Source organism: Xylanibacter muris, from assembly GCF_013166605.1.
Lineage (GTDB): Bacteria > Bacteroidota > Bacteroidia > Bacteroidales > Bacteroidaceae > Prevotella > Prevotella muris.
The window spans coordinates 1-98,988 of record NZ_JABKKF010000011.1; the positions used below are offsets into that span (position 1 = coordinate 1).

General features: G+C 42.3%; 88 protein-coding genes and 4 pseudogenes. 54 read left to right on the plus strand and 38 right to left on the minus strand.

The window, feature by feature from the left end:
* The 6 genes from HPS56_RS10560 to HPS56_RS10585 form a co-directional block, all read right to left on the minus strand.
* A partial coding sequence (locus tag HPS56_RS10560) for a transglutaminase domain-containing protein (protein ID WP_369800305.1) occupies window positions 1-947 on the minus strand: 947 nt, incomplete at its 3' end.
* A 333-nt stretch (window positions 948-1,280) separates the two neighbouring features.
* Window positions 1,281-3,161: a heavy metal translocating P-type ATPase gene (locus HPS56_RS10565; RefSeq protein WP_172276285.1), complete on the minus strand. Its 1,881-nt coding sequence runs from the start codon at window positions 3,159-3,161 to the stop codon at window positions 1,281-1,283.
* 30 nt (window positions 3,162-3,191) lie between these two features.
* Window positions 3,192-5,369, minus strand: coding sequence for a helix-turn-helix domain-containing protein (locus HPS56_RS10570; RefSeq protein ID WP_172276287.1), 2,178 nt, complete (start codon window positions 5,367-5,369; stop codon window positions 3,192-3,194).
* A 111-nt stretch (window positions 5,370-5,480) separates the two neighbouring features.
* On the minus strand, window positions 5,481-6,362 hold the full coding sequence (locus HPS56_RS10575) for a DNA/RNA non-specific endonuclease (RefSeq protein ID WP_172276289.1): 882 nt from the start codon (window positions 6,360-6,362) through the stop codon (window positions 5,481-5,483).
* Between the two features lie 82 nt (window positions 6,363-6,444).
* Window positions 6,445-8,901, minus strand: coding sequence for a glycoside hydrolase family 95 protein (locus HPS56_RS10580; protein WP_253952444.1), 2,457 nt, complete (start codon window positions 8,899-8,901; stop codon window positions 6,445-6,447).
* Between the two features lie 71 nt (window positions 8,902-8,972).
* Window positions 8,973-11,405, minus strand: a complete 2,433-nt coding sequence (locus HPS56_RS10585) for a glycoside hydrolase family 2 TIM barrel-domain containing protein (protein ID WP_172276291.1) — start codon at window positions 11,403-11,405, stop codon at window positions 8,973-8,975.
* A 735-nt stretch (window positions 11,406-12,140) separates the two neighbouring features.
* Between HPS56_RS10585 and asnA the strand changes: the two genes are divergently transcribed.
* Window positions 12,141-13,178, plus strand: a complete 1,038-nt coding sequence (gene asnA, locus HPS56_RS10590; RefSeq protein WP_172276293.1) for an aspartate--ammonia ligase — start codon at window positions 12,141-12,143, stop codon at window positions 13,176-13,178.
* A 67-nt stretch (window positions 13,179-13,245) separates the two neighbouring features.
* Here asnA and HPS56_RS10595 read toward each other — a convergent pair whose 3' ends face one another.
* Window positions 13,246-15,099, minus strand: a complete 1,854-nt coding sequence (locus HPS56_RS10595) for a DNA polymerase III subunit gamma/tau (protein ID WP_172276295.1) — start codon at window positions 15,097-15,099, stop codon at window positions 13,246-13,248.
* A 152-nt stretch (window positions 15,100-15,251) separates the two neighbouring features.
* On the opposite strand from HPS56_RS10595, the pseudogene HPS56_RS10600 reads away from it, so the two are divergent.
* The 30 genes and pseudogenes from HPS56_RS10600 to HPS56_RS10745 form a co-directional block, all read left to right on the plus strand.
* Window positions 15,252-15,452, plus strand: a pseudogene (locus tag HPS56_RS10600) (hypothetical protein); the annotation flags it as partial.
* 637 nt (window positions 15,453-16,089) lie between these two features.
* Entirely contained in the window at window positions 16,090-17,736 is a 1,647-nt protein-coding gene (locus HPS56_RS10605; protein WP_172276297.1) for a transcription termination/antitermination NusG family protein, read from the plus strand.
* Between the two features lie 123 nt (window positions 17,737-17,859).
* Window positions 17,860-18,138: a DUF3791 domain-containing protein gene (locus HPS56_RS10610; protein ID WP_253952445.1), complete on the plus strand. Its 279-nt coding sequence runs from the start codon at window positions 17,860-17,862 to the stop codon at window positions 18,136-18,138.
* 1 nt (window position 18,139) lies between these two features.
* The gene (locus tag HPS56_RS10615; RefSeq protein WP_172276299.1) at window positions 18,140-18,625 is read left to right on the plus strand and encodes a DUF3990 domain-containing protein; all 486 of its coding nucleotides are present in this window, start codon (window positions 18,140-18,142) and stop codon (window positions 18,623-18,625) included.
* Window positions 18,626-18,629: 4 nt separating this feature from the next.
* Window positions 18,630-18,836 (plus strand): DUF3791 domain-containing protein, encoded by a 207-nt coding sequence (locus HPS56_RS10620; protein WP_172276301.1) that lies wholly within the window; start codon window positions 18,630-18,632, stop codon window positions 18,834-18,836.
* 496 nt (window positions 18,837-19,332) lie between these two features.
* The gene (locus tag HPS56_RS10625; RefSeq protein WP_253952446.1) at window positions 19,333-20,673 is read left to right on the plus strand and encodes a UDP binding domain-containing protein; all 1,341 of its coding nucleotides are present in this window, start codon (window positions 19,333-19,335) and stop codon (window positions 20,671-20,673) included.
* A gap of 116 nt (window positions 20,674-20,789) precedes the next feature.
* Window positions 20,790-20,930, plus strand: coding sequence for a hypothetical protein (locus HPS56_RS10630; protein ID WP_172276303.1), 141 nt, complete (start codon window positions 20,790-20,792; stop codon window positions 20,928-20,930).
* Window positions 20,931-22,207: 1,277 nt separating this feature from the next.
* Window positions 22,208-23,737 (plus strand): lipopolysaccharide biosynthesis protein, encoded by a 1,530-nt coding sequence (locus HPS56_RS10635; protein ID WP_172276305.1) that lies wholly within the window; start codon window positions 22,208-22,210, stop codon window positions 23,735-23,737.
* 42 nt (window positions 23,738-23,779) lie between these two features.
* A complete protein-coding gene (locus HPS56_RS10640; RefSeq protein ID WP_172276307.1) occupies window positions 23,780-24,967 on the plus strand; it encodes a glycosyltransferase in 1,188 nt (395 codons plus the stop codon).
* Between the two features lie 43 nt (window positions 24,968-25,010).
* Window positions 25,011-25,487, plus strand: coding sequence for an acyltransferase (locus tag HPS56_RS13555; RefSeq protein ID WP_285822043.1), 477 nt, complete (start codon window positions 25,011-25,013; stop codon window positions 25,485-25,487).
* Window positions 25,488-25,489: 2 nt separating this feature from the next.
* Window positions 25,490-26,674, plus strand: coding sequence for a hypothetical protein (locus tag HPS56_RS10650; RefSeq protein WP_172276311.1), 1,185 nt, complete (start codon window positions 25,490-25,492; stop codon window positions 26,672-26,674).
* 8 nt (window positions 26,675-26,682) lie between these two features.
* Window positions 26,683-27,555 (plus strand): glycosyltransferase family 2 protein, encoded by an 873-nt coding sequence (locus HPS56_RS10655; protein ID WP_256372618.1) that lies wholly within the window; start codon window positions 26,683-26,685, stop codon window positions 27,553-27,555.
* Between the two features lies 1 nt (window position 27,556).
* Complete coding sequence (locus HPS56_RS10660) at window positions 27,557-28,177, plus strand: acyltransferase (RefSeq protein ID WP_216655792.1); 621 nt, start codon at window positions 27,557-27,559, stop codon at window positions 28,175-28,177.
* 1 nt (window position 28,178) lies between these two features.
* Window positions 28,179-29,237, plus strand: a complete 1,059-nt coding sequence (locus tag HPS56_RS10665) for a glycosyltransferase family protein (protein ID WP_172276315.1) — start codon at window positions 28,179-28,181, stop codon at window positions 29,235-29,237.
* A gap of 35 nt (window positions 29,238-29,272) precedes the next feature.
* On the plus strand, window positions 29,273-30,592 hold the full coding sequence (locus tag HPS56_RS10670; protein WP_172276317.1) for a hypothetical protein: 1,320 nt from the start codon (window positions 29,273-29,275) through the stop codon (window positions 30,590-30,592).
* Window positions 30,592-31,806: a glycosyltransferase family 4 protein gene (locus HPS56_RS10675; RefSeq protein WP_172276319.1), complete on the plus strand. Its 1,215-nt coding sequence runs from the start codon at window positions 30,592-30,594 to the stop codon at window positions 31,804-31,806. The genes HPS56_RS10670 and HPS56_RS10675 overlap by 1 nt, the downstream gene beginning before the upstream one ends.
* A gap of 194 nt (window positions 31,807-32,000) precedes the next feature.
* A complete protein-coding gene (locus HPS56_RS10680; protein WP_172276321.1) occupies window positions 32,001-32,714 on the plus strand; it encodes a phosphotransferase in 714 nt (237 codons plus the stop codon).
* Between the two features lie 352 nt (window positions 32,715-33,066).
* Window positions 33,067-34,176: a glycosyltransferase family 4 protein gene (locus HPS56_RS10685; RefSeq protein ID WP_172276323.1), complete on the plus strand. Its 1,110-nt coding sequence runs from the start codon at window positions 33,067-33,069 to the stop codon at window positions 34,174-34,176.
* A gap of 328 nt (window positions 34,177-34,504) precedes the next feature.
* On the plus strand, window positions 34,505-35,257 hold the full coding sequence (locus HPS56_RS10690; RefSeq protein ID WP_172276325.1) for a WecB/TagA/CpsF family glycosyltransferase: 753 nt from the start codon (window positions 34,505-34,507) through the stop codon (window positions 35,255-35,257).
* Between the two features lie 421 nt (window positions 35,258-35,678).
* Window positions 35,679-36,020 carry an FtsB family cell division protein gene (locus HPS56_RS10695; RefSeq protein WP_172276327.1) on the plus strand — a complete coding sequence of 114 codons (342 nt, stop codon included), beginning with the start codon at window positions 35,679-35,681 and terminating at the stop codon, window positions 36,018-36,020.
* The gene (locus HPS56_RS10700; RefSeq protein ID WP_253952447.1) at window positions 36,001-36,405 is read left to right on the plus strand and encodes a hypothetical protein; all 405 of its coding nucleotides are present in this window, start codon (window positions 36,001-36,003) and stop codon (window positions 36,403-36,405) included. Before HPS56_RS10695 ends, HPS56_RS10700 begins: the two co-directional genes overlap by 20 nt.
* A 138-nt stretch (window positions 36,406-36,543) precedes the next feature.
* Window positions 36,544-37,377 carry a DUF4369 domain-containing protein gene (locus tag HPS56_RS10705; RefSeq protein ID WP_172276329.1) on the plus strand — a complete coding sequence of 278 codons (834 nt, stop codon included), beginning with the start codon at window positions 36,544-36,546 and terminating at the stop codon, window positions 37,375-37,377.
* A 46-nt stretch (window positions 37,378-37,423) separates the two neighbouring features.
* Entirely contained in the window at window positions 37,424-38,746 is a 1,323-nt protein-coding gene (locus HPS56_RS10710; RefSeq protein WP_172276331.1) for a dihydroorotase, read from the plus strand.
* A gap of 23 nt (window positions 38,747-38,769) precedes the next feature.
* Window positions 38,770-39,579 (plus strand): vitamin B12 dependent-methionine synthase activation domain-containing protein, encoded by an 810-nt coding sequence (locus HPS56_RS10715; protein ID WP_172276333.1) that lies wholly within the window; start codon window positions 38,770-38,772, stop codon window positions 39,577-39,579.
* Window positions 39,580-39,594: 15 nt separating this feature from the next.
* The gene (locus HPS56_RS10720) at window positions 39,595-40,773 is read left to right on the plus strand and encodes a metallophosphoesterase (RefSeq protein ID WP_172276335.1); all 1,179 of its coding nucleotides are present in this window, start codon (window positions 39,595-39,597) and stop codon (window positions 40,771-40,773) included.
* Between the two features lie 26 nt (window positions 40,774-40,799).
* Window positions 40,800-41,561: a lysophospholipid acyltransferase family protein gene (locus tag HPS56_RS10725; protein ID WP_172276337.1), complete on the plus strand. Its 762-nt coding sequence runs from the start codon at window positions 40,800-40,802 to the stop codon at window positions 41,559-41,561.
* A 44-nt stretch (window positions 41,562-41,605) separates the two neighbouring features.
* Window positions 41,606-43,060, plus strand: a complete 1,455-nt coding sequence (locus HPS56_RS10730; protein ID WP_172276339.1) for a sodium:solute symporter — start codon at window positions 41,606-41,608, stop codon at window positions 43,058-43,060.
* A 28-nt stretch (window positions 43,061-43,088) separates the two neighbouring features.
* Window positions 43,089-43,724: an HAD family hydrolase gene (locus tag HPS56_RS10735; protein ID WP_172276341.1), complete on the plus strand. Its 636-nt coding sequence runs from the start codon at window positions 43,089-43,091 to the stop codon at window positions 43,722-43,724.
* A 52-nt stretch (window positions 43,725-43,776) separates the two neighbouring features.
* Window positions 43,777-44,382, plus strand: a complete 606-nt coding sequence (gene pnuC / locus HPS56_RS10740) for a nicotinamide riboside transporter PnuC (protein ID WP_172276343.1) — start codon at window positions 43,777-43,779, stop codon at window positions 44,380-44,382.
* The gene (locus HPS56_RS10745; RefSeq protein ID WP_172276345.1) at window positions 44,366-45,019 is read left to right on the plus strand and encodes a thiamine diphosphokinase; all 654 of its coding nucleotides are present in this window, start codon (window positions 44,366-44,368) and stop codon (window positions 45,017-45,019) included. Before pnuC ends, HPS56_RS10745 begins: the two co-directional genes overlap by 17 nt.
* Window positions 45,020-45,031: 12 nt before the next feature.
* Here HPS56_RS10745 and HPS56_RS10750 read toward each other — a convergent pair whose 3' ends face one another.
* A complete protein-coding gene (locus HPS56_RS10750) occupies window positions 45,032-46,291 on the minus strand; it encodes a BaiN/RdsA family NAD(P)/FAD-dependent oxidoreductase (protein WP_172276347.1) in 1,260 nt (419 codons plus the stop codon).
* Window positions 46,292-46,318: 27 nt separating this feature from the next.
* On the minus strand, window positions 46,319-47,497 hold the full coding sequence (locus HPS56_RS10755; RefSeq protein WP_369800306.1) for a dienelactone hydrolase family protein: 1,179 nt from the start codon (window positions 47,495-47,497) through the stop codon (window positions 46,319-46,321).
* Window positions 47,498-47,823: 326 nt separating this feature from the next.
* On the opposite strand from HPS56_RS10755, the gene HPS56_RS10760 reads away from it, so the two are divergent.
* Window positions 47,824-48,399, plus strand: coding sequence for a manganese efflux pump MntP (locus HPS56_RS10760; RefSeq protein ID WP_172276349.1), 576 nt, complete (start codon window positions 47,824-47,826; stop codon window positions 48,397-48,399).
* Between the two features lie 540 nt (window positions 48,400-48,939).
* On the opposite strand, the gene ispE is transcribed toward HPS56_RS10760, so the two are convergent.
* The gene (gene ispE, locus HPS56_RS10765) at window positions 48,940-49,767 is read right to left on the minus strand and encodes a 4-(cytidine 5'-diphospho)-2-C-methyl-D-erythritol kinase (protein ID WP_172276351.1); all 828 of its coding nucleotides are present in this window, start codon (window positions 49,765-49,767) and stop codon (window positions 48,940-48,942) included.
* Between the two features lie 229 nt (window positions 49,768-49,996).
* Between ispE and HPS56_RS10770 the strand changes: the two genes are divergently transcribed.
* The 4 genes from HPS56_RS10770 (at window position 49,997) to dnaB (ending at window position 52,598) form a co-directional block, all read left to right on the plus strand.
* Window positions 49,997-50,374 carry a YccF domain-containing protein gene (locus HPS56_RS10770; protein ID WP_172276353.1) on the plus strand — a complete coding sequence of 126 codons (378 nt, stop codon included), beginning with the start codon at window positions 49,997-49,999 and terminating at the stop codon, window positions 50,372-50,374.
* 1 nt (window position 50,375) lies between these two features.
* Window positions 50,376-50,636 carry a DUF1294 domain-containing protein gene (locus tag HPS56_RS10775; RefSeq protein ID WP_172276355.1) on the plus strand — a complete coding sequence of 87 codons (261 nt, stop codon included), beginning with the start codon at window positions 50,376-50,378 and terminating at the stop codon, window positions 50,634-50,636.
* Window positions 50,637-50,648: 12 nt separating this feature from the next.
* The gene (gene trxA / locus HPS56_RS10780; RefSeq protein ID WP_172276357.1) at window positions 50,649-50,948 is read left to right on the plus strand and encodes a thioredoxin; all 300 of its coding nucleotides are present in this window, start codon (window positions 50,649-50,651) and stop codon (window positions 50,946-50,948) included.
* Window positions 50,949-51,059: 111 nt separating this feature from the next.
* Window positions 51,060-52,598, plus strand: coding sequence for a replicative DNA helicase (gene dnaB / locus HPS56_RS10785; RefSeq protein WP_172276359.1), 1,539 nt, complete (start codon window positions 51,060-51,062; stop codon window positions 52,596-52,598).
* Window positions 52,599-52,655: 57 nt separating this feature from the next.
* On the opposite strand, the gene HPS56_RS10790 is transcribed toward dnaB, so the two are convergent.
* Genes HPS56_RS10790 through dnaN form a run of 6 tightly spaced genes read right to left on the minus strand, consistent with a single transcriptional unit; the run spans window position 52,656 to window position 60,180 of the window.
* A complete protein-coding gene (locus tag HPS56_RS10790) occupies window positions 52,656-54,326 on the minus strand; it encodes a tetratricopeptide repeat protein (RefSeq protein ID WP_172276361.1) in 1,671 nt (556 codons plus the stop codon).
* A gap of 16 nt (window positions 54,327-54,342) precedes the next feature.
* A complete protein-coding gene (gene recN, locus HPS56_RS10795) occupies window positions 54,343-56,001 on the minus strand; it encodes a DNA repair protein RecN (protein WP_172276363.1) in 1,659 nt (552 codons plus the stop codon).
* Between the two features lie 3 nt (window positions 56,002-56,004).
* Complete coding sequence (gene porD, locus HPS56_RS10800; protein WP_253952451.1) at window positions 56,005-56,892, minus strand: type IX secretion system protein PorD; 888 nt, start codon at window positions 56,890-56,892, stop codon at window positions 56,005-56,007.
* Between the two features lie 53 nt (window positions 56,893-56,945).
* A complete protein-coding gene (gene coaBC, locus HPS56_RS10805; RefSeq protein WP_172276367.1) occupies window positions 56,946-58,157 on the minus strand; it encodes a bifunctional phosphopantothenoylcysteine decarboxylase/phosphopantothenate--cysteine ligase CoaBC in 1,212 nt (403 codons plus the stop codon).
* A 10-nt stretch (window positions 58,158-58,167) separates the two neighbouring features.
* Window positions 58,168-59,022: a 3'-5' exonuclease gene (locus HPS56_RS10810; protein ID WP_172276369.1), complete on the minus strand. Its 855-nt coding sequence runs from the start codon at window positions 59,020-59,022 to the stop codon at window positions 58,168-58,170.
* 33 nt (window positions 59,023-59,055) lie between these two features.
* Complete coding sequence (gene dnaN / locus HPS56_RS10815) at window positions 59,056-60,180, minus strand: DNA polymerase III subunit beta (RefSeq protein ID WP_172276371.1); 1,125 nt, start codon at window positions 60,178-60,180, stop codon at window positions 59,056-59,058.
* Window positions 60,181-60,338: 158 nt separating this feature from the next.
* On the opposite strand from dnaN, the gene HPS56_RS10820 reads away from it, so the two are divergent.
* Window positions 60,339-60,749 carry a DUF3127 domain-containing protein gene (locus tag HPS56_RS10820; protein ID WP_172276373.1) on the plus strand — a complete coding sequence of 137 codons (411 nt, stop codon included), beginning with the start codon at window positions 60,339-60,341 and terminating at the stop codon, window positions 60,747-60,749.
* Between the two features lie 876 nt (window positions 60,750-61,625).
* Here the strand turns inward: HPS56_RS10820 and HPS56_RS10825 are convergent.
* The 13 genes and pseudogenes from HPS56_RS10825 to htpG all read right to left on the minus strand — a co-directional run bounded on the left by HPS56_RS10825 (window position 61,626) and on the right by htpG (window position 74,007).
* Entirely contained in the window at window positions 61,626-62,729 is a 1,104-nt protein-coding gene (locus HPS56_RS10825) for a caspase family protein (RefSeq protein WP_172276375.1), read from the minus strand.
* An 86-nt stretch (window positions 62,730-62,815) separates the two neighbouring features.
* On the minus strand, window positions 62,816-63,346 hold the full coding sequence (locus HPS56_RS10830) for a hypothetical protein (RefSeq protein ID WP_172276377.1): 531 nt from the start codon (window positions 63,344-63,346) through the stop codon (window positions 62,816-62,818).
* Window positions 63,347-63,348: 2 nt separating this feature from the next.
* Complete coding sequence (locus HPS56_RS10835) at window positions 63,349-64,386, minus strand: Ig-like domain-containing protein (RefSeq protein WP_172276379.1); 1,038 nt, start codon at window positions 64,384-64,386, stop codon at window positions 63,349-63,351.
* A 13-nt stretch (window positions 64,387-64,399) separates the two neighbouring features.
* Window positions 64,400-65,488, minus strand: a complete 1,089-nt coding sequence (locus HPS56_RS10840; RefSeq protein ID WP_172276381.1) for a hypothetical protein — start codon at window positions 65,486-65,488, stop codon at window positions 64,400-64,402.
* A 5-nt stretch (window positions 65,489-65,493) separates the two neighbouring features.
* Window positions 65,494-66,303: a hypothetical protein gene (locus HPS56_RS10845; RefSeq protein WP_172276383.1), complete on the minus strand. Its 810-nt coding sequence runs from the start codon at window positions 66,301-66,303 to the stop codon at window positions 65,494-65,496.
* A gap of 2 nt (window positions 66,304-66,305) precedes the next feature.
* Window positions 66,306-66,905, minus strand: coding sequence for a hypothetical protein (locus HPS56_RS10850; protein ID WP_172276385.1), 600 nt, complete (start codon window positions 66,903-66,905; stop codon window positions 66,306-66,308).
* Window positions 66,906-66,910: 5 nt separating this feature from the next.
* Entirely contained in the window at window positions 66,911-68,113 is a 1,203-nt protein-coding gene (locus HPS56_RS10855; protein WP_172276387.1) for a caspase family protein, read from the minus strand.
* A complete protein-coding gene (locus HPS56_RS10860; RefSeq protein ID WP_172276389.1) occupies window positions 68,110-68,667 on the minus strand; it encodes a hypothetical protein in 558 nt (185 codons plus the stop codon). Before HPS56_RS10860 ends, HPS56_RS10855 begins: the two co-directional genes overlap by 4 nt.
* A 596-nt stretch (window positions 68,668-69,263) precedes the next feature.
* A pseudogene (locus HPS56_RS10865) lies at window positions 69,264-69,779 on the minus strand (transposase); the annotation flags it as partial.
* A 72-nt stretch (window positions 69,780-69,851) separates the two neighbouring features.
* On the minus strand, window positions 69,852-70,799 hold the full coding sequence (locus tag HPS56_RS10870; RefSeq protein ID WP_172276391.1) for an IS982 family transposase: 948 nt from the start codon (window positions 70,797-70,799) through the stop codon (window positions 69,852-69,854).
* A gap of 169 nt (window positions 70,800-70,968) precedes the next feature.
* Window positions 70,969-71,127 (minus strand): annotated as a pseudogene (locus HPS56_RS10875) (MGMT family protein); the annotation flags it as partial.
* A gap of 7 nt (window positions 71,128-71,134) precedes the next feature.
* Window positions 71,135-71,650 (minus strand): methylated-DNA--[protein]-cysteine S-methyltransferase, encoded by a 516-nt coding sequence (locus tag HPS56_RS10880; RefSeq protein WP_172276462.1) that lies wholly within the window; start codon window positions 71,648-71,650, stop codon window positions 71,135-71,137.
* 302 nt (window positions 71,651-71,952) lie between these two features.
* The gene (gene htpG, locus HPS56_RS10885; RefSeq protein ID WP_172276393.1) at window positions 71,953-74,007 is read right to left on the minus strand and encodes a molecular chaperone HtpG; all 2,055 of its coding nucleotides are present in this window, start codon (window positions 74,005-74,007) and stop codon (window positions 71,953-71,955) included.
* A 180-nt stretch (window positions 74,008-74,187) separates the two neighbouring features.
* On the opposite strand from htpG, the gene map reads away from it, so the two are divergent.
* From map to HPS56_RS10950, 13 genes are all read left to right on the plus strand, one after another.
* Window positions 74,188-75,051, plus strand: a complete 864-nt coding sequence (gene map / locus HPS56_RS10890) for a type I methionyl aminopeptidase (RefSeq protein ID WP_253952448.1) — start codon at window positions 74,188-74,190, stop codon at window positions 75,049-75,051.
* A gap of 24 nt (window positions 75,052-75,075) precedes the next feature.
* Window positions 75,076-76,110: a tRNA (adenosine(37)-N6)-threonylcarbamoyltransferase complex transferase subunit TsaD gene (gene tsaD, locus HPS56_RS10895; RefSeq protein WP_172276395.1), complete on the plus strand. Its 1,035-nt coding sequence runs from the start codon at window positions 75,076-75,078 to the stop codon at window positions 76,108-76,110.
* A gap of 75 nt (window positions 76,111-76,185) precedes the next feature.
* Entirely contained in the window at window positions 76,186-76,713 is a 528-nt protein-coding gene (locus HPS56_RS10900; protein ID WP_172276397.1) for a CinA family protein, read from the plus strand.
* Window positions 76,714-76,862: 149 nt separating this feature from the next.
* Window positions 76,863-77,126 (plus strand): 50S ribosomal protein L28, encoded by a 264-nt coding sequence (gene rpmB, locus HPS56_RS10905; protein ID WP_172276399.1) that lies wholly within the window; start codon window positions 76,863-76,865, stop codon window positions 77,124-77,126.
* A 5-nt stretch (window positions 77,127-77,131) separates the two neighbouring features.
* Window positions 77,132-77,320, plus strand: a complete 189-nt coding sequence (gene rpmG / locus HPS56_RS10910; RefSeq protein WP_172276401.1) for a 50S ribosomal protein L33 — start codon at window positions 77,132-77,134, stop codon at window positions 77,318-77,320.
* Between the two features lie 20 nt (window positions 77,321-77,340).
* Entirely contained in the window at window positions 77,341-77,499 is a 159-nt protein-coding gene (locus tag HPS56_RS10915) for a DUF4295 domain-containing protein (protein WP_006950479.1), read from the plus strand.
* 209 nt (window positions 77,500-77,708) lie between these two features.
* On the plus strand, window positions 77,709-78,617 hold the full coding sequence (locus HPS56_RS10920) for a glycosyltransferase (protein WP_256372619.1): 909 nt from the start codon (window positions 77,709-77,711) through the stop codon (window positions 78,615-78,617).
* Between the two features lie 102 nt (window positions 78,618-78,719).
* Window positions 78,720-79,673 (plus strand): signal recognition particle-docking protein FtsY, encoded by a 954-nt coding sequence (ftsY, locus tag HPS56_RS10925; RefSeq protein ID WP_172276405.1) that lies wholly within the window; start codon window positions 78,720-78,722, stop codon window positions 79,671-79,673.
* 154 nt (window positions 79,674-79,827) lie between these two features.
* Complete coding sequence (rimO, locus tag HPS56_RS10930) at window positions 79,828-81,150, plus strand: 30S ribosomal protein S12 methylthiotransferase RimO (protein ID WP_172276407.1); 1,323 nt, start codon at window positions 79,828-79,830, stop codon at window positions 81,148-81,150.
* An 8-nt stretch (window positions 81,151-81,158) separates the two neighbouring features.
* Window positions 81,159-81,446, plus strand: a complete 288-nt coding sequence (locus HPS56_RS10935) for an HU family DNA-binding protein (RefSeq protein ID WP_172276409.1) — start codon at window positions 81,159-81,161, stop codon at window positions 81,444-81,446.
* Window positions 81,447-81,449: 3 nt separating this feature from the next.
* Window positions 81,450-83,057 carry an HU family DNA-binding protein gene (locus HPS56_RS10940; protein ID WP_172276411.1) on the plus strand — a complete coding sequence of 536 codons (1,608 nt, stop codon included), beginning with the start codon at window positions 81,450-81,452 and terminating at the stop codon, window positions 83,055-83,057.
* A gap of 40 nt (window positions 83,058-83,097) precedes the next feature.
* On the plus strand, window positions 83,098-83,994 hold the full coding sequence (locus HPS56_RS10945; protein ID WP_172276413.1) for an RluA family pseudouridine synthase: 897 nt from the start codon (window positions 83,098-83,100) through the stop codon (window positions 83,992-83,994).
* Window positions 83,995-83,999: 5 nt separating this feature from the next.
* Window positions 84,000-84,155, plus strand: a complete 156-nt coding sequence (locus HPS56_RS10950; protein WP_172276415.1) for a sulfate transporter — start codon at window positions 84,000-84,002, stop codon at window positions 84,153-84,155.
* Between the two features lie 143 nt (window positions 84,156-84,298).
* On the opposite strand, the gene menA is transcribed toward HPS56_RS10950, so the two are convergent.
* Complete coding sequence (menA, locus tag HPS56_RS10955) at window positions 84,299-85,204, minus strand: 1,4-dihydroxy-2-naphthoate octaprenyltransferase (protein WP_172276417.1); 906 nt, start codon at window positions 85,202-85,204, stop codon at window positions 84,299-84,301.
* A gap of 87 nt (window positions 85,205-85,291) precedes the next feature.
* Here menA and HPS56_RS10960 point away from each other — a divergent pair, with 87 nt between their 5' ends.
* Window positions 85,292-85,936: an HD domain-containing protein gene (locus tag HPS56_RS10960; protein ID WP_172276419.1), complete on the plus strand. Its 645-nt coding sequence runs from the start codon at window positions 85,292-85,294 to the stop codon at window positions 85,934-85,936.
* A 43-nt stretch (window positions 85,937-85,979) separates the two neighbouring features.
* On the opposite strand, the gene HPS56_RS10965 is transcribed toward HPS56_RS10960, so the two are convergent.
* From HPS56_RS10965 to ettA, 3 genes are all read right to left on the minus strand, one after another.
* On the minus strand, window positions 85,980-88,121 hold the full coding sequence (locus HPS56_RS10965; RefSeq protein WP_172276421.1) for a Tex family protein: 2,142 nt from the start codon (window positions 88,119-88,121) through the stop codon (window positions 85,980-85,982).
* Window positions 88,122-88,635: 514 nt separating this feature from the next.
* Window positions 88,636-89,295, minus strand: a complete 660-nt coding sequence (locus HPS56_RS10970) for an HU family DNA-binding protein (protein WP_172276423.1) — start codon at window positions 89,293-89,295, stop codon at window positions 88,636-88,638.
* Window positions 89,296-89,617: 322 nt separating this feature from the next.
* Complete coding sequence (gene ettA, locus HPS56_RS10975; RefSeq protein WP_172276425.1) at window positions 89,618-91,315, minus strand: energy-dependent translational throttle protein EttA; 1,698 nt, start codon at window positions 91,313-91,315, stop codon at window positions 89,618-89,620.
* Window positions 91,316-92,014: 699 nt separating this feature from the next.
* Between ettA and HPS56_RS10980 the strand changes: the two are divergent.
* Window positions 92,015-92,911: pseudogene (locus HPS56_RS10980) on the plus strand (type ISP restriction/modification enzyme); the annotation flags it as partial.
* Between the two features lie 66 nt (window positions 92,912-92,977).
* Window positions 92,978-93,178: a hypothetical protein gene (locus tag HPS56_RS10985; protein WP_172276427.1), complete on the plus strand. Its 201-nt coding sequence runs from the start codon at window positions 92,978-92,980 to the stop codon at window positions 93,176-93,178.
* Between the two features lie 103 nt (window positions 93,179-93,281).
* Here the strand turns inward: HPS56_RS10985 and HPS56_RS10990 are convergent, their stop codons facing one another.
* The 5 genes from HPS56_RS10990 to HPS56_RS11010 form a co-directional block, all read right to left on the minus strand.
* Window positions 93,282-94,547 carry a DUF6602 domain-containing protein gene (locus HPS56_RS10990; RefSeq protein ID WP_172276429.1) on the minus strand — a complete coding sequence of 422 codons (1,266 nt, stop codon included), beginning with the start codon at window positions 94,545-94,547 and terminating at the stop codon, window positions 93,282-93,284.
* Window positions 94,548-94,869: 322 nt separating this feature from the next.
* Window positions 94,870-95,472 carry an RloB family protein gene (locus HPS56_RS10995; RefSeq protein WP_172276431.1) on the minus strand — a complete coding sequence of 201 codons (603 nt, stop codon included), beginning with the start codon at window positions 95,470-95,472 and terminating at the stop codon, window positions 94,870-94,872.
* 4 nt (window positions 95,473-95,476) lie between these two features.
* On the minus strand, window positions 95,477-96,775 hold the full coding sequence (locus tag HPS56_RS11000; protein WP_172276433.1) for an AAA family ATPase: 1,299 nt from the start codon (window positions 96,773-96,775) through the stop codon (window positions 95,477-95,479).
* 343 nt (window positions 96,776-97,118) lie between these two features.
* A complete protein-coding gene (locus HPS56_RS11005; RefSeq protein WP_172276435.1) occupies window positions 97,119-97,451 on the minus strand; it encodes a hypothetical protein in 333 nt (110 codons plus the stop codon).
* A 70-nt stretch (window positions 97,452-97,521) separates the two neighbouring features.
* Complete coding sequence (locus tag HPS56_RS11010; protein WP_256372621.1) at window positions 97,522-98,355, minus strand: helix-turn-helix domain-containing protein; 834 nt, start codon at window positions 98,353-98,355, stop codon at window positions 97,522-97,524.
* 268 nt (window positions 98,356-98,623) lie between these two features.
* Here HPS56_RS11010 and HPS56_RS11015 point away from each other — a divergent pair.
* A partial coding sequence (locus HPS56_RS11015; RefSeq protein WP_172276439.1) for an IS110 family transposase occupies window positions 98,624-98,988 on the plus strand: 365 nt, incomplete at its 3' end.

The following is a 98,988-nucleotide window of genomic DNA, read 5'->3' on the forward strand; positions in this document are numbered from 1 at the left end:
ATAAATGGAGTATTAAGTATTGGCGGAATGTTCTCTCCCAAGTCCTTATTCAATGCGTACAGGCTTTGTGGTTGGTAACTGAATGTTCTTCTATATACTTTTGCCATTTCCCTTCCCTGTTTGTTAGGATATCCCGGATTGCTTTCACATCCCATGAATGGAATGTTCAAACCCGTATTGTCCAAGAGGCTGTTCCAATAGTGGTTGTTTGATCGGTTCGGCCATTGTGGTGTGTAGTCTAAGCACACAGGTATCCCGCATGCCCTCATGACGTATGTAGTGTATGTTGCATAGTCGATACATTCTCCCATCTGCATGTTTTTCAATGCAGAGACAGGTAAATTTATGTTTAATTCAGGTAAAACTTTCTTGTTATTGTATTTCAATGCTTTTAATGCGTCATTGACTTTACTTGCAGCCCAAAACGCTGAATTTTTCATGTCATCACTGGTTATGACAGACGTTGCATATTTATAGTATAGCTTTCTTAAATCTTCCCTCCAATTTGAAGTCGGCTTCTCATTGTTAACTCTATATGGCAGCATATATTCACAAAAATCTTCAAATGAAAGATGCTTGGCCCACAGACCGTTTCTCCAGTCTTCAAACGCCATGTCTATATTGTTGATAATGTCTTTTTCATTTATGAAGTCATTATCTTTGGTAAGAGTCAGGTTTACGTATGGGTCACCGCATTCTGTATAAAGTCTATAATACTGTTCAATACATTCCGGATACTTATACTGTTTGTTTATTTGTTCAATACCTGCATAGTATTTATCAAGTATAGGACTGTCCTTAAAAGAATGATACTTCATATTCTCCGCAATGAACCTTGCAGCTTTGATCTTTTCTTGGTCTCCGGTTTTAGTGTAGTGGGCTATAACCTTTTCTCCCACAGTGCTTTTGGACGTTTCTTGTGAATAGGCAGTTATTGCTGTAGTCATGCAAATGAGATGTGTGATAATCGTTTTTGTATACATGATACTTTTTATATGATAGTTTTAGTAAAGATTCTTTTATAAAAGCCCCATTGTGACCTTTTATTTCAATGTGGTATGAGTCGTAACCTTTTAGGTAAGTATTATTTTTTACAAAGGTATGTTTTTTTCTTTATTACGTCAGATTATTATAAGGAAAAAGATGAGGTCATTAGGTATTTTTAACTTTGTGTTGTTTTTAGTTTAACACAATGTGTTTAAGATATAATCTTGTGGTTTTTATAATTATTGTTCTTACTTAGTAATATGTTGAAGACATGGATAGTGTTTCGTATGCAACTATGTCAGCTTAAGTCTCAGACTGTTTAGTACCACGCTCACACTGCTCATTGCCATGAGTGCGCTTGCCCACATGGGACTTATCTGGAAACCGGCGACTCCGTAAAGTGCTCCGGCTGCGATAGGGATGCATGTCACATTATATATAAATGCCCAGAAAAGATTTTGTCGTATCATGCCAACTGTTTTTCCTGACAGGACTATGGCTTCGCTGATGCGTCTGAGGTCGTTGCTCATGAGTGTGACTTGTGCAACGTCCATTGCGATGTCTGTGCCTTTTCCCATTGCTATGCTTACGTTGGCAGCAGCGAGAGCCTGACTGTCGTTTATTCCGTCTCCAATCATTGCAACGCATTTTCCTTCCGCCTGCAGTTTTCTTACGAGGTTTTCCTTGTCTTGTGGCATCACCTTGCTTTGGTAGTGTTTTATTCCGGCCTTTTCTGCCCACCTACGAACGTTATCCTCCTTGTCTCCACTCATCATATATATGTCTATCCCTGCATTTTGAAGCTGTTCCATTGCTTCGCGTGCATGAGGTTTCAGTTGTTCCTCAATGGCTGTCGTGCCTGTCTTCCTTACGAGTTGCGTCACAGTGCCGGTCTTGTCTGTCACCACGGCATTCACGTTCTTTAGATTTTCAAGAGCAGTCGCGTCTTTTATAAGGATGTTTTTCTGTGCAGCCTTGCCGATGCCGACCATCAGTGCTGTGGGTGTGGCCAGTCCCATTGCACACGGACAGGCAATCACCAATACCGATACGGCAGACAGAATGGCGTGCGGGAGCATGTCCGTACCACCGATGACAATCCATAAAACCAGTGTGGCGAGAGATATCAATACTATTGCCGGTACGAATATCATGGCAATCTTGTCTGTAATTCTCTGTACGGGAGCTTTTGAGCCCTGTGCCTGACGTACCATTCTGATTATGTTGGCGAGTACTGTTTCCGAGCCCACCTTTTCGGCTTTAAACCGTGCCGTTCCCTCTTTCACGATTGTTCCGGCAAGGAGTTTGCTTCCCTTTTCCTTGACGACAGGTTCCGGTTCTCCGCTTATCATGCTTTCATCCACGTATGCTGTGCCTTCGGTGATGGTTCCGTCTACGGGAATCTTGTCTCCGGGTCTTATCTCGATGATGTCATCCGGTTGTAGTGCCGTTATCGGTGTTTCCGTTATGCTGTTGTCTGTATGATTTATGAGCCGTGCCGTTTTGGGCGCCAGTCCCATAAGTCCCTTTATGGCTGATGCGGTGCTGTTCTTTGCACGTTCCTCGAGCACCCGTCCTGTGAGTATGAATGTTATAATCATTACAGATGCGTCATAGTAGGTATGATATTCGATATTGCGTATACCCCATGTCGTGTCTCCCCAGAATGTGTTGAACACGCTGAAAAGGAAGGATATTGCCGTGCTCATTGCCACGAGAGTGTCCATATTGGCAGAGGCGTTTGTCAGCTGTTTCCATGCAGAGGCGTAGAACATCCGTCCGCAGTATATTATGTTGACGAGTGCTATTGCAAGCATTGCTATATTGGCTGCCGTGATGTTTTCTATATTTATCCATTTCATTGATATGGCCATTGTTATGAGGGCAAAACCCCACGACAGTCCGGTTTTTCTTTTCAGACTTAGGTATTGCTTCCGTTCTATTTCTTCGATGTCTCTGTCTTCCTCTGTCACCATGTCATATCCTGCAGCGGCAAGCACGTCTTTCATCTGCGCGAGTGTTATTTCCTGCGGGTTGTATTCTATGAGTGCTGTTCTTGCCGGCAGGTTCACGGTAGCCGAGTTTATGCCGGTGAGCGAGTTGAGTTTTTTTTCTACGTTTGCTGCGCATCCTGCGCACATCATTCCCAATACCGCAACTGTTTTCTTTTCCATTTTCTGTCTGTTGGTTTTTATGACACTTTATTATATATGTCCCGATAGTATCGCATCCGACACTATCTGTATTTCGTTGTATTGGATGTCTTCTCCTATGCCGTCTCTTATCTCGCGGTATGAGAGGTCTTCGGGATTCTTTCCCCTCAGGAAATGAACTATTCTTTCTATGTGTTCCTTTGGTACGAGTTCATCGGCTCTCACTTCGCCTGTCTCGATATATTTCCCTAAGTGGCCGAGAATTGTTCCTGCGGTAAGTGAGCGTTCTTTTGCAATCTCGTATATGCTTTTCCCCTCTTTATAGAGTTTCAGGGATATTTCCCTTGTCGGTATCTTTTTAATTTTGGGCTTCTTTTCTTTTTTCTCTTTTTTGTTTCCGTTGTCCTCTTGTCCAAGGGTGATGACGGCTTTTTGTTTAAGATATGCCGTTATGGAGAATCCGTATTCTGTGACATATTCCAGAAGTCTTGTTTTTATTCTCAGGCATCCTCTCAGGTTGTTCATGGCTTCCGTATATCGTTTCCGGAGTTCCTTATTGCCTGTTTCTACGTTTGTCTGACGTATGAAATCTTCGAGCGGACGTATGTTTTTCAGGAAGTAGAGCGCCCCTTTGTTTATTCTTTCGGCTATTGTCTGATTCTCGGAATAGTTTTCACATGCTGTTGCCATCTGTTCATATTGCAGGTGGAATTTCCGTGCCACGTCTGTTATTACGTTATGGAAGACGACAGTCTGTTCGCGGTATTTGTTTGCCAGTAGCGGATAGTTTTTCACGAAATGTCCGTTTAGCAGCCTTGTTATAGTGTCGAGTGCTGAATAGATGTCGTGGAATCCGAATAGGTCGTCGAGCAGCCTTACATAGTATTGTCTTTGCATGATAAGGAAATCATCTTCTCCCGGTGTCCTTTTCTCCATCTCATCGGTGAATGTCTTTATGGAACTGTCGTTTATGATGGCATGCACGGATATAGGGCTGCTAAGCACGAGCCCCTCGAGCGATTTGCAGCGGCTGAGTGCGACGTATGTCTGTCCATGTGCAAATGAGTTTTGTATGTCAATGATGGCATGACTGAAGGTCAGTCCCTGGCTTTTGTGTATTGTTATAGCCCATGCCAGTTTCACGGGATATTGCCTGAAAACGCCTTCCACTATTTCAGTTATCTCTTTGGTGTCTTTGTCGAGGGCATATTTGCAGTTTGCCCATTCTTCCAGGCCTACTTCGATGATGTCACCGGTGTCTTTTGATTTCACGCTGAATCCCTTGTCGTTTATTTCGCATACCTCACCGAGCATTCCGTTATAGTATCTCTTTTCTCCTGATGTGTCGTTTTTTACAAACATCACCTGTGCTCCCTTCTTGAGTGTGATGATCATGTCGGTGGGGTAGGAATATTCGGGAAAGTCGTCTTCTATTGTGGCTTTGAATGTGAATGCCTTTCCCGGCAGTTCGTCAAGTTTGCGGTTGTTTGTTTCCTGTGCCTGCCTGTTGTGTGTTGTAAGCCTTATGTATTTCCTGTCGTCGTAGAGGCTTATGTCCGGTACGTACCGTTTGTTGAGTTCTTCGAGTGTCTGTCTGTCAACCTTGTTTTCCCTCACCTTGTTGAGTATCGAGAGGAATCGTGAGTCGCTTTGTCTGTATACTGTTTTGAGTTCTATTGTCACATAGTCTGTTTTCCTCAGGGCATGGCTTCCGAAGAAGTAAGTTGTTTCGTAATATTGCGAGAGCAGTTCTTGTTCGCTGTCTTTCACCACGGGTGCGAGCTGTTGCAGGTCTCCGATGAGCAGCAGCTGCACCCCTCCGAACGGGTTGCTGTTCTTTCTGTATTGTCTCAGTACAGAGTCTATCGCATCCAGAAGGTCGGCCCTAACCATACTTATCTCGTCTATCACCAGAAGGTCGATGCTTCTGATGATGTCAATTTTCTGTTTGCTGAAGCGGTAATGGTTCTGCTTTGTGTTGAAAGTGGTTTCCGGTATGAACGGTGCCAGCGGCAGCTGGAAGAATGAATGTATCGTCATACCGTTTGCGTTGATGGCCGCTATGCCTGTAGGAGCCACGACAATCATTCTTTTGGGCGACAGTTCTTTCAGTTTTCTTAGAAATGTTGTTTTTCCTGTTCCGGCCTTTCCTGTCAGGAAGAGATTTGTGCCTGTGCTTTCTATTATCTGCCATGCCCGTTGCAATTCGGGATTGTCGTGTGTGGTCATAATGCTTTTGTTTCTGTTTTTCTTTTATGCAAAATTACAAAATATATTCCATAATAGCTTTATTGTGGAACGGTTATGGCAGTATTTATTCTGTTTTTATTGTTGTATGTATCATCTCCATGCCTTCAGCGAATATACTGCTTCTATGCGTCTTTCCGTTTTGTTGTCTACATTGACGAAGAAGTTGATGCCGGTCATCTTTTCGATATCATCCACAGACATGGCCTTTTCCGCCATCCTCTGTGAGCCGTTTTTGTTTGTATAGTAGAAACCGATGGCTTTTTCGTTGCCTTTTCTCAGTGACATTATTACTTTGAAGAACCCGTCGGGAACGGTTATTATGTGTTCCTTGCCTATCGTCTTTTGCTTTTTGCCTTTTCGGTATACAGGGCCGCACACAATGTATATTCTTCCTTCCTGCCTGGCCCATCTCCTGCATGCCTCCTCGAGTGTTTTCCATCCTCCGGCATTGAGGCTGTGGTTTTGCGGGCAGATGTTACTCATGTAGAAGCATTCTTTCATCGCTTGCCGGCTCCATTTCATGTCGGCTGCCGGCGCCATGTGTCCACGGTCGTATCCGCATCCCTTGTAGTCGTCGGTGTTTACCTGGTGTGGTGCGGGTATGTCAGGGTCGGGAGTGAAATCGTCATATCGTTTCACTGTTCCTTCGGTTTCACTTGCGGTCAGTTCCCATGCCACATAGTTAGGGTTGTTGTGTTCGCGGTTGAATGAAACGGTGTATCCCTTGTGTTCGATGACTCTCTCCAGAACGCCTTTTATTGCGGCCGGCATTTCCGGTTTGCGGTGTCGTGTCGTTTTTTTCTGACGGATGCTTTTTTCTGTAGAGCCTGTGTCTATGCCGGTGTATTCGTTTTTTACGGACCGGTTTATGTTTTCAGTGTTTGTTGTCTGTGGGTTCTTCAGTGTACTGCCGGTTATCAGACATACTGCTGCGGCCAGAATACCTGCAATACCTTTCAATTTGTTTGTCATATTAAGGTGTCTTTTCTGGATTTTCGGGTTGGAGTAGTGAGAGGCCGTCAATGACAGTATACAGCGGCCTCTCACTACTTTTTTACATTACATTTACAGTCTGGTTTTTCTTAAGCCTTACGGTCTTTCTCTTTCCGTTAAAGTGCAGTGTGGTTGTTCCTCCCTGCCGTGATGTGACGGTGAGGCTTTTCACTGCTTTGTCTTTCCATGTCATCGACACCGTGAACCCTCCTCTTGCGCATATACCGCTTACCTTGCCTTCCGCCCATTCGTCTGGCAGCGCCGGCAGGAGGGTTATACTGTTTGTATCACTCTGCATGAGCATTTCAATCACTCCGGCGCATCCTCCGAAGTTTCCGTCTATCTGGAATGGAGAGTGTGCGTCGAGAAGATTCGGATATGTGCCGCCTCCACGCCGTGCGTCCTTACCCTTGTAGTTGTCGGGACTGATATAGTTGAGCAGTTTGCGGTAGATGTGGTATGCGTTCTTGCTGTCTTTCAGGCGTGCATAGAGATTCACCCTCCATCCGGTGCTCCATCCGGTGGTCTTGTCGCCCTTTATCTCAAGTGTGCGTGCGCAGGCTCGTGCAAGGTCAGGCGTGGCGTATGTGCTGATATGGTGCCCGGGGTATAGGCCGAAGAGATGCGACTGATGCCTGTGTTGCGGATCCTGATCATCCCAATCGTGATACCATTCTTGAAGATTGCCTTTCTTTCCTATCCTATATGGAAGCATCCGTGCGAGAGTGCGGTCGATATTTCGTATGAAGTCCTTGTCGGTGGCGAGTGTGCGTGCCGCCTCGCGTGCGTTGAGAAGACATTCGCGGGTCATGGCCAGGTCGGATGTGTTGCCGTATGATGTCGCCCCGATAAATCCGTCGGGAGCAATGTATTTGTTTTCAGGTGAAGTGCCGGGTGATGTTATAAACTGTCCGTCTTTCTCGATAAGCCAGTTCATACAGAACTCCGCCGCGCCGCGCAACAGTGGATAGTTCTGTTTAAGGAATCCGAGGTCGCGTGTGAACAGGTAATGTTCCCAGATGTGTGTGCTCACCCATGCGCCTCCCATGTTCCAGCTGGCCCACGACGTGTCGCCTGTACGCAGCCCCACCGGACAGGTCATTGCCCAGATGTCGGTGTTGTGTCCTAAGCACCATCCTTTGTCCGTTCCATAATATTCCCGTGCCGTCACTGCTCCTGTCTTGCTCAGGTTGGAAATGAAGCCGAGCAGCGGTCTGTGCATTTCGCTTAGGTTGGCTGTCTCTGCGGCCCAGTAGTTTTCCTCAAGGTTGATGTTGCTTGTATAGTTGCAGCTCCATGGAGGGGTTATCCGTTCGTTCCACAGTCCCTGCAGGTTTGCCGGCACGCCTTCCGTGCGTGAGCATGATATCAGCAGATAGCGTCCGTATTGGAAGTACAGCGCTTCAAGTTCCGGGTTCCTCTGGTTTTGCTCAGTATACAGGCGCAGCTGCCTGTCGGTCGGCAGCGATGCTATTGAGTCTGCCGTCCGTCCGAGGTCGAGGCTCACCCTTCCGAAAAACCTCTGATAGTCGTATATGTGGGTGTGCAGCAGTTCCTCGTAGGTCTTTCGTGCGGCGCGTTCCATTCGCTTTTTCACAAGTTTCCTGTAGTCGCGTCCCTCTGTGGCCGGGTTTTTGTCGAATCCGTTGAAGCTTGTCACATTTGCCACTATCACCGTCACCTCACGGCATCCGTCTATCTGCACTTCTCCCGAAGGATAGCTTTTCACCTCTCCGTCGCCTTTGGCTGCCACAGCCTTTATGATCGTACGGAAGCGTATGCCGCGCTCCGGATCATATAGATGCTTCTCATTTGCCGGCACACCTTTATAATAACTCGGATAAGAGTGGTATGCGGCATGTCCCTCAGCTGTTATCTCGTTGCCTGTCGCGCTGGCTGAATATGGCAGCTGTGATGTAAAGCGTAGTGTGGCCTTTATGCCATTGACAGGCTCTGTCAGACGGATTATTATCACAGAGTCCGGTGCTGATGCGAAATACTCACTTGTGTGTATGCCATCGCGGTTTTTATACTGTGTCGTGGCCACTGCCCGGCTGATGTCCAGCCTGCGGCTGTAGTCCGATATGTCTTTTGAACGGTTGTCACCATATTCAATGGTAAGCTGTCCGAGCGGCTGATATGTCTGGCTGAAGTGTCCCTGTATTTTACGGTTTGCCTTTTCCGCATTCCTATAGTCTTCCTTTTCGAGCAGCGCGCGTATTTCCGGCAGAGCCTTGTATGCTCCCGGTGTTGTCACCTCCTTGTCTGGCTCTCCTGTCCACAGGGTGATGTCGTTGAGGGATATCTTTTCGATGCGTGTTCCTCCGTATACGGTGGCTCCCATTGTTCCGTTGCCGATTACGAGAGCTTCCTCGAAGTGTTCGGCAGGCGAGTCGTAGCGGAGAACAAGATTTCCTGTATTCTCCTGTGCGTTTGTGCAGAGCATCGACATGGCTGTAAACGCAGTGGCCGCGAGGCGTCTTAGCAGATTGTTTTTCAAGTTTTCCGTTTGTTTCATTTCAATTGTTTGTTATTTAGTATTATACGTTTTCCCGGGTATATGGCATGCCGGTGTGTACTGCATGGTGATTATTTCATGTTTATTGTCACGCTTTTCGGTTCAAGTCCCTTTGCCTTCACTGTGACGGTGCATGTTCCGGCTTTGTTTTCCGGCTGTACTATAGCCAGTGCTCTTCCACGGAAAGTCTTCGGTGTAAGTGAACGGAAGCTTTCCATGTCGTTGTAGCTGCCGTTGCCCGCAATTACCTTTGCCGGTCCGTTGCAGCTTATCTCTAACGGGATGGCGGCGTCAGGCAGGACATTTCCGTCCGTGTCCACAATCTCTATGCTTACGAAAGACAGGTCATGATTGGATTTCCCGATGTCGGTGCGGTCGGCTTTGAGCCGTATTCCATCGGCCTTCCCCGCGGTCTTCAGTGTGAATGAACCATTGTCCTTCCCTATGTTGCGTGCTACGAGTTCACCGGCCGAGTATGGCACCTTAAACGTTGCCGTATAGTCGTCCTTTCCCGTTTCCTTTATTCCTATAAGTCTTCCGTTAAGCGTGAGGCTTACCTTCGGGCTGCGGCTGTATACGTTCACGGTCATTGTCTGTCCTTCCAGTCCGTTCCATGTCCAGCTCTGCCTTTCGTCCGTCCATCCCCAGCCGTTCACTACTTCGCGCTTGCCGTCGGCCACTGGCTTTCTTACAGCCATGGCAATGGGAGATACTCCCCACAACACGTTGCGGAAGTAAGCCTGCGGCTTTTTGTTGCCTATCAGGTCGATGTCTCCGCACCAGGCATTATACCATGGCCAGTCCATAAACTGCGTGTCGCGCTCTCCATTGCCCATCTCGAGTGTGTGGGCAAGGCCGGCCTCGCCCACATAGTCGATGGCCGTCCATACGAAGTCGCCGATGAGGTATGGATGTTTTTCCACCATGTTCCAGTTGCGTGCCGCCTCCTTGGGATACGACTCGCTTCCGTACATGACTCTTTGCGGATATTGCAGGTGGTCGTTCTCATATTTGTTCCAAAGATAGTTATATCCGCAGATGTCGAGTGCGGCGAACGATTTTGCCGACTGCTCCTCCCATGAATACCCTTTAAAATCCCAACCGCATATTGCAGCCGTCACGGGGCGCATGGAGTCGAGGGCAAGCACGGTCCTGCGCAGCATCATTGCCGCCTCCATTCCTTCGGGAGTGTTGCGGCCGGGAATCTCGTTGCCAATGCTCCACATAATTACTGACGGGTGGTTGCGGTCGCGGCGTATGCCTGCCGAGAGGTCATCCGCCGCATGTTTTTCGAAATAAAGATGATAGTCTTCAGGGCGTTTCGGCTTCAGCCATTGGTCGAATGTCTCGTGGATGACCATCATTCCGAGTCTGTCGCATGCATTATAGAAACTTTCCGATGCAAGGTTGTGCGAGCATCTCACCGCGTTGAAGCCGTTGGCTTTGAGAAGTTCCACGCGGTGCTCGTCGGCACGTGCCACCGCGGCAGCTCCGAGCAGACCGTTGTCGTGGTGTATGCAGCATCCTTTCAGCAATATGGCCTTTCCGTTGAGTTTGAGGCCTTTCTCGGCTGTCGCCTCGATGGTGCGTATTCCGAATTTTGTATCAATCCTGTCTATAAGTCTGCCTGAGTCGTAGAGGCTTACCGTGGCATCGTATAGTTGCGGACTGTCAGGCGACCATAACTTCGGCCGTGCTATCTCTATGGCAGAGCGCAGCGAATCTATGTCTGCGGCAGGAAATCTCCTGACGAGCACTTCCTTTCCTTCCGGTGAGATTATTTTCAAGCCTATTTCAAGGCCGTTTCCCTTTCCGTGTATCACGGTAGAGAAGTTCACGGTCGCTTTCTTTCCCGATATTGATTTCGTGGAGAGGAATGTGTCCCATTTGTCAAGATGTGTCCTGTCGGTTTTTATCAGCCATACATTCCTGTAAAGCCCGGAGCCTGCATACCAGCGGCTGTTGTGTCCCTCATTCACGGCTTTTACGGTGATTACGTTTTTCCCGTTGCCTGTGTTCAGATAAGGTGTCATGTCTATGCGGTGGGGGGTATAGCCGTAGTGGTTGACGTATGCCTTGTGGCCGTTTATCCATACTTCCGATTGAAAGGAGGCGGCTTCTATATATAGGGTGAAGAGCTTGTCGCTGTCTTCCTTGTCTATAGTGAACTCTTTGCGGTACCATCCTATTCCTCCGATGGTATGCCCCACATCCCATCCTCCGCCTCCCATCTGTTTGTCTGCCGGGTAGCGGTGTTCGCTCATGCGGGAGAAAGGTCCGGTAGTGATGCCTTCCACCTGTACAGTGGCACGCTCTATACTCCAGTCATGCGGGAGATTTACAATTCTCCATCCGGAGTCGTCGTAATCGGGGCTTTCCGCACCGACAAGACTTCCGTGATGAAACTTCCAGTTTTCGTCAAACAATGTCTCGCGGTTGTCGGCAAAGAATGTTGCAGGTGTCAGTTGCAGCAATGTGCAAAGAACAAGTTTATCGAATCTCATATATTATATATTATAATGTGCAGCTTATCTTATGCAAAGATACGAAAAAATATGCGTATAAGGATATGTCATTGCTGTAGAGTGAAAAAACACATATTGTCATTCCTGACAAGAATTATTGGTGTTCGTTATAGTTGCTTATGTCGTGCGGACATTCCGTCATGCCCGACCATGTCCGGAACAAATGTCATGTTTTACTTGAAATCCGTTGCCGGGTTGGGTTAAAAGCCGATGAATCATATTAGTGTCTTTCTGTGTAAATATACTACACGTGTGAAATGAACGGGAAATGTTAAAAGTGTATGTAGGCTACATACAGAGTGTATTTAGCCTACATACAGAGTGTATTTAGCCTATATACAGAGTGTATTCAGCCTACATACACTTTGTGGTTGGGCTATTCACTTTTTAGCCTTTGGCTGAATAGTTTACACTTTTAACTCAGTCTTGTTGACGGAACATGAAGACGGCAATTAACTGATACGTATTTTGCATGTGTGTATGGCGATTTCTTTATGTCGTCGGTGTTAAAAAGAAAGAAGATGAGCTTTGTATGGTGTCATAAAGAAAGACTTATGGCGGTAAATGTGTTCAAAGTGAAAAAATAACGAGGCGTTTTTCTTTCGTTTGTTTTAATTTGCTTACCTTTGCACTTCAGTTATGCGTATCTATGTACTAAGGTAAAGGGTATTATGATGCATTACGTTTAGACACGACAAGAAAAACAAAGCAGATATGGGTAGACTTATAATACCGGAAAACTATGATGCGCCGCTTGATATGCGGCGTACGGAGCAGGGTATAAAACAGATAAAAGAGTTTTTTCAGGCAAATCTTTCCACTGAGCTTCGCCTCCGCAGGGTCACTGCCCCCCTGTTTGTATTGCAGGGCTTGGGAATAAATGATGATCTGAACGGGGTGGAGCGTGCCGTCACCTTTCCCGTTAAAGATCTTGGCGACGTTAAGGCGGAGGTGGTTCATTCTTTGGCCAAGTGGAAGAGGCTTACGCTGGCCGAGTATGACATAGAGCCGGGATACGGAGTATACACGGACATGAACGCCATTCGTGCCGATGAGGAACTCGACAATCTTCATTCGTTATATGTCGATCAGTGGGACTGGGAGGCTGTAATCACTCCGCAACAGCGCACTGTGGCTTACCTGAAGGATATTGTTGGCAGAATATATTCAGCCGTCAGACGTACCGAGTATCTTACGTGTGAGACCTATCCCGAGTTGAAACCGTTTCTTCCCGACAGTATTCATTTCATACATAGTGATGAATTACGCGAGATGTATCCTGCACTCACTCCCCATGAGCGTGAGGACGAGATATGCCGTAAATACGGTGCGGTTTTTATAATAGGTATAGGAGGCCGCATGTCTGACGGAAAGAAGCATGACGGCCGTGCCCCAGATTATGACGACTGGTCGACGGTGGGCGAGAATGGAAAGCCTGGGCTCAACGGTGATATTCTTATATGGTATCCGGTGCTCGGACGCTCCATCGAACTGTCGTCCATGGGCATCCGTGTAGACAGAGAGGCTCTTCTCCGCCAGTTGGCAGTTGAGGGCAAGGAAGACCGTGCCGGACTTTACTTCCACAAGAAACTTCTTGCGGGCGAGCTTCCGTTGAGTATTGGAGGCGGCATAGGGCAGAGCCGCCTTTGCATGGTGTTGCTCCACAAGGCTCATATAGGAGAGATACAGGCCAGCATCTGGCCTGAGGATATGCGTCGCGAATGCCGGAGGATGGGCATGAATCTGATCTGACAATGCTTTTAACAACACCGGTAAGGGGCATGGATTACAGTCCATGCCCCTTACCGGTGTTTCTGATTCACGCCATTTCCAAATCAAGCAGTTGCCGTAGCTGTTCAAGCGCCGGACTGTCTTCAAGCATTTTTTCAAACTGTTCGCGCCTTGTGAGAATCTTTTCTACGGTCTTCTTCTCCGACAGTCGTAGTGAGAATCTTATCAGGTTGTTTTTGAGGTAAATGCGCAGGGTATTCTGTATGCTGCCCTTTATCTCCTCCATCTGCGACATGAAAATCCTGTTGTCCACCGTCACTTCAATATCCGGAAACTCGGTTATGACCGGAGACATGTTTTTCATTCGTGCGGCAATGCCGCTGTATTTCTGCGGCATGCGTACACACATTGCCATCCACTGATATTCCACATCGTGCTGCGTGAAATCCTGTTGCTCGTCTTTTATTTTAGCATTAGGGTCGCTCGCGTCAAGAGTACCGGGTATGATCTGCATCTTTTTCTTCCTGACGGTCTCCCTGACGTTCTGCCATGAGAATCCTATTGTTCCGTTCTGCGATTTCAGTACGGGCCGTCTGGCTTTGTCATATTGTGCAACCGTTGTGTTCTGTGCCGTCTGCGTGCCGTTTTGCGGAACGTCGTTCTCCAGGCATTGGATGCTTTTCTGATTGTCGGGGTTTCTATGCACGGTTTCCTCACCGGCAATGTTCATCTGTCGGTCAGCCGTGGCTACCTGCCTGGCCACTTTTTCCGGCTGTACTTTCAGGATGATATTCTTAAACAGGGTTTTCAGTCTCTTAGGGCCATGCCCCGATACGGGAGAGTCGTCGGGCTGCGTTATCTGTGCGATCTCTATCAGGGTGAGTTCCACCAACAGCCGTTTGTTGCCGCTTTGCCTGTAGTTTATGTCGCAACTGTTCATAAGTTTCAGCGATTTATACAGGAAAGGCAACGGGCATCTTGATGCCTGTTCCTTGAATTTTTCTTTCTGCTGTTCGCTGACCTCAAGCAGTGGCAGTGTGCTTTCATCGCGTGCCATCATAATGTTGCGCACGTGTTTTGCCAGTCCGCCTATGAGAAGTCCTCCGTCGAATCCTTTGTTTATTATGCTGTCCAGCAGAAGCATAATATCGCATACGTTGTTTGTAAGGCTGAGGTCTACAATCTTGAAATAATTGTCAGAATCAAGCACGTTCAGGTCTTCAATCACCTTTTTGTATGTGATGTCACCCTGGCAGAAACTTGCGGCCTGATCGAATATCGACAGTGCGTCCCGCATGCCCCCGTCGGCTTTTTCCGCTATGACGGCCAACGCTTCATCCTCGTATGTTATGCCTTCCTTTTGAGCTACGTTTTTCAGATGTGCGATGGTGTTGGCCACTGTCATACGTTCGAAATCGTATATCTGGCATCTTGACAGAATAGTTGGAAGGATCTTGTGTTTTTCCGTTGTGGCAAGAATGAATATCACGTGTGCCGGCGGTTCCTCGAGAGTTTTCAGAAAAGCATTGAAGGCCGCGGACGACAGCATGTGGACCTCGTCGATGATAAACACCTTGTAGCGTCCCACCTGCGGCGGTATGCGTGTCTGTTCCATAAGGGTCTTTATGTGCTCCACGGAATTGTTGCTTGCTGCGTCAAGCTCAAAGATATTGAATGAGCGCTGTTCGTTGAAAGCCTTGCAGCTTTCACATTCGTTGCATGCCTCTCCTTCAGAGGTCGGGGTCTGGCAGTTTATCGCCTTTGCGAAGATTCTCGCACATGTGGTTTTGCCTACACCGCGCGGTCCGCAAAACAAGTAGGCATGAGCAAGCTTTCCGCTTTTCACAGCGTTCTTCAACGTTGTGGTGAGTGCACTTTGTCCTACCACGGTGTCAAATGATGCCGGGCGGTATTTTCGTGCCGATACAATATATTCTTCCATTACTGTTCCTTATGATTGAAGGTTTTTAAAATGCAAACTTACATATTTTTTTTCATATATCGCATTTTATTGCTATCTTTGTCATGGATAATACTGACTTATACGGTTTTTTGTATCCTTACTTTTATTGTTTCACCAAAAAGAAAAAAATCATGCCGGGCTATATACGATTTGACTGGGCGATGAAACGCCTTTTGCGCAACAAGGCAAACTCAAAGCTCGTCACCGAATATATAAACTGCGGTGAGGGCTGTCACAATGTCCGTAATGTCTACAGCATAAACATCGTGTATTTCTCTCTCGGCTCCGGCCGTGACACAGTATACCACGGCAAGACTGAGTTCCACGGCATGAAGGCAGATGGCCTCCCTGTTGATGTAATAGCCAAGTATACGGGATTGTCTGTGCCAGACATAGAGAAATTGTGACGAGTCATTTCAAAGGGGAGGAAAAGTGATGAGAAGTGGAAGCATCAGATGTGTGCAGAACCCTGTCCCTATTCGGGAAGGACCCTTATAGAAACAACCACATATATATTTATGGTATATTATTGGTAACTCATTAGAGGATGTTTTTTACGTGTCATGTGAAAATATTCACCGATGATATATAATATATGTCCCAGCGTTCGGCATTGTTAAAAAAATAAATAAAAAGCATAAAGGTGTGCATAAGTCGGATATTTTCCCTAATTTTGCATTCGGAATTTAATCCTTATTTGGAAAACAGGCGTATGCTGTTGTTTTTATATATAATGAGGATGTCAATGGTATAAAGTTTTTAACTTGTTGTCTTAACACTACAGCGTATGACAGGCTTTACAGAAGAAAAGACCCGGGTCTGTAAGATTGACGACATAAAAGTATCGGGAGTTTGTTGAAGTTGCTCAAGAGACAAACGGTGCTGGAAATCATAGAGTTTCCTTTCTTATAACCCCACAGGCTATTGCTTATGGGGAATAATTGTATATATACAAGGAGTATATAGGCCATGGGATGGTATATAGTCAGAACCGAACCGCATTATGAAAATGATGCAAAGGATTTTCTGCTGAAACTCTCTGTTGCCGATGGAACAGGGGAAAGCCCCGTTTCCGATGATGTTTATCTGCCCACCCGTCGCGTGACATACGAGCGCAATGGCAGGCGTACTGTAGTCATGCGTCCTACGATAGGCGGTATGCTCTTTGTGAAGGCCGGTCCCGATATTCTTGAGAAATGTGTCACCGACAGCGGTGCCTTCATGTCCGTTTCAGGCACATCCGCGTCATTTCCCCGCGTTTATCTTTATTCAAACCCTACTGCATATATGTCGGGAAAACGCGAACGTATTGCCGGTGCCGCCGTGCCGGACAAGGAGTTTGAGATGTTTCATTTTTATAACGAGCGTCTAAAAGATCACCTTGAAGAACTGCGTGTGATGGAAGGAAACTATGAGGCGGCTTTCGAACTTGACAAGACAAAGACAATACAGGTGGTAAACGGACCTTATCTTGGCTTGATAGGCAATCTTAAGCAGATGACTGTGAACAGCAGACGTGACCACCGGCTGGTGATAAGGCTTGGAAACATGAGAATCGTAATACCGTCCGTCCGCAGCTACCGACATATAATAGTGCGTGACGAGCAAGCCGGCAACAAGGCTGATGAGGTGCGTCTCTGGAAAAGAATAGATACTCTTGTCGGTGTTCTTCAGGGTTATGGATTGTCTGATACGGCTCCTTCTTTGCTTAGAAGGATTATAAGGGTGTTGCGTGAGGTTCCGCAACATTCCATACAGGAGTTGACGGATGTGGTAAACATGATGCGTTCAGGTTTGCATTCATGCGGCAGTGCTACAGATAAGGTGTCATGCAATCGGTATGGCAGATGTTTTCGGTTTATGGATGGTTTCGATGCATCCGTACTGTCTTCGCTTCATGCGTTCATATCCGGATTGAAGGCCTCTGAAACAGGTAGTCTTCTGTCTGTATCGGAGTATTTTGCCTTCAGTTCCGATATATTGTTGGATACCCAGCTTTCAGATATCATAAGAGACAACAAGCTCCGGCCGTTCCTTACCCCAACGTCAGGAACTGGTATTCCGCGTGGAAGGGATTATACGGTTTTGCGCCATAGTGATTTCACGGAAGTGATATTGAAAGTAAGTCTCGCCTCATGTTTCAGGGAATATCTGCGTCTTTTGTCGGCCGACGACCGTAAAATGGCCTCTGTTGCAAAGGCGGATGGGGAATGTTATGTTTATTATGCCCATGTGGCGCTTTGCCGCAGGTCCGACGGCAATATGCTTGCCATAACCAACTGGGGAGATTTCTTCAATGAATATACCGCCTGCAAGTCGGCAGGTGACAATCTGGATGTGCTGTTTGAGAAAGAATACACACGATTCTGCGCGTTGTTATCGAAAGATAACGGAATGGATTTCATTCCGCTTCCATTCGACACCTATGGCGGAGGCTTTGCCACAGTCATATCCGGTCATTATTCCTCATTGGCGGATACCGTTCTGCCCGGGGATATCATCACAGCCTTGAAAGCTTTCGTGAAAGATACATCCCGCGCTGCAGTCCAGATATGGCAGTGCCCACGCCTGTTGCCGTGGCGTCGCCTGTTGCAGAAAAGTGTTTTTCTGCGATGAGGGTAGTTTCAGTTTGATATTTTAGGTAGAATTGAAATTCAATAATAAAGCTAAATTCTTTAATACAAAAAGTTTGTATTTCGGATTTTTTCTCTAAATTTGCATAAGTAAGTTAGGGTTATAATGAGTGATATAAAATTATCAGGTTTAATGTCTGACAATGGATATTCATATCCTTCAGATATAGAATTGAGGAATATCTTTGCATCATCATGTGTTGAAGCTGCAGCCGCAAGAATAGGGTGTAGCGTAATGGAAATGTATGCGAGAATGAAAAATGTAGATTTGCTCAATAAGTTTATATATCCTTTTTATGATTCACTTCATACTCAAAGCAGAGAAGTTGTAACATCAGATGTGCTCGAAGCCTTGAACACGAGAGAGCAAAGTTTGAAAAGATAGAATGAAAGTATACCACGGTAGCACAATAGTAATAAAGAGTCCGATAGTCTGTGCAGGAAGAGAACGATTGGATTTTGGAAAAGGCTTTTATGTTACTGATATAAAAGCTCAGGCTGAAATGTGGGCGAAAAGAGTTGGATATATACGTAATAGTCCAGCGATTGTTAATGTATACCGTCTTGATATAGATAAAGTAAAGATAAAATTTCGTTATCACTATTTTGATGAATATAATCAGGCTTGGCTTAAGTTTATAATTGAGAATCGTAATGGTATAATTACTGATGACATATATGATGTAGTAGAAGGTGGTGTGGCAAATGACCGTGTTGTAGATACAGTAGAGGCTTATATGGCCAATCTTATGCCTTTGGATGTCGCTCTTCAACGGTTGTCATTGCACAGACCGAACAGTCAGTTGTGTATCAAGACACAGGCTGTAATAGATACTTGCTTCCATTTTGTAGAATCTTATCAGATACCTTAAAGCTATGTTGAGCGATTTGTTGATGTGGAATAAAATAGGCAGAATCATTACAATACTGTCTGAGCGTCTGGACATCCCTTCAGAGCGTGCATTCGACCTGTTTTATTCTTCAAAGACTAATGAACGTCTGCATGATCCCAAAACAATGCTTTATTTGTTCAGTGACTGGTATATTTCAGACGAAGTAATCAACGAAATGAGGTCTGAATAGACGGGTTTACTCCAAACTTTTTACGTTTTTGAATCTTATTCAATAGGGATACCGCTTTGCGATATGTACAATGTATATTAAAACCGAGCTTATTCATTGGAGGTATATTCTCGTTTGATACATGCCAAAGGCATGTCCCTACTTGTGGATGGGTTATGCATCCCCACCTGATGCTTCCACTTCTCATCCCTTTTCCTCCCCTTTGGGGAGGTTAGGAAGGGCTTCTTCTATCTTTTTGTGATGTGGGCTTCCAACATGTAGGGACGTGCCTTTGGCACGTGTCAGGCGTAAAAACATCCTCTAATGAGTTACCCCTAATATACCGTATATATGTGGTTGTTTTCTGCATAGTCCTTCCAAGAGTAGGGACATCGCTTTGCAATGTGAAAAAAGTCCATCCGATTCCTCTCCAAAAGAGGAGGGATGAATTGTAAATGATGTGGATAACGTTTATTATATGGAAATATCTTTAGAACCAAAATAATATTTTATGGAAATGAAAAACGACATTAAAATAGCTGTAGCCGGAACCGGCTATGTAGGATTAAGTATTGCAACATTGCTAAGCCAGCATCATAAGGTAACGGCAGTGGATGTTGTTCCGGAAAAAGTGGAACTGATAAACAACCGAAAGTCTCCGATACAGGACGAATATATAGAGAAATATCTGGCAGAGAAGCCTTTGGATCTTACTGCCACTTTGGACGGTGCATCGGCTTATCGCGATGCGGATTTCGTGGTGATAGCAGCCCCGACAAACTATGACTCAGTGAAGAACTATTTTGATACCTCACATGTTGAGGAAGTGATAGACCTTGTATTGGATGTCAATCCTGATGCCGTGATGGTCATCAAGAGCACTATCCCTGTTGGTTACTGCCGTTCGCTCTATGTGAAGTATGCCAAGAAATTTGCAGAGATTCCAGAATTGAAAGGCAAGACATTCAATCTGCTGTTCTCTCCCGAGTTTTTGCGTGAAAGCAAAGCCCTGTATGATAATCTTTATCCAAGCCGCATTATAGTGGGATATCCCAAAATAATAGACAGGCCTGAATTTGAGGAAGAAAATGCGGCCATAACCACCGTGACAGATGTGGAGAAGCTGAAGGAAGCCGCCAAAACCTTTGCCGCTCTCTTGCAGGAAGGAGCAATAAAGGAGAACATAGACACACTGTTTATGGGCATGAAAGAGGCCGAGGCCGTGAAACTCTTCGCCAATACTTACCTTGCTCTCCGTGTAAGTTATTTCAATGAGCTTGACACGTATGCGGAATTGAAAGGACTTGACACTCAGTCTATCATTGACGGTGTAGGACTCGACCCGCGCATCGGCACACACTATAACAACCCGTCTTTCGGCTATGGCGGATATTGCCTGCCCAAGGACACCAAGCAGTTGCTTGCAAACTATGCGGATGTTCCTGAGAACCTTATAGAGGCTATCGTTGAGAGCAACCGCACGCGCAAGGACTATATTGCCGATGCCGTTCTAAAGAAAGCAGGCTATTACAGTTATGCCGGTGACAACAGTTATGATACCCGGAAAGAGCGTAATTGCGTGATAGGAGTCTATCGCCTGACGATGAAATCAAACAGCGACAACTTCCGCCAGAGTGCTATCCAAGGCATAATGAAACGTATCAAGGCCAAGGGCGCGGAAGTGGTCATCTATGAGCCTACATTAGAGAATGGTTCCACATTCTTCGGAAGTCGCATCGTCAACAATCTCGAGGACTTCAAGAAGCTTAGCAATGCCATAATAGCCAACCGCTATGACTCTTGTCTTGATGATGTGGCGGAGAAGGTGTATACGCGGGATATCTTCAGGAGAGATTAAATTTTGATTAACTGTATTCTTGAATATTGCCCCAAACCTGTCATGCAGTGCAGTTCCATTGACATTTAATGACAACAATGAGTTTCCTTTACTTTATAACTAAACTGAATGATATAATGGATAATAACAAATTTCAGATGATTTTACTTGAGTGGACTATGGCTATGCTGGACGGTATAAACAAAGTAGATTGGGATGAAGTTGCCATTCATGGATCTTTTAATAGCTTTATAGCCATTGATGCAAGCCAAGTTTGAGATTCGACTTCTTACCATCCATACTATTTTATGGACAATAATATAAGAAACTTAAATATTTTCTTATAATTATTGTAAACAGTATAAACGTATAAGTAAATACCTTTATACTTGACGAATCGGGTCTGACTATTTGGGAATTGCTGACCAAGTGTCGTTTTGTATATATTTTAGTGACACAAAATATGATATAAAAATGTCTATAGATTGAGTGCTAACAAATTAATATAGTTTTAATATAATGAATGGAATAATTCGAAAAAGTAATTTTGAATTATTACGAATATTTGCAATGTCATGTATTTTATATTATCATCTTATAATATACTATATATTGCCATTAAATGCTTATTCGTATATAATATATTCATTACAGTTACCTTTACATGTAGGTGTTTTGCTTTTTATATTTATTTCTGGATATTTTGGAATAAAACCAACTTTAAGAGGATGGAGCAAATTACTTTTGATGGCAATGATATATTATATACCGCTTCAGCTTGTTTATGATATAACACATCATGCTGGATTTGGTACAATCATTAGGGATTTATTAGTAATATCTCGCGGTCCTTATTGGTTCATAAAAATATATTTATTATTCTATTTGTTTGTTCCTATAGTTAATAAGTTCCTAATCAATTTAGATATCAAACATCGTTTTTACATGTTATTGTTCTTAGCTATAATAAATATTTGGTTTGGGTGTTTGACACGTTGTGATATAAGTTTGATAGATGGTAAAAGCATTGTGAATTTTACCCTTTTATATGTAATAGGCGATACTATACGTATTTTTGAATACAACCTGCAAAAATGGAATACAATTACACTACTCGCTATTTTTATATGTTTTAATATGTTTATAATGCTATCTAGTTATATTTTTTTGGAAGTGTTATAAATAAGGTTGTAATGTTACTTTGCTTCGGTTATAATAGTCCAGGATTAATTTTTAATGCGATATTATTGTTTTTGTGTTTTGCTAAAATGCAATTTTCATCACGTATGATAAACTATTTATCTTCTTCTGTTTTTGCTGTTTACCTTATAACAGATCAGACTGTGATACGAAATATTGTCCTGAAAAATACTGTTGATTTATTTATCCCATATATGCAAACTTTGCCTTGCTTATTAATTATGTTACTTTTTATTACGTTGATAATGATGGTATGTTGTGTTATTGTAGATAAAATTTTTGCTCCGATATGGAGTATAGTTCGTTTTATTCCAAAGAAGGGTTAAATATTTGGTATATTATAAATATAATAGCTATGTCACAATTATCAACAAATAATAAACGTTTAGCAATAAACACATTGTTACTTTATCTAAGGCAATTATTTGTTATTGTTATAAGTCTATATACAAGTCGCGTAGTCCTTAACACGTTAGGTGTAAATGATTATGGCATACATAATATTGTAGGAGGGGTTGTTGGAATGCTCTCTTTCTTAACAGTAGCTTTAACGTCCGCATCCCAACGTTTTATTTCCTATGAACTTGGAACAGGAGATGTAAAAAAACTTAAGCAGGTTTTCACAACGTCTATCATAATACATCTATTATTAGGTGTTTTTGTGTTATTTGTGGCAGAGACTGTTGGATTATGGTTCCTAAATACACATTTGAATATTGTATCAGAAAGAATGAATGCTGCAAATTGGGTATATCAATGCGCTATATTAACAACTATATTGTCTATAATTACAGTGCCGTATAATTCTGTAATAGTTGCTCATGAGAGAATGGATGTTTTTGCATATGTTGGTATTGGAAATACAATAATGAAACTAATTATTGTATATTTATTATTATTATCTCCGTGGGACAAGCTTATAACATATGCTATACTCGGATTGCTTGTACAAAGTTCTTTTTGGTTTATATATAGGGGCTATTGTACAAAGCATTTTATAGAATGTAAGCAAATGGAACGGCCAACTAAACCAATGATAATAAATTTCTTTTCATTTGCTGGTTGGAGTTTTGTTGGTAATTTAGGTTTTTCGTTTAAAGATCAAGCTTCAAACATTATTTTGAATCTATTCTTTGGTACTGTGGTAAATGCAGCACGCGGAATTGCTAATCAGGTTAATGGTATTATGTATAATTTTACGGCAAGTTTTTTAATGGCATTAAATCCACAAATAACTAAGGAATATTCTGGAGGAAATATAAAAAGAACAATAAATATGGTATATGCAGGATGTAGGTTGTCTCCTTATTTAATGGGGATTATGTGTATACCTTTGATTATTAATACACGTTATTTGTTATCTTTATGGTTGGGAGATTATCCCACATATACGATAGAGTTTATACAGTTGACTTTAATAGTAGCAATAATAGGTTGTATGGCTACTCCAATTGTTACAGCCTTGCAGGCCACAGGACGTATAAAAGTTTTCCAAATAGTTATTTCTATAGTAATGTTGAGTGAACTCCCTATTTCTTATCTCGTTCTAAGAATAGGAGGGTTGCCATATATGGCAATGTATCCGACAGTTGTTATTACTTTTATTGGCTTATATGCACGTTTTATAATATTGAAAAATATGACACCTGAATATAGTTATAAAATATTTACAAAAGATATTGTCCTTAAAAATGTTTTCGTATTAGGTCTAGCGTATATTCTTTCAAAATATGTATATATAGATGGTAATGGCTTGGGGCTATTTTTGTTAAATGGAATTTCTTCTTTCATAATAACATTATTTATTGTTATATCTTTTGGTTTAAAGACAGAAGAACGGATAATTCTATTTAATTACATAAAAAATAGATTTAAGAGAAAGTAAGTTTGATAATATTTGTTTTATAAAATAAAACATAAACCTGAGATGAAATCAATATTGATAGTATATAATACTCTTTCAATAGGTGGAAGCACAACATCTTTGTTGTCATTGTTAAATGAATTAGATACTAAGAAATATAAGGTTGATTTGCTGTTGCGTGATAAAGGAACGTATGATTTTATGATTCCACAGAGTGTGAATGTTTTACCTTATTTAATTTCTTCTGATAAAAAAAAGGCTTTGACTTTGCGCAAACTTTTTAGCCTAACGAGTATTTTTAGCATGGTGAAAGGAATATTTTGGAATAAAATCATGAAATATCCAAATTATCGTACGCAAATAATGTCAATAGATACATTACGTTACTGTCAGCCTATAACAACAAAATATGATGTTGCTATATCATTTATAGAGTGTTTGCCGCTTTATTACACGATGTCTTCTGTTTTGGCGGATAAATATATATCTTGGATTCATGTTGATTATAAAGGAGCCAAAATGAATGCGAGAATAGATGATAAGTTCTTGAATAAATCCGATAAAATTGTACTTGTTTCAGAATATTGCAAACAAACTTTTGATGAATTATTCCCTAAATATTCAAATAAAAGTATTGTTGTAGAAAACCTTTTATCTGATAAATTTGTTAAGAAACGTTCTGTTGAATATGTTGAAATGCATTTGCCATTGTTTAATAAGAACAATATTAATTTTGTTTCAGTATGTCGAATTGTTTTTAGTCATAAAGGATTAGATAGAGGTGTTAATGCTTTGGCTTTGTTAAAGAAAGAAGGATTGTTGAAGGAAAGTTTTAGATGGTATATTATTGGTGATGGATTAGATTCTGATAAGCTGGCAAATATGATTGAAAATGGTGGGCTTAGTAATCATGTTTTTATGTGTGGAGCGTTTGGTAATCCACTTCCACTTGTTCGTGAATGTGATGTTTTTTTTCTTCCGTCAAGATACGAAGGTAAGCCAATGGCTGTAACTGAAGCCCAAATGTTAGGTCTTGTGCCTGTTGTTACAGAATATGCATCGGCTAAAGAGCAAATAAATAATGGAAAAGACGGAATAATACTTCCGAATATAGATGTGGAAGTTTATAATTTCTTTAGGTTGTTAATGTTAGATGGTGTTGATTTTGTGTTTATGAAAGATAGAGTTGTTAACAGGACATATTCAAACTTAGATGAATATAAAAAGATAGAAAGGCTTATAGATGAGTAGATTTTGTTATTACTTTAAAATTATAACGAATTTTTGTTATGTTGTGATTGCAAGAATATTACATTTAGGTCTAAGAATTTCATTTATCCAATTATGGGGTCAATATCTTGATATAAAAATAAAAAATAAAGGTAAAGTTGTGATTGGTAGGAGGTTGCAAACTAGAACAAACATACACTTAATGGTTGATAACGGATTTCTAAAAATTCAAGATAATGTTTTTATGAATCATAATGTTTCAATTACTTCGGTTGATAAGATAGAAATAGAATCTAATGTAACAATTGCCAATAATGTTGTTATAATAGATCATGATCATGACTTACATAATAAAAATGGATTCATTTCTGCCCCAATTCTTATTAAAGAAGGAACATGGATAGGCGCGAATGCTGTTATTTTGAAAGGTGTTACTTTAGGAACAAATTCTGTTGTCGCTGCAGGCTCTGTTGTAATAAAATCAGTTCCAGATAATACCATTGTTGGTGGAATTCCTGCGCGTTTTATTAAGAATATATAGTTATGATATTATTTTTCATTACCCTTTGTTTTCTTGTATTTATACTTTACAATGCTCAATCCAGAGATAGAGAAAATAGAGTGTTTTTTGTTGCTTTGTTTTTTGCAGGGTTGGCATTCTTTCAAAGTGTAGATATTAATTCTGATTTGCAAGTAGCATTTTCGCATCTTAATCAAATAAGGAAATTTGGATGGAAGTATTTTGATAATGATATTGAATCAAGTTTTTATTTTACTGGACGCGATGCACTAAAGCTATATTTTTATCTTTTGAGTTTCTTTTCATATAATAATTTTTATTCCGCAATATCTATATTCTTTATTTATTATTTGCCAATGAAGAATGTGCTATTATTAAGTAAAAGATACTCTTTACAAAATTTACAAATAAATTATTTACTGATACTTATAATTATTACGATAGACTTTTATGATTGTGCAAATGGTGTACGTAACGCTTTGGCGTTTGCTGTATTTGCTCATGCTATAGTATTAGATTTATATTATAAAAAACATATATATATAATATTGTGGTGTATATTTCTTTATCTTATATCTGCTTTTTTGCATTCATCAGCTTGGATTCTTATCGTTTTACGAATTTTGTTATTGCTATGTATTCGTAAAAAAACATTGTTGGTTATGGGTTGTTTTGTAATATTTTGGTCATTTTATGTTTTAACTTTTTCTCCTTTCCTAACAGACTCTGATAATAGTGTATTTCAATCTCTTAACCATCATGTAGAAGCATATACAGATAGTACATCAGAATCTTTAAATTTTGATAGTGAGTCATTTAATAATAGAAAATCCTATATTCTCATGCGAAGTTTTCGCATTTTACATGTAATTGTTGTTCTTTATTTTTTTACTAAGATGCTAAAAAGTTATAAAACAACAATGTTACAAAACTATGTTTTTTTATTGGGATGTTTTTGTATAGGTGCTACATCTGTTAATTTGGCAACAAATATTTTATCTAGATTCTCTTTTGAGATGATATTTTTGGTTCCTTTATTTTGCTTGGAGAGTTTGGTGTCCCCAATAGGTAATAAATATAGGATACTTTTTAATATAAAGATGAATTCTTTACTTCTAAGTTTAACAATAGTGGCATTATTATTTAATTACTATATGTTTAGATATCATTATTATTATATGTTATTTAATTTTTGTTTATATAAGTAATTTGCAATATGATTTCTGTCATAATAACAACGTATAAACGCGAAATGCTTATTTTAAAACGGGCAATAGACACTGTGTGGAATCAAACATATTCAGATGTTGAGTTGATAATTGTAAATGATTATCCTCCATACATTGAGAAAATAAATCAATTGATTGAGAAGAATTACATGGGAAAAAGATTATTCATTATTCATAATGAGGCAAATATGGGTGCATGTTATTCTCGGAATGAAGGCATAAAGAATGCTAATGGAGAATATATCGCATTTCTTGACGATGATGATGAATGGTTTCCGGAAAAACTATCTAAACAATATGCCGCAATATCTAAAAACTCTAATATAGCAATGGTTTATTGCTCTGGGATAAATGTTTATTCTAATGGCAATAAAAATGAAATGTCTTTCATTAAAGATACGTGTGACACTCCGTTAAAAAATTTATTAGCCACTAATTATATAGGTGGAAGTTCATTTCCTTTGATAAGAAAAGAAGTTTTATGTGAATTAAATGGATTTGATACCGTTTTACTTTCCTCACAAGATTATGATTTATGGATTCGTATTGTGTCAGAATATAATATTGTTTTTATATCCGAACCTCTTGTCTTATATTATATAATGGAGGATTCCATAACAAGTAATCCGTCAAAGAGGATTCAAGGTTATAATACTTTATTGAGAAAACATAAAGTATTATATCAAAGATTTCCACAGAGTGCAATCGGAATATTCAAATCTATAATATCTGTATATGTAGAACATCGTTATTATAATAAGGTAGCTTATTATTTATTGAAATCATTTCAATATTTCCCTTATAATTTATCTTTATTACGTTTTTGGAGTATTTGTCTTTTAAAGAAACTTTTATTGTAGTATGAAATATACTTTTTTCTTCATTTCTAAACTATTAAGACTGTGTTATTGTTGTATGTGTATGCATTTGTCTACACTCTTCACGAAAATAAAATTTTGGACAAATAACGTCTCGTTTGGTCGAAATCTGGAAAGTTCCGGTATACCTTTTGTTCATTTGTCTTTGCATGCCTCATGTGATATAGGATGTAATTTCACAATAGGTAATTGGGCTGTTTTAAATGCCTCTGGCATTAAGGGAAAAAGTAAGATAGAAGTTCGCAATAATGCCCATTTAAAAATAGGAGATAATGTTGGTATGACAGCAACAACCATAATGTGCTTTAATAAAATCTTAATAGGTGATAATGTAAAATTGGGGGTTGGTGTACATATATATGATACAGATTTCCATAATATAGATCCCATGAAACGTTTGGCTGGTGATAATATTCAAACGGTGAAAACAAAACCGGTTGTGATAGGAAACAATGTGTTCATTGGAGCTTATAGTATAATTTTAAAAGGTGTAACTATTGGAGAAAATTCGGTTATTGGAGCAGGTGCTGTTGTAACCAAAAGTATACCAGCTAATGAAATATGGGCAGGAAACCCTGCTAAATGTGTAAAGATACTAAAATAATATGATAAAGAAGTTGATCATTGCGGATATAAAGAGTCCTAATAATCGTGGATTTTGTACGGGACATTTTTTTTCTGTTGCAAGGAATTATTATGAATTGTTTAACAAGGAAACAAAGATATTAGTTGCGGGAGGTCCAATTTATAATGGACAATTTAAAAATATCAGGTTGAATTTGCCTTATGATATAATGATACAAGGAGAATCAAAATGCAAGAGCAAATTTAAGTATTTTAGAAATGCAAAAGTTTTATTTGAACAATCACATGGTGATATAATTGTTATTCAGCAAGGGGGCGTAATAACATCATTTATCGCAATATTATTGTTTTACCATAAGAAAAGTCGTTTGTTTTTAATTCAGTATAGTAAAGAAGGCGTTTCTTCTATGGCAAAACGATTGCTTTATACTTTGGTGAAATACAAAATTGACGGAATTATTTGTCCAAATGATATGGTTGGTAATGCGTATGGAAAACCTTATTGTGTTGTGCCAGATTATATATATATACCAAATACTAATAATAAGATTAAAACATATTCTGAAAAAAAGTATGATATATGTTTTGTTGGTAGGATAGAAGAAGAAAAAGGTGTGCTTGATGTGGCTCATAAAATAGCTGGGACAAAATATAAAATGATAATTGCTGGTAAAATAAGGGATGAGAGCTTACAGAAGAGATTGGAAAATTTATGCTTAAATTGTTCAAACATAGAATTAAATATAGGATACATTTCTGATGAAACTTATTATAATATCCTTCGTGACAGCCGTTTTTGCATATTGAATTATCAGGGAGAATATTCCAAGCGTAGTAGCGGTGTGGTTCTTGATACAATATTTAGCGATGTTCCAATTGTAGGAAAGCGTTGTACTGCGCTAAATTTTGTTGAAGATAATAATGTTGGCTTCATTTATGAAGACTTGGCTAAACTTAATTTAGATGAGGTTATGAATGAAGCTTTTTACCAGAAATGCTTAGATAATATAAAAACATACAAACAAAAGCATTCGGAATACAAACTGAAACTTGCTTCATTCCTTGGGATTTCCAAATAAATTTAATACAAATATACAATTACTTTATATTATTTATGAATAAAGAACTGTTTCTTACTCAATACTTTTCAAAACTTAATTCAGACGATATAGATTATTTTGTATATGGAGAGTATGGTTGTTTACCCAAAGATACAGGTGGTAGTGACATCGACATTTTAATTGTACAAAAGGATTTGCCAAGAGCTTTGCATGAATTAAAAGAGATGATAACTTTAAATAACATAGCTCTTTCCTCTTATTACGAATCGACAACAAATAAGTTTGTTAGACTTATTACAAAGGACTGGGGAGTACAAATCGATTTTTTTGGGGGGGGCTTCGTCTGGAAAACATTAGAATACTATAATCTTGAATATTTACGTTCAAATATAATTTTGCATAATGGAATAAAGGTTCTTGATATTAAGGCGGGGTATTATTTGGATTTCTTTAAAGAAGTAATCCATATTGCTAATGTTAAAGACAAGTATTTAGATGGTTTTATCGCAGAATACAAGTCCAATGCTAATAGAAAGAATGAAATTAAAAGCATTTACGGTCAAGAGGTTTTGGATATTATAGAGCGTAATTTAGAGCATGAACAATTACGAAAGGCAATTCCAGAACTTTCATCTTTAATGCGGAAAGTCATATCGAAGAACAACTTTTTTGCAAGAATTAAATACTTTATATCTAAATTGTCACGAATGGCAAAATGTCCTGGTTATGTAATTTCTGTGCAAGGGACCGATGGTTCAGGTAAAAGTACAATAATAAACGCTATAACACCTTGGCTTGACGAGTGCTTTCATCATGGAATTATTTACAACCATCTTCGCCCGAATGTTTTTCCTGAATTGGGTGTACTATTGGGTAAAAAGGAAAAAACAGACAAGCCCGTTGTCGTGACCGACCCACACGCCCAGAAACCATCCGGTTTTATTGGGTCTATTGTGAGATGGGGATATTATATGCTGGATTATACGTTTGGATACATGAAAGCTGTGATGCCTGTTATCAGAACAAAATCAAAAGTCTTTATCTTTGATCGCTATTATTATGACTATTATGTGGACCAGCACCGTTCACGCACTTCACTCTCCCAATGGATTTTGAGATTTGGTGAATGTTTCGTGCCAACACCGGACTTGATTCTTTGTTTAGGTGGTGACCCGAAAAAAATATATGAGCGCAAGCCAGAAACAAGTCTTGAAGAAGTTGCACGGCAAACAGAAGTATTGAAAGAATTCTGTAAGAAACGTAAGAAGGCTATTTGGATTGATACAACGTTGCCCCCAGAAGAAAGTGTGCGCTTGACAAAGGAAGCTATTGTCAATATGTTGTCAAAAAGGTTTAAGCATACAGAACTATAATGAAAGTATTGGTAAACTGCTATGCCTGTTCGCCTTATATGGGTAGCGAACCAGGCATGGGATGGAATTTTGTGAAGACGCTTGCCCCATATCATGAATTACATATTATCACTGAGAGTAAGTTCCAGTCGGATTTGGAACAGTATTTTTCAGAAAATCCCAAAGAAAAAGATAAATTTCATTTTTATTTTATTCAGAAGGAAAGACATAAAACGCTTCGTAAAATATGGCCGCCATCTTATTATTGGTTTTATAAACGTTGGCAACTCAAAGCATACGAATTAGCAAAAAAGATAGATGCAATAGAGCATTTTGATATTGTCCACCAGCTTAATATGGTCGGTTATCGTGAACCGGGATATTTATATAAACTGGATAAGCCGTTTGTTTGGGGGCCAATGGGAGGGTTTAATGTCACTCCGTGGATTTTATTGCCGACAATGGGCACAAAAGGTATGGTGTTTTATGGAATGAGAAACATCATTAACATTTGGCAAATGAAACACTCCTCGCGTGTTTCAGAGGCGGTCAGAAATAGCGCTGCCATAATCACAGCAACAAAAGATGACCACGACGCTGTTTTAAAACTTTGGAATAAGGAGAATACAGTTATTCCAGAAGTTGGTTTCCAAAACATGGAAACATGTAATATCCTAAAACGTGAAGGCAAGTTGAAAATTTGTTGGTCAGGATTACATATTCCGCGAAAGTCTCTAAACTTATTGTTTGAAGCTTTGGCGAATATGCCCTATAAGAATGAGGTGGAACTTCATGTAATTGGAGAGGGAGAGTGTACTTCAAAGTGGAAATGTATGGCAGAACATTTGGGTCTGACAAATATAATATGGCATGGTTGGGTAGAGAAAAAGGATGCTTTACGGATTATGCAGCAAAGTCATTTGTTTGTTATAACAAGTTTGAGTGATGCTACCTCTACTGTTTTGCTTGAAGCTCTATCATTGGGATTACCGGTAATTGCAACAAACCATTTGGGGTTTGCAAATGTGGTTACAACAGATTGTGGAATAAAGATAGACTTGCATAATCATAAACAGGTAATAATGGATTTTGCCTCCGCAATATCCAAAGTTTGCAAAGACGAGAGTTTTAGATTGCAGCTTGCAAACGGTGCAAAGAAAAGAGCTGATGATTTTTCTTGGGAAGGAAAAGCAATGATGATAAATAAAATCTATAGAGAAATTGTAAACATATGAAATACTATAAGTTTAAAACATTCACCACTTCTTATTATTTCCCCAAGTTGAACTCATCGCAACAATATATGTACGGATTGTACAGTGCGTATGGCGGTAAGTTGTCAAAACTTTATTGGTGGCTTTTCAGAAAAAGTGGTCTCGTCAGGTTTATTACATCCGTGGATGAGAATAAGTTATGTTTTCCTTATTCTATGATTAAGAAAGCTGACGGTAATGATACTGTCATGTCTTTCAATATGGGAAGTCCAGGTGTAGAGCAAAAAATATCCATATTAGGATATGATAATACATTAGGGATTCCATTTTTTGCCAAGTTTTCGCAAAAGGAAAGGGCTGTTGTTTTGACTCGCAATGAGTTGGCCGTGTACAGAACATTGACAGGAACAGGGCTTACCCCTAAACTTCTTAAAGATATAAAAGGTGATGGATTTGTTTATATGAAATCAGAATATATCAAAGGCTCTCGTCCAAAGGAGAAAACTTTGACAGAAAATATTCTTCAATTATGCATTGTCTTGAAAAATTACCATCTTTCTGATTGCATGGAAAATGCCGATGGCTTGAAAATGTCATTAAGCCATGGCGATTTTTGTCCATGGAATATACTTGTCTCAGAAAATAAAACGAATATTATTGATTGGGAATTAGCTGAGGACAGACCGTTGGGATACGATCTTTTTACTTATATATGTCAAGTTTCAGCCTTGTTTGAACCAAACAAGCCCCTACTTCAAGCTGCAGATGAAAATATCAAAATGGTTAAGAGATATTTTTCCGCATCTGGTGTTGAAGATTACATTCCTTATCTTTTGTATTTTGCAAAATCAAAGATGGAATATGAAACAGATAAAGATAACAAGATACTAATGGATAAATATTCCGAACTTTATTCAATGGTAAAATAAACGATAACGACAGTATGTGACTGTAATAATAAATAATCACATACTTTAAAAACAACAGGTTTTTATTGAAAACCAAGCCAATAAATATTTTATGTCTCCTTTAAAAACGATATTGGAAGCTATATGCCATCGTTTTTTAAACAGAACTGTCTTCCCCTTTTCCTTATGGAAGGTATTTGTACAGTCGCTGGAAATATTTAAAGGTATGCAGTTTGTTCCGGATGACGCCAATATGGTGATAAAACCATGGAGTAGGGCAAGTGATAATAAACTGTGTCCGTATGCAATGTTATGGAGACATTGGAATCTTAGTGGATATACGCCTTGTAAACGAACAGAAACATTATAGAAAATGAACAAAAATAAGGTTTTATTTGTCCTGCACATGCCTCCTCCTGTGCATGGGGCTGCTATGGTAGGGAAATACATTCATGACAGTGAACTTGTGAACAATAAGTATATTTGTGAGTATATTAATCTTACTACTGCAAAAGATTTACAAGACATTGGTAAGGGCAGTTTTCGGAAACTATGGAAGTTTATAAAGCTTCTATATCATGTTATAACTGGAATATTGAGATTCAAGCCTGCATTGGTCTATATTACACCCAATTCCTGTGGCGGGGCTTTTTACAAAGATTTTATTGTCGTTCAATTTGTCAAATGCTTAGGATGTAAGGTTGTAGTGCATTATCATAACAAAGGAGTGGCAACACGACAGGATAGAACCATTGACAATATGCTGTATCGCAGGTTTTTCAAGGGAGTCAAGGTAATATTGCTTGCAGAAGCGTTATATAAAGATGTGGAGAAATATGTAAAACGTGAGGATGTTTACATTTGTCCGAATGGCATTCCGGAATCTTTGGTATCAGAACCTGTGGCAGAGCGGCATAACCGTATTCCGCATTTGTTGTTTCTGTCTAATTTGATAGAAAGTAAAGGAGTTATCGTTTTACTTGATGCGTTGAAGATATTGAAAGATAATGGATGTTCGTTTGTGTGCGACTTTGTTGGTGGGGAAACATCTGAAATTGATAAGACACGTTTTGAAGAAGAAGTGCGAAACCGATGCTTGAACGGTTCGGTGGTATATCATGGAAAAAAATATGGAAAAGATAAAGAACGTTTTTTCCTTGATGCGGATATTTTTGTTTTTCCCACTTTCTATTACAATGAGTGTTTCCCTTTGGTCTTGTTGGAAGCCATACAATATGGTTTACCATGTGTCTCAACGAATGAAGGTGGAATAAGGGATGTAGTAAAGAATAATGAAAATGGCTTAATATCAGAAAGGATGAATCCTCTGTCTTTGGCTGATTGTATCTCAACATTATTGGCTGATAAGGATCTTTGTGAGAAGATGGGGGAGAAAGGCTACAGAATGTTTAAAGAGCATTTTACATTACAGGCTTTTGAAAGAAAATTTGTGGAAGTAATAGAGAACGCCATTGGTATGTAAATGTTGGAATAACAGGAAAATTATCACAACATTTATTCCCTGGCTGGTATGATATTTATGGTGTTTCTATTGTCGAGCCGAATGGTTATTTTTTGTCCATTATTATTAGCCTGTTGTAAGGTTGAAGGTCTGCATGGCCTCGCGAAGGCCGTTTATTTCACGTTTGTAGTTTTCCGGATTAGACATTGATGCCGTAACCAGATAAGTTTTTGTGATATGTGAAAGTTTTCAATGAAATCGTTCATTATCAATGAACGATTTTGATGATAATGATTTAAAAACAGTTCTTGTTTTATATATAACGAAAATATTAGTACAATCAAGTAATATGCTTAGACTTAAGGAGTTGGCCATTTTAGAAAGCCGCGCAATGTTGGGGCGGTTGCCGGATGGAAAGTTGCTGATAAACACTATTAACGCGCATTCTTACAACACTGCGCAGAATGACCGTCTGTTTGCCGAGGCTTTGACAAAGGGCGATGTGCTCATTCCCGACGGGGTGAGCATTGTGAAGGCATGCCGCAGGATAAAAGCAAAGTCGCAGCCCGTGGAGCGTATTGCCGGATGGGATTTGTTTTCCTTTGAGATGGACAAGCTGGAAAGAAGGAGTGCGGAACAGATAGAGAATGACAAGGATGCTTCAAGGCTCAAGGTTATGTTTATGGGGAGCTCGCAGAAGGTGCTCGACCTGATAGAAAAACGCATGGCTGTTGAGTATCCTCATCTTGATGTCGCCACTTATTCACCTCCATATAAACCAGAGTTCTCGGTGGAGGACAATGATGCTATAATCAGGGCTATAAACGATGCCAACCCTGATTTGTTATGGATTGGCATGACAGCCCCAAAGCAGGAGAAGTGGACTTATTCCCACTGGAACGAGCTAAAGATACATTGTCATGTGGGCACAATAGGGGCCGTGTTTGATTTCTTTGCCGGAACGGTGGACCGTGCTCCGGCATGGTGGCAGGATCATGGGCTTGAGTGGCTTTATCGCCTGCTAAAGGAACCGCGACGTATGTGGCGGAGGTATATCATAGGCAATGTGAAGTTTGTGTGGAATATCTTTACTATAGGGTAAGATATTTTTAGAATTTGAATATATAACAACAAAAAGGCGGAGGCGACTCCGCCTTTTGTTGTTATGTGATAATGGCTCTAAACAATGAGATTTATAAACTATGGTATATATTGTAATCTTTTTGTTTTCTGCATTTTTAAATATATACATCATAATGGTATAAAAACAGTATAACTTTTGGATGTGTCGCTTATAACTATTATCTTTGCATAAGATAAGCGGCACCTCAGCAATTCAAAGCAAGCTTTATTGCGTTCGGTTTGCATTATCTTTGCATAAGATAAGCTGCACCTCATAAAACTCGAGTAAGTTTGATTGCTTTCGATTTGCGTTTCCTTTGCATTAAGATAATGCTGTATCTTTGCAAGATTTGAGGTGTGGTTGTCGAATTAGTGTAATAAATAAAATGAATTAGGAACAAATGAGTCGTCTCAAAATATTTCTCAGTTTCTTTCAGCGTCTTAAGGGCTTGAAATATGTGCTGGTCATCATAGCCGGTACGGTGATTGTGTGTTTCGTTGACGAGAACAGTATGTGGAGTCATTATTGTAATAAACGCAGGATAAGCGATATGCAGACCGAGATAGAGAAATACCGTCAGGACTATAAGCGTGACGAGGCTCTTCTGGAGCGTCTTTCAACAGACCCGAAGGCAATCGAGAAGATAGCGAGAGAGAAATATTTTATGAAAGCGGATGATGAGGACATCTTTGTATTGAGCGACGATAAACAATCAGAAACAGATGATGAAACAGTTGAATAAGACAGAGAATATCATATTTCTCTTAGGGGCAGTGCTTATGGTTGCGGGAAGTGCTGCCAATTTGTTTGTACAGGTTTGGGCTCCGTATGTCTATTCTGTCGGTGCATTGGCCTTCTCGCTTATGCAGTTCAGACAGGGGTATGACGGTAAGAACTTTACCATAAGGAGGCTGAGGAATATGATGATAATGAGTGATGTGTTTTTTCTTGTTACGGCAGTGATGATGTTTGAGAATATGTATAATTTTCTCAAGCTTGATTATATGACCTATATAAGATATGTTCATAACAACTGGGTTGTCACGCTTCTTGTGGCGGCAATATTGCAGTTGTATACCACACACAGGATAAGTCACGAATTGGATAAAGAGGCAAAAAAACTATAAAACCGCTGGTAAATATTTAAATAGCATGAATTTTTTTTCATACTCCGATTTATCATTGTACATTTGCCTACAGGTAAAAAATAAACCTTGAGTAAATAACAAAGCAATCAAAATAGATATCAGCAATAATATCATTTTATGAACCGATTTATATATGTTCTGGCGGTTGCGGCCGCTTTTGTCTCCTGTGCCGATTCTTATAATATTGAGGGCGCTTCATCCGTTTCGGCTCTTGACGGCAGCAAGTTGTATCTTAAAGCGATAAAGAACAACGAGCTGAAAGACATAGATTCGTGTGATGTCGTTCACGGACAGTTTCATTTCAGCGGTACTCTTGATACGGTAAGAATGGCAAATCTGTTTATGGATGATGAAAGTATAATGCCGGTAGTGCTTGAGAAAGGACCTATATTCATTAAGATTGACAATGCGAGCCAGACTGTAGGCGGAACACCTTTGAATGATGAGCTTTATGACTTTATCGACAAGCACAAGCAGCTGGAGAACCGTATAAGCGAGCTTTCGCATAAACATAGCCAGATGTTGCTTGACGGAATCGACGAGAATCTTATAAACGAGCAGCTGACGGTTGAGGCAGATAAGATAGCAAGAGAGGAAGACAGCCTTGTTACATCATTTATTGTTGATAATTTTGATAATGTGCTTGGTCCTGGAGTGTTTATGATGATAACGGGAAGGTTCCATTATCCGATATTGACACCTCAGATAGAGGATATAATGAGTAAGGCCACAGATAAGTTCAGGAATCATCCATACGTGAAGGATTATTACCAGACTGCCACGGAAAATGAGGCCCGTATGCAGGGATTTGACACTCCTGCAGATATGCAGGAGGTTTCTTCGGAAGATACGGCTGCTGTAGGTGTGCCGTTCCAGGGTGGTGCTTTTGATAATATGCCGTTGTCGGGTAGCAACAGTCAGGCGGCACCTTCGGATAACGTGCAGCCGTAGATGTTTCTGTATTGATAGTTCTTCAATATATTAATGTGTGTAATATATGAGAATACTGATAAAGAATGCCAAAATTGTTAATGAGGGAAAGACCGTCAACGGCTCCATAGCCATTGACGGGGAATATATTGCAGACGATATGCCCGGGGCAACGTATGATGAAATCATCGATGCCGTGGGCTGTTTCGTTCTTCCGGGGGTGATAGACACTCATGTGCATTTCCGTGAGCCGGGCCTTACGGGCAAGGCTGACATAGAAAGTGAGACATGCGCTGCCGCGGCAGGGGGGGTCACATCGTATTTCGATATGCCGAACACTGTGCCGAACACAACAACCCTTGAGGCACTTGACGATAAATTCAGGCTGGCAGCAGAGAAGAGTCATGTCAACTATTCTTTCTTTTTCGGGGCGACGAATGATAATGTCGGGTTATTCGGCTGTCTTGACGTCCATCGTGTTCCGGGAATAAAGCTTTTTATGGGCTCGTCTACAGGCAATATGCTTGTTGACCGTGACTCGGCACTTACTGATATATTCTCGAAAGCCTGTGTTCCGGTGGTTGTCCACTGTGAGGATACGGGTATTATAAATGCTAATATGGCATCGGCAAAGGAAAAGTATGGTGAGGATCCTGATGTAAGTCATCATCCGGAGATCAGAAGTGCCGAAGCCTGTTATCAAAGCACGTTGCGTGCCGTGAATATGGCTCGTGAGCACGGTACGAGGCTTCATGTGGCCCATCTTTCTACGGATAAGGAGCTGGGTCTCTTTGCTCCCGGGGAATCACAACCAAGGATTACAGCGGAGGCTGTGGTAGGACACCTTTTGTTTTCAGATGCGGATTATGGTACCTTGGGAACAAGGATAAAGGTAAACCCGTCCGTGAAGACACTTGCCGACAGGGATGCTTTGCGCAAGGCCCTTGCCGACGGACGTATAACTGTTGTTGCCACAGATCATGCGCCTCATCTGTTGGAACAGAAGGCGGGGGGATGTGCCAAAGCTGCGTCAGGAATGCCTATGATACAGTTCTCTCTTCCGTCCATGTTGCAGCTTGTGGATGAGGGGGGGATTACGGTGGAGAGACTTGTTGAACTTATGTGCCATAATCCTGCACGGTTGTTTGAAGTTAGCCATCGCGGATATCTGCGTAGCGGTTATAAGGCAGATATCGTCATTGTGCGTCCCGATGCACCGTGGACGGTTACTAAGGATATAATACAAAGCAAGTGTGGGTGGAGCCCGTTGGAGGGACATACTTTCAATTGGAAAGTGGAACGAACTATATGCAACGGACATACTGTATATTCTGAAGGAACCGTGGACAGGAGCTATATCGGTGAACAGATTCTTTTCAGAAAGAACTGACATCAGAAAAAGATAAGCTGCAGATGTTGAAAAGGAAAAACAGCTATTGTCTTAAGGAACTGTTGCCTTATGTCAACTGGGTTTATTTCTATCATGCCTGGCAAGTGGAAGACAAGACTGAACAGGTGCGTTTGCGCATGGAAGCGGAGGAAATCGTGTCTGCAATAAGCGGCAGATATCACGCGCATACTATTTTTATGTTATGTGATGCCAACAGTGACGGTGATGACATTATAATAGAAGACGGTACAAGGCTTCCGATGCTCAGGCAGCAGACTGGATATGGAGGAGGTCATTCTTTGTGTCTGGCAGACTTCGTCCGTCCTTTATCTCACGGTGTTACCGATCATATTGGGCTTTTTGCCGCAACGGTGGATATTGGAATGGAAACGGATTTTATGTCCGACGGATATGAGCGGATGATGATGCAGCTTATAGCCGACCGCATGGCGGAGGCGGCTGCGGAGAAACTGCATGAGGATGTTAGAAAACGGTATTGGGGATATGCACCGGATGAGAACCTTACGAAAGAAGAACTTTTTGCCGTGAAATATCAGGGAATAAGACCGGCGGTAGGATATCCGTCGATGCCCGACCAGAGTCTGAACTTCATCTTCTCCGATGTGACAGGAATGAAAGATATAGGCATACGTCTTACGTCTACAGGGGCGATGAAGCCGCATGCAAGTATCAGCGGGATGATGATTTCCCATCCTAAGTCGTGTTATTTCACGGTGGGGAAGATCGGGGACGACCAACTTTCAGATTACGCAGCGAGGCGTGGAGTGCCGGTGGGGATGATGCGGTGCTTCCTTGCTTCAAACTTACAATAACAAGTAAAATAGACAATGATTTCAAAAATACTCATACCGATACTTTTGGCAATACTTCTTTCCGATATTTATATCGACAGGAGGTATCTATGTCGTTATTTCCGGTTGAAATGGCAGATGAGGCTTCTGTGGTGGATACCGTCTGTGATGATGATTGTTGCCACGGTGGTGCTTTCATGTGCCAAAGACTTTGCTCCGGCCGATGTGACAGTTTTGAATAAGTATCTGTTTGTGCTGGCTATAACCGTTATCCCGAAACTGCTTTTTATGCTGTGTTCCGTTGCAGGGTGGGGAGCGCAGAAACTATTTCATACACGTCATAATTTCGGCAATATTGTCGGATTCTTTGTTTCTGCGGTAGAGATCTTTATTCTTATATGGGGAACTACTACGGGGTTTCAGAAACTTGATGTGCGTCATGTGGATTTCTGTTCTTCCGATTTGCCTGAAGCTTTTGACGGCTACCGTATAGTGCATTTTTCCGATGCGCATGTTGGCACATACGATATAAGCCGCGAGTATCTTTTGCGTAATGCCATTGCATGCATGAACGCGCAGAAGGCCGATCTGATAGTATTTACAGGTGATCTTCAGAATATGTCTCCTGATGAGATTTATCCCCATGCGGCCGCACTTAGTATGCTGAGTGCTCCGGATGGTGTCGTTTCAGTACTTGGTAATCATGATTATGCCAATTATATAAATGCTTCCGATTCCGTTAAGGCGGCCAATTGCGATGAGACTGTGAGGTTACAGGAGCAGGCAATGATGTGGAAGTTGCTCAGAAATGAGAATATCACGGTAAGACGCGGTGCTGACTCCATCGTGATTGCCGGCATGGAGAATTGGGGAACGAAAAAGCCGGACCACCGGCGCGGCAATCTGGCAAAGACACTCAACGGTGTGTCGCAAGGCGATTTCGTGATAATGCTCCAGCATGACCCTACGGCATGGGATGCCCTGATAATGAAAGGCAGGCTGAAGCCGCAGCTTACATTGAGCGGTCATACCCATGCCATGCAGTTCGCATTGTGCGGATGGTCTCCTGCATCGCTCATGTATGATGAATGGGGCGGGATGTATTATAAAGACGGATGTGCAATCAATGTCAGCACAGGATTGGGCGGCTTTATTCCGTTCAGGTTCGGAGTGCCCGGAGAGATTGTCGTCATAACATTGCATAAGAAGAGATAATTTGTTTTTTATATAAGTTATATGATATGAAATACCTGTACAGACTGTATCAGATAGTAATAGCATTGCCTGTGGCGCTTGTGGCTACTGTGCTTACCGCTGTTCTCACAAGTGTGGGCAGCATATTGTTCGGCGGTCATTTCTGGGGCTACTATCCCGGTCATTTTTGGTCTAAGATAATGGTGCGTATCTTCTTTCTGCCCGTTACTGTTGAGGGCAGGGAAAATCTTGAGAAAGGGCAGAGCTATGTTTTCGTTGCCAACCATCAGGGAGCTTTTGACATCTTTCTTATATATGGTTATCTTAACCGTAATTTCAAGTGGATGATGAAGCATCAGCTGAGCAAGATGCCCTTCGTGGGCTATGCCTGCAAGAAGAGCCATCAGATATTTGTAGACAAGCGCGGGCCGGGTAAGGTGAAGGCCACTTATGATGCCGCCCGCCGCACATTGTCTGACGGAGGCATGAGCGTAGTGGTATTTCCTGAGGGGGCGCGGACGTTTACCGGCCACATGGGACTGTTCCGTCGTGGAGCCTTTGCACTTGCCGATGAACTGCAGTTGCCGGTAGTGCCGCTTACGATAAACGGTTCTTTCAATGTGATGCCACGTATGCGTGACGGAAAATTTGTTGAATGGCATCCGCTGAAGCTTACCGTTCATCAGCCTATTTATCCTGTGAGCAAGGGTTCTGACAATATTCAGGCTGTGATGCGGCAGAGTTATGACTCGGTGATGAGTGCGCTTGCTGAAGAATATCAGGGATATGTAGAGAATCCGGATCAGTGATGAGCTGTTCCGGTTTTTGCTCTTAATGTTTCAGATATGGTTTTATGATAATAATTATTACTCTTATAGTTTATTTCTGTGTGATATTTGCGGTGAGCAGGATAACCTCGGCAAATGCCACAAATGCAACGTTCTATATGGCAGAGAGAAAGTCGCCATGGTATATGGTGGCTTTTGGAATGGTGGGCGCGTCGGTCAGCGGTGTCACATTTGTTTCCGTGCCGGGAATGGTGTTGAAGTCAGACATGACGTATCTTCAGACCTGCATGGGATTTATTCCCGGATATTTTGCCGTGGCGTTTATTCTTCTGCCAGTTTATTACAGGATGAACCTTACTTCGATATATGCTTATCTCGGCCACAGGCTCGGTGAGCGTTCTTACATGACGGGGGCATGTTTCTTCCTGTTGTCGAAGATGTCGGGAGCCGCTGTCAGTTTTTATGTGGTATGCATCATTCTCCAGAGGTTTGTCTTCGACGGAATAGGTATGGCATTTCCTGTTACGGTTGTGTGCATGGTGGCACTTATCTGGCTGTATACGCGCAGCGGTGGAGTGAAAACTCTTGTGTGGACCGATTCGGTTCAGACCCTATGCATGCTTCTTGCACTGATACTAATCATCGTTAATGTAGCTCATTCCATGAATATGACGGCTTCCGATGCTGCAAAGGCTGTTGCCGCATCGGACATGAGCCGTATTTTTGTTTTTGATGACTGGATGTCTACGGGAAATTTCTGGAAGCAGTTCATAAGCGGTATGTTTATAGTTGTGGTAATGACGGGACTTGACCAGGATAAGATGCAGAAAAACCTCACATGCAAGACATTGCGTGAGGCACAGAAAGACATGTGTACCTACGGGTTTGCCTTTGTGCCTGTGAATCTGCTGTTTCTTTCCCTTGGGGTGTTGCTGGTATTTCTTGCCGGACAAGGGGATGAGGCGCTTTCGCTTTCGGGCGATGAGCTTCTGCCAATGTTTGCCGCCACCGGTGACTTGGGAGTTGCGGTTGTGGTGCTGTTCACGATAGGTGTTGTGGCTTCTTCGTTCAGTTCGGCCGACTCTGCGCTTACATCGATGACCACGAGTTTCTGTGTGGATATATGCCGCAGGCCGGATGACGTACGTCTGCGTCGTATGGCACATTTCGGAATAAGCGTTATGTTTGTCGTGTTTATTCTTTTTTTCCGGATGATGAACTCAACGAGTGTCATTGATGCCATATATATACTTTGCTCCTATACGTACGGTCCGTTGCTCGGAATGTTTGCATACGGATTGTTTGCGGGCGGAAAGGTCGGTGACAGACTTGTGCCATACGTGGCGGTTATGTCACCGGTGTTGTGTTTCATTATAGAAAGATGGGCAAAAGGCAGTTTAGGATACACCTTTGGATATGAGTTGCTTATGCTCAACGGGGCTTTGACGTTTGCCGGGCTTTTGATGTCGCGCCATATTCCGTGGGCTGTTGCCGGCACGACAGGCCGTAACGGGAGATAATTACAAATTATTATATATACTTGCAGGGATGAAGACATTGATATTGGATTTCGACGGAACGCTCGGTGACAGCCGTTCGCTGATAGTGGATACCATGCAGGCAACGATGGCCGAGCTTGGCTTGCCGGTGTGTGAGGCAGGAAAATGTGCCGGTATGATAGGACTGCCGTTGCGTGAGAGTTTCATGCGGCTGATACCTATGGATGACGAAACAGGAAAACGATGCGAGGCCGTATATACCAAACTGTTCATGAAGAATAATGTTCCGGGAACGGTCAGTATGTTTCCTGGGGTTGGAGAGACGATAATGCGGTTGCACTCCATGGGATATACGGTCACTATTGCGAGCAGTCGCGGGCGTGACAGTCTTGTCGGGTTTGTCAGTGAGATGGGGCTTGAGCCTTATGTGTCGCATATCGTATCGGCCAATGATGTAGAACACTCCAAGCCTTCTCCGGATATGGTTTTGAAGATTCTTGAACTCACAGGTACGTCAAAAGAGAATGCCCTTGTGGTAGGTGATGCGTTGTATGACATACAGATGGCACATAATGCCGGTGTGAAGGCCTGTGGTGTTACATACGGGAACGGCACGCTTGAGGAACTTGCGGATGCGGATTATATCATAGACAGTTTTGACCGGCTGGCAGATGTATTGGAATGAAAATGACAGAGATTGGATAATCTGTTTGTTGTCATAAAATAAGGTGTAAGAGTTGGAACGGATATTGGAAATTTTCGGTGTTTTGAGCGGTCTGCTTTACCTGTTTTTGGAAATCAGGCAGCACCGTGCCATGTGGGTGGTCGGTTTTCTGACCTCTCTTGTTTATGTATTTGTCTTTTTCCGTTCCAGGATATATGCGGATATGTGGCTGAATATCTATTATGTGGTCATCAGTGTATATGGCTTTCTGCAATGGACACAAAACAAAAGATATGTGGCATCTGAAGCGACGTCATCCACATATAAAGAAATCGTATATAGCCACCTTACATCACGTATTTTAGTGACGGTGCTGTTTTCCATTGCTATCCTGTTCGTCCTGCTATACAACGTCTTACATCATTTCACAGACTCACCTGTGCCGGTTGGCGATGCTTTTACGACAGCAGTCGGGATTGTGGCCACATGGATGTTGGCCAGGCGCATAATCGAGCATTGGATTTTGTGGATTGTTGTAAACGGTGTCTCCGTATGTATTTATTATCAGCGCGGGCTTTATCCCACAGTGTTTCTATATATTTGCTATGCCATATTGGCGGTTGTAGGATTATATACATGGAAAAATAAAGGAATAAGAAAAAATGATAGCACCTTATAACTGTGTAATCATGGCAAACGGCAGTTTTCCACAAACAGCCGTTTCTCTGAATCTGTTGCGTCAGGCCTCTGTCGTCATAGCCTGTGACGGGGTTGTAGCTGCATTAGACAAGGCTGGTATAACCCCTACTGCCATCGTAGGAGACCTTGACAGCCTTCCGTCCCGTTTTCGAAATATGTATTCCGACCGTATACATCTTGTGGAAGACCAGGAGATAAACGACCTTACAAAGTCCATCCTGTTTGCCTGCCGGTCCGGTCAGCAGGAAGTCTTGATCATGGGGGCTACAGGGTTGCGTGAAGACCATACGTTAGGGAATATCTCATTGCTGATGGAACATGCCGCTCTTTTCCGAAGAATCGAGATGCTTTCGGACTACGGACTTTTTACACCGCTTCTAAAAACGTCGACACTCTGCAGCAGTCCGGGCATGCAGGTATCGCTTTTCTCGCTCTCTCCTTCAGGAACGATTTCCACTTCAGGTCTGCGATGGCCCATTTGCAACAGGCAATTGACAGCCTGGTGGCAAGGTACACTGAACGAGGCGACAGGCAATTCCTTCACTGTCACACTTTCTATGGAAGCCCGTGTGCTTGTCTACCGTACTTTGGGCATTCCGGCAAAGAAAACGGTGTAGCATCATAGAATCTTAACGTCCGCTTATTGCCGTTGCCGCAATATAGCCTGTGGTCCATGCTGCCTGGAGGTTGAATCCGCCGGTTATGGCGTCTATGTCGAGCACTTCACCGGTGAAAAATATTCCGGGATGGTTGCGGCATTCAAGTGTTGATGGGTTGATATTGTCAAGAGCAACACCTCCGCATGTTACAAATTCATCTTTAAATCGGTTTTTCCCGTTAACGGTCAACACTGTATTCGTGAGTGCGGATGCGAGTTTGTTGTAGCTTTTACGTCCGAGATCGGCCCATCGTATTTCCGGATTCAGTCCGCAACCGCATATAATATATGTCCATAACCTACTGTTCAGGTATGTCGGATATATGCTTTGCAGTTGTTTCTGCGGATTCCTCACAGCTGTCTCACCAAGATATCCCGCCATGTCGTTCTCTTTCTTGTCTCCGGTCCAGTTTATGGATATTGTCGCCTTATAGCCGTTTTCGTATAGATGGCGTGCTGCATACGATGACAGTTTTAGTATTGCAGGACCACTTACTCCCCAATGTGTTATCAACAAGGCACCGGAGGCGCGGAACTTAGTGCCGGTAAGCGATACTGTCGCGTTTTTTATTACGGTGCCGGTGAGTTTTTTTAGCGTGTTGTCATCCAGACAGAGGCTGAATAGCGATGGTACGGGCTCTACGAACTTGAGGTTCAGGCTGTTCAGGAAGGAGAGTCCGTTTCGGCGTGGACTGCCGCCTGTGGCTACTACCACGATATCGGCAAATGCCGGTTTGTTTGTGCTGTCGGAAAAACTTATCAAATAGCCATTTCTTGTAGGGGGGTCGCCTGTATCTCCATCTTCATTGCATGACGGTGTTATTGAGGCTACACGGTGCGTGGTTTTCAGTGCTACTTCTTCCCTGTTCATCATTCTCAGCAGTGTGCTGACAATTTCCATTGCATTCTGCGACGCTGGAAACACACATTGGTCATCCTGTGTCGTGAGCTTCACGCCATTGGCTTCAAACCATTTGCAGGTGTCGTTGTGGTTGAACCAGTGCATAAGCTTCTTCATGAGTCTGCCTCCGCGAGGATATACACTATCCATATTCTTCACTTCGGCAAAAGAGTTCGTCAGATTACAGCGTCCGCCTCCCGTTACCGCCACTTTTGCCAGCGCACGGTTTCCGCTCTCATACACTGTCACAACAGCCTGCGGCATCATTCTTTTTATGTTTATCGCTGCAAAGCATCCTGATGCACCGGCTCCGATAATAGCTATCTGCATAAATGATGGTTTATGAATATTATGTTATTACAGGTGAGTGTTCAGGAACTTTAATACTCTCTCCTGAAGCTCTTTTCCGCAAGAGTGTGGAACTTCCCATATCTCGGTGTTCAGGTTGTCATCCGCGTTTTGGCTTTTCCATGTGTCGTGCATTATTCCGAAAGCCTTCTGCACCCCGTCAATGGGGAACAGATGGTCTTTTGTTCCGTTGATGAACAGCATCGGTTTCGGGCATGCCAGACTTGCTATGTGTGGATAGTCGAGATATTGGCGCAGGGCAGGGATACAGTTGGCGAATCCTCCGTATTCCCTTTTCTTGTCTTTCACAGACATCTGTACATCGGTGGTTACCATCCAGCATACAGAGGCTCCTGCCTTTATCTTGTCGGAAAGGGCAGAAAGCATCCATGCACGGTATGCTCCCATAGAACATCCCATACATCCGATGCGCTTTTTGTCCACCTCAGGCAATGTTGCCATAAATTCCGTGGCATATATGTCGTCGTATGTCATGAATGCCGAAAGGTCACGTCCGAGCATCATCATGTTTCCTGCAATAATGTCATATTTGCTGCGGTCTACCCCTTCTTCGCGTCCGCGTTCTCCCCACATCGGTGCATCAGCGGAGAACACCACGTATCCGTTTCGTGCAAGATAGTCGCCCACATATTGCCCTTCGTAAAGCTGTGCGGCCCAGCGGTCGGCATCGTTTACCACTGCCGTGTCTACATCGAACGGACGTATCATCTTTTCCTTACCGATATATAGATGTCCGCCATGATCGTGCAGGGCGTTTACTGCGGGAAACGGGCCTTTGCCGTCGGGAATCAGCAGATATGCCGTTATGCGTGAATAGGCATTGATGTTGAGTTCTATTTTCCTTGCTGTGTATCCGTCTCGCTTTTCCTCGGCTATGACCTTCATGTCGAAGTTTTTTGCCTTCATAGGAGGAGTCATCATGCATTCGAGAACTTTTGCCCTGGCGGTTTTTTTCCATTTACCGAAGTTCTTTACAGGACTGTTTCCCCATGCCATGGGGTAGGTCAGTTCCTGTTTCAGTTGTTCGACATACCGGGGAAGGTCGAATGTGAATTCGTAGTTTTCCCGTTTTTGTAGCTTTGTTTTCTTTTTCTGTGCCATCATGGGTATTGCGGATGTAGCCAATACCGAGAACGCCATAGCCAGAATATATGCCTTATTATTCATTTTTGTTTTATTTTTATAGATTATTCTGTAGAGACAGTGCAAACCGAACGCAATGAAGCTTGCTTTAGATTGCTGAGGTGCCGCCTATCTTATGCAAAGATAGTGCAAACCGAATGCAATGAAGCTTGCTTTAGATTGCTGAGGTGCCGCCTATCTTATGCAAAGATAGTGCAAACCGAATGCAATGAAGCTTGCTTTAGATTGCTGAGGTGCTGCCTATCTTATGCAAAGATACGGATTTTGTGCGTATTATTATTATAAAGCTTCAAAAGGTTGCGTCATAAAAGCAGTATTTCGTTATTTATATATACCTTTGCATCCGCATTATGAGTTTATTTGATATTCTTTTTCTTTCTGTCGCGTTGGCCATGGACTGTTTCACCGTGTCCATTGTCAGTGGTGTGATTACGCGAAGGGCATTATGGCGGGTGGTTCTGCGTATGAGTGTCCTGTTCGGTTTGTTTCAGGCTGTCATGCCGTTGTTCGGATGGCTTGGCATGATTTTCTTCCGTGATTATATCGAGCCTTTCGACCATTGGATAGCATTTATCCTGCTTGCGTTCATTGGCGGCAACATGATAAAGGAGGCTTTTGGGCCTGAGGAGGAGCATAACTTCCGTCCGGAACGGTTGCGCACGCAGCTGATGCTTGCCGTGGCCACGAGTATAGACGCCCTTGCCGTTGGAATATCTTTTGTATGTACGGGATACGGCAGTCTGTCAGAGTTATTATTTCCGTTGACGGTGATTGGCGTGGTTTCTTTCTGTTTCGGTATAGTTGGAAACTTTCTTGGGATAAGTTTCGGTCGTGTAATAGCGCGTAAGATTAAGCCTGAGCTTATCGGTGGCATCATACTTATATTAATAGGTGTAAAGGTATTGCTTGAACATCTGTTGGGATAAAGATCAAATTTATATTCAGTATTCAACATCATCAAATTTATAACGTTACTCCATAAATTCAAAATATAAATTTGAAAACTCACATCACTTGACGAGGAGTGATTTTATCCTGAAGTATTGTATACTTTACTCAAAGGAGGTTGTGTCAAAACTAAGGCACATCCCCCTCTTTCCACAAGTAGGGACATCGCTTTGCGATGTGTCAAGCGCGTATAATTAATCGGGATATGGGGATGTTCACCGACAGACACATGCCAAAGGCATGTCCCTACACCGTGGATGAGCGTTTTCATTTGCATATACGCCTAATGCTTCCACATCCTCTCTTTCTCTGAGCGTGTGCCAAAACTCAATTTTTAAGAAAATAAACTTTTAACTTGAAATTAGAACATCCTAAAAGACTAAAGAAAGGGTCATATCATTACTCAATATGGAGTTTGATACGACCCTTTTAGATGTTATAGTTACAATTTGCGACCTTTCGGAATAATCATTTTAGTTTTGACACATCATCCTCTTCTTTTTTCCTGCTTTCCATAATCACAGCCTGCAGGTGAATGTAAACATGTCGGGGAATTCTTCCTTAAGCTCTATGCTGTCTCTGAACAGTCCGAACACGCTGCTGCCGCTTCCGCTCATTGCCGCATATATGGCTCCCAAAGAGTAGAGCCGTTCCTTTATCAGGCCAATCTCAGGATGCAGGGCAAACACGCTTTTCTCGAAGTCATTAACAAGCTTGTCGCGCCATGTCTCCACCGGCTGTGCCACGATGTCGCGGCAGTTGCATGCCGGAGGGCACGGTTTTACAAGCGAGAAAGCCTCTTTTGTGGATACGGGAATGTCGGGACGCACTACACCGATGTGCCATCCTACGAGGTCGAGGTCTATGGGATACAGCTGTTCGCCTATGCCCTCGGCGTATGCCGGCCGGCTGAGGATGAAGAACGGACAGTCGGCACCGAGTTTTGCCGCGTGGCATATCATTTCATCTTCAGACATTCCAAGACAGAAACTTTCGTTGAGCAGGCGTATCATGTATGCGCAGTCGCTCGAACCGCCGCCCATACCGGCCTGAGTGGGTATTCCTTTATATAAATGTGCATGTATGCGCGGCAGGCTGTAGGTTTCGGCAAGCAGCCTGTAGGCCCTTACGACAAGATTTTTTTGTTCATCGCCTTCTATTGGGATGTTTGTTACTTTAAGGTCGCAGTCATAGGCAGACGGAAAGGCATCGTCCATAGGATGTATTTCAAGGGCGTCCTTTATCGGCACGGGATAGAATACGGTTTCCAGATTGTGGTAGCCGTCATCGCGTTTTCCCGTGATGTTCAGCCCGAGATTTATTTTAGCTATCGGAAAGTTTATCATATTGTATTCTTTATATAGTTATGTGCAATTAGCATGTCATACAGTTAATCAATGAAGACAAAATTAAGCAAAATCTTAGGAAAAACCGCAACAAACCGGATAAAAACAGGCATTTGGCCTATAATAAATGTATTTGCGTAGCCAAAAGCTTATAAAAAGGAAAACTCTTGATAAGAGTATGGATATTTTTCGGATATTTGATTACCTTTGCAGGCAATTAAAGTCTTGTATGAATATAATAGGTAATCTGCTATGGTGGGTCTTCGGAGGTCTTGAAGCCGCCATAGGATATTTTTCCGGAAGCATAGCAATGGCATTAACCATTGTGGGCATTCCGGTGGCATTGCAGACGTTGAAGATAGGCATGCTGTGTCTGTGGCCGTTTGGCGCAGAGGTAAAGGATACGGAAAGCCCGGTAGGTTGCATCCGTATTCCGCTGAACATTTTATGGATAGTCTGTGGCGGGTTCTGGGCATGGCTTATGCATATCGCTTTCGGGGTGTTGCTGTTTGTCACCATTATCGGCATACCGTTTGCGAAACAGCATTTCAAGATGGCACGGTTGTCGTTGGCTCCCTTTGGCAAGGATGTGAGACTCAGCTTGTAGTATGGAGACACTGCTTTACTGCCTGTGTGTTGTAAATGCCGTAACGTTTATTGTCTATGGCATCGACAAATTTAAGGCAAAGAGGGAGTTATGGCGCATATCGGAGGCCACGCTGCTTGCGTTTGCCGTGGCCGGAGGAAGTCTTGGAGCGTGGCTCGGTATGAAGGTATGGCATCATAAAACGCTGCACTGGAAGTTCCGCTATGGCGTGCCCGCGATAATGGCGGTGCAGATTGCCATACTATTATATATGTTATATTAAAAGATAATTACAATGGAAAGTTTTAACGACGTGATATCAGGCGGCGAGCTTGTATTGGTGGATTTCTTCGCTACATGGTGCGGCCCTTGCAAGATGATGCATCCCGTGCTGGAGCAGGTGAAGGCGACTCTTGGAGACAGGATTAGAATCATTAAGGTGGATGTAGACAAGCATGGCGACATATCCGCTGCCTATCGGATACAGTCTGTGCCCACGCTGATGCTTTTCCGCAAAGGGGAAGTCTTGTATCGCCAGAGCGGAGCCATGTCGAAAGCCGATCTGATGGCTTTGCTCAGTCCGTTTATGAAATAAGGCTTGTGCAAAGAACACCGTGTTGCCGGATGACAACAAGAAAAACATCCGGTGTTTTTAGTTTTTCGTTTTTATTTTATTAATTTTGCGCCGTTAAATAAATATCAGAAAATGGCAAGAGAGAACAACAAGACCAGTAAGACAGGCAAGACAATACCGGTAGACAGCACTTACGGACACATTCAGCCACAGGCTTTAGATGTGGAAAAGGCCGTGCTCGGTGCCCTTATGATAGATAAGGACGCATACGCTGTAGTGTGCGAGATACTTTATCCGGAAAGTTTCTATGAGCCGAGAAATCAGATGATATATTCTGCCGTGCGCACCTTGAGTCTTGACGAGAAGCCGATAGATGTGCTTACAATAACCGACCAGCTTGCCAAGGACGGAAAGCTCGATGCGGTGGGAGGTCCGGTATATATTTCAGAGCTGTCATCGAGGGTGGCCTCGTCTGCAAATATAGAATATCATGCGCGCATAATAGCCCAGAAGTTTCTTGCACGCCAACTCATATCGTTTGCCAGCGTTATAGAGACGAAGGCTCTCGATGAGACTTCCGACATCGACGAGCTGATGCAGGAGGCCGAGGGGTCTCTGTTTGAACTCTCGCAGCGCAACATGAAGAAAGACTATACCCAGATAGACCCCGTCATAAAGAATGCCGTGGATGTAATCCAGAAAGCTGCGGCAAACAAGGGTGGTCTTACAGGGGTGCCTACGGGATATAACAAGTTTGACGACATCACCAGCGGCCTTCAGGCCAGCGACCTTGTCATCATAGCCGGCCGTCCTGCCATGGGAAAGACGTCGTTTGCCTTGTCTATGGCCAAGAATATTGCGGCCGACTATCAGGTGCCGATGGCGTTCTTCTCACTTGAAATGAGCAATGTGCAGCTCGTGAACCGTCTTATTTCCAACTGTTGCGAGATACCCGGCAGCAAGATTCTTAACGGACAGCTGCAGCCGGACGAGTGGGAGAGGCTTGACAAGCGTATGAACTCACTCATCGGAGCGCCGCTTTATGTGGACGATACTCCTGGACTTTCGGTGTTTGAGCTGAGGACAAAGGCACGCCGTCTTGTGAGGGAACACGGTGTGAAAGTTATAATGATTGACTATCTGCAGCTGATGAACGCCAACGGAATGAGGTTCAGCAGCCGACAGGAGGAGGTTTCCGTAATATCACGTTCTTTGAAAGGACTGGCAAAGGAGCTTGACATTCCTATTCTTGCGCTCAGTCAGTTGAACCGTGGTGTCGAGTCGCGTGAGGGAGCAGAGGGAAAACGTCCGCAGCTGAGCGATCTGCGTGAGTCGGGAGCCATAGAGCAGGATGCGGACATGGTATTGTTTGTTCATCGCCCGGAATATTACCGTATATTTCAGGATGAGCAGGGGCGTGATCTACATGGCATGGCCCAGATAATAATAGCCAAGCACCGTAAAGGTGCCACGGGAGATGTACTGCTTACGTTCCGCAGTGAGTTTACAAGATTCGAGAATCCTGAGGATTCACGTTTCAAACCTGTGGCACAGACCGGTGGCGGAGAGATTATGGGTTCGAGAATCAACGGTACTGATTCGTCAAGTCCTGATATGGGCGGACTGCCTGAGGGATATGACCCGTTTGCCGGTGGTCCGGTGCCTTTCTGATAAAAATATTGTCAAGGATGTCATATTTTACGGTGCATCCTTGACAATATACTAATATTACTTCGAATACTTTTCTATGAGTCCTTGTGCCTGTGTGTCGCCGAGTTCCTTTGCCTTGATCAGGTTCTTTATGCCTTCTTCCTTATTGCCTTTCAGACACTGGGCAAGTCCGAGGAAAAGATATCCGTCGCTTTCGGAAGCGTTGGCGGCGATACTCTTTGCAGCCGTTGCAGCGGCTTCGTCATACATGCCGACCCTTATTTCGAGCGAGGCCTTGTCTGCATAGTATACGGTGTTGTCGGGCGCCATGGCTATTGCCGTTGTTATGTCGGATAGAGCCTGCTGGAACATCCGTCCGCCTATTTCGGCCTGATGGCGTATGTAGTAGAAGCGGTCGTTGACCTTTGTTTTCATAAGTTTCTCATATTCATTCAGGTCGTATACGGCCGGCCTGTAGTTTCCGGCTTCGATGTTTGCCTGTGCCCGTGCCAGGATATACGGTGCCGCGTTTTTCAGGTACGGTTTGCTGAACGTATTTACCGCACTGTCGAGCAGGGCAAGCATTGCAGTGGAGTCTTTCAGCATCAGTTTGCATTGTGATGCCTCGTAATACATTTCCGCTGTTTTTGTTCCGCTGTCTATAAGCTGTTTATAGATGTTGTATGCCTCATCGTATTTTTTCCTTGTGAACAGAATCTCGCCTTTAAGCTGTCTGTATACAGGTATCGGATTTATGCTGAAAGCCTTTTCCGCCTGTTCGGCAGCCATGTCGAGACTCCATTTTCTGTATGGAATCTCTGACTTTGTCAGTTCTTTGCGGAAAATCATCTGTGCATAGTTGTAGTGGACGTTGTCTTTCTTTTCTGCCAGTTCGAGGGCTTTTTCCATATCCTTTGCAGCATCGTCGAAGTTGTCGGTGTTGGCCTCCATCTGTGCTCTTGACATATAACCGTCCGGAGCCTGTGGAAATTTGGCAATGAAGTCGCTGATAATTTCCTTATACTTTGCCGTGTCTGGCATTGACGAGGCTACATACATTGTGAGTATGGCCTGGTCAAGCGAGTCGGGCAGGGCTGTTTTTATCAATGTGCTTTTCAGTGTGGCATCGTTGATGCTCAGTCCGTTTACAGCCATGCCGGCGGCAAATCCTGCGTCAACGGCAAATCCTGTCCCGGACTTGCTGTTGTCTGCCTGTATGACACCTATAGCCTCACCGTTGTCGTTCAGTGCAGGCAGTCCGGCAGAGTTTTCAGGCGCATCGACGCTTAAGGTGTAATATGTATGTCCGGTCATGAATGTCTCCTTGCGGCTCACGCTTCCGCCTGTTGCAGGGAGCGACTTTTTTACGGAATATGGCTGAATCCATATCTTTGCACCGTTGTCAGCTGCGGATGTTGAAACAGGAACTGGTATGGAGCGTTTTATGCTTACCTGGAATTTTGCAACATCGTATGTATCGTCGGCCCCTATGATGCATTCCACTGGACTTTCCTTGCCCTGTGCGTCTATGATGACGGCTTTGGATGCTCCCTTAAACGGTGTGAAGCAGCTTATTGCCTTTCCGTCCGTGCTGATGAAAAAGCCGTATGAGTTTCCGATGAGGCTTCCGTCCGCATTGAATGTCTTAAGGGTGAATAATGATTTTGCCGTCTTCTTTGTCCATGAAGGCTGTGCGATAATGATGACACATGCAAGTAGGGCATGTGATAATAATATAAATCGTTTCATACTGTTTTGATATGTCTTATAGTTTCAAGAACTCTCTGGCGTTGTTTATTGCCGCTTCCGTCACGTCGCTTCCGCTCAGCATCTGTGCAATCTCGTTGATGCGCTCCTGTTGTGAGAGTCTGAGCATGTGGCTGACCGTCCCGTCGGGAGTATCTTCTTTAAGTACTTTATAATGGTTCTTTCCGAGCGCGGCAATCTGCGGCAGATGGGTTATATTGATAACCTGCCTGTTGTTTTCGCCCATCTGTTGCATTATATATGCCATCTTCTCTGCTATTTTTCCGCTTACGCCCGTGTCTATCTCATCGAAAATTATAGTCGGGAGCTTCACCGCTCCGCTTATCATGGCTTTCAGCGAAAGCATCACACGCGCTATCTCACCTCCCGATGCCACTTGGTATATCGGCTGTATGGTTCCGTTTTTGTTTGCACAGAACATAAAGGCGACTTTGTCTGCACCGTTTGCATTGAACGGGCATGGCTCGAGTATGATTCTGAACACTGCATTGGGCATTCCGAGTGATGCGAGGTTGTCGAGAAGGTGTGTCTCTATCTTTGCGGAGGCTTTCTTGCGCATTTCTGTCAGAATGCCGGCCTTCTGCGAGCATATATCTCTGAGCCTATTCACTTCGTCTTCAGTCTCTTTCAGCATGAAACCGCTGTTCTCGATTGTATCCAACCTTGTTCTTATGCTTTCCCGTTCCTGTATGAGAGCCGCAACGCTCTCACATCGGTATTTCTTTTCCAGGTCGTACAGCTTGTCAAGCCTGTTGTTCATCGAGTCAAGTTCGGAAGGATCGAATGCGACATTTTCGAGCATCGAACTTACTTCTCCGGAGATATCCTTCAGTTCTATGTAGCAGCTGTCAAGCCTTTCGTAAAGAGCCTTTGCTTCCGGCATGATGTCTGCAATGCCGTTTATGGCGTTTGCCGCTGTCTTTACGCTGTCTACAGCTCCTGAACCGTCCTGTGAAAGCGAGGAGTCGGTCTCATACAGAGCTGTCTTTATATCCTCTGTATGACTCATCGCCGTGGTTTTCTGTTCGAGTTCTTCCTGTTCTCCGTCTGTGAGGCGGGCATTGTCAAGCTCGTCAAACTGGAATTGAAGGAAATCGGCATTTATTCTGTTCTGCTCGATTTCCTCTTTCATCCTTTCAAGTCTTGCGCTTGCATCCTTATAGTCCGTGAAAGCTTTCCGGTAAGCGGTGATTTCATTTGTATCGGCGGCGATTATGTCTACGACATCAAGCTGGAAGTCTTGTTTTCCAAGCAACAGGTTCTTATGCTGGCTATGTACGTCTACGAGCTGTTCTCCGAGTTCTTTAAGGAGCGAAAGCGATGCCGGTGTGTCATTGATGAACGCCCTGCTTTTGCCGGATGCTGTCAGTTCGCGTCTTATGATGCAGTCTGTGTCGTCATATTCAATGTCGTTTTGTTCAAAAAATGGTTGCATACCATATTTAGACAGGTCGAAATGAGCCTCTATCACACATTTGTCCGCTCCTTTTTTTATGGCCTTGGAGTCTGCGCGCTGTCCAAGCAGCAGTGCTATCGCACCGAGTATGATGCTTTTTCCCGCACCTGTCTCACCTGTTATGACAGAAAAGCCGTTTTCAAATCCTACATCGAGTTTCTCTATCAGGGTATAGTTTCTGATATATAGTTGTCTAAGCATTGTCTATTCCTTTATTTTGTTCCATGAGGTGCTTTGTGATGCGTTTATTCCCATCATGATTTCAAATACCGATTCTTTTTCCTTTTGAGTGCCTTTACCTTTATATATATTGGCGATCTCATCTTTTTTATAGTCTGTCCATATCTGTGGAAGCATGCTCAGCGGTTTGTCCTCATGTGCTTTTTTGAGGTCTTCCTCAATTGCGGTTGTGATGTTGGTCCGTCCGCGTTCCGCATTGCCTGCCATTTCGTCCAGTCCGTTGCGGTAATAGTCGTATTGGAGTTTTCGGAAAGGCTTCATGCTCTCGTCCATATAATCGTTGATGATGGCAAACCGGTTTCGGCTGTTATCAAAGGCTTTCCATCCTGTGAATTGCAGGTTCTGGGCATTGTTCACCAGGTTAAGGCATCTTTGCAGTATGTCTGTACCGCCTTGCGGTGAAAAGGAGTCGAGGTCGAGGCCGATTATGAGATAGGCATAATAGGCAAAAAGCGCGGTCAGCTGGTTGTCGACGGTCTCCTCATTGAAATTAAGCTGGTCAAACTGTGCAAACTCGAAGTTGAAGTCCGCATCGCGGTTGTTATACAGTATGGTGTTATATTGTGAATTGTATACCGGACGGTTGGCCTGTATCATTGCCGAACATTCAAACAAATTGGTTGTCTTGTCGTATTTGTTCACGGTTATGTTGAAACTGCATGTTATCCTTTCGTTATTCTGAAACTGCAGGTCAGTCCACTGCCTTTCGTTTACAAACTGTTCTATCGTCTGCTGCAGATTCTCAAATACTGCCACATCTGTTACTCCCACTTTGCTGTGGTTGATGTTTATCTTGGCCTGAAGTTCCTGTGCCGTTGCCGTACCGGAGACGAAAACAGCCCCAAGCACCATAACGATGATGTATATAATGCGTTGTTTCATATATAAAAATGTGATTGTTTTTATTATCCTAAGGCATGTTCCAGTTCATCGGCGATGTCTTTCGCTACCTCGGCCTTGCTTTTCTTAGGAAACTTTTTCCTGCTGTTCTTTGACAGAATCGTTATCATGTTCTCGTCAGAACGGAAGCATGTGCCTTCGTTACGCAGTGAGTTAAGCACGATAAAGTCGAGGTTCTTGCGTTCGAGCTTGCCCTTTGCATTGTTTTCCTCGTCATTTGTCTCAAGTGCGAAGCCGACAAGTTTCTGGTTGGCCTTTTTCATCTTGCCGAGCTGTGCGGCAATGTCGTGAGTGGGTTGCAGACGTATTACAAGGTCTTCTTTCTCTCTCTTTATTTTTCTTTCAGCCACCTCTGCCGGCATGAAGTCGGCCACGGCCGCGCATAGTATTGCGGCATCGCAATCTTTAAATGCCCCGATGGCAGCCCGGTACATCTGTTCGCAACTTTCAACGTCCGTGCGGTGTATGTTCCGATTTGAGGTCTTTAAAGCTACCGGTCCGGCAATCAGTATTACTTCGGCTCCTCTTTCCGCACACTCTTCGGCGATGGCAAATCCCATTTTCCCGCTTGAATAGTTGCCGATGAATCTTACCGGATCTATCTTCTCGTAGGTCGGACCAGCCGTAATCATTATTCTCTTTCCCTTCAGGGATGACTGCCGTGCCTGTTCTTTCGTATCAAAGAAGCTGCTGAGTGTTTCCACGATACGGTCGGGCTCCTCCATGCGTCCTTTTCCTTCAAGACCGCTGGCAAGGAATCCGCTTTCCGGCTCTATGATGCGGTTGCCGTATGAACGCAGTATATTGAGATTGTTCTGTGTGGAAGGGTGTGCGTACATGTCGAGATCCATGGCCGGAGCTATGAATACAGGTGCTTTCATCGACAGGTATGTCGTGATGAGCATATTGTCGGCTATTCCGTGTGCCATCTTGCCGATGGTTGCCGCTGTGCATGGAGCGATAAGCATGGCATCAGCCCATAATCCCAGATCCACATGACTGTTCCATGTGCCGTCGCGTTGTGAGAAAAATTCGCTTACTACCGGTTTGTGTGTGAGTGCGGACAGTGTTATCGGGGTGATGAACTCTTTTCCGGCAGGTGTTATTACAACCTGCACTTCCGCACCTTGCCTGATTAATCCACGAATGGTATAACAGGCTTTATATGCAGCGATCGAGCCTGTTATACCATATACTATCTTTTTGCCTTTTAGCATAATGTCTTTGTTACATGAACTTACTTGCCTTGAGCCTTATACGTGTCAGCACCTGCTTGGTGTTGTATGTAAAGTCTCCAGAGAGAATCCAGCTATAATATCCCGGATCGTATCGCAGCACGCTTGCAACGGTTTCTCCCTTGTGTTTTCCAAAGTTGAACACCTCTACCTTCACAGGATTCCCGTCGGCATCCATGACGGGCTTGCCGTTGGCATCCTTTGCGTCTGCCCATACAATCCGTCCGGCAAAGTCGACATTCTGGTTCTGCCTGGAAAACTCTGCAAGGAAATCCATATCGTTGTAAAGCCTGCGTTCCGGATCCTCTTCGGTTTCCGGATTATATTTGTCGAGTTGTCCCATCAGTACCCTGTAAGTAGCCTCAGTGTCCTGATCTGCGCGGTGTGCCTCGAAATCATCCTCCATGGAACGTCCGCAGTAGAACTTATATGCCGCGGCAAGGTTTCTGCGCTCCATTTTATGGAATATAGTCTGTGCGTCTATCAGGCGACATTTTGAAAAGTCGAAGTTTACCCCTGCGCGCAAGAACTCTTCAGCAAGCATCGGAATGTCGAAATGGTTTGAATTGAATCCGGCGAAATCGCATCCGGTAAAGTCGTTGGCGAGGTTTGTTGCTATATCCTTGAATTTAGGCTTGTCCGCTACATCGCTGTCTGACAGTCCTGTAAGGTCTGTTACCATCTGCGGGATAGGCTTTCCCGGATTTATGATATGATTGTGGCGTTCTTCCTTTCCGTCTGGGTGCACCTTTATGTATGATATTTGTATAATCCTGTCGTTCACCAAGTCGAGCCCTGTTGTCTCAAGGTCGAAAATGACGATGGGCTTTTGCAAATTCAGCTTCATTATCTGTTAATTATTATGTTCATTTATAAATAATCAGTCGTTAATGAGCATAGGCATCATAAGCATCAGCACATCCTGGTCTTCCGGCTGTTCTGTCGGAAGCACGAGGCCTGCACGGCTTGGATCCGCAAGCTGGATGTTGATGTCCTGGCATTCGAAGTTGCTGAGAATCTCTATAAATGACGAGCCTTTGAAACCGATGTTCATAGGCATTCCGTTATAATCGCACATTATGCTTTCCGTGGCGGTTTTTGAGAAATCATAGTCTTCGGCATCGAGCTGAAGGGTACTGCCTTCGATGTGGAATCTCACAAGGTTGCTTGAACCGTTTGCAAACGGTTGTACACGCTTGAGTGCGCTCAGCAGCGTACTTCTGTCTACTGTCAGCTGGTTGGGGTTGCTTTGGGGAATTACAGAGCTGTAATTCGGGTAGCGGCCTTCTATCAGACGGCATATTATCTGTGTGTCGCCATATTCGATTTTTGCATTTCTGCTGTTGAATATGATGCTGGCTTCCATTCCTTCCTTTCCGAGAATGCTCTTAAGCAGGTTTGCCGGTTTTTTAGGCATTATGAATGATGCAGGCTGCTCACTTTTTACTGTGAATATCTTGTTGCGCACAAGTTTGTGGCCGTCGCTTGCCACAATTGCCAGACAGTCGGGGGTGAGGTCGAAATAGATGCCGTTCATTACCGGTCGCAACTCATCCTGGGCCGTAGCGAATATTGAACGGTTGATGTTTTCTGCCAATATGCTGTCGGGCAGGGTTATCTGTGTGGCGTCTTCCGTCACATCCTGCATTTTGGGAAATTCATCGGTGCTTTCAATGGGCAGAGAGAAATGTCCGTTCTGGTATACAATCTTCGCAAGACGCTCGTTGTTGTTTATTTCAAAAGTGATGGGTTGTTCTGAAAATCCTTTCACAGCCTCAAGCAGGTCGTGGCTGTTTACGGCAAAGCTTCCGTCGCTGTCGGCCTCGTTGAGCTCTATTGCCGTAGTCATGGTATTTTCGTTGTCGGATGCCGTAAGGCTCAGTTTGTTTCCTGTTATCTCAAATACAAAGTCTGCCAGTATGGGAAGCGAGTTCTTACTGTTGATAACTCTTGATAGCGCATTTAGTTTTCCGCTTAGTGCTGTGCTTGATAACGTAAATTTCATTATTGTTTGTTTTAAAGTTTCATATATAATTGACTACAAAAATACATATTTGTTGTCTTAACAGCAAAAAAAAACTTGGAAATGTTGCAGGTTTTAAAACTATTTTTGTAATTTCGCAAACAGTTATTCTAAAAACAACAAAAACAATATCATATAAAATGGAAATAACAGGAAAAATAATCGCCGTACTTCCGGCAAACAGCGGTGTGTCAGCACGTACGGGAAATCCGTGGAAATCTCAGGAGTTTGTAATTGAGACACACGACCAGTATCCGCGCAAATGCTGTTTCAGGGTGTTCGGTGAGGATAAAATCAATCAGTTCAATATTCAGAGCGGTGAAGAGCTTACCGTTTCTTTTGATATAGATGCCCATGAGTATAACGGGCGGTGGTTTAATAACATCACTGCATGGGCCGTGAACCGTAATGTGGCTCAGATGCAACCCGGAATGCCTCCTATGGGTGGTGCTCCCATGGGTGCTCCCGGACAGATGAATGCGGCTACGGCTCCGTTTCCTCCGGCACAGGCTGCTCCGGCAGACCAGAGTGCGGACGACCTGCCGTTCTAAATCTAAATGGCTTTATGACAGAATAAATCTGTCTGCGACATAGTTTAATTATAGAGTAGGCCCGACTTTTTCTTGCCTTGGTAAAGCTCGTTATTGCTTTGCCTGTCTGGACAAAGAAAAAGTCGGACCTATGTTTTTAACAAAAGTCTGTCATTAGATTCCATGCCGGCGCAACATCTGCTTTTGCACATTGCAACGCTGATGTCGAAGGCATAGCGGACTATGGCAAGACAGCAGCGGAAGCAAGATGCTAAAGATTTTACGGATTAATGGCAGTAGGTTTCTGTTCATCTTTTACTTTCCAAGCCGTATGATATCTTGCCGGCAAACTGCGGACATGCTGTTGTAAACCCGGGATCAGGCCGTTTTCAAACCGTAGATTTCCGTTTTCCTTACCTTCCGACTTAAGTCGGAAGATTTGCTGACTTAAGTCGGAAGATTTGCTGACTTAAGTCGGAAGAACTGCTGACTTAAGTCGGAAAATCGTCTGACTATAGTCGGAAGGTTTACGAAGTTGTGCTTTTCTGGAGACAGTTGGCGGGTCTTTACTTTAATAATGCCATCCCATTTCTTACCAGAACATTGTCATATATACCTTACAGGGAGTATCCTGATGACATTTCGAATCTCATACCCATCGCCAGTTCAACCAGTGCAGGAAGCAGAAAACGTTATGCTTGATTGTGTAAAACATGCTCAAGTACAAAGTGCTACAACTTGTGAAGATGGTTGCCACGGTAATGGCTCATAGGGCAGACATACTTGTATGATTGCATTTTGACATCCCCTCGTTCCCTATATCCATAGGGATGCTGAGTAGTTATGAGAGATATGAAGAATTTGAATTAGCATGCAAAGACTACCCTGTAATTTGAGCTATAAGCTGAATCTTATATAGTCACTGAATTGAATGTACTTCTTCTGATGATAGTCATATATACCCAACCTGATGAAATAATCTTTCTGTCCTTTTACGGCATGAATTTCTGAATTTGGAATAATCATTATTATGTTGGAATACTTGGCATGTTCATAATGTGACCCGAAATCCGTTCCAACAGAGACTTGTCCATCCACGGTACGATAATTGTTGTTCATATCTTTCAATGCAGTTCCTTTAGGAGATTCAAATAAAGCAACCAACCTTCCACCTTTATCATCCATATAATGGGTGATGAGTTTTGCATGGATTTCCATGCACTTGACATCATTATGCATCTTGTTGTGCTCAATCCAGATTTCCTCTATTGAAGCGTTTGCTGTTTGTGCTTTTGAGGTAGAAACCTGAGTTATAGTGATATTCCTCGGCTTGTTGATTTCAATTTTATATTGAGGAAGTTGTTTGCCGTTTGTATATACTAAAGTCTGGTTCTTCGTAGACTCAAAAATGGCATCCCATGTTAATTCCGTATTTGTAGTGCCATTAAGAGCCTCGTTTATTGTCTTACGAAGACTTATTGTATATATAGAGCCTAACATTGGACCTGAAGACCAGCTATACGTGTATTGTCCTCGTATGCTTGAAGAAGCAACGATAGCCTTTTTGCCTTCAAATCCCAAAAACAGTTTTTTTGTTTTCTCTTTGTCTAAAGTGGAATATTGCTGTCTTTCACGCCTACGTCCCTCCGAATCCATATTGCAGCAACTGGAGATGCAAAGCAACAGTTTTGCCTTCCCACTCACATTTTTAAGTTTAGAAAAAACTGTGGTTTCCCAATACTGTCTATCGAGCAATGTCATGTGTGGCCAGTCATCATCGTCCCAATTGCATCCATGCCCAGCATAATAAAAAAGGACAATATCTCCTTCTTGCACATTTAATGATGATATTTCTTTTTCAAGCATCGTGGATGTGAACTCCGAGCCACTATGACAACGCAAGTCATGACTGAAGTCCAATGCGTCAGCAATAGATGAGCAGAATTCTGTCATCTGCTTCAACTCTGCCGTGCGATCTTTTTCCCGTCCTTGTTCTTCCATGTTCGTGAATAGGATGGAATGCATGGTTTGAGCATTGGTGACATTTGCCCAAAAGAGGCAAAAAGAAATTGTCAATATCTTATATCTCATTTTTCTTTTCTCTTTAAGTTTCGTAAATATCTGTCCTTAGGAAAATTCTCACACGCCATCTGTATGACAGCCTTTCTTATCAATTCTCCATCTGCATCTTGGTATTTTCCGTCACGTTTGAAACGACATACATCACAATAGAATGAATAGGAGAATGTAACGACATCTGACTTGGAATAAAAACACACAGCTATATCAGGAAGAAATGCCGATTCCTTCACCATGTTATTTTTCACAAAAGACTGTGGATAAGTCAATGTCGATTTCAATGCATTACATCTTTCTTCGAGAGTGTCGGTACTGCATATAAGTATTTCCCAATTCTTGTCATTATTCAATATTGTGGTGTCTTCTGGCATCGGGTCAAGCAAGTACCATACAATAGAGTCAGCCTTATTGATAATATCAATGTATTCCCCTGATATTACCGATGATTTTTCTTTGTCTATTGTATTATTACACATTGCATGACTGTTGCATAATATTAGAGCGGCAATAAATAGCAGAAAATAAATGGATTTTTTCATACCTATTCTGTTATTATAATTATATTCTCTGTAGTCTGAATCGATGTCACATTGCTTTCTTTGGTTATAAACTTGTATTTCAATACATGAGAGCCTTTTGACAAATTGGTCAACCGGTAGTTGAATGTATAAGGGAAGGATGAAGACTTGGCAATCAATTCATCATCCAGATAGAATTCAATATCAAAATCTTTCTTGACGCCTGAACCTTTATATAGTTTGGCAACCAATGAAATAGTCTCACCATTCTTATAATCGTTACGACCAGACTTGAGCCTACAAGAGTAGAAATAATCATTTGAAGAATGAATCTTATAATTGGAAAAAGACCAATTATATGACAAATTCTTTGAGAAAACATCATGATAGGCTATTTGAACGCTTATTTGGTGTGTGCTTTCAATTTCGTCATCCACTTTATATCGGAGTGTATATGGTGATGTTGTATAAGTTGCTATTAATTTCCCGTCCCAATAGTATTTGACTTGATCAAATTCACATCCTTCAGTAGAACGGTTAGTGAGTAGTTCCGGTGTTATTACGAGTTCTTCACCTTTGGTTATATAATTGTAGTCGATATATATATCCCCATGACGTTCCGTAATTCCGCTGTTGTTGGAAATGTAGAAAGCCTTTTCCTTTACAAGAACAACATCATCACAAGCCTGGCCTGAGATTTTCATTTCTGCCCTCAACTTGTGGTTGCCTTTTTCCATATCATCCTTGTTGATTATTATTTCCCACGGAGATCGGGTTTCTGAACTGTACAATTCATCATCAATGTAATAATCCACCTGCTTTAAGGTCAGTCCCCAATATTCAAAGTTGTAATCAAGGTCAGGCATGAATACAATGTATTGTCCACTGCTTGTCTCTGTCTTCTTTAAATCATAGGTGCCTTCTGGTATAAGATGTTCGATATTCCCTGTAAGAACAAACTCACCTACATTGTCATCTTTGCAAGACGAAATGATAAATGTCGTAAGCAACATTATAATGCATACGAGATGCTTTTCTGCTATTGTGCATATTGTTTTCATACTCATCATGTTTTTAATAATATTCCCAATGAACTCCAAGTCCAAAATTAATGCCATTTTTCTCCTTATATCCAAAAACCAAATCATAGCCAATACTAACAGAAAAAAATAATTCGTCAGAAATCAAAGGTATGAATGCTTTTGCAACAGGACGTATCATTGGTTTTACCAATATATTAGAATTGTCTTCTGTAATAGTTCCGCCACTAACAATAACCGAAGAGGAACCAGTACTTGTGGTAGATGAATAATATGCAGAATACTCCTTTCCATCCATACACAATACTCCCACACCGCAACCTAAAGCGAAATACTTCATATAGAATTGTGGCGTTACTGTAATGAAGAATCTGGGATCGAAAATCTTCTTGTTCCTGTCATAGTTTACGATGTCCTTCATTTCCACCTTGTCAATGATGTATTTGTCTCTATCAAGATTTACGCCAAAGTCAACGCTCAGCATAAAGGGAATGTCTGCAAACGAGTAGTTGAACGAACCTCCGACTGGAAAATGCTTTCCATAGTTATATGAAAAGCCTATTCCTTCACAATCATTGAGGAAATCGTCGAAGTCAATAACTACCTTTCCATCTTTTTTTCTATAAACATCAATCTTCGCTATTTTGTCCTTATATACATAGAATAATTCATCGGCTTCATGCTGAATAGCCCCCGTTACCTGTAACTTACATGAGTAAATTTCCGTGACCCGCAAGTCTTTCTCGCTTATATTGCTATTAAAAGCAAGGTCTTTCTTCGAAACCTTTCTAATATCTGAATATATTATCTTTATTGCCCCCTTGTTTACCAGTTTGCCAATATTATTCAAATATGTTTCAAGTTCATAACTCTTTTGGTACGGCGCATTGGGGTTGTCTTTTTTGTTTATGATATGTGAAAATTCATCACTAACAATAGCTTTCTTTGTGCCATTACACAACTCCTCTGCTTGGAATCGGTATTCAGCACGCTGTGTTGATGACCATTTAGAAAGATAATTAGCAAATTGAGACACTTGGGTCATGGCATATTCCTGTGCTGATAACTGAGTGCCTATTGTTGCCAATAGAATTGTACAAAATATTGTTTTTAATCTTTTCATATCTTCTACCTGTAAATATAATTTAAATACTCTTCCTTTTCCTTATTGCTAATCTTCTTGAATGAATCAATAAGCCACCCAGCATTGTTTGTTTCTCGTTCAAAATGTTTGATGGTAAACTTATACATAGGAACTTGCAGGAAAACAAATTGCAAATCTGCCACATACTCAATATTCAGTAGACCGCTGTAAACCAACGAAAAGAAAACTGAGGTTTCGTCAACAACGAATTTCTTATTCGCATAATAGGTTATGTAATCATCCCTTTCTGTCGTTATTCTGTTCAAAGACATAAAGTTGGTTTCATGGTCATCAGGCATAAGCATCGCCTTGGTTGCCTTTCGGGCTGGTTTGAGCTTGAAAGCGTCTCCAGATGCTTTCGTAATAACCCATTTATACATTTCCCCCTTTCTCTTTTCAACTGTGAGATAGAGGGTGAAACCTATTTCTTTGCCTTTAAGTTTCCCACAACATTCTGCCTTAGCTACCCATGTGGTATCTCTGTATGATAATTTTATACCATCCTTAGCTACAGAAGCAGCAAAGTTTTTTGCTTCCAAAAACAAAGAATCTTCAAATGATTTGAACATTTTTCCATTGAAAAGGTATAAAATCCTATTGGTTTCATAATCTTTATCTTGCTTATCTGTGCCTGGCTTTTCTTTTTCTCCATTGAAACGTGCAATGAAATCATCTACAAGATTGACACTTGCCCGAAATTGCTCCTCATTGAGAAAAGGGGCAATTTGGGCATTCGTTTGCAATAATCCTAAACAAGTCAGGAACATCGCTGTCAGTAATTGTTTTAATCTCATACCTAAAGTCTTTCTGTGTCTAATGCCTTCGTATCCCCAAGTTTGACAACGTACTCATTGCCATCCATCGTTTCTTCTCTTAATACATAGCATTTTACGCTTTTTTTTGTTCTATCAGAATAAACAGGTTTGCCGTCTATGTAGCCGACAAAAACCTGAATAAATACCGCCGTACATACGAAAGTATTATCATCAATCTGTCTCAACTTGCTCATCTGTATGTCATGAATGTCAGAGGACTCTATCTTAACCGTTGAGTATCTCATATTCATTAGTCCTGTGAAATAGTCCTTCATCAGACGACGTCTTGGCTTGGGTCTATACGTAGAGGTAATCTCCATTTCTACGCCTTTCTTTAGTCTGCCATCTTCTTCGTATTGTTCACAATTGGCTATGAACAGGCGAACAGCCTTGCCTTTGTATTTATTCCTTTCCTTTGGGCTATTTTTCGGATTAGCCATAGATTCTATGTTATCACACATTTGTTTAACTTTTTCGGCGGCACGGAGTTTAATCATCTCTTCTATGTCTTGTTGTGCAAATGAAGTTGTAGCAAATGCCGACAAGACAAAAACCAATGCAATTCTATATAATGTTTTCATTTTTTTTATTTATTATAGCATTCCCTTATGCTGATTTGTGATATTCTGTTTCCATTCACTCTGTATGATACAGGAACAACCTTTTCCAACAATCTGCTTCCCGAAATTCTTTCAAGGAAATCATTTATGTTTTCCTTGTCAATCACTGTATTACCGTCTTGTGGCAAAAATTTCACAACTGCATCTGCTGTGAATATCCGTCTCAATTCACAAGCTGCACTTTCTCTTTTTGAAATGCTATTACGCTTGTCGATAATACAGTCAAAGTAGGATGTGAGATAGTTGGTCACAATCATCTCGTCATTAAGGTTTAACAGAGAACTGGAATTTGGACTTGGATTGGTATTGTTGCCAGTCGGTGTCTTTGCTACAGGCTTTTGGATAGCTCCAGGCTTTGGCGTATTTGCCGACTGTAGATTATTGTCCCAGAACGGAGTCTGTTTGCCATTGCTACACTCGTGAACAGCATTCTTCACTTCTGTAAAAAGACTGTTCCAGTCAAGGTCTCCATCATACGACATATCCTCGAACAGAGTTACAAGAACAGCCGTAAATAAGTCCATTGCGCCTAATGGAGTTTCTCCTCCAACAGAAGACTGACCAACGGAAGCGGATGAAAGGATAAAATCACCACGATAACCAAGAAACATCTTCTGAATGGCAGTCCTTTCGGTTTCTGTCAATTCTACATTTCCATAATTCACAGAGAACGTAGGTGCTCTTTTTGCACTTGCTGTCTGAACGTTATTACAGCACATGCCAATGGTGGCGGTAAGTCTTGCACCCTTTGTCTTCAGTTCGTCATGTACCCACTTCAATGGTATGAATTTATGTTCTTCAGAGAAATCGCATCCCAAAAGCATTTGGGGGTAAGAATTGTTTTCGGATGCTGCATGTGTGCCGTGACCAATGTAATAGAACACGATGATGTCATTTTCATCACATCTCAAATTCTGCACCTCCGCCTTGCACTTTTCTGGCGAGAGGGCAGAATCATATATGTCATGAATGTCAGACATGTATCCCACATCGTGCAATGCAGCGTTAATTACATTGATGAAACGACTGTATAGAACATTTCTGCCTGTTACATCAAGTTTGCCGACATCGGCATCCTCTGTGTCAATGAAGGTAAGCCAATGGATTGTTTGGGCGTTTGTTACTATAGTTAATACACCCATCATTATGGAGAGGAACAGCTTCTTCATTTTCTTGTCATGTTTAAGAGTTCACTAAAATATTTGCATTCAGGGAACAACCGATTAGCCAGCCTCAATACATCTGTAGTGGGCAAGTCGTATCTTACAATCTCCTTCCCCTTTGCATCACATATATTCCACTTTCCTAGTCCGAAGTCGAAATTTGCAACACATGACTGACCCTTAGCAGCATTAAATGAGAGGCTGAAATTTGGAACATATTTGCCATATACCGTGTCGTTGCTCACATAGTTGGATGGAGCAGAAAGAATGAAGTCCAATACGTACTTGTCGTTTTTAGACACCTTGACATTGACAATAGAATCATTCTTATTGTCTTTGGTTTTCAATTTCAAAGAAGCTGATACCGTCTTTGCTTCAGTAAGAACAGTATATATGCTATCACCCAATGCCTTGCGCATTACAGAGTCCTTTGCTGTTGTTGTGTTATCACGTTTACTAGCATTATTCGTATAGGCGGAACAACTTGTTGCAACGCTACTTGACAAGACCACGAATAAAGACACCTTCATCGTCAGTCGATTAAACAATTTTGTTTTCATTTGATTTATTTCCAATTAAAAAAGGCGTGTTACCATTCTTCAGCTTGTTACTTCATTAGGTTACCGCCAAGTGACCTGCACGTACAACAAGCACAGAATGGTTCACGCCTTATAAGCGTGAACCTCCAGTCTGCTTGTTCTCGTACGTTTGAATGTTTGGCGGTATTCAATGAAGTGAGAACAAGAGCTAAAAGCTCAATAATTTATAATATGTTCTTATTAAGTAGTCAGTCTGGAAACGCCGAGTTAATATATAGAGGTATATACCTCATTGTATTCTTTCGGGGGAATGCTTAGGCAAATAATCCCGATGCGTTTCTTTGCGTCTTTTATGTCTGTTTCTTAATTCCTGATAATTTTGTTTTACCTATGTATTCTGTCTGTATTTCCCTTGCAAAGGGTTGCAGGAATGAATACGTGTTCCTGCGTAATGGATAGAACGTACAATGCATTTCTGCGATGTGGTTGTATTCAATACGCAACAAAGATACAAAAAACACCTGAAATAATTAAACAGTTTTGCAAATGAACCTTAAAACGTTTATAATTTAATCATATTTAAAGTAAGTTTAATGAATTTAAAAAGCAAATCATGCTGGAGTTATCATGAAATTGAGTAAATCCCCTTTCTCGTTACAAACCAGATTCAGCTTTAAACCAAAGAACCAGCCCATAAAACATTTTCCTCTTTGGGCGATTCCTTTGAATATTTTATGGATGTGTATCCTTTGGTTCCTGCATACTCTCAGAGGTGTGCTGTCCACGAAACTTATATCTGTACATTTTCCCCAATAGAACCTTCTTGATGAACAGCTCCAAAGTGACGGCTACTTCTTTCTCAAGTTTCACAAAACGATTGAAAGAGACTACCTTTGGGAAAAGATAACGCAGATGTTTGCATGCTTTTCCCAGATAGAAATGTTTTAGGCAACGGTAGCCGGAATCATGAACATTATCATTATCACCATGATTTCTGACTTTGACAAAGTTGATTCGCGGTGATAGTGACGTTTCCTGTATAATTTCAACGTATATTTTCCATCATGGCATAAAAAACTTACAAAAGTTATCGGTCTGCAAAATAATTCTGTAACTTTGTCCTCGGTGAGCATAACGATTATTGTATTGTAATACTTTGTAATCCAATACTATAAAGTTACAACAATTTTCTTTAATTACCAAATTTACAGATATTTATGTGAGTTCGGGATAAGTTTCTTCAAAAAAAGAGCCAGTTGTGCCGACTTTTCTACATGTACGTGCAGTGCCTCCGGTTTATTGTCGAACAAAGAATACGCCGTGAGTGCGGCACATATGTTCATGATGAAATTGTGTATCGAGCGATGTCTCGAATGTACAATTTCAACCTTGTTCTTGAGCAGGTCATTGATGCACTCTATGATGCACCTCTTGCGTAGCATGATTTTGTCCCAGATGGACATGAGCCTGTTCTTCATGTTGGCCCTCAATCCGTGTACAAGATGTATCCCCCTGTCAAAGAGGTCCTCAAAAAGTGCCTGTTTGATGTATCCCCTGTCGGCAAAGACTTTCCCATAGAGTTCCTTGGCGAATACCGTCCATACCCTTTTGTCTCTGTCATCGACATTGGCACCTGTCAGACAGAAAGTTATGATTTCCCCACTGTCATTGCACAGCAGATGCAGCTTGAATCCGTGGCACCATCCCATCGTCCCCTTTCCGTCCGTAGCCACGCCCTTGAACACCTTGTTGGCATAGCGGCGCAGGTTGTGGCACACGGGTATCATCGTGGAATCCACGAAACTGATGCCGCTGCATTTGCCAAAGGCATGTAGCTTCATGAAGAGCATCAAGTGGAAGAACACGCGGGGCATGAGTTCCACAAAACGGTTATACGAGACGGCATCGGGGAAATAGCCGGAAAGGTGCTGCCTTACATAAAAGAGATAGTAGTGCTTGAAGTTGGCGAACGAGCCGAAGTGATAGCAGACAAGGATGGTCATTATCTCACTATGGCTCAACCGTCCTTTACGGTTGCGGTGAGGGTGCTCCCTGTCCTCCAAAAGGAGGTTCTTTTCACATTCAGATGCAAATTTATTGCAAAACTCATCCATAATACAGAAAATCTCTATAACTTTGTCTTCGGTAATCATCGCTTATATTGTTTGTAAGTTATTGAATGTCACACTTAAATTTACAACATATCTGCGAGATTACCAATTTTTATAGCGACTTTCTTATCCCGAACTCACGTAGATATTTATAATTCGTCGAACTTACGTTAATTACCATGATTAGCCGTATCAGGTATGGCTCTTTATCTTATTGGAATCGCGGTGATGTGGAACCGCTATCTTGCCGTTTTGCCGCCTCCCAGCCGATGATAGCCGCTTTGCGGATTTCTCTCCAATAATAGTTGTCAATTTCTCCCGTCGCGCGGATTACGCGGTGGCATGGAATAGGAAACGCTACCGGATTCTCCAACGTATTACAAAACGCCTTCCAGCTTTAACAATGCCTGTTTGGCATCCAGTCCGCCTCCGTAACCTGTCAACGAATGGTCGCTGCCGATGACGCGGTGGCACGGTGCGAAGATTGAAATAGAATTGGCGCCATTGGCATTGGCTACTGCACGGACGGCCTTGGGCTTACCGATGCGTCGTGCCATCTCGCCGTAGGAGATTGTTTTCCCGAACGGAATTTTCAGCAATTCGTTCCACACCGTCTTCTGAAAATCAGTACCTACGAACAGCAGCGGCACATCGAATGTCCTGCGTTGTCCGGCAAAGAACCCGTCGAGCTGCCGCACGGCTTTTTCGATTACTTCCGAAGTCTCCTCCTGGAATTCGGCATTCAGCATTCTTTTCAGCCGCCTGTCCACATGGTCGCGGTGTTTCTCCACCCGCCAGTCGCACAAACAAAGTCTGTCGCCGAACGAACCAAGCATCTGCACGCCGCACGGCGATTCATAACGTTTAAATTTGATGATATTTTTCTCTTTCATGGTTTTCATACAGATTTTACACGGCCTGTAACCGTTAAGCCATTCACAGTCCACGTAAAATAGCGAGGCCGCCATAACTCTCCGGCTACGAGCATAGGCAACAAATAGTAAAACCTCAACATCCTCCGCAGATACCATACGGGTATAGCGGAGGATGTTTGGGTTATGCATTACGGCCGGAATTATCTATATGAATCCGGATAATGCCTTATCGTTAAGGATGTCATTTTTCTGTTTTAAGCCTTTCTGTCAGACGCTTCGTTTCTGCATAAAATGCTTAAACTTCACTTCTGCATGCAGTTTTATCTTATCAGGTCTACCGAGCGTTTGAGGAACTTGTCGAGGGCAGCGCCTTTCAGCATGCCGTTCTGCAGGAGAGCGAGGTCTATGAGCTGGTGGATGACGCTGTTGTCCTTTGCGAAGTTTGCCAGAATGTCATTCTTTTTATTGCGTTCTGTTTCAATAGCCTTTTCGGTATTGTTGAGGTCGTCCTTCTCTTCCTGTGTGATTTCCTCGGGCTTCTTGCCGTTCTGCTGCTGGTGCAATGCGGCAAGGCGTGCTTCCTGTCCCTTAATCTCACTGAGTATGGGCTTGAGTTGCTCTGCTGTGGCCTCCTTGCAGCTGTCAAGAACTTTCTTTATAAGTGCATGGTCGCTGTTGAGTACGAGGCTGAAGCTGTCAGGCATCTGTGCATAGAAGTTCATTCCCGGCTGGAAGCGGCTCATTTCCTTCATACGGCGCATATATTCGCTCTGTGTGATGACAACAGGTTGCGACAGTTCGCCAAGGCCCTGCACCTCAACATAGAACTCAGTCTTGTCAAGTTTCGGCATCTGGCTCTTGAAGGCGGATGACAGTTTGTCACTGTCCTCACTGTCAAGTTCGGTGTTCTTGATGTCATCTTTTACGATAAGGCGGTCGATGATGTCGCTGTCTACGCGTGTGAAGCGGCTCTTCTCAAACTTCTGTTCAAGCATTGATACCACGGGAGCGTCGAGCTGTCCGTCGAGGAGCAAAACGCTGTAGCCTTTTGCTTTTGCTGTCTCTATGTAGCTGTACTGCTCGTCCTTGTCGGTGGCATAGAGATAGATAAGCTGTCCGTCCTTGTCGGTCTGGTTGTCTTTGATGAGAGTCTTGTACTCTTCGAAAGTGAAGTATTTGCCTTCTGTGTCCTTCAGAAGGGCAAAGTCCTTGGCACGGTCGTAGAAACTCTCCTCGCTGAGCATTCCGTAGTTGATGAACAGTTTCAGGTCGTCCCATTTCTCCTCATAACCCTTGCGGTCTTCCTTGAATATGCCGGCAAGACGGTCGCTCACTTTCTTTGTGATGTATGTTGATATCTTCTTCACGTCGCGGTCGCTCTGCAGATATGAGCGGCTCACGTTGAGTGGAATGTCCGGTGAGTCGATGACACCGTGCAGCAATGTAAGGAATTCCGGCACAATGCCTTCCACCTGGTCTGTTACAAACACCTGGTTGCAATATAGCTGTATTTTGTTGCGTTGCAGGTCTATGTTTGATTTTACGCGTGGGAAATAAAGTATGCCGGTGAGATTGAACGGATAGTCTACATTGAGGTGTATCCAGAACATAGGCTCGTCCTGCATGGGATAGAGCGTGCGGTAGAAGTTTTTATAGTCTTCCTCCTTCAGGGTGCTTGGCTGCTTGGTCCACAGTGGCTCAACGTTGTTTATCACGTTATCCTCGTCTGTGTCAACCTGCTTGCCGTCTTTCCATTCTGTCTTTTTGCCGAAAGCGACAGGTACGGGCATGAATTTGCAGTATTTGTTGAGCAGTTGCTGTATTTTCTGCTTGTCAAGGTATTCTTTGCAGTCATCGTCTACATATAGGATGATGTCGCTTCCGCGGAGTTCTCGCTCCGCATCGTCAATCTCGTATGCAGGGCTTCCGTCGCAACTCCATTTCACGGCCTTTGCACCGTCCTTATAGCTGCGGGTGATTATTTCCACCTTCTTGCTCACCATGAATGAAGAATAGAATCCCAAACCGAAATGGCCGATGATATTGTTGGCATTGTCCTTATATTTCTCAAGGAAGTCGTTGACACCGGAAAAGGCAATCTGGTTGATATATTTGTCTATTTCCTCTTCTGTCATTCCAATACCGTGGTCGCTGATAGTGATTGTGCCGGCAGTCTCGTCAACAGCTACGCGTACGGTGAGATCGCCGAGCTCGCCCTTGAAGTCGCCCTTGTCTGCGAGAGTCTTGATTTTCTGAGTCGCGTCAACGGCATTTGAAATCATCTCACGCAAGAATATCTCATGGTCTGAATATAAGAACTTTTTGATGACGGGGAAGATGTTCTCGGTTGTAACCCCGATGTTTCCTTTTTGCATGATATTGTATTAAAATGTTGTTTATAATTAATGTCGTATGAATGCATGTATACATCCGAAATGGATATTGCAAATAGTATGCCAAACAAAATGAAGTTAACAAGGTTAATTTAATAGTGGTAAATTATGTTATTTTGTGGAAATGTTGTAATTTTGCAGGGATTTTTATGTCATGGAATTATGTTTGGAAAGAAAAGACGTTGGCATGTTCTCTCTGGTCAGCAGCCGTCAGAACTGGACAAGAAAGTTATGTACTGGGAGAATAAGGGCAGGCTTGTTCCTACCCGTGACCTGATAAAGACAGACGAACAGATAGAAGGCATACGTAAAAGCGGTGAGATAAACACAGGTGTGCTTGATGAGGTTGAGCGGCTTATACATCCGGGCATGAGCACTCTTGAGATAGATAAGATATGTTATGACTATTGTACATCTCACGGGGCTGTGCCGGCATGTCTCAATTATGAAGGTTTCCCGAAAAGCGTGTGCACGAGCATAAACGAGGTCGTTTGTCATGGAATACCTAAGGAGAGTGATATTCTTAAGGAAGGAGATATTGTGAATGTCGACTTTACCACAATCTATAACGGCTATTATGCGGATGCTTCAAGAATGTTCATAATAGGCGGGAAGACGACTCCTGAAAAAGAGCAGCTTGTAAGAGTGGCAAAGGAATGCCTGGAGATTGGTGCCGAGGCGGCAAAGCCGTTTTGTTTTGTTGGAGACATAGGCCATGCAATTGAAAAACATGCGAAAAAGTATGGATACGGCATAGTGCGCGACCTTTGTGGACATGGAGTGGGCCTGAAGTTTCACGAGGAGCCTGAAGTGATGCATTACGGACATAAGGGAACAGGTATGCTGATTGTGCCGGGCATGGTGTTCACTATAGAGCCGATGGTGAATATGGGTACCTGGAAAGTCTTTATAGATGCCGACGACAAATATGGTTGGGAGGTAGTCACCGGTGATGAGCTTCCGAGTGCGCAATGGGAGCATACGTTCCTTATGACAGAACATGGGGTAGAGATACTCACACGTTAAAATCATAATGTCATTGTTACGGATATGAGTGATAATAAGGATATATATATATTAGGTATAGAAAGCAGTTGCGATGATACTTCTGCGGCGGTGTTGCGTAATGGTGTATTGCTTAGCAATGTTACGGCAAGTCAGGATGTGCATAAGGCTTATGGCGGTGTGGTGCCTGAGCTTGCCTCACGTGCCCACCAGCAAAACATTGTGCCGGTTGTGGATCAGGCATTGAAGCGTGCGGGTATTGTCAAAGAGCAGCTTGCTGCGGTAGCTTTTACCCGTGGACCGGGACTTATGGGGTCGTTGCTTGTCGGTGTGAGCTTTGCAAAAGGATTCGCACGCTCGCTCGGCATACCTCTTATAGATGTGAATCATCTTCAGGGACACGTGATGGCTCATTTCATAAAGGAGACAGATGACGATACGTCCAATCCTCCGTTGCCGTTTATATGTCTTCTTGTAAGCGGAGGTAATTCGCAGATAGTAAAGGTAAATAAGTATAATGACATGGAAGTGCTCGGGCAAACCATTGACGATGCGGCCGGCGAGGCAATAGACAAATGTTCAAAGGTGATGGGGCTGGGGTATCCAGGTGGCCCGATTATTGATAAACTTGCGAGGCAGGGCAATCCTAAGGCATATAAGTTTTCCGAACCTCATATCCCGGGACTTGACTATAGTTTCAGCGGGTTGAAGACATCGTTTCTTTATAATCTGCGTGAATGGGTTGCGGAAGATCCTGATTTTATAGAGAAGAATAAAAACGACATCGCGGCAAGTCTTGAATTTACAATAGTTGATATACTGATGAAGAAACTCAAGCTTGCGGTAAAACAAACAGGAATAAAGCATGTTGCCGTGGCGGGAGGTGTAAGTGCGAATAATGGATTGAGGAATGCTTTTCATGATTATGCCAGACGTTATGGATGGACGGTGTATATTCCCAAATTCAGCTATACGACCGACAATGCCGCAATGATAGGAATTGTAGGATATCATAAGTATCTTGACGGGGATTTCTGTAGCATAGACATGCCTGCCTTTTCAAAGGTGACGTTTAATTAGAGGCGTGTATTGCTGGTAGAAAACAGATGACCGGAAAATCCGGATGGATTATCATATATAAAAACAAATAATGTGATGAATTTTGAAAACAAGGTAACAAGCAGGGAGATAAGTCAGTTGCTGTGGGAGCGTGAAGAAACAGTCGGTACAGCGGAAAGTTGTACAGGTGGACGTATTGCCGAAGCGATAATATCTGTTCCCGGAGCTTCCAAATATTTTAAAGGAGGTGTCATATCATATACTGACGATGTGAAAGCAAGTCTTCTCGGAGTGGATAAAAAACTACTGGAGGAGAAGACAGCTGTGTGTGAGGAGGTTGTTGTGGCAATGGTGAAAGGAGCGTGCAGGACACTTGACACGACTTATGCTATCGCCTCCACAGGGGTTGCGGGTCCCGGAGGAGGAACCAAGGATACACCTGTTGGAATGATATGGGTGGCCTGTGGTACTGAGGATGAGGTCGTTACATATTTGCTGACAGAAGACAACGGGCGTGATGTAAACCTGTCATTTGCCACGAATAAGGCTATGCAGATGTTTCTTGAGTATTTGCAGTCAAAAGAAGATAAGGTAAAGGAAGAGGCTGATACGAAAATGGTATGAGGTTTGGGGATGCAAAAAGACCTTGAAAATAAAATAATTCTTAAATTTATTATTTTTATAACCAAAATTTTGTTTTTTCAAAATAATAGCGTAACTTTGCATCCTGTTTGGAATAAGTTATAAAAAAGAACCCGAAAACTTAGATAGAAATGTCGAAGATTTGTCAGATTACAGGAAAGAAGGCACAGATAGGTTGTAATGTGTCTCACTCAAAGCACCGTACAAAGAGAAGCTTTGATGTAAACCTTTTCAGCAAGAAATTCTATTATGTAGAGGAGGATTGCTGGATTCGCTTGAAAATCAGTGCAGCCGGTCTGCGTATGATTAATAAGGTTGGTCTTGACGCTGCTTTGAAGCAGGCTGTGGCCAAAGGCTTTTTGGAGTGGAAAGACATTAAAGTTATAGGAGACTAATAGCAATGGCAAAGAAAGCAAAAGGCAATAGAGTTCAGGTTATTCTTGAGTGTACAGAAATAAAGAATAGCGGTATGCCAGGTACAAGCCGTTATGTAACAACCAAGAATCGTAAGAATACTCCTGACAGAATGGAACTTATGAAGTATAATCCTATTTTGAAGAAGATGACTCTTCATAAGGAAATAAAATAATAATATTAAGCACTTAAACAATGGCAAAGAAAACCGTTGCTACCCTCCATGAAGGCTCAAAGGATGGTCGCGCTTATACAAAAGTAATAAAGATGGTAAAAAGCCCCAAGACCGGTGCTTACATCTTTGACGAGCAGATGGTTCCTAACGAGGCAGTTAAGGACTTTTTTAAGAATTGATAGTTTATCATCATATTCGGGAAGGCTGCAACATTACCGTTGCGGCCTTCTTTTATGAATGATTTTTAATAAAAGTATATAGTCGCACCGGATGTTCTTAGTTTGCCCTACAAACTCATTTCTGGGTATGGATATAGCTTTGTGATGTGTCGGAGGTTATTTTTGATGAGTGTGCTTTTGTGATTATTTCAATGTATTGATTCGTGTAAATGTTAAGTGTTGTCGTTCCTGTTTATAATGTTGAGAAGACATTGAATCGCTGTGTAGAGAGTATACTTGCACAGGATATTGATGATATTGAGGTTATTCTTGTTGATGACGGTTCTTCTGACGGTTCTTCTGGAAAGTGTGACTTATGGGCGGAAACAGATTCAAGAATAAAGGTTATACACAAGGAAAACGGAGGGCTTAGTGATGCGAGAAATACAGGCATAATAAATGCAAGGGGGGAGTATATAACTTTTGTTGACTCAGATGATTTTCTTAGTGCAGGCACGTATTGCGGAGTGATGCGTGATATGTTGGACAATCCGGATTGTGATATAGTTGAGTTTCCCGTATGCCGTATTTATAAAGGAGGAAAATGCGATTCTATTCATTTCCCTAAGAAAGTCTATGATAATATAGAGGATTATTGGCTTTCCGCTAAAGCTTATTTACATACATACGCATGGAATAAAATCTATAAAAGAAGACTGTTTGACGATGTTAGGTTTCCTGTAGGAAAAATCTTTGAGGATGTGTGTACATATCCGCTTCTGTTGCGGAAAGTTTCAAAAGTACTTATGTCGGAAGCGGGACAATATAACTATTGTTATAATGAAAACGGAATAACGGCTACTGATGACGGTAGCGGACTTGAGATATTGGTTGATGAACATTGGAGGATATATAATGTTCTTTCGGTAAAGGCCGACAGAAAGAGGGATTATTATATGCATATTCTTGATATGCAGATTGCTGTATGCAGGTTTACGGGAAAGAGTCCTGTAATAGATGGTATAAAAGTAAGTCTTTGTGGATTGTCGTTACGTCATGTAATAAAAGCATTGATATTGAATGTTTTTGGTATAAGGGTCGTATGCCGTGTGTTTGTCCGGCGGTTGTTTGTTGTATGATATTGTAAAAGTAGTTTGTTTGTAGGCTTTTACGATAAATTTTGCCTGATAATTCCGTTATTTGCGGAAAAATTAGTAAGTTTGCAGTTAAAACGTATTATTATGGGAATTTTCGGATTTTTCAATAAGAATAAAAAGGAGACCCTTGACAAAGGACTGGAAAAGACAAAAACAAGTGTCTTTGATAAAATTGCGCGTGCCGTTGCCGGAAAGTCGAAGGTTGATGATGAGGTGCTGGATAACCTTGAGGAGGTTCTTATCACCAGTGATGTCGGTGTAGAGACAACACTGAAGGTAATAAAGCGCATAGAAGAGCGTGTGGCTCGTGACAAATATGTGAGCACCTTAGAGCTGAATTCTATCCTTCGAGATGAGATTGCAGGCCTGTTGTCAGAGAACAATACAGATGATAATGAAAATTGGGATCTTCCTTCCGATCATTCTCCGTATGTCATTCTTGTTGTAGGAGTAAACGGTGTCGGCAAGACCACTACGATAGGCAAGTTGGCCTATCAATTCAAGAATGCCGGTAAAAAGGTTTATCTTGGAGCGGCTGACACTTTCCGTGCCGCAGCTGTTGAGCAGCTGTGTATTTGGGGTGAAAGGGTAGGAGTGCCTGTGATTAAACAACAGATGGGAAGTGACCCTGCGTCTGTAGCATTTGATACGCTTAGCAGTGCGAAGGCAAACAATGCGGATGTTGTTATTATAGATACTGCCGGCCGTCTTCACAATAAGATTGGTCTGATGAATGAGCTTAAGAAAATAAAGGACGTGATGAAGAAGGTCTATACAACGGCTCCAGATGAGGTGTTGCTTGTTTTAGACGGAAGTACCGGACAGAATGCTTTTGAGCAGGCTAAACAATTCGCTGCCGTGACTCAGATTTCATCGCTTGCAATCACAAAACTTGATGGAACGGCAAAAGGTGGAGTGGTTATCGGTATCAGCGACCAGTTGAAGGTGCCGGTTAAGTATATTGGTCTTGGTGAGGGTATGGAAGATTTACAGCTTTTCAATAAACGCCAATTTGTAGATTCCTTGTTTAAGAAATAATTTGGTGGTTATAAACTTTTGTGCGACATGTTTTATTCTATTGGTGGCATGTGCGACATGAGTTTATTTTATTTACGTACATGATCGATGTGTGTATTATAATTCATATACTGCATCATAATGGTGATAATGGAAAATCAGGATAGGAATAACCGTGAAAAAAAAGACTGTTGATATAATAACCATGGGTTGCTCAAAGAATCTCGTTGACAGCGAAACACTTATGGGCATGTTTGAATCTATTGGCTATAATTGTACGCATGACAGCGTGAATCCGAAAGGCGATGTTGTTGTTATAAATACCTGTGGATTTATTGAAGACGCAAAGCAGGAGAGCATTGACACAATATTGGAGTTTATACAGGCGAAGGAGGAAGGCCGTATAAAGAAGTTGTTTGTGATGGGATGTTTGTCTCAGCGTTATCAGAAAGAACTGGAAGAGGAATTGCCGCAAGTAGACAGGTTTTATGGAAAGTTCAACTACAAGCAGCTTGTAAGTGATCTGGCTGTTATGTCAGGAGACAATCCTGACTTAATGTCTTGTGATAAGGCATATAGGCGTTGTATCACGACTCCCCATCATTATGCTTATATAAAGATAAGCGAAGGATGTGACCGCCATTGCGCCTATTGTGCGATACCCATTATTACAGGGCGTCATGTCAGTCGTCCGGTGGAGGAGATTCTTGAAGAAGTGAGGGGACTTGTGGCTTCAGGCACAAAGGAGTTTCAGATTATAGCCCAGGAGCTTACTTATTATGGAATAGACATTGACGGCAGACAACATATAGCAGAACTTATATCACGTATGGCAGATATTCCCGGTGTGGAATGGATAAGACTTCATTATGCCTATCCGGCACATTTTCCGTGGGAACTGCTTGATGTCATAAGAGAAAAGCCGAATGTATGCAAGTATCTTGATATCGCGTTGCAGCATATTTCAGACAGCATGCTTGTCCGTATGCAGCGTAATGTTACAAAGAACGACACTCTTCGGCTTATTGAACAGATAAGGGAGAAGGTGCCGGGTATCCACCTTCGTACGACACTTATGGTTGGATTTCCCGGTGAGACAGAAGATGATTTCCGTGAGCTTGTTGAATTCACCCGTCGTGCGAGGTTTGAGCGTATGGGGGCTTTCTCATATTCCGAAGAAGAGGGTACACCGTCTGCAGAAAAGTATGAGGATGATGTGCCGCAGGATGTGAAGCAAAGAAGGCTTGATGAGCTTATGGCCGTCCAGCAGCAGATAAGTATGGAGATAGAGGCGGAAAAAGTGGGCAAGGTCCTGAAGGTTATTATAGACCGTAAGGAAGGTGACTATTATGTAGGTCGTACTGAGTATTGTTCTCCTGAAGTAGATCCGGAAGTTCTTATTCCGGCAGATGAGAAACCGCTTGATGCAGGGTGTTTTTATGATGTTCTGATTACCGGCTCAGAGGAGTTTGACCTTTATGCCACGACAATTTATTAGTGTTAGCAATGAATAATAAGGATTTTATTTCAGATATATCTTCTGTAACCGGATATACGGTCGCGGATACCCAGAAAATGGTTAATATGGTTATTGACTATATGACAGATAATTTTCAGGATGGCAATGCTGTGACGATTCCTAATTTCGGAACGTTTGATGTGAAGAAGAAGTTGGAACGTGTGATGGTAAATCCTTCTACACAGCAAAGAATGCTTGTTCCGCCGAAGCTTGTCTTGAATTTCAAGCCGGTTGTATCATGGAAGGATAAACTAAAGAATGGAGGCGGGAGATAAGCAATGCAGAGAAAAACCGTTGAAGATATTGCCGGTGTTCTTGTTTCAAGGAGCGGTTTGTCACAGGAAGATGCAATAAGTTTTGTAAACGCGTTGTTCGACACTGTCAGACGTGGGTTGGAACGTGATAAAGTGTTGAAGATAAAGGGTTTCGGCACATTTAAGATAATAAGTGTCGAGGCAAGGAAAAGCGTGAATGTAAATACCGGTGAGGCCGTTATAATCAATGGTCATGAGAAAATAACATTCACTCCCGACAGTACGGTCAAGGATTTGGTAAACAAGCCTTTTTCTCAGTTTGAGACTGTGATTCTTAATGATGGTGTGGAGTTTGAGGATACGAATATCGGAGGAACTCTGGAAGAATCTGCATATAATGACGATAGTGTGTCTGATGAAAATGAGCCGGTGGAGTCACCTGTATTGGATAAAGGCCCCAGCTCGGAAGCAGACGGGAGACCTCTGTTTGACCTGCCTGTGGCTCAAGATTATCTGCTTGTGACGGAAAGGGGACAAGTTTCTTCAGAACACGTTCTTGGTGAAGATACAGTGTCTAAAACTGAGGTAGAGGAAATGAGGACGTTTCCCGCTGCATCTATTGATAATGTAGAGGGAAGAATGGAAGAAGATATCTGTGGAGAAACTGAAAACAAGGCCGGTTTGTATGATGGTTCGCACGGCGAATTGCAGGAAAGCGACATTGAATCCTATGGTATAAATACAGAGTCTTCTGAAAAGGAAGTCTTATTGCCTGAAACAGAAACGACTGTCAGTGAAGATAATATTGCCGGAGATTATTCGTATACCGTACAGCAGGATTTGCATGAAACGACCGACGGACAACAGACATGTGAGGATAATGGCGTATCCGAAGCCGTTGTGACAGACAGTTACGGGAAAAGTGATGGGGTTGCGGTCCAGACGGAAGCTGTATCAGATGAAGAGTCAGAAGATATTTCAGACGATAAGGACAGCAAGAAAAAATCGGATGACGAACGTTTCGGGTTATGGGTTACTTTGACTTGGATCTTTGTTACGCTGGTGCTTATGGCCGTATCTGCATTCGGAGGGTATCTGTATAGAATGTACGAAGTGGGCGGCAATATGAATATTGTAAGTGCTGATGTACGGATATCGGAGGATGAGTCGGATGCTGATATGGATAAAGAATCCCGGTCGTCAGATGCTGCACGCCGCAAGACCGGTCCAGACAGCATTAAAGCGATAAATACCGTTGTGCGCAAAGACACTTTGGCAAAGCCTGTCATCGCAGAGAAAACAACAGCCGTTGCGGATAATAATCAGACAGCAGACAAGAAGTCTGAAACGGTGGATAAGAGATCTGCTGATGCTGAGAATAAACAGGAGACAATGCCTGATTATGGAAGTATGGACATAAGAGTGCGTACAGGTGCGTATAATATTGTGGGCTTGAATCAGGTGTATACGGTAAAGAGCGGCGAGAGTATCGAATCCATCTCAAAGCGCTTTTTGGGTGAAGGCATGGAATGTTATGTGGAAGTGTATAACGGATTGAAGCCCAATACCAAACTCACTCCCGGCCAGAAGATAAACATTCCAAAGTTGAAGTGGAAGAAACGCCGTAATTAAAGGATAGGAAGAATATTTCAAATATTTAAAAGTAAATAGAATGTTCAACAGGAATGGATATAAGAAAGTCGGTGAATACGAACATTTTGAAGTAGATCACGAATGCAAGCTGCTTGATTTCCTTTTTGAGAAAGTGGGAAGGAGCCGTACAAAGATTAAGGCAACTTTGCAGGGACGCGGTATAAAGGTCAATGGCAAATGTGTCACACAGTTTGACTTTATGTTGTCGCCAGGCATGAAGGTGGCTGTAAGCAAGACAAAGAAGAATCAACAGGCATTTAAAAGCCGTTATGTGAATATCGTCTATGAAGACCGTTGGATTATAGTGATAGAGAAGAAAGTAGGGATTCTGTCGATGGCAGCCGGTCATTCGTCATTGAATGTGAAGTCTGTGCTTGATGACTACTTCAAGAAATCACGTCAGCGTTGTAATGCACATGTGGTCCACCGTCTTGACAGAGACACAAGCGGACTGATGGTTTATGCAAAGGATATAGATACGGAACAGATCTTGGAGCATAACTGGCATGATATTGTTTATGACCGCCGTTATGTTGCAGTAGTCAGCGGTGAAGTCGAGGATGAAGGCGGGACCATCGCCAACTGGCTTAAAGACAACAAGGCATACGTCACCTACTCATCACCTGTCGACAACGGGGGAAAGTATGCTGTCACGCATTTCCATGTGCTCAAACGTACTACAGAACATTCGCTTGTCGAGTTTAAGCTTGAGACAGGGCGCAAGAACCAGATAAGGGTTCATACGGCCGATATGGGACATCCCGTATGCGGTGACGTTAAATACGGAAATGGCGACGACCCTATACATCGTCTGTGTCTTCATGCCTATATGCTTTGTTTCACACATCCAATGACAAGAGAGCGCATGGAGTTTACAACTCCTGTTCCAATGGAATTCAGAAGATTATTTAAATAAACAAGATGGAAAACATATCATATTATATAGCATTGCTGCTGATGATTATCATCGGTTTCTTCCTTGTGAAGAAAGTTGCCGGATGTATGATAAAGGCCGTTGTCACAGTGGCTCTTGTAATCTTATTTTTAGCCTTGTATTATTTCTATATAGGACGATAGCAAACGGGGCAAGCTTGACATTTACATTATAGCTCATCGAAAACATTATAATAGAATATGCAAAAACCTGGCGTAATTCAAACTCAAATGATTACGCCAGGTTTTGCATTATATTCTTTCTGATAATCCCTTGTTGTCGGTTTCTACTGTAGCATCAATCCTACGCTTACGCATAAACCGTAGATGAAAATATTCCTTGCCGTGTCCGCCAGACACATATTCAATGCCTTACCTTTGTATATGCGTTTCATTTTTCTGTATGTGATGATGTGCATGACAAGATATATCGCGGGCATGGCAAATGCCGCATAACGGCCGTTGATAAGAAAGACGCTTCCCATAAAAAAAGCCGTAAGTCCTATGTAAAGATAGGCTTTGAGACTGTTTTCCGGTCCGATGCGTACCACAAGCGTGTTTTTCCCGGCATTTCTGTCAGTGTCTCTGTCTCGGAAATTATTCACTATGAGCAGTGCGTCTGTCACGAGTCCAGAAGCTATTGACATTATAAACGTTTCAAGCGTGCATGTCCTTGTCTGTATATAATAAGTGATACATACCGGTATTATGCCGAAGAAAACCACGACAAGTATATCTCCGAGTCCGATGTATGACATGTGTGTAGTGTAAAGGAAGCAGAATACTATACATATAATTCCTATCAGTATCATTTCATAGCCTCCGAAGAGCGTGAGAGGCAATCCGATGATGCATGCGGCAACAGTGATTGTTATGATTGCTTTCTTCATGGCGTCTGTTGTTATCCATCCTTGAGCACAGGCCCTTCGTGGGCCGAGCCTTTCTTCATTTTTGTCCGTTCCTTTCATATAATCGAAGAAATCGTTTATAAGATTGGCATTTATCTGCATCACGAATGCGAAGAGGAAGCATAGTATTGCGGCGACGTGATTGAAAGAATATATTTCTGTTGAATCAGTGTATGCCAGAGCCGTTCCAATCATTACAGGCACAGCCGCTCCTGTAAGTGTCTTCGGCCTTGCTGCCAGAAGCCACGCTTTCATAGAGTTTGTGCGTATGGTGTTTTGTTTCATAATCCGTTATCAAATAGGTTTTTCTTAAAACTTAATTTGCAAATTTAAGCATTAATGATTATATTTGCAAAGTTATTTCGTATTTTTATGATTAAAAACGCAGCAAGCTTGGATTTGGTTGAGTTTATAGAAACCAATATTCTTCCCCAATACTCGTCTTTTGATAAGGCTCACAGTCTTGTCCATGTCACACAGGTAATACGCAGGGCACTTGATCTTGTACGTATAACGGGTGCGGATATAAACATGGTGTATGTCATTGCAGCCTATCATGATATAGGGATGTCCGGTCCGCGTGCGGTGCATCATATCACCGGAGGCCGCATACTCGCACAGGACGCGCGCCTGAAGAAATGGTTCTCACCAGAACAGATTAAGATAATGAAAGAGGCGGTGGAAGACCACCGTGCCTCGGCCTCGCATGCCCCGCGCAGCATTTATGGCAAGATAGTGGCTGAGGCTGACCGCGATATGACCCCCGACGTGGTCTTGCGCCGTACGGTGCAGTTCGGGCTTGCCAACTATCCGCATTTGGACCGTGACCGCCAATGGGAAAGGTTTGCGGCCCACATGGACAATAAATATTCCTCCCACGGATATATACGTCTTTGGATTCCCGGCTCGGATAATGCGGAGAAACTGAATACGCTCCGTTCGCTGATATCCGATACAGCAACCTTGCGGAGAATGTTCGACAGGATATATGATGAGGAGACATCCTGTGTCGACTGACAGGAAACGGAAATGAGAATATCCGTTAATCGGGGGAGGCATTTCAATGCCTCAATCCCCTCATGGATAATGATATACGGTTACGCTTACGGTCAACTTCCACTACACGCACCCTTACATGCTGGTGAAGCTTTACAACTTGTGTCGGGTCTTCCACATATTTGTCTGCGAGCTGTGATATGTGCACAAGCCCGTCATGATGCACACCTATATCCACGAAAGCCCCGAAGTTAGTGATGTTTGTCACTATTCCTGGCAGCTCCATCCCTTCGGCAAGATTGTCTACCGATGTGATGTTTGGGTCAAACTCAAATTCTTCAATCTTTTCGCGCGGATCGCGTCCCGGTTTCTCCAGTTCTTTCATTATGTCGTTCAATGTCGGCATGCCGACAGTCGGTGTGACGTATCTTTCCAGCTTTATCCCTTTGCGCTTCTCTTTATTCTTTATCAGTTCACCTACCGTACAGCCGCAGTCCTTTGCCATTTGTTCCACGATCTTGTAGCTTTCCGGATGTACGGCACTGTTGTCCAATGGATTCCTTGCATCGGGAATGCGCAGGAATCCCGCACATTGTTCATAGGCGGCCGGTCCGAGACGCGGCACTTTTTTCAGTTGCGCGCGGCTTGTAAACGGGCCGTTCTCACGCCTGTATTCCACAATGTTTCCGGCAAGTGTCGGTCCGAGACCGCTTACGTATGTCAGAAGATGCCTGCTTGCGGTGTTCAGGTTCACGCCTACAGAGTTCACGCAACTTTCCACTGTCATGTCAAGGCTCTTTTTAAGCTTTCCCTGGTTGACATCGTGCTGATATTGTCCCACCCCGATACTCTTAGGGTCTATCTTTACCAGTTCGGCAAGCGGATCCATTAGTCTTCTTCCGATAGACACTGCGCCACGCACAGTCACGTCTTCTTCAGGAAACTCCTCCCTTGCCGTTTTTGATGCGGAATATACGGAAGCTCCGTCTTCACTGACAACAAACTGCTTCACGTCGTGGCCGAAATGCAGCGATTTCATGAATTCTGCCGTTTCGCGGCTTGCCGTGCCGTTGCCAATGGCCATGGCCTCGATATTATATTTCTCCACAAGTTTTTCAATTTGTGCGGCGGCTTGGGCGCGTTTTGACACCGGAGGGTGGGGGAATATGGCCTCATGATGCAGAAGGTTGCCTTGTGCATCGAGACACACAATCTTGCATCCTGTGCGGAATCCCGGGTCAACGCCCATCACCCTTTTCTGTCCGAGCGGTGGCGACAGCAACAGTTGCCGCAGGTTTTCCGCAAACACGTTTATGGCCTCCTCATCGGCCTTCTCCTTGCTGATGGCGGCAAACTCTGTTTCTATGGATGGCTTCAGAAGTCTTTTATACGAGTCCTCCACAGCCTCTTCCACAAGCTTTCCGCATTTTCCGCTGCTCTTCACAAAGTTGCGTTTCAGCTTGTCCATACATTCATCATCATCGGCGGATATGCTTATCTTCAGTATACCTTCGCTTTCGCCCCTGCGCATTGCCAGCAACCTGTGCGACGAGCACCGGCGGAGCGGTTCGGAAAAGTCGAAGTAATCGGAATATTTTGCCGCCTCATCGGTGTCGGCCTTCGTCTTCACCACCTTCGATATAATCATGGCCTCACGCCTGAAAGCCCCTCTCAACTGCTGTCTTGAACGCTCGTCCTCGCTCACGGTCTCGGCAATGATGTCCTGGGCTCCATTTATTGCAGCCACAGCATCCTTGATATCGCCTTTCACAAACCGCTCGGCGGCTTTTTCCGGAGACTGTTCGCGCTGCATCATGATAATCACCGACAGCGGTTCAAGTCCCTGTTCGCGTGCCATCTGCGCCTTTGTACGTCTTTTGGGTTTGTATGGCAGGTAGATATCTTCCAGCCCTGTGCTGTCCCAACAGTCATCGATTCTCCTTTTCAGTTCCGGTGTCATCTTTCCGAGTTCCGTTATGGTCTTTATGACGGTTTCCTTTCTTTTGTCCACCTCCTTCAGCTTGTCGCCCATATCGCTTATGGCTGCAATCTGCACTTCGTCAAATCCTCTGGTGCGTTCCTTTCTGTAACGGCTGATAAACGGTATGGTGCATCCCTCGTCGAGCAGTGTGATGGTGTTCTCAACGCCTTTTGCCGGCAGTTTAAGTTCTGCCGCTATAAGTTTTGTAAGTATCGTAATTTCCATTTTCTTTGTTGTTATCTGTTTTGTTCTGTGACAAATATTATACTAAGGTATATAAAAGAATTTATGTGTGGAAATATTTTCAGGAAAATTTTCTTCTGCAAGTCTCGTGTGTCTTCTTTTTTACAGCAAGAGCATGTGGATTTTTGGCGTGTGCCGTTAGTCTGGCTTTTAAAGCAGTCACGGCCAAAGATGCCTTTATTCCGCGTAATTATACTGTGATTCGGGTAAGTGAAAAAGAGGAAAAGGCTTTGGTGGAATGTTCGGGATGCTTGCCGAATATGAGTGGTAGGATATAAATGCTGTGACGGGGGCCGTCATACGGTAAACAGGGTGTTCTTAAACAGCAATAAGGTTATTTTCATACCTGTCGGCTTAAGCCGACAGGTATGTCGACTGTAGTCGACAGATGTGCCGATTGAAGTCGACGGATGAGTCGACTAAAGCCGACTGGTTTGTGATTGTGCTGTTTGCATATTGCAAACAGCATGTCTCCGCTTTGAGATCAGGCCGGTTGTCATTTCTTGCAACGGTAATATACTGTTGTGTTTCCTATTTTTTCTGATTCCAGGAAAGCGTTTGGACTTTCCGTGAGCAAGTCAATCCATTTTGCCGTTGCGTGTCTTGTAAGTCCGAATGTGCTCATCATCTCCTTTCTGGTTATTTTCCCGCGCTTTTCGAGATAGTCGTTTATGAGTTGTGTAATCTCTCCATATTCGTATATGTTTGAATGTCCCACCTTTCCTCGTCCGGTAATATTCTCGAATCCGTAGTCTTTTTCTTCCATTATAGTCAGAAAGGCCTTGTCGGGTGTGAAGCCGATGGTTTCCACGCATACGTTGTGTCCGGTAATGTCGGCCGGATTGGTGAAGTTGGGTTTCTGTTCGTTTCCCCATTCGTCGCATTGCTTTTTGAAGCCCACTTTCAGGTAGAACGTTCCGAGTCCTTCTATGTGCAGGCGTTTGTTGTCGATGAGAAATTCCACAATTTCTTCCCTAAGCACCGAGAGTGTCATTTCGATGAGCTCCGGCCGTATGGTGGTGTGGCGTTTTATGTGTTCCAGCAAGTCGGCTTTGTGTGCTGTATAATAACTTTCATGGCGCACCTGATAAGTGTCTTTTCCCTCTTCGTTCTTCAATGGATTGCGGTGTACGCTGAATTTAATAGTCTTTGCCATAATAATTTTGTTTTTTTAGGTTTTGATGAATACAAATATACGGAATTAAATATAAGGATACAAGCAAAGGTATAAGTTATTTGCATAATGTTTATATTTCTGTCGTTTATACCGGTTGTGGATTATTGTTTATGTTCATACATCGCATGTGGAAAAGTGCTGTTCGGCTGTAAAAGGAGTATGTTTGAAAGATCAGGCCTGCTGGAATCATTTATATGAAGTGCGCCCTGAAAGTTTTTCCGACTTTCAGGGCGCACTTTATAGTTTCACACAATCCATAGTGAGGACAGTTCAGTGTCCTTGTAATTTGGATGGTATCATTCTAATCCTCCATAAGCTTTCTGTAGCGAGTACGTTTTGGCTCTTCCAGGCCAAGGCGTTTTATCTTGTTGCTTTCGTATTTGGAATAGCTTCCTTCGAAGAAGAACACGTTGCCGTCGCCTTCAAAGGCAAGGATGTGTGTGCAGATGCGGTCGAGGAACCAACGGTCGTGGCTGATGACCACCGCACATCCTGCAAATTCTTCCAGACCTTCTTCCAGTGCACGGAGTGTGTTAACGTCGATATCATTGGTGGGCTCGTCGAGCAAGAGCACGTTGCCTTCCTCTTTCAATGCCATGGCAAGGTGAAGGCGGTTGCGCTCGCCACCCGACAGTACGCCGCATTTCTTTTCCTGGTCGGCTCCGGCAAAATTGAACCGGCTCAGGTAAGCACGCACATTGATGTCTCTGCTGCCCATACGCATGAGCTCGTTTCCACCGCTCATCACTTCATACACACTCTTTTCCGGTGAGATGTCCTTGTGGTTTTGGTCGACATAAGCCAGTTTTACAGTCTCGCCCACTTCGAAATCACCGTTATCCGCCTGTTCCAGTCCCATAATCAGACGGAACAGGGTCGTCTTGCCGGCTCCGTTAGGACCGATGACCCCGACAATTCCGTTAGGCGGAAGCATGAAATTGAGGTCGTTGAAAAGCACCTTTTCTCCAAACGCTTTCTTCACATGCTGCGCTTCTATCACTTTGTTGCCCAAGCGGGGGCCGTTGGGGATGAATATCTCCAGCTTCTCTTCTTTTTCTTTTTGGTCTTCGTTCAACAGTCTGTCGTAGGAGTTCAAGCGGGCCTTGCCCTTAGCCTGACGGGCTTTCGGGGCCATGTGTATCCATTCCAATTCCCTTTCCAGAGTCTTTCTGCGCTTGCTGGCTGTCTTTTCCTCCAGTTCCATGCGTTTTGTCTTCTGTTCCAGCCATGAGGAATAGTTGCCTTTCCATGGAATACCCTCACCGCGGTCGAGCTCAAGAATCCATCCTGCCACATCGTCAAGGAAGTAACGGTCGTGGGTGACAGCGATTACCGTACCCTCATATTGGTTCAGATGCTGTTCCAGCCAGTCGATGCTTTCTGCATCCAGATGATTGGTAGGCTCGTCGAGAAGCAGCACGTCGGGTTTCTGCAGCAACAGGCGGCAGAGAGCCACGCGGCGGCGTTCTCCTCCGGAAAGATTCTCCACAGGCTGGTTGGCAGGAGGACAGCGAAGGGCATCCATGGCCCGTTCCAGTTTGCTGTCAAGATTCCATGCGTCGGTGGTGTCGATAATGTCCTGCAACTCTCCCTGACGGGCGAACAGAGCGTTCATTTTATCTTCATCCTCATAGTATTCGGGCAGACCGAACTTTTGGTTTATTTCTTCATATTCCTTCAGTGCGTCCACTATATACTGGACACCTTCCATTACTACCTCCTTTACGGTTTTTGTCGGATCGAGCTGTGGCTCCTGAGGCAGATAGCCCACGCTGTAACCTGGTGAGAACACGACCTCTCCCTGTATGTCATTGTCCAGACCGGCAATGATCTTCATTAAGGTTGACTTACCGGAACCGTTGAGACCGATGATACCTATTTTTGCTCCATAGAAGAAGCTGAGGTAGATGTTTTTGAGTACTTGTTTGTTGGTCTGGCGGATTGTCTTGCTCACACCGACCATTGAAAAGATGATTTTCTTATCGTCTACTGTTGCCATATATTTTAGGTGTTTCAGATGATATTTCTTGCTGAAAGATTCACAATTAAGGTTGTCTGTCCTTTATGTAATGGTTCATATTATCGCATTCATCCGACAGGTAGGGACGTGCCTTTGGCACGTGTCATAGTTGGTTCCCCTTCTCGCCATGGCAATGTTCAAGCAAGCTCGACATTGCCCATCTGGCTTATCGAAAACGTTCGGTTTTGTAAATCATTGCAAAGATACGAAATATTCATGGCATAACACTTATTAAAAACTGAATATCATATATTTAGTATAGATTCTTGGTTTGAATAGGGTGTTTTATGGGGATATACTTATACAGGTTTGGGGCTTTCGGCATTGCTCGTTTCGACAATAGGCGTTGCAATATTCCTTATTCGTCTCTGAGAGACCTTATCTTGTTTTCTAATAACATTGTGTTACATGGTAGAATATAAGTTACTATTAAATAATAAATCGTTAAATATATTCCCAAATTCTTGTGTCTTATTATTCACAAGTGTTTTCAGAATACTTGCCTTTTCACATTGGCAACTTCAATCTGATGAAGATTGTCAATGTGAAAAATATAATACCAACGATAGCCATACAATTAAAGCTATTTGTCTAAAATTTCAACAATAGGGACGGTCTTTTCCATTTCACTACGTGTCGTGTACTTATATGTTCCGACCTGCATTACTCGTTTTCCATTATCATGACATAGGTGATTACCTTACTCGTGAACAGAAACTCAAAATGGTAAAAGACTACCGTTTCATTTCTTCGCAGAAATTGGAATGGCAGATTATCACACCTAATGAAAAGGCTGATTGGATAAACCAACGCGATGGGGTGTTTGATAATTTGATTCCATTAGCTCATGAAAAGAAATTTGCTCTGAATGCTCAAAGTGTATTTAGCACTTATGCCATTGGTGTAGCAACCAATCGTGATGCTTGGGTGTCTGGATTTTCAAAAGATAAGGTTACAAGCAATATGCGTTCTATGATTGATTTTTACAATCAGCAAATAGACGAAAATAAGTTATCAACAGATACGACAAAAATAAGTTGGACTGTGAATCTAAAAAAGGATCATGAAAGTAAAGTGAGACATAGTCTAAAAGAAAATGCTTTTGTGGAAACATTTTATAGACCATTCAATAGAATTAACTTGTATTATCATCGACCATTTATAGAACGACCGGGGATATGGAGACAATTATTTCCAACCAGCAGCAATACCAATCTTGTTATCGCTGTAAGTGGAATTGGTCAACAAAAGCCATTCGCATCATTGATTACAGATAGTATTTCTGATTTGCAGGTTGTAGATAAAGCAAACATCATCTATAATGACCATATTACCATTGAGAACATCCCACTAAAAGCATACGACTATGTCGTTAATGGTAAATCTGCAATTGAGTGGATAATGGAACGCTATGCCGTCACAATTGACAAAGCGTCCCAAATCAAAAATGATCCAAACGACTGGTCACGAGAACACAAACAACCCCGTTATATCCTCGACCTTCTTCTATCGGTTATTATGCTCTCTTGCCAAACAGTAGATATAGTAAACACTTTACCAATATTAAGATTTTAATTTTGTCGTTTTGTAAGCTAAAGGGGGCTAGAATCTGGTTTAATTGTTGGAGCATTGATTTTCAAGATGATAGGTATTGGAAAATCAACTCCAACAATTAAAACTTCACCTTCTTCCAATATAGGAAGAAAAGAGAGAATATTTGTATTTGCTGCAGATGCTGCACTTTCAATAGCCTTTTTATCTTGCTCATTAATTTCCTATGGACCCCAAAAGTTCCCATTTGGCTTAATATATATCACGAGGTATTTGGGTAGCAATACATAAGAATAAACCGTATTTACGGGCTTCTTTTTATAGGCATATCTTCTACTCTTTCTATCTATTTTCTTAAACGAAATATAATTATGTGGAAGTTCACGAAATCTTTTTAAATATCTTCATCAATTTTTGCATGAATAGCCTTCAGGTATGCATTGATATCTATCGCGGGAACAGTACCAATGAACTTTAAATAGTTTACAAGTTGAAGAAAGAATGTAAAGAGAGACACGTCCCTATCGCTAAACTTAACCTCTTTTACTTCGCGGCTTTCATACACTTGTCTTATATATTTGCGATTATCCTCGATACTGCTGGTTGGGGTTATACCTTCAGGTTTTGTTTCATTATAATCAACATAAAAACTACCTGTATCACAGAGATATCCTAAATCCAATGTCTGTAGCCCTTTCAATTTCTTTAACTGCGCTTTTACCGTATCGTTCCCGCTATATGAAGTTGTCGTAGTTAAAATACCGCCAATTATCTTAGTTAGTGGTATAGCGGCCGCAGTTTTTCCTGAGGCAACCATACCAATACTTGTTCTTTTCAGCGTACGAACGCTCTCAACTTTCTGGGCTGCATATTCTATATACCCTTTCACATCCTGTTTCACCTCAAATACGGCATACACGCTTTCTGCCGGTATATACATAAAGCCATCTTGTTTGAATATGAAAGGTGTGTAAATCGCATCATAAATGATTACGTCTATCTGTTCGCTAACATTGCCTGTCGAATCTATCACTATAGCCTTATCCACTTTATATCTGTCAGGAAGATAGGTTCGTAGAAACTCAATCCAATGTTGCTCCGTAGCTTCACCTTTGCTACCGGGATGTTCAATAAATTCCCTGTTTACATTCAGGCTAGCCAGCATCTGGTTCTGCAAGCCATGAAATAAATCCCTTAAATCTATCATTTTCTTGTATTCCAACAATTGATTATTCATATAACAATAAAAGTTATGAGCACTAAGTCCATTACTTCTAACACTGACTATCAGTAATAACGGATTCTCAATGGCCACTTCCTTCTCAATATCTATCATAGATACCAAATCTGTACTGCTATATTGTGTATTTGGATGACTATGCCATTCGCCCACATATTGCAACCCCTCCTTGGCTAATTGTTCCCATACATTTTCCAAGCCCTTGGTAATGCGCATAAACTTTGTCCTACCAGTCAATTTTTCCACAGGCACCACAACTTTTTCTATATAATATACCGTATGCCTATCTGTAGAATATCGTCCCGCAAGCATTCCTCCGTTCTCATTAGGATATTCGCCCTCAGCCTGCAACTTTATTTGGTTGAATACTAAGGTTGGTATCTCTATATACAAATCATTACTTGCCAAATAATACTTCATAACTTGTTTATCTTTAAATTCAAGTCGTCTTCTGTTATATAAAAATCACTTAATGGTTCCTGCTTGCTCAACATCTTGATAATATGTTTCACGGCGACTTGCACTTTGCATTCTATGTCATTATACGAAGCTTTAAAGTTGGATTCTAACAACCTGTAGGATTGTACATGTCGGTTCCCTCATCGTGTTTAAGTAAGCCATAAACCAACAAAACAGTCTCTGTCACATTAGGAGAAAAAGCACATATCAAATCTTGTGCGTGATTGGTTATTGAGAGATTAACCAATTGGGCTTTCGTCCCAATTTTCTATAAATGTATATATTATAAATTAATTAATAACTCTATCACCTTATGCACCTCCGAATATGCTTTCAAATCCTCTGGCGATTCTTTACAGAGTTGACACAACTTTTCTGAATTTATCATCGCCCGTTCCAAATCACCATTCTCTGTCAGATATTTATAGAGATTGGTGCGTATGAAATATCGTTTTGTCTTTTCATACCCTGGCATATACTTCTGCAATTCGGGAAGCAGTTGTTCGTAACTTTCATATCGCCGACAAACCACATTAGGCAAGAAGTGGAGCAGAAACCAAAATTCCGTGCAAGGATTCGTTTCTACAAATATCACCTTTCCGGCATATTTCTTTTTGCTATACTCTTTCTTTGCTCGTTGGTACTGTTGCATTTCAGATGGGAACTGGAATAATCTATCCATATCAAACAGGCATACAATATAATCATATTGCTTGTTCAAATAAGATTCTACCAGTTTTAGAATATGATTGATGTCGCTGTGCTGCGGAAAATCCGGAGCGACCTTGAAAGGATAACGACACGCAATCCTCAGAGAATCGAAATAGAACCATTCTGTTTCTCCCTCGCCTATGATGGCGATACTTTTTGTTACTGTCCGCCCCATATCATTAGTCGTTTAGGTTAATATACTGGCTACCCAAGAACGGCAACTTTACCAATTTCCCCTGCTTATAGGCATTATACGGAGAAAGATTCTTATGCAGTCCAAGAGAAGAAAGACGTACAATTTTAGTTTCGCCGAGTTCGTCTTTATCGGTGAACCATATTGTATCACGGCGAATGAAATCCTCATTCAGAAGATTGATGTCATGCGTTGTCAGAAGCATTTGGGACGTTCCGTCGCTATTTGCTAAAAATACCTTTATGAAATAAGACAGCAACTCGTAGTGAATGCTTGTTTCAACTTCATCAATGGGCACGAACCGATTTGTCTTTAACAGGTAATTTAGAATTACAGCCATTCCTAAGAACCTCATGGTGCCATTGGACTCGTATTCTTCCGACAAATCATATACTTTATCGCCTGCCTTATGCTTGAAGGTCAGTTCCGTATTTGTAATTTTCCCCTTTCTAAGCATTTCAGCCTTTGCATCTTTATCAATAGGAGCATTCTGAATCAGTTGTTCCAATTCAGGGGTAATCAGTTTTTCCTCTTCGTGTAATACCACATCTTCTATATTGAAATCGGACGCTTTCAGGAAATTTAAAATGAATTTCTTCAAATCTCCTGTCTCATCTTTATCCAATCGTGATTTGACATATCCCGAAAGCAGCATACCGGGAGCCAATACATCTTTTACCTGCTTGGCAAAATAATCGTACACATCATTCAGCTTGGTACGTTCCACGTTACTTTTGCCAAATGCGGCAAGCACACTGCAATTATTGATAGTGTTACCGGAAATCACATCTTGGCTTTTTTTTGTCATTTTCAGATTTACGCCAAAGTTAATGGCCGTGGAATCTGTCGCAGCATCATAACTTCGGTTATACAATTTGGTAGGGCGAATGGAGTCATAAACAATCAATGTTTCGGAATAGATATGCTTTGTGTCTAATTCAAAACTGAGGATGTACTTTGACTGGTTGATATAGAATACCATTGACATCTTTGTCTTTTCGTTCCTCGAAGTGTCATCCAACATGAAAGGGACAACCCCGGTTTTCTGAGTCCTGTCTTTAGGCATTCTCAAAACCAGCATCTTGAAAAATTCGATGGCATTTAATATATTTGTCTTGCCGGAAGCGTTGGCACCGTAGATGATGCCAACTTTCAGCAATCTTACCCCTTCCTTAACTTCATACGAATACTCATCAGACATAAAAGTATCTGCCGACGGCTCAAAACTGATTTTCTGAGTTGATTTAATGGAGAAAAAATTTTCAATGCTGAACTCTGCTATCATAATCGTTGATTTTATCTATTGTATGGTGCAAAGGTACAAATAAAATTCTATATAGTGAATTATAAATGCGATTATCGTAGAAAAATTACGTAATATAAATACAAAATAAACAAATAATTATTTATTGAAGCCGTAAATTAACTATCTGATTACCTCTGGAAAGTGTTGACAGATTTGAGGGTGGTAAACGAATGTGATTTATGCAGCCGGAGAAATTAATTATCCAATGCCATTTGCACCATCTCTTGATTTTATTTACGATGGCTAAATAGTGGTACTAAAATGGTGCTAAATTGTAAAACCATTCTTTTGTACACGCTATAAAATATAGAAAATCAGCTTATTATAGAGTTATATATCTTGTTTTCCAAGAAGGCACGTCTATCTTCTGATTATCATAGTATGATGTACCTTTGTCTGCGAGGAACAAGACAATTATTCCAAAATTGTCCATATCTTCTACTCTTGCCAATGCGCTACCATCAGGAAGCACTTGCATCACCTCGAATGAAGTTACCTTAATTTCTTGCTGTGGCTTTTCAAACATAATAATATCATTACCTAATGGCGATGAATTTCCTTGATATGTAACCATAAAAGCAAAAATAAATGTTAGAATAACTCCTGTGACAATACCTCCCACATAGGTAAGGATAAATTTTGTACGTGTTGCCATAATTGCTATTTTTTATTGTTTCTGTATCCAATTCTGTTTGACTATAAGCTTCTACAGGTGAACTGGAAGTCTATTTCTTTTTACTATAATTGCTCCTATATACATTTGGACTGACTCCTATTTTCTTTTTGAATAGTAAAGAAAAATTTGACAGTTCCTCAAAGCCTAACTCTACAGATATTTCCTTGATAGATTTATTTGTGAATACAAGTAACCTTTTTGCCTCTGAAATTATCCTGTCAATAATTATCTCTATAGGCCTTTTGTTTGTTTCTGCTCTGACAAGTCTACTCAATTCTTTATAGCTTACGTGTAAATCTTCTGCATATTGTGCGACCTTATGCCATTTCTTGAAATTTTTCTCTACTTTTGTATAGAAACTCAAAAACAAATTGGAATTTCTCTGAATGTCAATTTCATGATGTTGAGAATAATAATCAAAAAGTTTAATAAGCCAGTAGTGCAGCAGTGACTTCATTTTAATATTTAAAGTTAAGGGGTGTTCCTTACATTCGTATTCACTATGAATCATTTTAACGATATCTGCAAATTCATGATATATATGTTCGTCTTCTATTTTTATAACACTTTCATTTACAAACAAATAAAAATCAATCAGATTGACGACCTCTATATCAAGACCAATGAACGCATCATGAGAAAAGCATATACTAGATCCTTTTATTTCGCCCTCGCCATAATGATGATACTGTCCAGGAGGCATAAATACAATAGTCTTGGGATTTATTAAAATCTCTTCGAAGTTTCGATAATATAAGCATTGCCCTTTTTCGAAAAATGCAACGATGTAAAAATCATGCGCATGTTCAGCTTGTATTTCTCTGTTGTAGTGTTCTCTTAATGAAGAAAAAGAAACAACTTTTATGTCTGCATCGTTGTTCAGACTGTGGAAAACTCCTGTAGGAGTGCAAGTATCGTTTTCTTTACAATAATTAAATTAAGGTTCTTATACTCATATTATTATTTATGTCGTTTGACGATAAAAGGCCATTATTCATTTTAATGGGTATGCAAATGTACATATAAATCGCGAGATTTCTACACCGACAGAATAAAAAGGTCAAGGCCGTGACAAATTATCTGCCATTTATACCGTGCTTTATGCACATTTATTGGTAAATTTATGGTGTAAACATTAAAAACCTCTTACAATGTACAGAAACAGAATCGTAGCAGGCCTTGACGTTCACAAAGATAGTGTCTTTTTGTGTATTATGCGTCATGACGTGGCCATTATTTTTGAGAAAACGTATGGAACTCTGACAACCCACCTCCGTCAGATGCGCGAAGACATGCTCCGTCATGGAGTCACAGAGTGCGCCATGGAGAGCACCGCAGTGTATTGGATACCGGTATGGAACGAGCTGTGCGAACACATGTCCCTGCGACTTGCGAATCCTCATTTCATAAAGCAACTTCCCGGTCGCAAGAGTGATACCAAGGACGCGCAGTGGATAGCCGAGTGTCAGTTGAAGAATCTTATCAGGGAAAGCTTTGTTCCAAATCCAGTCGTACA

Bases quoted from the DNA above. Each gene is read 5' to 3' on its own strand.
- HPS56_RS10565 (WP_172276285.1), bottom strand. From the start codon at position 3,161: ATGGAAAAGAAAACAGTTGCGGTATTGGGAATGATGTGCGCAGGATGC.
- HPS56_RS10570 (WP_172276287.1), bottom strand. From the start codon at position 5,369: ATGACCACACACGACAATCCCGAATTGCAACGGGCATGGCAGATAATA.
- HPS56_RS10575 (WP_172276289.1), bottom strand. From the start codon at position 6,362: ATGACAAACAAATTGAAAGGTATTGCAGGTATTCTGGCCGCAGCAGTA.
- HPS56_RS10580 (WP_253952444.1), bottom strand. From the start codon at position 8,901: ATGAAACAAACGGAAAACTTGAAAAACAATCTGCTAAGACGCCTCGCG.
- HPS56_RS10585 (WP_172276291.1), bottom strand. From the start codon at position 11,405: ATGAGATTCGATAAACTTGTTCTTTGCACATTGCTGCAACTGACACCT.
- asnA (WP_172276293.1), top strand. From the start codon at position 12,141: ATGGGTAGACTTATAATACCGGAAAACTATGATGCGCCGCTTGATATG.
- HPS56_RS10595 (WP_172276295.1), bottom strand. From the start codon at position 15,099: ATGGAAGAATATATTGTATCGGCACGAAAATACCGCCCGGCATCATTT.
- HPS56_RS10605 (WP_172276297.1), top strand. From the start codon at position 16,090: ATGGGATGGTATATAGTCAGAACCGAACCGCATTATGAAAATGATGCA.
- HPS56_RS10610 (WP_253952445.1), top strand. From the start codon at position 17,860: ATGAGTGATATAAAATTATCAGGTTTAATGTCTGACAATGGATATTCA.
- HPS56_RS10615 (WP_172276299.1), top strand. From the start codon at position 18,140: ATGAAAGTATACCACGGTAGCACAATAGTAATAAAGAGTCCGATAGTC.
- HPS56_RS10620 (WP_172276301.1), top strand. From the start codon at position 18,630: ATGTTGAGCGATTTGTTGATGTGGAATAAAATAGGCAGAATCATTACA.
- HPS56_RS10625 (WP_253952446.1), top strand. From the start codon at position 19,333: ATGAAAAACGACATTAAAATAGCTGTAGCCGGAACCGGCTATGTAGGA.
- HPS56_RS10630 (WP_172276303.1), top strand. From the start codon at position 20,790: ATGGATAATAACAAATTTCAGATGATTTTACTTGAGTGGACTATGGCT.
- HPS56_RS10635 (WP_172276305.1), top strand. From the start codon at position 22,208: ATGTCACAATTATCAACAAATAATAAACGTTTAGCAATAAACACATTG.
- HPS56_RS10640 (WP_172276307.1), top strand. From the start codon at position 23,780: ATGAAATCAATATTGATAGTATATAATACTCTTTCAATAGGTGGAAGC.
- HPS56_RS10650 (WP_172276311.1), top strand. From the start codon at position 25,490: ATGATATTATTTTTCATTACCCTTTGTTTTCTTGTATTTATACTTTAC.
- HPS56_RS10655 (WP_256372618.1), top strand. From the start codon at position 26,683: ATGATTTCTGTCATAATAACAACGTATAAACGCGAAATGCTTATTTTA.
- HPS56_RS10660 (WP_216655792.1), top strand. From the start codon at position 27,557: ATGAAATATACTTTTTTCTTCATTTCTAAACTATTAAGACTGTGTTAT.
- HPS56_RS10665 (WP_172276315.1), top strand. From the start codon at position 28,179: ATGATAAAGAAGTTGATCATTGCGGATATAAAGAGTCCTAATAATCGT.
- HPS56_RS10670 (WP_172276317.1), top strand. From the start codon at position 29,273: ATGAATAAAGAACTGTTTCTTACTCAATACTTTTCAAAACTTAATTCA.
- HPS56_RS10675 (WP_172276319.1), top strand. From the start codon at position 30,592: ATGAAAGTATTGGTAAACTGCTATGCCTGTTCGCCTTATATGGGTAGC.
- HPS56_RS10680 (WP_172276321.1), top strand. From the start codon at position 32,001: ATGATTAAGAAAGCTGACGGTAATGATACTGTCATGTCTTTCAATATG.
- HPS56_RS10685 (WP_172276323.1), top strand. From the start codon at position 33,067: ATGAACAAAAATAAGGTTTTATTTGTCCTGCACATGCCTCCTCCTGTG.
- HPS56_RS10690 (WP_172276325.1), top strand. From the start codon at position 34,505: ATGCTTAGACTTAAGGAGTTGGCCATTTTAGAAAGCCGCGCAATGTTG.
- HPS56_RS10695 (WP_172276327.1), top strand. From the start codon at position 35,679: ATGAGTCGTCTCAAAATATTTCTCAGTTTCTTTCAGCGTCTTAAGGGC.
- HPS56_RS10700 (WP_253952447.1), top strand. From the start codon at position 36,001: ATGATGAAACAGTTGAATAAGACAGAGAATATCATATTTCTCTTAGGG.
- HPS56_RS10705 (WP_172276329.1), top strand. From the start codon at position 36,544: ATGAACCGATTTATATATGTTCTGGCGGTTGCGGCCGCTTTTGTCTCC.
- HPS56_RS10710 (WP_172276331.1), top strand. From the start codon at position 37,424: ATGAGAATACTGATAAAGAATGCCAAAATTGTTAATGAGGGAAAGACC.
- HPS56_RS10715 (WP_172276333.1), top strand. From the start codon at position 38,770: ATGTTGAAAAGGAAAAACAGCTATTGTCTTAAGGAACTGTTGCCTTAT.
- HPS56_RS10720 (WP_172276335.1), top strand. From the start codon at position 39,595: ATGATTTCAAAAATACTCATACCGATACTTTTGGCAATACTTCTTTCC.
- HPS56_RS10725 (WP_172276337.1), top strand. From the start codon at position 40,800: ATGAAATACCTGTACAGACTGTATCAGATAGTAATAGCATTGCCTGTG.
- HPS56_RS10730 (WP_172276339.1), top strand. From the start codon at position 41,606: ATGATAATAATTATTACTCTTATAGTTTATTTCTGTGTGATATTTGCG.
- HPS56_RS10735 (WP_172276341.1), top strand. From the start codon at position 43,089: ATGAAGACATTGATATTGGATTTCGACGGAACGCTCGGTGACAGCCGT.
- HPS56_RS10745 (WP_172276345.1), top strand. From the start codon at position 44,366: ATGATAGCACCTTATAACTGTGTAATCATGGCAAACGGCAGTTTTCCA.
- HPS56_RS10750 (WP_172276347.1), bottom strand. From the start codon at position 46,291: ATGCAGATAGCTATTATCGGAGCCGGTGCATCAGGATGCTTTGCAGCG.
- HPS56_RS10755 (WP_369800306.1), bottom strand. From the start codon at position 47,497: ATGAATAATAAGGCATATATTCTGGCTATGGCGTTCTCGGTATTGGCT.
- HPS56_RS10760 (WP_172276349.1), top strand. From the start codon at position 47,824: ATGAGTTTATTTGATATTCTTTTTCTTTCTGTCGCGTTGGCCATGGAC.
- ispE (WP_172276351.1), bottom strand. From the start codon at position 49,767: ATGATAAACTTTCCGATAGCTAAAATAAATCTCGGGCTGAACATCACG.
- HPS56_RS10770 (WP_172276353.1), top strand. From the start codon at position 49,997: ATGAATATAATAGGTAATCTGCTATGGTGGGTCTTCGGAGGTCTTGAA.
- HPS56_RS10775 (WP_172276355.1), top strand. From the start codon at position 50,376: ATGGAGACACTGCTTTACTGCCTGTGTGTTGTAAATGCCGTAACGTTT.
- trxA (WP_172276357.1), top strand. From the start codon at position 50,649: ATGGAAAGTTTTAACGACGTGATATCAGGCGGCGAGCTTGTATTGGTG.
- dnaB (WP_172276359.1), top strand. From the start codon at position 51,060: ATGGCAAGAGAGAACAACAAGACCAGTAAGACAGGCAAGACAATACCG.
- HPS56_RS10790 (WP_172276361.1), bottom strand. From the start codon at position 54,326: ATGAAACGATTTATATTATTATCACATGCCCTACTTGCATGTGTCATC.
- recN (WP_172276363.1), bottom strand. From the start codon at position 56,001: ATGCTTAGACAACTATATATCAGAAACTATACCCTGATAGAGAAACTC.
- porD (WP_253952451.1), bottom strand. From the start codon at position 56,892: ATGGTGCTTGGGGCTGTTTTCGTCTCCGGTACGGCAACGGCACAGGAA.
- coaBC (WP_172276367.1), bottom strand. From the start codon at position 58,157: ATGCTAAAAGGCAAAAAGATAGTATATGGTATAACAGGCTCGATCGCT.
- HPS56_RS10810 (WP_172276369.1), bottom strand. From the start codon at position 59,022: ATGAAGCTGAATTTGCAAAAGCCCATCGTCATTTTCGACCTTGAGACA.
- dnaN (WP_172276371.1), bottom strand. From the start codon at position 60,180: ATGAAATTTACGTTATCAAGCACAGCACTAAGCGGAAAACTAAATGCG.
- HPS56_RS10820 (WP_172276373.1), top strand. From the start codon at position 60,339: ATGGAAATAACAGGAAAAATAATCGCCGTACTTCCGGCAAACAGCGGT.
- HPS56_RS10825 (WP_172276375.1), bottom strand. From the start codon at position 62,729: ATGGAAGAACAAGGACGGGAAAAAGATCGCACGGCAGAGTTGAAGCAG.
- HPS56_RS10830 (WP_172276377.1), bottom strand. From the start codon at position 63,346: ATGAAAAAATCCATTTATTTTCTGCTATTTATTGCCGCTCTAATATTA.
- HPS56_RS10835 (WP_172276379.1), bottom strand. From the start codon at position 64,386: ATGAAAACAATATGCACAATAGCAGAAAAGCATCTCGTATGCATTATA.
- HPS56_RS10840 (WP_172276381.1), bottom strand. From the start codon at position 65,488: ATGAAAAGATTAAAAACAATATTTTGTACAATTCTATTGGCAACAATA.
- HPS56_RS10845 (WP_172276383.1), bottom strand. From the start codon at position 66,303: ATGAGATTAAAACAATTACTGACAGCGATGTTCCTGACTTGTTTAGGA.
- HPS56_RS10850 (WP_172276385.1), bottom strand. From the start codon at position 66,905: ATGAAAACATTATATAGAATTGCATTGGTTTTTGTCTTGTCGGCATTT.
- HPS56_RS10855 (WP_172276387.1), bottom strand. From the start codon at position 68,113: ATGAAGAAGCTGTTCCTCTCCATAATGATGGGTGTATTAACTATAGTA.
- HPS56_RS10860 (WP_172276389.1), bottom strand. From the start codon at position 68,667: ATGAAAACAAAATTGTTTAATCGACTGACGATGAAGGTGTCTTTATTC.
- HPS56_RS10870 (WP_172276391.1), bottom strand. From the start codon at position 70,799: ATGATTACCGAAGACAAAGTTATAGAGATTTTCTGTATTATGGATGAG.
- HPS56_RS10880 (WP_172276462.1), bottom strand. From the start codon at position 71,650: ATGAAAGAGAAAAATATCATCAAATTTAAACGTTATGAATCGCCGTGC.
- htpG (WP_172276393.1), bottom strand. From the start codon at position 74,007: ATGCAAAAAGGAAACATCGGGGTTACAACCGAGAACATCTTCCCCGTC.
- map (WP_253952448.1), top strand. From the start codon at position 74,188: ATGTTTGGAAAGAAAAGACGTTGGCATGTTCTCTCTGGTCAGCAGCCG.
- tsaD (WP_172276395.1), top strand. From the start codon at position 75,076: ATGAGTGATAATAAGGATATATATATATTAGGTATAGAAAGCAGTTGC.
- HPS56_RS10900 (WP_172276397.1), top strand. From the start codon at position 76,186: ATGAATTTTGAAAACAAGGTAACAAGCAGGGAGATAAGTCAGTTGCTG.
- rpmB (WP_172276399.1), top strand. From the start codon at position 76,863: ATGTCGAAGATTTGTCAGATTACAGGAAAGAAGGCACAGATAGGTTGT.
- rpmG (WP_172276401.1), top strand. From the start codon at position 77,132: ATGGCAAAGAAAGCAAAAGGCAATAGAGTTCAGGTTATTCTTGAGTGT.
- HPS56_RS10915 (WP_006950479.1), top strand. From the start codon at position 77,341: ATGGCAAAGAAAACCGTTGCTACCCTCCATGAAGGCTCAAAGGATGGT.
- HPS56_RS10920 (WP_256372619.1), top strand. From the start codon at position 77,709: ATGTTAAGTGTTGTCGTTCCTGTTTATAATGTTGAGAAGACATTGAAT.
- ftsY (WP_172276405.1), top strand. From the start codon at position 78,720: ATGGGAATTTTCGGATTTTTCAATAAGAATAAAAAGGAGACCCTTGAC.
- HPS56_RS10935 (WP_172276409.1), top strand. From the start codon at position 81,159: ATGAATAATAAGGATTTTATTTCAGATATATCTTCTGTAACCGGATAT.
- HPS56_RS10940 (WP_172276411.1), top strand. From the start codon at position 81,450: ATGCAGAGAAAAACCGTTGAAGATATTGCCGGTGTTCTTGTTTCAAGG.
- HPS56_RS10945 (WP_172276413.1), top strand. From the start codon at position 83,098: ATGTTCAACAGGAATGGATATAAGAAAGTCGGTGAATACGAACATTTT.
- HPS56_RS10950 (WP_172276415.1), top strand. From the start codon at position 84,000: ATGGAAAACATATCATATTATATAGCATTGCTGCTGATGATTATCATC.
- menA (WP_172276417.1), bottom strand. From the start codon at position 85,204: ATGAAACAAAACACCATACGCACAAACTCTATGAAAGCGTGGCTTCTG.
- HPS56_RS10960 (WP_172276419.1), top strand. From the start codon at position 85,292: ATGATTAAAAACGCAGCAAGCTTGGATTTGGTTGAGTTTATAGAAACC.
- HPS56_RS10965 (WP_172276421.1), bottom strand. From the start codon at position 88,121: ATGGAAATTACGATACTTACAAAACTTATAGCGGCAGAACTTAAACTG.
- HPS56_RS10970 (WP_172276423.1), bottom strand. From the start codon at position 89,295: ATGGCAAAGACTATTAAATTCAGCGTACACCGCAATCCATTGAAGAAC.
- ettA (WP_172276425.1), bottom strand. From the start codon at position 91,315: ATGGCAACAGTAGACGATAAGAAAATCATCTTTTCAATGGTCGGTGTG.
- HPS56_RS10985 (WP_172276427.1), top strand. From the start codon at position 92,978: ATGATAGGTATTGGAAAATCAACTCCAACAATTAAAACTTCACCTTCT.
- HPS56_RS10990 (WP_172276429.1), bottom strand. From the start codon at position 94,547: ATGAAGTATTATTTGGCAAGTAATGATTTGTATATAGAGATACCAACC.
- HPS56_RS10995 (WP_172276431.1), bottom strand. From the start codon at position 95,472: ATGGGGCGGACAGTAACAAAAAGTATCGCCATCATAGGCGAGGGAGAA.
- HPS56_RS11000 (WP_172276433.1), bottom strand. From the start codon at position 96,775: ATGATAGCAGAGTTCAGCATTGAAAATTTTTTCTCCATTAAATCAACT.
- HPS56_RS11005 (WP_172276435.1), bottom strand. From the start codon at position 97,451: ATGGCAACACGTACAAAATTTATCCTTACCTATGTGGGAGGTATTGTC.